Source organism: Rhizobium sullae (assembly GCF_025200715.1).
Lineage (GTDB): Bacteria > Pseudomonadota > Alphaproteobacteria > Rhizobiales > Rhizobiaceae > Rhizobium > Rhizobium sullae.
This window is the reverse complement of sequence record NZ_CP104143.1, coordinates 3,514,001-3,629,343: the sequence shown is the minus strand read 5'-3', so window position 1 is coordinate 3,629,343 and position 115,343 is coordinate 3,514,001. Positions and strand designations below refer to the sequence as shown.

102 protein-coding genes, 1 tRNA gene and 1 pseudogene (2 of these 104 running past the window's edge) are annotated in these 115,343 nt (G+C 59.5%); 50 read left to right on the top strand and 54 right to left on the bottom strand.

Features of this window, described 5'->3' with window-relative positions:
• The 8 genes from hemE to N2599_RS18025 form a co-directional block, all read left to right on the top strand.
• Window positions 1–678 carry the 3' portion of a uroporphyrinogen decarboxylase gene (gene hemE, locus N2599_RS18060; protein ID WP_027512265.1) on the top strand. Its footprint begins 357 nt before the window's first position, so 678 of the gene's 1,035 nt are visible here — the last part of the coding sequence; the start codon falls outside the window, past its left edge; the stop codon is at window positions 676–678.
• Window positions 679–681: 3 nt separating this feature from the next.
• On the top strand, window positions 682–1,218 hold the full coding sequence (hemJ, locus tag N2599_RS18055) for a protoporphyrinogen oxidase HemJ (RefSeq protein ID WP_027512264.1): 537 nt from the start codon (window positions 682–684) through the stop codon (window positions 1,216–1,218).
• 188 nt (window positions 1,219–1,406) lie between these two features.
• Window positions 1,407–2,672 (top strand): transcription termination factor Rho, encoded by a 1,266-nt coding sequence (gene rho / locus N2599_RS18050; RefSeq protein ID WP_027512263.1) that lies wholly within the window; start codon window positions 1,407–1,409, stop codon window positions 2,670–2,672.
• Window positions 2,673–2,763: 91 nt separating this feature from the next.
• Window positions 2,764–4,080, top strand: coding sequence for a tRNA uridine-5-carboxymethylaminomethyl(34) synthesis GTPase MnmE (gene mnmE, locus N2599_RS18045; protein WP_027512262.1), 1,317 nt, complete (start codon window positions 2,764–2,766; stop codon window positions 4,078–4,080).
• Between the two features lie 37 nt (window positions 4,081–4,117).
• Window positions 4,118–5,992 carry a tRNA uridine-5-carboxymethylaminomethyl(34) synthesis enzyme MnmG gene (gene mnmG / locus N2599_RS18040; RefSeq protein WP_027512261.1) on the top strand — a complete coding sequence of 625 codons (1,875 nt, stop codon included), beginning with the start codon at window positions 4,118–4,120 and terminating at the stop codon, window positions 5,990–5,992.
• A gap of 19 nt (window positions 5,993–6,011) precedes the next feature.
• Window positions 6,012–6,629: a 16S rRNA (guanine(527)-N(7))-methyltransferase RsmG gene (rsmG, locus tag N2599_RS18035; protein WP_027512260.1), complete on the top strand. Its 618-nt coding sequence runs from the start codon at window positions 6,012–6,014 to the stop codon at window positions 6,627–6,629.
• Between the two features lie 19 nt (window positions 6,630–6,648).
• A complete protein-coding gene (locus tag N2599_RS18030) occupies window positions 6,649–7,443 on the top strand; it encodes a ParA family protein (protein ID WP_027512259.1) in 795 nt (264 codons plus the stop codon).
• 19 nt (window positions 7,444–7,462) lie between these two features.
• The gene (locus N2599_RS18025) at window positions 7,463–8,347 is read left to right on the top strand and encodes a ParB/RepB/Spo0J family partition protein (RefSeq protein ID WP_027512258.1); all 885 of its coding nucleotides are present in this window, start codon (window positions 7,463–7,465) and stop codon (window positions 8,345–8,347) included.
• A gap of 2 nt (window positions 8,348–8,349) precedes the next feature.
• On the opposite strand, the gene holA is transcribed toward N2599_RS18025, so the two are convergent.
• From holA to leuS, 3 genes are read right to left on the bottom strand one after another with little or no spacing between them, the layout of a single operon-like run.
• Entirely contained in the window at window positions 8,350–9,387 is a 1,038-nt protein-coding gene (holA, locus tag N2599_RS18020; RefSeq protein ID WP_027512257.1) for a DNA polymerase III subunit delta, read from the bottom strand.
• Window positions 9,388–9,397: 10 nt separating this feature from the next.
• Window positions 9,398–9,919, bottom strand: coding sequence for an LPS assembly lipoprotein LptE (lptE, locus tag N2599_RS18015; RefSeq protein WP_027512256.1), 522 nt, complete (start codon window positions 9,917–9,919; stop codon window positions 9,398–9,400).
• The gene (gene leuS, locus N2599_RS18010) at window positions 9,909–12,539 is read right to left on the bottom strand and encodes a leucine--tRNA ligase (protein WP_027512255.1); all 2,631 of its coding nucleotides are present in this window, start codon (window positions 12,537–12,539) and stop codon (window positions 9,909–9,911) included. Before leuS ends, lptE begins: the two co-directional genes overlap by 11 nt.
• Window positions 12,540–12,729: 190 nt before the next feature.
• On the opposite strand from leuS, the gene N2599_RS18005 reads away from it, so the two are divergent.
• From N2599_RS18005 to N2599_RS17995, 3 genes are all read left to right on the top strand, one after another.
• On the top strand, window positions 12,730–13,389 hold the full coding sequence (locus tag N2599_RS18005; RefSeq protein WP_027512254.1) for a YggS family pyridoxal phosphate-dependent enzyme: 660 nt from the start codon (window positions 12,730–12,732) through the stop codon (window positions 13,387–13,389).
• Window positions 13,390–13,472: 83 nt separating this feature from the next.
• Window positions 13,473–15,383: a propionyl-CoA synthetase gene (locus N2599_RS18000; protein ID WP_027512253.1), complete on the top strand. Its 1,911-nt coding sequence runs from the start codon at window positions 13,473–13,475 to the stop codon at window positions 15,381–15,383.
• A gap of 174 nt (window positions 15,384–15,557) precedes the next feature.
• Window positions 15,558–16,463, top strand: a complete 906-nt coding sequence (locus N2599_RS17995; RefSeq protein WP_027512252.1) for a flagellin N-terminal helical domain-containing protein — start codon at window positions 15,558–15,560, stop codon at window positions 16,461–16,463.
• Window positions 16,464–16,532: 69 nt separating this feature from the next.
• Here the strand turns inward: N2599_RS17995 and N2599_RS17990 are convergent, their stop codons facing one another.
• Window positions 16,533–17,234 (bottom strand): DUF1013 domain-containing protein, encoded by a 702-nt coding sequence (locus N2599_RS17990; RefSeq protein ID WP_027512251.1) that lies wholly within the window; start codon window positions 17,232–17,234, stop codon window positions 16,533–16,535.
• A gap of 230 nt (window positions 17,235–17,464) precedes the next feature.
• On the opposite strand from N2599_RS17990, the gene acs reads away from it, so the two are divergent.
• Entirely contained in the window at window positions 17,465–19,420 is a 1,956-nt protein-coding gene (gene acs / locus N2599_RS17985) for an acetate--CoA ligase (protein ID WP_027512250.1), read from the top strand.
• Between the two features lie 227 nt (window positions 19,421–19,647).
• On the opposite strand, the gene N2599_RS17980 is transcribed toward acs, so the two are convergent.
• Window positions 19,648–19,872 carry a DUF1674 domain-containing protein gene (locus N2599_RS17980; RefSeq protein WP_027512249.1) on the bottom strand — a complete coding sequence of 75 codons (225 nt, stop codon included), beginning with the start codon at window positions 19,870–19,872 and terminating at the stop codon, window positions 19,648–19,650.
• Between the two features lie 108 nt (window positions 19,873–19,980).
• Between N2599_RS17980 and htpX the strand changes: the two genes are divergently transcribed.
• The 5 genes from htpX to purH all read left to right on the top strand — a co-directional run bounded on the left by htpX (window position 19,981) and on the right by purH (window position 26,361).
• The gene (htpX, locus tag N2599_RS17975) at window positions 19,981–20,943 is read left to right on the top strand and encodes a zinc metalloprotease HtpX (RefSeq protein WP_027512248.1); all 963 of its coding nucleotides are present in this window, start codon (window positions 19,981–19,983) and stop codon (window positions 20,941–20,943) included.
• A complete protein-coding gene (locus N2599_RS17970) occupies window positions 20,934–22,319 on the top strand; it encodes an RsmB/NOP family class I SAM-dependent RNA methyltransferase (RefSeq protein ID WP_027512247.1) in 1,386 nt (461 codons plus the stop codon). The genes htpX and N2599_RS17970 overlap by 10 nt, the downstream gene beginning before the upstream one ends.
• 366 nt (window positions 22,320–22,685) lie before the next feature.
• Complete coding sequence (locus N2599_RS17965; protein WP_156915325.1) at window positions 22,686–22,850, top strand: hypothetical protein; 165 nt, start codon at window positions 22,686–22,688, stop codon at window positions 22,848–22,850.
• Between the two features lie 123 nt (window positions 22,851–22,973).
• Complete coding sequence (locus tag N2599_RS17960) at window positions 22,974–24,647, top strand: heparinase II/III family protein (RefSeq protein WP_027512245.1); 1,674 nt, start codon at window positions 22,974–22,976, stop codon at window positions 24,645–24,647.
• A 97-nt stretch (window positions 24,648–24,744) separates the two neighbouring features.
• Window positions 24,745–26,361 (top strand): bifunctional phosphoribosylaminoimidazolecarboxamide formyltransferase/IMP cyclohydrolase, encoded by a 1,617-nt coding sequence (gene purH, locus N2599_RS17955; protein ID WP_027512244.1) that lies wholly within the window; start codon window positions 24,745–24,747, stop codon window positions 26,359–26,361.
• Between the two features lie 35 nt (window positions 26,362–26,396).
• On the opposite strand, the gene N2599_RS17950 is transcribed toward purH, so the two are convergent.
• Both N2599_RS17950 and N2599_RS17945 read right to left on the bottom strand, forming a co-directional pair.
• Entirely contained in the window at window positions 26,397–27,797 is a 1,401-nt protein-coding gene (locus N2599_RS17950; protein WP_027512243.1) for an MFS transporter, read from the bottom strand.
• A 31-nt stretch (window positions 27,798–27,828) separates the two neighbouring features.
• On the bottom strand, window positions 27,829–32,610 hold the full coding sequence (locus N2599_RS17945) for an NAD-glutamate dehydrogenase (protein WP_027512242.1): 4,782 nt from the start codon (window positions 32,608–32,610) through the stop codon (window positions 27,829–27,831).
• A gap of 275 nt (window positions 32,611–32,885) precedes the next feature.
• Between N2599_RS17945 and pdxY the strand changes: the two genes are divergently transcribed.
• Entirely contained in the window at window positions 32,886–33,764 is an 879-nt protein-coding gene (pdxY, locus tag N2599_RS17940; RefSeq protein WP_027512241.1) for a pyridoxal kinase PdxY, read from the top strand.
• Window positions 33,765–33,837: 73 nt separating this feature from the next.
• Complete coding sequence (locus tag N2599_RS17935; protein ID WP_027512240.1) at window positions 33,838–34,479, top strand: carbonic anhydrase; 642 nt, start codon at window positions 33,838–33,840, stop codon at window positions 34,477–34,479.
• A gap of 18 nt (window positions 34,480–34,497) precedes the next feature.
• Here the strand turns inward: N2599_RS17935 and N2599_RS17930 are convergent, their stop codons facing one another.
• The 3 genes and pseudogenes from N2599_RS17930 to N2599_RS17920 all read right to left on the bottom strand — a co-directional run.
• The gene (locus tag N2599_RS17930) at window positions 34,498–35,319 is read right to left on the bottom strand and encodes a lytic murein transglycosylase (protein WP_027512239.1); all 822 of its coding nucleotides are present in this window, start codon (window positions 35,317–35,319) and stop codon (window positions 34,498–34,500) included.
• 185 nt (window positions 35,320–35,504) lie between these two features.
• A complete protein-coding gene (locus N2599_RS17925) occupies window positions 35,505–36,539 on the bottom strand; it encodes an aspartate-semialdehyde dehydrogenase (protein ID WP_027512238.1) in 1,035 nt (344 codons plus the stop codon).
• Window positions 36,540–36,649: 110 nt separating this feature from the next.
• Window positions 36,650–36,829 (bottom strand): annotated as a pseudogene (locus N2599_RS17920) (hypothetical protein); the annotation flags it as partial.
• Window positions 36,830–37,065: 236 nt separating this feature from the next.
• On the opposite strand from N2599_RS17920, the gene N2599_RS17915 reads away from it, so the two are divergent.
• Entirely contained in the window at window positions 37,066–38,952 is a 1,887-nt protein-coding gene (locus tag N2599_RS17915; RefSeq protein ID WP_027512237.1) for an MFS transporter, read from the top strand.
• Window positions 38,953–39,165: 213 nt separating this feature from the next.
• On the opposite strand, the gene N2599_RS17910 is transcribed toward N2599_RS17915, so the two are convergent.
• The 10 genes from N2599_RS17910 to N2599_RS17865 form a co-directional block, all read right to left on the bottom strand.
• Window positions 39,166–40,194 carry a 2-dehydropantoate 2-reductase N-terminal domain-containing protein gene (locus N2599_RS17910; RefSeq protein ID WP_027512236.1) on the bottom strand — a complete coding sequence of 343 codons (1,029 nt, stop codon included), beginning with the start codon at window positions 40,192–40,194 and terminating at the stop codon, window positions 39,166–39,168.
• A 111-nt stretch (window positions 40,195–40,305) separates the two neighbouring features.
• On the bottom strand, window positions 40,306–42,354 hold the full coding sequence (locus tag N2599_RS17905) for a bifunctional aldolase/short-chain dehydrogenase (RefSeq protein WP_027512235.1): 2,049 nt from the start codon (window positions 42,352–42,354) through the stop codon (window positions 40,306–40,308).
• Window positions 42,355–42,432: 78 nt separating this feature from the next.
• A complete protein-coding gene (locus N2599_RS17900; RefSeq protein ID WP_027512234.1) occupies window positions 42,433–43,497 on the bottom strand; it encodes an ABC transporter ATP-binding protein in 1,065 nt (354 codons plus the stop codon).
• Between the two features lie 62 nt (window positions 43,498–43,559).
• Window positions 43,560–44,285, bottom strand: a complete 726-nt coding sequence (locus N2599_RS17895) for an SDR family oxidoreductase (protein WP_027512233.1) — start codon at window positions 44,283–44,285, stop codon at window positions 43,560–43,562.
• A gap of 81 nt (window positions 44,286–44,366) precedes the next feature.
• Window positions 44,367–45,863 carry an ABC transporter substrate-binding protein gene (locus N2599_RS17890; protein ID WP_027512232.1) on the bottom strand — a complete coding sequence of 499 codons (1,497 nt, stop codon included), beginning with the start codon at window positions 45,861–45,863 and terminating at the stop codon, window positions 44,367–44,369.
• An 83-nt stretch (window positions 45,864–45,946) separates the two neighbouring features.
• A complete protein-coding gene (locus N2599_RS17885) occupies window positions 45,947–46,828 on the bottom strand; it encodes a carbohydrate ABC transporter permease (protein ID WP_027512231.1) in 882 nt (293 codons plus the stop codon).
• A gap of 1 nt (window position 46,829) precedes the next feature.
• Complete coding sequence (locus tag N2599_RS17880; RefSeq protein WP_027512230.1) at window positions 46,830–47,717, bottom strand: carbohydrate ABC transporter permease; 888 nt, start codon at window positions 47,715–47,717, stop codon at window positions 46,830–46,832.
• 138 nt (window positions 47,718–47,855) lie between these two features.
• A complete protein-coding gene (locus N2599_RS17875; protein WP_027512229.1) occupies window positions 47,856–48,284 on the bottom strand; it encodes an FAD-dependent oxidoreductase in 429 nt (142 codons plus the stop codon).
• On the bottom strand, window positions 48,281–49,087 hold the full coding sequence (locus tag N2599_RS17870; protein WP_027512228.1) for an HAD-IIB family hydrolase: 807 nt from the start codon (window positions 49,085–49,087) through the stop codon (window positions 48,281–48,283). Before N2599_RS17870 ends, N2599_RS17875 begins: the two co-directional genes overlap by 4 nt.
• Before the next feature lie 4 nt (window positions 49,088–49,091).
• Window positions 49,092–50,423, bottom strand: a complete 1,332-nt coding sequence (locus tag N2599_RS17865) for a sn-glycerol-1-phosphate dehydrogenase (RefSeq protein WP_244915115.1) — start codon at window positions 50,421–50,423, stop codon at window positions 49,092–49,094.
• A gap of 211 nt (window positions 50,424–50,634) precedes the next feature.
• Between N2599_RS17865 and N2599_RS17860 the strand changes: the two genes are divergently transcribed.
• Complete coding sequence (locus N2599_RS17860; protein WP_037143086.1) at window positions 50,635–51,609, top strand: sugar-binding transcriptional regulator; 975 nt, start codon at window positions 50,635–50,637, stop codon at window positions 51,607–51,609.
• 97 nt (window positions 51,610–51,706) lie between these two features.
• Window positions 51,707–53,212 (top strand): xylulokinase, encoded by a 1,506-nt coding sequence (locus N2599_RS17855; protein WP_027512225.1) that lies wholly within the window; start codon window positions 51,707–51,709, stop codon window positions 53,210–53,212.
• 140 nt (window positions 53,213–53,352) lie between these two features.
• On the opposite strand, the gene N2599_RS17850 is transcribed toward N2599_RS17855, so the two are convergent.
• The 5 genes from N2599_RS17850 to N2599_RS17830 all read right to left on the bottom strand — a co-directional run bounded on the left by N2599_RS17850 (window position 53,353) and on the right by N2599_RS17830 (window position 57,045).
• A complete protein-coding gene (locus N2599_RS17850; RefSeq protein WP_027512224.1) occupies window positions 53,353–54,111 on the bottom strand; it encodes a phosphatase PAP2 family protein in 759 nt (252 codons plus the stop codon).
• A 111-nt stretch (window positions 54,112–54,222) separates the two neighbouring features.
• Window positions 54,223–55,335: a 3-isopropylmalate dehydrogenase gene (gene leuB, locus N2599_RS17845; RefSeq protein WP_027512223.1), complete on the bottom strand. Its 1,113-nt coding sequence runs from the start codon at window positions 55,333–55,335 to the stop codon at window positions 54,223–54,225.
• Window positions 55,336–55,522: 187 nt separating this feature from the next.
• Entirely contained in the window at window positions 55,523–56,131 is a 609-nt protein-coding gene (gene leuD / locus N2599_RS17840; protein WP_027512222.1) for a 3-isopropylmalate dehydratase small subunit, read from the bottom strand.
• A 136-nt stretch (window positions 56,132–56,267) separates the two neighbouring features.
• On the bottom strand, window positions 56,268–56,687 hold the full coding sequence (locus N2599_RS17835; RefSeq protein WP_027512221.1) for a VOC family protein: 420 nt from the start codon (window positions 56,685–56,687) through the stop codon (window positions 56,268–56,270).
• Between the two features lie 127 nt (window positions 56,688–56,814).
• Complete coding sequence (locus N2599_RS17830) at window positions 56,815–57,045, bottom strand: hypothetical protein (protein WP_027512220.1); 231 nt, start codon at window positions 57,043–57,045, stop codon at window positions 56,815–56,817.
• A 111-nt stretch (window positions 57,046–57,156) separates the two neighbouring features.
• On the opposite strand from N2599_RS17830, the gene N2599_RS17825 reads away from it, so the two are divergent.
• Window positions 57,157–58,080, top strand: coding sequence for an HpcH/HpaI aldolase/citrate lyase family protein (locus N2599_RS17825; RefSeq protein ID WP_027512219.1), 924 nt, complete (start codon window positions 57,157–57,159; stop codon window positions 58,078–58,080).
• Window positions 58,077–58,283, top strand: a complete 207-nt coding sequence (locus N2599_RS17820; protein ID WP_027512218.1) for a DUF1737 domain-containing protein — start codon at window positions 58,077–58,079, stop codon at window positions 58,281–58,283. The genes N2599_RS17825 and N2599_RS17820 overlap by 4 nt, the downstream gene beginning before the upstream one ends.
• A gap of 1 nt (window position 58,284) precedes the next feature.
• Here the strand turns inward: N2599_RS17820 and N2599_RS17815 are convergent, their stop codons facing one another.
• Window positions 58,285–58,722, bottom strand: a complete 438-nt coding sequence (locus N2599_RS17815; protein WP_027512217.1) for a metallopeptidase family protein — start codon at window positions 58,720–58,722, stop codon at window positions 58,285–58,287.
• Window positions 58,723–58,886: 164 nt separating this feature from the next.
• Here N2599_RS17815 and N2599_RS17810 point away from each other — a divergent pair, with 164 nt between their 5' ends.
• From N2599_RS17810 to N2599_RS17800, 3 genes are read left to right on the top strand one after another with little or no spacing between them, the layout of a single operon-like run.
• Window positions 58,887–59,831, top strand: coding sequence for an ImuA family protein (locus tag N2599_RS17810; RefSeq protein WP_027512216.1), 945 nt, complete (start codon window positions 58,887–58,889; stop codon window positions 59,829–59,831).
• A gap of 40 nt (window positions 59,832–59,871) precedes the next feature.
• On the top strand, window positions 59,872–61,290 hold the full coding sequence (locus N2599_RS17805) for a Y-family DNA polymerase (RefSeq protein ID WP_027512215.1): 1,419 nt from the start codon (window positions 59,872–59,874) through the stop codon (window positions 61,288–61,290).
• Window positions 61,287–64,748, top strand: a complete 3,462-nt coding sequence (locus N2599_RS17800) for an error-prone DNA polymerase (RefSeq protein ID WP_027512214.1) — start codon at window positions 61,287–61,289, stop codon at window positions 64,746–64,748. The genes N2599_RS17805 and N2599_RS17800 overlap by 4 nt, the downstream gene beginning before the upstream one ends.
• Window positions 64,749–64,956: 208 nt before the next feature.
• Here the strand turns inward: N2599_RS17800 and N2599_RS17795 are convergent, their stop codons facing one another.
• Both N2599_RS17795 and N2599_RS17790 read right to left on the bottom strand, forming a co-directional pair.
• Window positions 64,957–65,748: a nucleotidyl transferase AbiEii/AbiGii toxin family protein gene (locus N2599_RS17795; RefSeq protein WP_311319494.1), complete on the bottom strand. Its 792-nt coding sequence runs from the start codon at window positions 65,746–65,748 to the stop codon at window positions 64,957–64,959.
• A 93-nt stretch (window positions 65,749–65,841) separates the two neighbouring features.
• Complete coding sequence (locus N2599_RS17790) at window positions 65,842–66,462, bottom strand: type IV toxin-antitoxin system AbiEi family antitoxin domain-containing protein (protein ID WP_027512213.1); 621 nt, start codon at window positions 66,460–66,462, stop codon at window positions 65,842–65,844.
• Window positions 66,463–66,739: 277 nt separating this feature from the next.
• Here N2599_RS17790 and N2599_RS17785 point away from each other — a divergent pair, with 277 nt between their 5' ends.
• Together N2599_RS17785 and bfr are read left to right on the top strand one after the other, a co-directional pair.
• Entirely contained in the window at window positions 66,740–67,156 is a 417-nt protein-coding gene (locus N2599_RS17785) for a (2Fe-2S)-binding protein (protein ID WP_084606584.1), read from the top strand.
• Window positions 67,122–67,607: a bacterioferritin gene (gene bfr, locus N2599_RS17780; RefSeq protein WP_027512212.1), complete on the top strand. Its 486-nt coding sequence runs from the start codon at window positions 67,122–67,124 to the stop codon at window positions 67,605–67,607. The genes N2599_RS17785 and bfr overlap by 35 nt, the downstream gene beginning before the upstream one ends.
• 226 nt (window positions 67,608–67,833) lie before the next feature.
• On the opposite strand, the gene N2599_RS17775 is transcribed toward bfr, so the two are convergent.
• From N2599_RS17775 to rsfS, 8 genes are all read right to left on the bottom strand, one after another.
• The gene (locus N2599_RS17775; protein ID WP_156915322.1) at window positions 67,834–70,380 is read right to left on the bottom strand and encodes a spermine/spermidine synthase domain-containing protein; all 2,547 of its coding nucleotides are present in this window, start codon (window positions 70,378–70,380) and stop codon (window positions 67,834–67,836) included.
• On the bottom strand, window positions 70,377–71,129 hold the full coding sequence (locus N2599_RS17770) for a protein-L-isoaspartate(D-aspartate) O-methyltransferase (protein ID WP_027512211.1): 753 nt from the start codon (window positions 71,127–71,129) through the stop codon (window positions 70,377–70,379). The genes N2599_RS17775 and N2599_RS17770 overlap by 4 nt, the downstream gene beginning before the upstream one ends.
• 388 nt (window positions 71,130–71,517) lie before the next feature.
• Window positions 71,518–72,051: an RNA pyrophosphohydrolase gene (locus tag N2599_RS17765; RefSeq protein ID WP_027512210.1), complete on the bottom strand. Its 534-nt coding sequence runs from the start codon at window positions 72,049–72,051 to the stop codon at window positions 71,518–71,520.
• Between the two features lie 9 nt (window positions 72,052–72,060).
• Window positions 72,061–73,254, bottom strand: coding sequence for a divergent polysaccharide deacetylase family protein (locus tag N2599_RS17760; RefSeq protein WP_027512209.1), 1,194 nt, complete (start codon window positions 73,252–73,254; stop codon window positions 72,061–72,063).
• Window positions 73,255–73,333: 79 nt separating this feature from the next.
• Window positions 73,334–74,656, bottom strand: coding sequence for a S41 family peptidase (locus N2599_RS17755; RefSeq protein WP_027512208.1), 1,323 nt, complete (start codon window positions 74,654–74,656; stop codon window positions 73,334–73,336).
• Window positions 74,646–76,058 carry a murein hydrolase activator EnvC family protein gene (locus N2599_RS17750; RefSeq protein WP_027512207.1) on the bottom strand — a complete coding sequence of 471 codons (1,413 nt, stop codon included), beginning with the start codon at window positions 76,056–76,058 and terminating at the stop codon, window positions 74,646–74,648. The genes N2599_RS17755 and N2599_RS17750 overlap by 11 nt, the downstream gene beginning before the upstream one ends.
• Before the next feature lie 140 nt (window positions 76,059–76,198).
• A complete protein-coding gene (rlmH, locus tag N2599_RS17745; RefSeq protein WP_027512206.1) occupies window positions 76,199–76,681 on the bottom strand; it encodes a 23S rRNA (pseudouridine(1915)-N(3))-methyltransferase RlmH in 483 nt (160 codons plus the stop codon).
• Window positions 76,682–76,797: 116 nt separating this feature from the next.
• On the bottom strand, window positions 76,798–77,271 hold the full coding sequence (gene rsfS / locus N2599_RS17740; RefSeq protein WP_037143061.1) for a ribosome silencing factor: 474 nt from the start codon (window positions 77,269–77,271) through the stop codon (window positions 76,798–76,800).
• A gap of 173 nt (window positions 77,272–77,444) precedes the next feature.
• On the opposite strand from rsfS, the gene N2599_RS17735 reads away from it, so the two are divergent.
• Window positions 77,445–77,822: a winged helix-turn-helix domain-containing protein gene (locus N2599_RS17735; protein WP_027512204.1), complete on the top strand. Its 378-nt coding sequence runs from the start codon at window positions 77,445–77,447 to the stop codon at window positions 77,820–77,822.
• Here the strand turns inward: N2599_RS17735 and modC are convergent, their stop codons facing one another.
• From modC to modA, 3 genes are read right to left on the bottom strand one after another with little or no spacing between them, the layout of a single operon-like run.
• Window positions 77,823–78,890: a molybdenum ABC transporter ATP-binding protein gene (gene modC / locus N2599_RS17730; RefSeq protein WP_027512203.1), complete on the bottom strand. Its 1,068-nt coding sequence runs from the start codon at window positions 78,888–78,890 to the stop codon at window positions 77,823–77,825. It lies immediately after the preceding gene.
• Window positions 78,887–79,585, bottom strand: coding sequence for a molybdate ABC transporter permease subunit (gene modB, locus N2599_RS17725; protein ID WP_027512202.1), 699 nt, complete (start codon window positions 79,583–79,585; stop codon window positions 78,887–78,889). The genes modC and modB overlap by 4 nt, the downstream gene beginning before the upstream one ends.
• 50 nt (window positions 79,586–79,635) lie before the next feature.
• Entirely contained in the window at window positions 79,636–80,427 is a 792-nt protein-coding gene (modA, locus tag N2599_RS17720) for a molybdate ABC transporter substrate-binding protein (RefSeq protein ID WP_027512201.1), read from the bottom strand.
• A gap of 438 nt (window positions 80,428–80,865) precedes the next feature.
• Here modA and N2599_RS17715 point away from each other — a divergent pair, with 438 nt between their 5' ends.
• A complete protein-coding gene (locus N2599_RS17715) occupies window positions 80,866–81,615 on the top strand; it encodes an NYN domain-containing protein (RefSeq protein ID WP_027512200.1) in 750 nt (249 codons plus the stop codon).
• A 257-nt stretch (window positions 81,616–81,872) separates the two neighbouring features.
• Window positions 81,873–83,048, top strand: coding sequence for an AAA family ATPase (locus N2599_RS17710; RefSeq protein WP_245209288.1), 1,176 nt, complete (start codon window positions 81,873–81,875; stop codon window positions 83,046–83,048).
• Between the two features lie 146 nt (window positions 83,049–83,194).
• Here the strand turns inward: N2599_RS17710 and N2599_RS17705 are convergent, their stop codons facing one another.
• From N2599_RS17705 to N2599_RS17680, 6 genes are all read right to left on the bottom strand, one after another.
• Entirely contained in the window at window positions 83,195–83,821 is a 627-nt protein-coding gene (locus N2599_RS17705; protein WP_260307467.1) for a class I SAM-dependent methyltransferase, read from the bottom strand.
• A gap of 326 nt (window positions 83,822–84,147) precedes the next feature.
• Window positions 84,148–84,657 (bottom strand): adenylate kinase family protein, encoded by a 510-nt coding sequence (locus N2599_RS17700; RefSeq protein ID WP_027513694.1) that lies wholly within the window; start codon window positions 84,655–84,657, stop codon window positions 84,148–84,150.
• 209 nt (window positions 84,658–84,866) lie between these two features.
• Entirely contained in the window at window positions 84,867–86,636 is a 1,770-nt protein-coding gene (locus N2599_RS17695; protein WP_027513695.1) for an adenylate/guanylate cyclase domain-containing protein, read from the bottom strand.
• A gap of 229 nt (window positions 86,637–86,865) precedes the next feature.
• Window positions 86,866–87,450, bottom strand: coding sequence for a GNAT family N-acetyltransferase (locus tag N2599_RS17690; protein WP_027513696.1), 585 nt, complete (start codon window positions 87,448–87,450; stop codon window positions 86,866–86,868).
• 339 nt (window positions 87,451–87,789) lie between these two features.
• Window positions 87,790–88,293, bottom strand: coding sequence for an SRPBCC family protein (locus N2599_RS17685; protein ID WP_027513697.1), 504 nt, complete (start codon window positions 88,291–88,293; stop codon window positions 87,790–87,792).
• A complete protein-coding gene (locus N2599_RS17680) occupies window positions 88,277–88,633 on the bottom strand; it encodes an ArsR/SmtB family transcription factor (RefSeq protein WP_027513698.1) in 357 nt (118 codons plus the stop codon). The genes N2599_RS17685 and N2599_RS17680 overlap by 17 nt, the downstream gene beginning before the upstream one ends.
• 395 nt (window positions 88,634–89,028) lie before the next feature.
• On the opposite strand from N2599_RS17680, the gene N2599_RS17675 reads away from it, so the two are divergent.
• Entirely contained in the window at window positions 89,029–90,198 is a 1,170-nt protein-coding gene (locus tag N2599_RS17675) for an aldose epimerase family protein (RefSeq protein WP_051336847.1), read from the top strand.
• A gap of 619 nt (window positions 90,199–90,817) precedes the next feature.
• On the opposite strand, the gene N2599_RS17670 is transcribed toward N2599_RS17675, so the two are convergent.
• The 4 genes from N2599_RS17670 to obgE are packed head-to-tail and all read right to left on the bottom strand — an operon-like array spanning window position 90,818 to window position 94,951.
• Complete coding sequence (locus N2599_RS17670) at window positions 90,818–91,465, bottom strand: nicotinate-nucleotide adenylyltransferase (RefSeq protein ID WP_027513700.1); 648 nt, start codon at window positions 91,463–91,465, stop codon at window positions 90,818–90,820.
• Window positions 91,440–92,723 carry a glutamate-5-semialdehyde dehydrogenase gene (locus N2599_RS17665; protein WP_027513701.1) on the bottom strand — a complete coding sequence of 428 codons (1,284 nt, stop codon included), beginning with the start codon at window positions 92,721–92,723 and terminating at the stop codon, window positions 91,440–91,442. Before N2599_RS17665 ends, N2599_RS17670 begins: the two co-directional genes overlap by 26 nt.
• Window positions 92,716–93,885 (bottom strand): glutamate 5-kinase, encoded by a 1,170-nt coding sequence (gene proB, locus N2599_RS17660; protein WP_027513702.1) that lies wholly within the window; start codon window positions 93,883–93,885, stop codon window positions 92,716–92,718. The genes N2599_RS17665 and proB overlap by 8 nt, the downstream gene beginning before the upstream one ends.
• Complete coding sequence (gene obgE, locus N2599_RS17655) at window positions 93,872–94,951, bottom strand: GTPase ObgE (protein WP_027513703.1); 1,080 nt, start codon at window positions 94,949–94,951, stop codon at window positions 93,872–93,874. The genes proB and obgE overlap by 14 nt, the downstream gene beginning before the upstream one ends.
• Before the next feature lie 83 nt (window positions 94,952–95,034).
• On the opposite strand from obgE, the gene N2599_RS17650 reads away from it, so the two are divergent.
• Window positions 95,035–95,898, top strand: coding sequence for an endonuclease/exonuclease/phosphatase family protein (locus tag N2599_RS17650; RefSeq protein WP_027513704.1), 864 nt, complete (start codon window positions 95,035–95,037; stop codon window positions 95,896–95,898).
• Between the two features lie 40 nt (window positions 95,899–95,938).
• On the opposite strand, the gene N2599_RS17645 is transcribed toward N2599_RS17650, so the two are convergent.
• The 4 genes from N2599_RS17645 to rplU all read right to left on the bottom strand — a co-directional run bounded on the left by N2599_RS17645 (window position 95,939) and on the right by rplU (window position 97,904).
• Complete coding sequence (locus N2599_RS17645; protein ID WP_027513705.1) at window positions 95,939–96,526, bottom strand: GNAT family N-acetyltransferase; 588 nt, start codon at window positions 96,524–96,526, stop codon at window positions 95,939–95,941.
• Entirely contained in the window at window positions 96,526–97,158 is a 633-nt protein-coding gene (locus N2599_RS17640) for a GNAT family N-acetyltransferase (protein WP_027513706.1), read from the bottom strand. Before N2599_RS17640 ends, N2599_RS17645 begins: the two co-directional genes overlap by 1 nt.
• Window positions 97,159–97,282: 124 nt before the next feature.
• Window positions 97,283–97,552, bottom strand: coding sequence for a 50S ribosomal protein L27 (rpmA, locus tag N2599_RS17635; RefSeq protein ID WP_027513707.1), 270 nt, complete (start codon window positions 97,550–97,552; stop codon window positions 97,283–97,285).
• A gap of 34 nt (window positions 97,553–97,586) precedes the next feature.
• Window positions 97,587–97,904 (bottom strand): 50S ribosomal protein L21, encoded by a 318-nt coding sequence (gene rplU, locus N2599_RS17630; RefSeq protein WP_027513708.1) that lies wholly within the window; start codon window positions 97,902–97,904, stop codon window positions 97,587–97,589.
• 301 nt (window positions 97,905–98,205) lie between these two features.
• Here rplU and N2599_RS17625 point away from each other — a divergent pair.
• The 4 genes from N2599_RS17625 (at window position 98,206) to N2599_RS17610 (ending at window position 102,048) form a co-directional block, all read left to right on the top strand.
• A tRNA-Ser gene (locus tag N2599_RS17625) sits at window positions 98,206–98,295 on the top strand.
• A 125-nt stretch (window positions 98,296–98,420) separates the two neighbouring features.
• Complete coding sequence (locus N2599_RS17620; protein ID WP_260307466.1) at window positions 98,421–99,332, top strand: nucleotidyltransferase and HEPN domain-containing protein; 912 nt, start codon at window positions 98,421–98,423, stop codon at window positions 99,330–99,332.
• Window positions 99,333–99,539: 207 nt separating this feature from the next.
• Window positions 99,540–100,520 carry a UDP-glucose 4-epimerase GalE gene (gene galE / locus N2599_RS17615; protein WP_027512022.1) on the top strand — a complete coding sequence of 327 codons (981 nt, stop codon included), beginning with the start codon at window positions 99,540–99,542 and terminating at the stop codon, window positions 100,518–100,520.
• 10 nt (window positions 100,521–100,530) lie between these two features.
• Window positions 100,531–102,048: an alkaline phosphatase family protein gene (locus N2599_RS17610; protein ID WP_051336718.1), complete on the top strand. Its 1,518-nt coding sequence runs from the start codon at window positions 100,531–100,533 to the stop codon at window positions 102,046–102,048.
• A gap of 4 nt (window positions 102,049–102,052) precedes the next feature.
• Here the strand turns inward: N2599_RS17610 and N2599_RS17605 are convergent, their stop codons facing one another.
• The gene (locus tag N2599_RS17605) at window positions 102,053–102,562 is read right to left on the bottom strand and encodes a DUF1993 domain-containing protein (RefSeq protein WP_027512024.1); all 510 of its coding nucleotides are present in this window, start codon (window positions 102,560–102,562) and stop codon (window positions 102,053–102,055) included.
• Window positions 102,563–102,879: 317 nt separating this feature from the next.
• Here N2599_RS17605 and N2599_RS17600 point away from each other — a divergent pair, with 317 nt between their 5' ends.
• From N2599_RS17600 to N2599_RS17545, 12 genes are all read left to right on the top strand, one after another.
• On the top strand, window positions 102,880–103,809 hold the full coding sequence (locus N2599_RS17600) for a sugar ABC transporter substrate-binding protein (RefSeq protein ID WP_027512025.1): 930 nt from the start codon (window positions 102,880–102,882) through the stop codon (window positions 103,807–103,809).
• A 77-nt stretch (window positions 103,810–103,886) separates the two neighbouring features.
• On the top strand, window positions 103,887–105,428 hold the full coding sequence (locus N2599_RS17595) for a sugar ABC transporter ATP-binding protein (RefSeq protein WP_027512026.1): 1,542 nt from the start codon (window positions 103,887–103,889) through the stop codon (window positions 105,426–105,428).
• Between the two features lie 37 nt (window positions 105,429–105,465).
• Window positions 105,466–106,491 (top strand): ABC transporter permease, encoded by a 1,026-nt coding sequence (locus tag N2599_RS17590; RefSeq protein ID WP_027512027.1) that lies wholly within the window; start codon window positions 105,466–105,468, stop codon window positions 106,489–106,491.
• Between the two features lie 150 nt (window positions 106,492–106,641).
• Window positions 106,642–107,700, top strand: a complete 1,059-nt coding sequence (locus N2599_RS17585; protein ID WP_027512028.1) for a dipeptidase — start codon at window positions 106,642–106,644, stop codon at window positions 107,698–107,700.
• 46 nt (window positions 107,701–107,746) lie between these two features.
• Window positions 107,747–109,390, top strand: a complete 1,644-nt coding sequence (locus N2599_RS17580) for an ABC transporter substrate-binding protein (RefSeq protein WP_027512029.1) — start codon at window positions 107,747–107,749, stop codon at window positions 109,388–109,390.
• 18 nt (window positions 109,391–109,408) lie between these two features.
• Window positions 109,409–110,476, top strand: coding sequence for an ABC transporter permease (locus N2599_RS17575; protein ID WP_027512030.1), 1,068 nt, complete (start codon window positions 109,409–109,411; stop codon window positions 110,474–110,476).
• On the top strand, window positions 110,473–111,408 hold the full coding sequence (locus N2599_RS17570; RefSeq protein ID WP_260307465.1) for an ABC transporter permease: 936 nt from the start codon (window positions 110,473–110,475) through the stop codon (window positions 111,406–111,408). Before N2599_RS17575 ends, N2599_RS17570 begins: the two co-directional genes overlap by 4 nt.
• Window positions 111,405–112,238, top strand: a complete 834-nt coding sequence (locus tag N2599_RS17565; RefSeq protein ID WP_027512032.1) for an ABC transporter ATP-binding protein — start codon at window positions 111,405–111,407, stop codon at window positions 112,236–112,238. The genes N2599_RS17570 and N2599_RS17565 overlap by 4 nt, the downstream gene beginning before the upstream one ends.
• Complete coding sequence (locus N2599_RS17560) at window positions 112,235–112,984, top strand: ABC transporter ATP-binding protein (protein WP_027512033.1); 750 nt, start codon at window positions 112,235–112,237, stop codon at window positions 112,982–112,984. Before N2599_RS17565 ends, N2599_RS17560 begins: the two co-directional genes overlap by 4 nt.
• 160 nt (window positions 112,985–113,144) lie before the next feature.
• A complete protein-coding gene (locus N2599_RS17555; protein ID WP_027512034.1) occupies window positions 113,145–113,333 on the top strand; it encodes a hypothetical protein in 189 nt (62 codons plus the stop codon).
• Window positions 113,334–113,470: 137 nt separating this feature from the next.
• Window positions 113,471–113,635, top strand: coding sequence for a hypothetical protein (locus tag N2599_RS17550; protein WP_167333926.1), 165 nt, complete (start codon window positions 113,471–113,473; stop codon window positions 113,633–113,635).
• 436 nt (window positions 113,636–114,071) lie between these two features.
• Window positions 114,072–115,343: the beginning of a glycoside hydrolase family 94 protein gene (locus N2599_RS17545; RefSeq protein WP_027512035.1), read on the top strand. It continues 7,245 nt past the right edge of the window; only the first 1,272 of its 8,517 coding nucleotides appear in the window; it begins with the start codon at window positions 114,072–114,074; its stop codon lies off the right edge, out of view.

Below are 115,343 nucleotides of genomic sequence, written 5' to 3'. Positions count from 1 at the left end.
CCGGTGTTCGAGACAGTGCGCCGGTTGCGCACGGAACTCCCGGAAGAAACGACACTTCTCGGCTTTTGCGGTGCGCCCTGGACGGTGGCGACTTACATGATCGCAGGGCACGGCACGCCTGATCAGGCGCCGGCGAGGCTTTTTGCCTACCAGCATCCAAAAGCGTTTGAACGACTGCTCATGCTGCTTGCGGACATCTCTGCCGAGTATCTGGTAGCGCAGATCGATGCCGGCGCCGATGCAGTGCAGATTTTCGATTCCTGGGCAGGCGTTCTTGGAGAAAAGGAATTTGAGGCTTTTGCCGTCAAGCCAGTTGCTCGGATCATTGCCCGCGTCAAAGCGCAGCGCCCGAAGGCTCGGGTCATCGCCTTTGCCAAAGGTGCAGGTTATCTTCTGAAAACCTACAGGCAGAAGACCGATGCTGACGCGATTGGGCTTGATTGGTCCGTTCCACTTGAATTCGCTGCCGAGCTTCAGAAGGAAGGGCCGGTCCAAGGCAATCTCGATCCCATGCGCGTCGTCGCCGGTGGGCGCGCGCTTGAGGAGGGTATCGACGACATCATGATGCACCTTGGCGGCGGACCGTTGATCTTCAACCTCGGCCACGGAATTACGCCGCAGGCCGATCCGGAAAACGTCCGTCTGCTTGTCAAACGCGTTCGCCGTGGCGGGAATTGAATGATGGAAAAGCAGACGGATGAGCGACCAGGAAGCTATGCGCGGCGACGGGCACATTTCGCCCTCGCCTTTTTTGCGCTGCTTGCCGTCGGGCTATTTGCATGGAACCCGGCCAATCTCTACCTTTGGATCAAGGCACTGCACATCATTGCGGTCATCTCCTGGATGGCCGGGCTGTTCTATATGCCGAGGCTCTTCATCTACCATACCGACGCGGAACCAGGTTCCGTACAGTCGGAAACCTTCAAGGTCATGGAACGGCGCCTGCTGAAGATCGTCATGAACCCGGCGATGATGCTGACCTGGGTTTTCGGTCTGTATCTGGCTTGGTCTGTCTACGGTTTTCAGGGTGCGTGGCTTCATGCCAAGATCGCCCTCGTCGTGCTCTTGACGGCCGTTCACTTGTTCTTCAGTCGCGCGGTCGATGCTTTTGCACGGGATGAAAACCGGCGCACGGCGCGATATTGGAGATTCATGAACGAGGCACCGACGCTACTCATGATCCTCATCGTCATCCTGGTTGTCGTTAAGCCGTTTTGAGCGGGCGCCGCTTTAATTTACTTCATTTTAAACAGCCCCCTTGCGGCATCTCAGCTTAGTCGCTATTTTCCGCGCATCTCATCTTCGTGGCATGTGTTTTGAGTTCAGTCGTCTGCGAGCCCTTTCGCAACACCGAAACGACGCAACATAGCCTTCCCCCCTTCGAAATACAGAGTAATGGTCACTTCATGGCTGAAATGAAGCTTCAGGAACTTAAGAGCAAATCCCCGACCGATCTTCTGGCGTTCGCCGAATCGCTCGAGGTCGAAAATGCAAGCACCATGCGCAAACAGGAATTGATGTTTGCAATCCTGAAGGTTCTCGCGAGCCAGGATGTAGAGATCATCGGCGAAGGCGTCGTGGAAGTCCTGCAAGATGGTTTCGGCTTCCTGCGTTCGGCAAACGCTAACTACCTCCCGGGTCCAGACGATATTTACATCTCTCCATCGCAGATCCGCCGCTTCTCTCTGAAAACCGGCGATACGGTCGAGGGACCGATCCGTGGTCCCAAGGAAGGCGAGCGCTATTTCGCCCTGCTCAAGGTGAACACGATCAATTTCGAAGATCCGGAAAAGATCCGCCATAAGGTCCACTTTGATAACCTCACGCCGCTTTATCCCAATGAACGTTTCAAGATGGAGCTCGATGTTCCGACATCGAAGGATCTGTCTGCGCGCGTCATCGACCTTGTCGCGCCGCTCGGTAAGGGCCAGCGTGGCCTCATCGTCGCTCCGCCCAGGACCGGTAAGACTGTTCTTCTACAGAATATCGCACATTCGATCACCGCAAATCATCCGGAATGCTACCTTATCGTTCTGCTGATTGACGAGCGGCCGGAGGAAGTGACGGACATGCAGCGTTCAGTGCGCGGCGAAGTCATTTCTTCAACCTTCGACGAGCCGGCGGTCCGTCACGTGCAGGTCGCTGAGATGGTGATCGAGAAGGCGAAGCGGCTCGTCGAGCACGGCCGTGATGTCATCATCCTGCTCGATTCGATCACGCGCCTTGGCCGCGCCTACAACACCGTTGTGCCGTCGTCCGGCAAGGTTCTGACCGGTGGTGTTGATGCCAACGCTCTGCAACGGCCGAAGCGCTTCTTCGGCGCTGCCCGTAACATCGAAGAAGGCGGCTCTCTGACGATTATCGCGACGGCGCTCATTGATACCGGCAGCCGCATGGATGAAGTCATCTTCGAAGAATTCAAGGGAACCGGTAACTCGGAAATCGTTCTCGACCGTAAGGTGGCCGACAAGCGCATCTTCCCGGCGATGGATATTCTGAAGTCCGGCACGCGTAAGGAGGAGCTGCTTGTTCCGCGCCAGGATCTGCAGAAGATCTTCGTGCTTCGACGTATTCTTGCTCCGATGGGAACAACCGACGCTATCGAGTTTCTCATCGACAAGCTGAAGCAGACGAAGAGCAATCCGGACTTCTTCGACTCTATGAATACATAACAGATAGCCGGATTCCTGACATAAAGCCGGCCGTTTCGCGATGGCCGGCTTTCGCTTATGAGGAATCCGAGCGTGGCCAGAGTGGTCGAGGATGTCGAACGAAACCATTTATGCGCTATCGAGTGGAGCTGTTCCTTCCGGCGTTGCGGTTGTCCGCCTCAGTGGTGTGAAGACGCGCGATGCCTTGCGACTGCTGATCGGCGACACCCCACCGCCACGCAGGGCGTCCCTGCGAACGATTCGCTCCCGTAACGGTTCGGTTATAGACAGCGGCCTGGCACTCTTCTTTCCATCGCCAGATTCTTTTACGGGCGAAGACTGCGCCGAGCTCCAGCTTCATGGGAGTCGAGCCGTCATTCATGCCCTCTTTGAGGAACTAGAGGCGATTGAGGGCGTGCGGATGGCTGAGGAGGGTGAGTTCTCGCGGCGGGCGTTTGAAAACGGCAAACTTGACCTCGTCGAGATTGAGGGTCTGGCGGATCTGATTGCCGCAGAGACGGAGATGCAAAGGCGCCTGGCGGTCGAGCATAGCCAGGGCAAACTATCCGAGCTATACGATTCGTGGGCGGAACGATTGACGCGGGCTCGTGCTCTGATTGAAGCTGAACTCGACTTTGCCGATGAAGATGACGTGCCCGGCTCGGTTTCAGCTCTGGTGTGGGATGATATCGCTCAACTGCATGCCGAGGTAGAGAACCACCTCGCGCACGCGCAGGCGGGCGAGATCATTCGCGATGGTTTCAAAGTCGTCATTGCAGGCGCGCCAAATGCCGGAAAGTCGACCTTGATGAATGCGCTTGCGCAGCGAGAGGTTGCTATTGTGACGAATATAGCGGGAACGACGCGTGATGTTCTTCACGTCGATCTCGATATCAATGGTTTCCTCGTAAAGCTTTATGACACGGCTGGTTTGCGCGATACAGATGAGGTCGTTGAACGCGAGGGCGTACGGCGGGCCGAGCGGATCATCTCTGAGGCGAATCTTGTGCTCTATCTCGAGGATATGACCCAAGGCAGGAATGGGCTTTCGCCGATCACGAATACGGAAGTCTTGCGGGTTGGGACAAAGGCCGATATATCCGCGGCGACTGGTCCGGTCGCCTATGACCTGACGATTTCTGCTGTCACGGATGTGGGATTGTTCGCTCTTCGCGCCGCCATCGCCGAGCGCCTGGAGCGGCAAGTCAGCAGCCATAGTCTGGCGATCCCAAGCCGCAGGCGGCAAAGGGATTCGCTTACGGAATGTCTGGAGGCGATCGGGGCAGCGTTGGCCGACCCGTCAGCGGGACTTGACATTAGAGCCGAGAATCTTCGCATCGCGGGGAACGCCCTGGGCAGAATTACGGGACGCGTCGACGTCGACAATTTACTCGATATAATCTTTTCCGAGTTTTGCATCGGAAAATGATTCACGTGAAACATCTGAAAGCGTGTGAGAAGGCGAAATGACCATCTATCAATACGACGTCATCGTAATCGGAGGTGGTCATGCAGGTTGCGAAGCGGCCAGCGCAGCGGCTCGCCTCGGTGCTCGTACAGCTCTGGTGACGCATCGGCGAGACACGATCGGGGTCATGTCCTGCAACCCGGCGATTGGTGGCCTTGGCAAGGGTCACCTCGTGCGGGAGGTGGATGCGCTGGACGGCCTCATGGGTCGTGTGGCCGATGCTGCCGGCATCCAGTTTCGCATGCTCAATCGCAAGAAAGGCCCGGCGGTCCGCGGTCCACGGACCCAAGCCGATCGGAAGCTCTATCGAACCGCCATGCAGGCGGCAATAGAAGCTATTGATAATATTGACGTTATCGAAGGCGACGCCTTTGATCTTGATATATCAGAGAGTCGCGTCACCGGCGTCATAATGAAAGATAGCCGGATTCTGAACTCTGGCGCTGTGGTTCTTACGACGGGAACCTTCCTGCGCGGGCTTATTCATATCGGGGATAAGAAGATTCCGGCGGGCCGTGTCGGTGAAGATCCGTCTCTTGGTTTGTCTGGAACACTATCGCGCCTGGGGCTTCGGCTCGGCCGTCTTAAGACAGGTACGCCAGCGCGCCTTGACGGGAAAACGATCGATTGGGCATCGGTTGGCCGACAGGGCGCGGATGACGAGGTAACACCGTTCTCATTCATGACCGGTGCAATTACGAATCCTCAGATTGAATGTGGGGTAACCCGCACAACGACCGCCACACATAAACTCATTCAGGATAACCTGCATCGCTCGGCAATGTATTCCGGGCAGATCGAGGGCGTTGGACCGCGCTATTGCCCCTCGATCGAAGATAAGATCGTGAAGTTCGGCGAGCGGGATGGGCATCAAATCTTCCTTGAACCGGAAGGCTTGGACGATGACACTGTCTACCCGAATGGTATTTCGACGTCGCTGCCGGCAGAGGTGCAGGATGCTTTTATCCGGACCATACCAGGCCTTGAGAAGGCTTCCATCATCCAACCTGGCTATGCAATCGAATATGATCATGTCGATCCGCGCGAGCTGACGCCTTCTCTTGAAGTAAAGAGGATGCCGGGGCTTTATCTTGCCGGCCAGATCAACGGAACAACAGGCTACGAGGAGGCAGCGGCCCAAGGTCTCGTGGCGGGCCTCAATGCGGCACGCCACGCGGGCGGCCAAACGCCGGTCTACCTAAGCCGTACGAATTCTTACATCGGCGTCATGATTGACGATCTGACGTCGAGGGGTGTTGCCGAGCCTTATCGCATGTTCACCTCGCGTGCGGAATACCGCCTTTCTCTGCGCGCGGACAATGCCGATATGCGGCTTACTCCAATTGCGGACGAGATCGGCTGTCTGGGAGAGGCTCGTCGTGCCAAATTCCGCGAATATGAATGTGCTCTTGACGGTGCGCGAGAACAACTTAAGGCATTACACATCACGCCAAATGAGGCCCGTGAGTATGGGTTGAAGATTAATCTGGATGGGCAGAGGCGCTCTGCCTACGAGTTACTCGCGTATCCCGATTTCGACATGGCGCTGCTGTCAAATGTATGGCCCGAACTTCGGGCGTTTAGCAAGCCGATCGCAGAGGCCATAGAGATCGAAGCATCATATGCCGTTTATATGCGCCGGCAGTCTTCAGACATTGTCGATGTCCAACGCGACGAAAATCGACTCATCCCAGATGGTTTCGACTATTCGATGCTGCCTGGTCTTTCGAACGAACTCAAGCAGAAGCTTGGCAATCTGCGCCCGTTCAATGTCGCTCAAGCCGCAAAGATAGATGGCATGACGCCGGCCGCCATCTCTCTTCTGCTCGTTCATTTGCGAAGGTCAGAGGCTGCGCAGCGGTCGGTTGCCTAACACTTTTTGAGAGTCTTTCATGGAATTGAACGGTCAAAGTGTTTCACGTGAAACACAAGACAGACTGGAGCATTTCGTTGCTCTCTTTAACAAGTGGTCTAAATCCATCAACCTAGTCGCTCCCTCGACATTGAATGACGCGTGGCAAAGACACGTCGCCGACAGCGCTCAAATCTTTCAATTAGCTCCCGGCCCGAAGCGGTGGGTGGATATGGGCAGCGGCGGCGGATTTCCCGGCGTGATCACCGCCATCCTCATGGCCGAGCTTGCCGATGGGTGGGTTCACCTTCTTGAGAGCAACAACAAGAAAGCGTCTTTCCTCAGGCTGGCCCTTCGGGAAACAGGGGCACGCGGTTCTGTGCATTCGATCCGCATTGAGGATGGACCGGCTGTTGTCGCCTCCTGCGATGCTATATCCGCCCGCGCCCTCGCCGATCTCGATAAACTATGCGACCTTGCGGAACCTTGGATGCTTCGCAACAAAAATACGCGTGCATATTTCCATAAAGGCCGGGATTACGGCGTTGAAATTGCCAAGGCACGTGGTCGGTGGCGTTTTGATCTGCTAGAACATCGAAGCGTTGTCGAGCGAGATTCGGTCATACTTGAGATTTTCAATCTCCAACGCTTGGTTTAACAGTTCGGATGATGCGGCCATGGCCATTGAACGGAACCGGATTATTACAATAGCGAACCAAAAAGGCGGCGTTGGAAAGACGACAACTGCCATTAACCTGGCAACTGCCTTGGCTGCTATCGGCGAACGAGTTTTGATCGTCGACTTGGATCCTCAGGGTAACGCGAGCACCGGCCTCGGGATTGACCGGAAAGACCGCAAACTCTCGTCTTATGATCTACTGATTGGCGAGGCCGGAGTGACTGAGGCGGCTATGCCGACCGCTGTGCCAAATCTTTCCATCGTACCATCGACCATGGATTTGCTTGGTGTCGAAATGGAGATCGCACAGCAGAGTGATCGGGTTTTCAAGCTGCGCAAGGCGCTCACAACTCAGCAAGCATTTGAATTTACATACATTTTGCTGGATTGCCCACCCTCTTTCAACCTTTTGACGATGAACGCGATGGCTGCGGCGCATTCCGTTTTGGTCCCGTTACAATGTGAGTTCTTTGCATTGGAGGGATTAAGCCAGCTCTTGGAGACGGTTGATCAAGTGCGGCGAACGGTAAATCCGCGTTTGGATATTCAGGGTATCGTGTTGACGATGTTCGATGCGCGAAACAATCTTGCCCAGCAGGTGGTAAGTGATGTTCGGTTGCACCTTGGGGACAAAGTTTACCATACGCTTATCCCGCGCAATGTCCGTGTTTCCGAAGCGCCCTCCTATGGCAAGCCTGCGATCCTTTATGACTTGAAATGCGCCGGTAGCCAGGCATATCTGCAGCTGGCCTCCGAGGTCATCCAGCGCGAGCGCCAGCGTCTCGCCGCTTAAGATTTAGTGAGTACCGCAAATGAATGACGATGTATCGAAGAGACGTTTAGGCCGCGGACTTGCTGCGCTGATCGGCGAAATGGATCAGCCGGTGCCGGTCGACGGCGCAAAGAGCAGCGTAAGTGCAGACCGTCTCATTCCGATCGAATTTGTCAGCAGGAATCCGCGCAATCCGCGTCGTTTTTTTGATGACAGCGAACTGCACGATCTCGCCAGCTCTATTCGTCAGCATGGCATCGTCCAGCCAATCGTTGCTCGTACGATTGCAACGAACCGATATGAAATAATAGCCGGCGAAAGAAGATGGCGGGCAGCCCAGCTCGCGGGCCTTGTCGAAATTCCGGTGATCATCCGCGATGTCGATGACAAGACGGCGCTCGAGATTGCCATTGTCGAGAATGTCCAACGATCAGACCTCAATCCCCTCGAAGAGGCGTTGGGTTACGAGCAGCTTATCGCGGAATACGGCTACACTCAAAATGATCTTGGTGAGATCATCGGCAAGAGCCGAAGCCATGTCGCAAATTCTCTGCGCCTGCTTAAGCTTCCCGAGCCTGTCCGCGACTTTCTTGCAGCCGGCAGTCTGTCGGCGGGGCATGCACGTGCACTGGTTTCAACATCCGATCCGACGGCCCTCGCCCGCACGATCGTCTCGAAGGGAATGTCCGTCCGAGACGCCGAAAAGCTTGCGCAGAACGATATCAAGGCCCAATCCGAGCCACAGCGTCCGTCTGCCCCACGCGATCAGAAAGATTCCGATACGTTGGCACTTGAGCGCACGCTCTCCGATACGCTGGGCCTCGATGTCACCATAAATCACAAGTCCGGCGGCGGCCAGATCCGCATTGCCTACAGGTCGTTGGAGCAGCTTGAAGAAATCTGCCGGCTCCTTGAGCGGCGGTAAGCCTAGCCCTTCCGCCTGCTTTGAAGAGTTGTAGAGAGCAATGTCTGCAACGCAATACTGTCCTCTAGGCTCTGACGCCTTCTTGTCTGCAAGATCGCCGATTGCAGCCTGTTTGTCTCACGGCGAATGGCGTCAGCATTCCAGGTGCGTAGCGCCTGTTCGATGATGGGTTTGCGCCGGAAATGCAGATGGCGGCCGAGCGTCTGCATGACCTGAGCTGTCTGAAGACGCTTTTCCTCCATTTCCGCGCGCATCGCGTCGAGAAGTTGGAACTGTTTCAGGCAGGCTTGGATGACGAGGAAGACAGCCGTCTTCGATGCCGAGATCTTCCGCATGGAATGCAGGAAATTGCCGGTGTTTCCGCTTAATATAGCGTCCACGGCGTCATCGACCGAAATAGCACTGGCGTCGCCGATAATCTCGCTCACATGATGCTCTTCGATCATCTCCATGCCGCGGCAGTAGAGGGCGAGCTTTCTGACCTCATTGCGTGAGGCGATGCGATCACCGCCGATCAGTTCGACTAAAGCCTGCCGTGCGACAGGCGTGATGCGCAGGCTTTCTGACGCCAACTCATTGTCGATCAAAGCATTCAAGGCGCGTGCATCATCTGGATAACAGGGGATCGCAACGATGCTACGTGTGCCTTCGGCAAGCTTGCGAAGAAGGGAGCCCTTCTTCAGATCTCCGGCTTCGACGATGATGGACGTTGCGTCGAGCGACTTTTGAGAAAGCTCGCCGAGGGCATCGACCAGGTATTTTTCATTTGCCGCGCCACGTATCCAAAGGAGTTTTTCACCACCGAATAACCCGATAGCGTCTGCCTCATCCAGCAGGCGCCCAGGGTCCTTCTGTAGGTCGCCGATGTCGAGTTTGATAAGCGAAAAAGCATCATCCAGCGCAACGCCGGTTTTCCCGGCTATTTGCCCAGCTCTCTCGGAAACCAGACCGCGATCCGGTCCATAGATGACGAACATGCGGTAGGCGGAAACCGAACGTTGAAGAAAGCCTTCAAACTCGTGAGATTTTATTTCCGCCACGTTCCTTTCCTCAGCGGCCGAGCGCGCCGGCGATATCGAGGCCCACGAGCTCGGCAGCCTCGCGCGCTGCACGGTTCTCAGCATCACGGATCGCGCGTTGCTTGGCAAACTGCTGGCTCGGGAAATCGACAAGCGCGGTGACATAGCGGTTACCCGACTTGATGACCCGGCCATCCGCTGTCGCCTGCAGCGTGTAATCAACGCTGACGGTCACGCGACCGGCACGCGACTCATCGGAGGTCTCGACGAGAAGCGCGTCGACGACATCGGACCGCACATGCAGCTCAACTTCGTAGGCCGGCTTGACAGGCTCGCCTGCGCCGTGCGTCGCAAGGAAGATCAGGCGGTTGCGAACCTCCTGTTCGACGCGAGTCGTTGCATCCGAAAAGCCAACGGAAGCGAGCTTGCCGGCAACTCCCGACGTTTCCGAGTACAGTGGACGAACCTGGCAGGCGGAAAGTAAGGCTGCAAACGCAAGGACGGCGGTGATTGCGGCGCCGCGTGCGAGCCTGGGAGCGATATCAAACGACAATGTTCACAATCCTTTGCGGAACCACAATAATTTTCTTCGGCGCCTGACCGTTCATCGCGCTGATGACGGCGTCGAGTTTCAAGACCGCCTGCGTTACTGCATTCTGATCTGCGTCTCGAGAAATTGTCAATTCGGCGCGCTTCTTACCGTTGATCTGGATCGGCAATACGATGTCGTTCTCCACGACCAGAGCTTCGTCATAGGCAGGCCAAGGGGTGCGTGCGAGCATCTCGCTGTTGCCAAGTGCTGCCCAGCATTCTTCGGCAAGATGCGGCGTCATCGGCGCAACGAGTTGAACCAAGATTTCCGCTGCGTCTCGAACTGCACCGCGATAGGCGACGTCACCCCCGCCTGTCGCTACTTTCGCCAACGGGCCAGACAAGGCATTCACGAGTTCATAGATGCGCGCGACCGCCTTATTGAACCAAAGCTTGTCATAGTCGTTCTGTACAGCCTTCAAAGTCTTGTGCGCAGCTTGGGAAATCGAAAGCCCCTCGCCATCCTTAGCCGGATTCGGCGATACGGTGACCAAGACTTCGGAGGCCTCGGAAATCAAACGCCAGAGGCGCTGTGTGAAGCGATGCGCCCCTTCGACACCTGCTTCCGACCAGATCACGTCACGATCTGGCGGTGAATCGGAGAGAACAAAAAACCGCGCCGTGTCAGCGCCGTAGGAAGCGATGATATCATCCGGATCGACGACGTTCTTCTTGGACTTTGACATCTTCTCGATTGATCCGATCGAGACTTCGTCTCCGCCCTCCAGCAGGAAAGCGCGGCGTTTGCCCTCGATCTCTTCGATACGGATGTCGGCAGGCGCCACCCATTCGCGGTTCATGCCGGCACCGCGGCTGTACGTCTCATGGACGACCATGCCCTGGGTAAAGAGACCTCTAAATGGTTCCTTGATGTCGACATGACCGGTCTCGCGCATCGCGCGGGTGAAGAAACGCGAGTAGAGCAGATGCAGAATAGCGTGCTCGACACCGCCGATATATTGATCGACGGGTAGCCAGCGATTTGCCGCAGCCGGATCTGTCGGTACACCTTCCCAAGGCGCTGTAAAGCGGGTGTAGTACCAGCTCGAATCGACGAAGGTGTCCATCGTGTCCGTTTCGCGCCGCGCGTCCTTGCCGCAGGTTGGGCAAGCGACATGCCGCCAGGTCGGGTGGCGGTCGAGCGGGTTGCCCGGCTGGTCGAAGGTAACATCTGCCGGGAGTTTCACGGGAAGGTCTCTTTTCGGGACGGGCACCACCCCACAGTCATCGCAATGAATGACCGGGATCGGGCAACCCCAATACCGCTGCCGCGAAATGCCCCAGTCGCGCAAACGGAAATTTACCTTGCGTTCACCCTGCGGCACGTTGCCGAGCATCGTGCTCGACAGGCGGTCGGCGACGAGGTTGAAGGCTTCGTCTGCCGTTTTGCCGTCGAGGAAGCGGGAGTTGATCATCATGCCGTCGCCATCGTAGGCGGTATCGCCGATCGTGAAGGTTGCAGCATCGCCGTCCTTTGGCATGACGACGGGGACAACGGGCAGACCATATTTGCGCGCGAAATCAAGGTCACGCTGATCGCCGGACGGGCAGCCGAAAATAGCGCCCGTGCCATAATCCATCAGCACGAAATTTGCGACATAGACCGGAAGTTCCCAAGACGAATCAAACGGATGCTTGACGCGGATACCGGTATCCATGCCTTTCTTCTCGGCCGTCTCAAGGGCTGCCAGCGACGTGCCGGCCCGGCGGCATTCCTCGCAGAAGGCTTCGATAGCCGGACTTTTCGCTGCAGCGTCCTTTGCCAACGGATGGTCGGCAGAGATTGCAAGGAAGGAAGCTCCGAAGAGCGTGTCCGGACGAGTGGTATAAACTGTCACCTCGGTTTCACCGGCAGGCGCCGTCTGCGGCACGATCTCCCAACGGATCAAAAGACCCTCGGAGCGGCCGATCCAGTTCTTCTGCATCAGTCGAACTTTCTCCGGCCACTGGTCGAGCGTGTCCAGTGCGTCAAGCAGATCCTGGCTGAAATCGGTTATCTTGAAGAACCACTGCGTGAGCTCCCGCTGCTCGACCAGTGCACCCGAACGCCAGCCACGGCCGTCTATGACCTGTTCGTTGGCAAGAACGGTGTTGTCGACCGGATCCCAATTGACCTTCGACTGCTTTCGGTAGACCAGGCCCTTCTCCAGGAAATCCAGGAAAAGATGCTGCTGATGCTGGTAGTATTCCACGTCGCAGGTGGCAAATTCCCGGGTCCAGTCGAGCGAAAGCCCCATGGCCTTCAACTGCGATTTCATCGAGTCGATATTCTGGTAAGTCCAGGATGCCGGGTGAACGCCGCGCTCCATGGCAGCGTTCTCCGCCGGCATACCGAAGGCATCCCAGCCCATCGGGTGAAGAACGTTGAAGCCCCGGGCCCGTTTGTAACGGGCCACGACGTCACCCATCGCATAGTTGCGCACATGGCCCATATGAATGCGGCCCGAAGGATAGGGAAACATTTCAAGTACATAGTATTTATCGCGCGGATCGGCGTTGTCGGTCTCAAAGACCTTCGCCTCGTTCCATTTTTGCTGCCAGCGGGGCTCGGCATCGCGCGGATTATAACGTTCGGTAGTCATGGTATTCGAATTTCCGAAAAATCAGGGGAGGTTGGTGGTGACCTTCACCATGAAACCGTCGTAGCGTCAAGTTTTGCGGGGCACTGCAAGCGCCAGATCCCTCGCAGCCAGAGTGCTTTTTGGGCGCGGGCTCTTGGCAAAAAGGTCACCCGCGGTTAGTGCATGCCATCGGTCATGTCGGGATAAGACAATGGAACTTCAAGAGCGGTTGAACGATGTTCGCTCGCGCATTGCGGCAGCGGAGCGTCAGTCCGGGCGTCCTGCCGGATCGGCTCAACTCGTTGCCGTGTCAAAGACCTTCGATGCGGAAGCCATTCGTCCCGCGATTGCGGCTGGTCAGCGCATTTTTGGCGAGAACCGCGTCCAGGAAAGCCAAGGCAAATGGCCCGAACTCAAGGCTGAAACCGCCGGCATCGAGTTGCATCTCATCGGGCCGCTGCAATCGAACAAGACGGCGGATGCCGTTGCCCTCTTTGATGTCATAGAGACTGTCGATCGTGAAAAGATTGCCCGCGCGATCGCGGGGGAAATGAAACGGCAAGGGAAGAGCCTTCGACTTTACGTCCAGGTCAACACGGGGCTGGAGCCGCAAAAGGCCGGTATTGCTCCCGCCGATACACCCGCGTTTGTCGATTTCTGCCGGAATGAGCTCGGTCTTTCGATCGAAGGCCTGATGTGCATTCCGCCAGCCGAGGAAAATCCCGGTCCGCATTTTGCGCTGCTGGCTAAGATCGCAGGAAGATGCGGGGTGGAAAAACTCTCCATGGGTATGTCCGGGGATTACGAAACGGCCGTGGCCCTCGGTGCGACGAGCGTGCGCGTCGGATCTGCTATTTTCGGCGCGCGTTAGTCGTTCTGCTTTCGTCGGGCTTCCGGTCCAGCCTCCCCTGTCCTAGATTGGCTACACGGTTTGCATGTCCTGGGGAGGAGCAGATGCAGAGCAGCTATCATCAGGTTTATGCGAGCTGGAGGAGCGATCCGGAAGCATTCTGGCGCGAAGCTTCAAAAGCAATCGACTGGTTCACGGAACCGCAGCAGATCTTCTCGCCATCAGAGGGCGTTTATGGCCGCTGGTTCGCCGACGGTGAGACCAACACCTGTTACAATTGCCTGGACCGTCATGTATCGGCAGGCCGCGCCACCGAAACAGCGGTTATCTTCGACAGCGCCATGAGCGGCGCAAAGGCGCGTTTCACATATGCCGAAGTGCTCGCCGAAGTGCAGGCGATCGCGGCGACCCTTCAAGCATTCGGCGTCGGCAAAGGTGATCGTGTCATCATCTACATGCCGATGGTGCCGGAAGCCATTTTCTCCATGCTTGCCTGCGCTCGCATCGGTGCCGTCCATTCCGTCGTTTTTGGAGGGTTTGCAGCCAACGAACTTGCAGCCCGCATCGATGATTCCGGTGCAAAGCTTGTGGTCACTGCCAGTTGCGGATTGGAGCCCGGCCGTGTCGTTGCTTATAAGCCGCTTGTTGATCAGGCCATCGCTGCTGCGAAATCAAAGCCGGCCCATTGCCTTATTCTACAAAGGCCGCAACTGACGGCCGAACTTATGCCGGGCCGGGATCATGATTTCCAAGAAACCGTAGCGCTTCACCGCGGCAAGAACATTCCCTGTGTCACCGTCAAAGCAACCGACCCGCTTTATATCCTCTATACATCCGGAACCACCGGTCAGCCGAAGGGTGTCGTCCGTGACAATGGCGGGCATATGGTTGCGCTGCACTGGTCAATGGCAAATATCTACGGAATGAAACCCGGCGAAGTTTTCTGGACCGCGTCCGATATCGGCTGGGTCGTCGGTCATTCCTATATCGTCTATGCGCCCCTGCTTGCGGGCGTGACCACTGTGATCTTCGAAGGCAAACCCGTCGGCACGCCGGATGCCGGTGCTTTCTGGCGCGTGGTTTGCGAATACGATGTGCGCGTTCTCTTCACCGCGCCAACCGCCTTTCGTGCAATTCGCCGGGAAGATGCCGACGGTGAGTTTGTGCGTCGCTATTCGAAACCGCATTTTCGAGCACTCTTTCTTGCGGGCGAGCGGGCCGATCCCGAAACTCTCAAATGGGCGGAGAAGATGCTTGGTGTGCCTGTCATTGATCATTGGTGGCAGACGGAAAGCGGGTGGCCGATTGCCGCCAATCCACTTGGGCTTGATAAGCTGCCGGTAAAGCACGGCTCGCCATCGGTGCCGATGCCCGGCTATGATATCCAAGTGCTTGATGATGGCGGACATCAGGTCCCGCCCGGCACGCTCGGCAACATCGTCGCCAAGCTGCCCTTGCCGCCGGGCTGCCTGCCGACACTCTGGAATGCCGACGAGCGTTTTCGCTCGACTTATCTCGAGGAGTTTCCGGAATACTATAAGACAGCGGATGCCGGTTATGTCGATGACGACGGCTACCTCTTCATCATGTCGCGCACAGACGACATCATCAACTGTGCAGGCCATCGGCTGTCGACGGGAGCGATGGAAGAGGTCTGCGCAAGGCATCCGGACGTCGCGGAATGCGCTGTCGTCGGTATTGCAGACCCGGTCAAGGGACAGGTGCCGTGCGGCTTCCTCGTGCTCAAGAAGAACGTGACAAGGGAGAAGGCGACGATCGAAGCTGAAGTCGTCAAACTGATTCGCGACCAGATCGGTCCGGTGGCCGCATTCAAGACGGCGATCGCCGTCGAACGGTTGCCGAAGACCCGCTCCGGCAAGATCCTGCGCGGCACAATGCAGAAGATCGCGGACGGCGAACCATGGAAAATGCCTGCGACGATCGATGATCCGGCAATTCTGCATGAAATCGCGGATGCCCTGCGCAGCAAGGGTTTTGGCTCGCTTCCAATGTAGGAAGTTACCTATTTGGTAAGATTCGTTGACGAGTTGTAACCGGCGTTGACGAGTTGTTAACCATGTTTTCGCTAGGTTCGGCTTACGGACACCTGTTGCAGGTGAGCATGAAGCACCGCCGCTCCCGGCCTTGGCCGGAATGCCCTTTCACCCAAGCGAATTGGACAAAAAGCGATGTCAAGCATCCTAACGAACACTGCCGCAATGGCGGCACTGCAAACCCTTCGCGGCGTCAACCAGAGCCTCAAGGAAACCCAGGACCACGTTTCGTCCGGCCTGCGTGTCGGCAAGGCGGCTGATAATGCCGCTTACTGGTCGATCGCAACGACCATGCGTTCCGACAACAAGGCGCTCTCGGCCGTTTCTGACGCCCTCGGCCTCGGTGCTGCAAAGGTCGACACTGCCTATGCCGCGATGGACAGCGCCATCGACATTGTTTCTGAAATCAAGGCCAAGCTGGTTGCCGCCAGTGAAGCGGGCGTCGACAAGGCCAAGATTCAGGAAGAAATCGACCAGCTTCAGGAACAACTCCTGAGTATTGCTCAGTCTGCCTCCTTCTCCGGCGAGAACTGGGTTGCTGGCGAGGGTACGAAGAGCGTCGTTTCGACCTTTGTTCGTGACGGCTCGAACGCTGTATCCGTCAAACAGACTGAATATATCCTCGATGACAGCTCCGTCGGAAACGTCCTGTTCGGCATGAGCGGCGGTTTGATCGAGACCTCCACGGGCATTATCGGCACCTCGAACGGTACGATCGGTTCTGTCTATAAGATGGACATCACCAATTTCACGACTTCTGACGTCGGCCTTGCGCTGACGGCTGTCGAATCCGCTCTGAAGGCGATGACCAGCGCCGGTGCACAGCTGGGCTCCATCTCCACTCGCATCCAACTGCAGGAAGATTTCGTCTCGGCTCTAAGCGACTCGATTGACTCGGGCATCGGTCGTCTCATCGATGCGGATATGGAAGAAGAATCTTCCAAGTTGACTGCTCTTCAGACGCAGCAGCAGCTGGCCATTCAGTCCCTGTCGATTGCGAACTCGGCATCGCAGAACATCCTGTCGCTCTTCCGCAGCTAAACTCTGGACTAGCCGAAAACAAACGACCCGCCGGAGCGATCCGGCGGGTCGTTTGTTTATGCAGACATGTCAGAAACGATCGTCTTCGTCTTCATCCTTGGAGGAAGACTTCAACGACTTGAGCTTGGCGAAGACGGCATCGGCATCGATTTCGCGTTCTTCCTCGCGCTCGAAACTCGGGCTCATGCGCTCGGTTTCCTGGGCGGGCTGCAGCGTGGCGCCGAGTTCGGCAGCGGTCGGCAGCGGTCGACCCTTGGATGCCTTTTCCACTTCCATATCGAGATCGATCTGGCTGCAGAGGCCGAGCGTGACCGGATCCATCGGCGCCAGGTTGGCCGAGTTCCAATGGGTGCGTTCGCGGATCTGTTCGATCGTCGATTTGGTCGTGCCGACGAGGCGCGAAATCTGCGCGTCTTTCAGCTCCGGATGATTGCGAACAAGCCAGAGGATGGCGTTCGGGCGGTCCTGACGCTTGGAAACAGGTGTGTAACGCGGGCCGCGTCGCTTGGATTCGGGAACGCGAACCTTCGGCTCCGAGAGCTTCAGTTTGTGGTTCGGGTTTGCTTCGGCGCGGGCGATTTCGTCGCGCGAAAGCTGTCCCGTTGAGATCGGATCCAGGCCCTTGATGCCCTGCGCTGCCTCGCCGTCGGCAATTGCTTTCACCTCGAGCGGATGCAGCTTGCAGAACTGGGCGATCTGATCGAAAGACAGGGCCGTATTGTCGACGAGCCAGATGGCGGTCGCCTTCGGCATGAGCAGTTGTTGAGCCATGGATATAGTCCTTCTGTCGTCCACGACGGTGTCGCGGTCCGTGGATATCACCATAATATCCGGGAAATATGGCGCTATATAACTGTAGTGACGCAGAATTGCAATTGATCAGGAATGAAATGACCTTTGTCTAATTGCCGGGTGCTTTTGACCTGCTATGAATGCCATGAAGCGTTCCGGCGATCGCCTTGCGCAGTTAGCCGCCGGTGCCCGTGTTGAGGAGGAGTCACATGTCGGAAAAGATCTATCCGGTTACGAAACCGGTGAAGAGCCATGCCCTAATCGATAAGGCCAAGTACGAGAAATGGTACGAGGAGAGCATCGAGAACCCGGATAAGTTCTGGGGCAAGCACGGCAAGCGGATTGACTGGTTCAAGCCTTATAAGAAGGTCAAGAATACGTCCTTTACCGGCAAGGTGTCGATCAAGTGGTTCGAAGACGGCCAGACGAACGTTTCCTATAACTGTATCGACCGCCACCTGAAAACGCACGGAAACCAGGTTGCCATCATCTTCGAAGGCGACAACCCTTATATCGACAAGAAGATCACCTACAACGAACTCTACGAGCATGTCTGCCGCATGGCGAACGTGTTGAAGAAGCACGGCGTCAAGAAGGGTGACCGCGTCACCATCTATATGCCGATGATACCCGAAGCGGCCTTTGCCATGCTCGCCTGCGCCCGCATCGGTGCCGTGCATTCTGTCGTCTTCGGCGGGTTCTCGCCGGAAGCGCTTGCTGGACGTATCGTCGACTGCGAATCGACATTCGTCATCACCTGCGACGAGGGCGTGCGCGGCGGCAAGCCGGTGCCGTTGAAGGACAATGCCGATACCGCGATCCACATCGCGGCCCGCCAGCATGTGACGGTCAGCAAGGTCCTCGTCGTGCGCCGGACCGGCGGCAAGACCGGCTGGGCTCACGGCCGCGATCTCTGGTACCATCAGGAAGCGGCAACGGTGAAGGCCGAGTGCCCGCCTGTGAAGATGAAGGCGGAGGATCCACTTTTCATCCTCTATACCTCGGGTTCAACCGGCAAGCCTAAAGGTGTATTACACACGACGGCCGGATATCTCGTTTACGCGTCGATGACGCATGAATACGTCTTCGACTACCACCATGGCGATATCTATTGGTGCACGGCTGATGTCGGCTGGGTGACCGGCCATTCCTACATTGTCTACGGTCCGCTGGCGAATTGCGCGACGACCCTGATGTTCGAAGGTGTACCGAACTTTCCGGACCAGGGCCGCTTCTGGGAGATCATCGACAAGCACAAGGTCAACATCTTCTACACTGCTCCGACAGCGCTCCGTTCGTTGATGGGTGCCGGCGACCATTTCGTGACCCGCTCCTCCCGCTCGTCCTTGCGCCTGCTCGGGACGGTCGGCGAGCCGATCAACCCGGAAGCCTGGGAGTGGTACCATCATGTCGTCGGCGATGGCCGTTGCCCGATCGTCGATACCTGGTGGCAGACCGAGACCGGCGGCATCCTGATTACGCCGCTGCCTGGTGCGATCGACCTGAAGCCGGGTTCAGCGACCGTACCGTTCTTCGGCGTGAAGCCGCAACTGGTCGACAATGAAGGCAAGGTGCTGGAAGGCACTGCTGATGGCAATCTCTGCATTACCGACAGTTGGCCTGGCCAGATGCGCACGGTCTATGGCGACCATGAGCGGTTCATCCAGACATATTTCTCCACGTATAAGGGCAAGTATTTCACCGGGGACGGCTGCCGCCGCGATGAGGACGGTTATTACTGGATCACCGGCCGCGTCGACGACGTGCTGAATGTTTCCGGTCACCGCCTCGGTACCGCCGAGGTAGAATCCGCGCTCGTTTCGCACAATCTGGTTTCGGAAGCCGCCGTCGTTGGCTACCCACATTCAATCAAGGGACAGGGCATCTATTGCTACGTCACGCTGATGGCCGGCCACGAAGGATCCGATGAGTTGCGCCAGCAGTTGGTGAAGCATGTTCGCGCGGAAATCGGCCCGATCGCATCTCCGGATAAGATCCAGTTTGCGCCTGGACTGCCGAAGACCCGTTCCGGAAAGATCATGCGCCGTATCTTGCGCAAGATTGCCGAAGACGATTTCGGCTCGCTTGGGGATACGTCCACGCTTGCCGATCCGGCAGTAGTCGAGGACCTCATCGCCAACAGGCAGAACAAGGTAACCGCCTGAAATCAAAGCGGCACCCGGAAAATCGGGAGCCGCTTTTCAGTTCGCGAAGGCAGAGATGGCGCGCGGCTTGCGTTTGCCGTCCTATTCACGGGCAGCGGCGACGGGCCTTCGATTTCGTCACTAGCCAACCCAACCCTGCGCCGGGAGCGTGAATAGCGCCATCAGGAGAATCGCGAGCACTTTTGCGATGAAGGAATAAATTCCGATCTGAGGAAGAGAATATTTATTTAAAAATCGATGGCGCGGCCGTTGATTTCATAGTCGCCGAACCTTGCGGGCTCGGCTCCTCCTCGTCCGCCGATCTCCGGCGGCAGCTTCAGAGGTTTCTGGATCCTGCGGCGTTCCTCGGCTTCGGCAAGCGCGCGTTTTGCGGCGGGTGACAGAACCTTGCGAGGCGGTTCTGCCCCTTCTACCACAGTGTTGTCTATATTATCGTTGTCCGCTGGCTGCAATTGCGTCTCCCGCCGGAAATATTGAAAATGGCTGGCGAATGACCAAATCATAGTGCGCTGGCGGCTCGATTAAAACCCTTTTGCCGCAGACGGGAGATGGAGACCTCGATGAACCTCGTTCGCACTGCCATGTTGCTTGCCTTCATGACGGCCTTGTTCATGTTTGTCGGATTCCTGATCGGCGGTCGCGGCGGGATGATGATTGCCTTCCTGATTGCTGCAGGCATGAATTTCTTTTCCTACTGGAATTCGGACCGCATGGTGCTCTCGGCTTACCGGGCGCAGCAGGTCGATGAGCGAAACGCGCCGGAATTCTTCCGCATCGTACGCGATCTTGCACGAAATGCCGGCTTGCCCATGCCGAAGGTCTATCTTTACGACAGTCCGCAGCCAAATGCCTTTGCTACCGGCCGCAATCCGGAGAATGCTGCCGTCGCGGCCTCGACGGGGCTGCTCAGCGCGCTCTCGCCGGAAGAGGTGGCGGGTGTGATGGCGCATGAACTGGCGCATATCCAGAACCGCGACACACTAACGATGACGATCACGGCGACGCTCGCTGGCGCGATCTCCATGCTTGGCAACTTCGCCTTCTTCTTTGGCGGCAGCCGCGAGAATAACAGTAATCCGTTCGGCTTCGTGGGCGTGCTTCTGGCGATGATTGTAGCGCCGCTTGCCGCTATGCTGGTGCAGATGGCAATCAGCCGGACGCGTGAATATTCCGCTGACCGGCGCGGCGCCGAAATCTGCGGCGACCCGCTCTGGCTTGCGTCCGCGCTCGGCAAGATTGCCCGGGGTGCCGCGCATATCCCGAATTATGATGCCGAGCGCAATCCCGCGACGGCGCATATGTTCATCATCAATCCTCTCTCCGGGGAACGGATGGATAATCTGTTTTCGACGCATCCAAATACGGAAAACCGTATTGCGGCACTTCAGGAAATGGCAGGGAGCGGTATGAATGGCTCGACGGCAACGGTTCGTACTGCTAATCCGTCGCGCAAGTCGCGCTCGGTTCCGAATACGGGTATTGGCCGCGGTGGTTCTCAACCGCCAAAAGGTCCCTGGTCTTGAATTCAGACGGCAGAAATAAGCCATTCCATAAGAAGAAGCCACCTGCAGAGCGTCCGGCCGCAAAGCCGGGTCTGCAGGCGCGAGCGGCCGCAGCGAAGATTCTCGCTGCCGTCATCGACCGCAAACTGCCGTTAGATGGTGCGTTGGATCATGAACACGGAAACCCGGCATATAAGGCTCTTGGGGAAGGAGACCGTGCGCTGGTTCGGGCCATCCTGAACACCGCGCTGCGTTACCTGCCCCGCATCGACGGGGCGATTGCCTCTTTACTGGATTCACCGTTGCCGGAAGGCGCGCGTGCACTTCATCATGTGCTTGTGGTTGGAGCAGCGCAGATCCTCTATCTCGACGTTCCCGATCATTCGGCTGTCGATCTTGCCGTCGAGCAGGCAAATCAGGATCCCCGCAATCGCCGCTTTGCAAAGCTGGTGAATGCGATCCTACGACGTCTTAGCCGTGAGAAGGAACAGGTACTCGAAGATGCCGCGAAGATTTCGCCGATGCCGGCATGGTTTATCGAACGGCTTAAACAGGCCTATGGGAAAGAGGCCGCCGCGGCGATCGCCCAATCCCAGCTCGAGCCGGCTGCAATTGATCTTACCGTGAAATCCGATGCAGCCGGCTGGGCGGCTAGGCTGAATGGGAAAGTCCTGCCGACAGGCGGCGTGCGTCTTGCGGCCTTTGACGGCGCGATTCCCTCCCTTGAAGGTTTCGATCAGGGCGAATGGTGGGTGCAGGACGCCGCGGCAAGCATTCCGGCCAAGCTCTTTGGCGACCTGTCCGGCAAACGTGTCGCCGATCTCTGCGCCGCACCTGGCGGCAAGACGGCACAGCTCATTCTCGCCGGAGGTAACGTCACTGCGATCGATCAATCCGAAAGCCGTCTGAAGCGCCTGCGCGCGAATCTCGAGCGCCTTGCCCTCGATGCGGAAACGCTTGCGACAGACCTTCTGAAGTTTGAGCCGGCAGAGCCGTTTGACGCTATCCTGCTCGATGCGCCCTGCTCCTCGACGGGTACGACGCGCCGTCATCCGGATGTTCTCTGGACGAAGGGTCCGGAGGACATTGCAAGGCTCGCCGGCCTGCAGGAACGGCTGCTTCGCCATGCGCTGACGCTCCTGAGGCCTGGCGGCACGCTTGTTTTTTCAAATTGCTCGCTGGATCCCGTCGAGGGAGAGGACGTTGTCAGCCGCATTTTGGTGGACACGCCGACCATCGAGCGCGTCCGGATCGACGCTGCTCGATGGCCCGGATTGGAAATGGCGATCACTCCGCTTGGCGAATTCCGGACGACCCCTGCCATGCTGCGCATGCACGAAACGGTCGCTTCGGGGCTTGACGGTTTTTACGCCGCAGTGTTGCGGCGTGTTGCTTGATTGTATCCAGGCGAGATCGGGACTGCCCTTCAGCCCTCGCCCGAGATGGAAATACGTGTCTCGGTCGTAAATGAAGAGGCTCCGGAGAGGTTCCGGCAGGCCGCCAGCCCCGTGACTAACGAAACCCAGCGGCAGTTTCCCGAGGCCGTACGACGGCCCTGTTCCCACGCCATACCCTGCGTCGGTTGTAACGTTTCTGCAAAACGCTACAACGTTTCCGGCTGGCTCGACGTCCGCCTCTAGTGTCTCCGGACGGTCCCTCTACGACATCCCACGTTGGTCCCTATCCCCTCGCCGGTTATACTGTTTTTGAGAAACAGTTTAACGCCGGAGATGGGGCGGCGACAGGGACAGGAGCTGGGACTGATGGGACAGACCGCTGAAGAGGACCTGCAACCGATCCGCTCCCTCGGTGGCGACCAGGCCGCCGTCGATGCGGCCATCGCCCGCAACATACTCCACGAAGAACTCGGGCAATTCGAGGGTCGCTCACGGTCTACAATCTCGACGACGCCACTCGGGATCGCCTGATCGCTCATGCGAGGCAGGAGTACGTCTTTTCTATATTTCGTTTTGCAAATTAATGCAGTCTTACCGCTGAAACCGGCCCTTATTCACCTATTCTTAATCATGAGGGTCAATAGACAATAGAATATGCAGTCCGGCCGGCGGTTTTCGAGTTTGTATGTTCGGGAGGCTTGGCGCCGCGTGTTGCGGCGCATTGCGCTGCTGCGTCTGCGCCTTTTCCGCCAAACGATCCAAGTGCCCGAGCGGCTTATCGTCGCGCCGACCGATCTTCGTGCAATTGATTCTCACATAGCCGATGAGATCATGAATGGCCGTTTCGCTTTGGCGGGCCGCCTGCTGGAGACGAACGGCAAACCGCCCTTCGGCTTTACGCTTCCATCACGCGCCTTTGCCAACCGCCTGCATGGTTTCGGCTGGCTTCGTCATATGCGGGCCAATAAGAGCGACCGGGTTTCGGCCGTCGCCCGGGCGATCGTCGACAACTGGCTCTCGTTGCATGCTGGCCGCATGGAAGGCATTGCCTGGGAAATCGATGTCACTTCGCAGCGGGTGATCGCCTGGCTCTCGCATTCGCCGGTTGTGCTGCAGAATGCCGATCGTGGCTTTTATCGCCGTTTCTTGAAATCTTTGGCGTTTCAGGTTCGCTATCTGCGGCGCATGGCTGCTTTCGCACCTCCGGGGGAAGTTCTCTTCCGTCTGCGGATCGCCCTCGCCATGGCTTCGATCGCGATGCCAGCGCGGCAAGGTGTGCTGCGCAAGGCCGCCCAGGCGCTGGATAATGAATTCGATAGCCAGATTCTGCCCGACGGCGGGCATATATCCCGCAATCCACGGGCAGGCCTCGAGCTGCTTCTCGATCTCCTGCCGCTCCGCCAGACCTATGTGAATCTCGGTCACGACCTGCCGCAGAAGCTTATTTCCGGCATTGATCGCATGTATCCGGCACTGCGCTTTTTCCGGCACCAGAATGGCGATCTCGCGCTCTTCAACGGTGCAACATCGACGCTTGCCAACGAGCTGATGTCGGTTCTGCGTTATGACGAAACGGCGGGCCTGCCTTTCAAGGCAATGCCGCATTCGCGATATCAACGTCTCATGGCGGGAAATACCGTTTTGATCGCCGATACCGGCCCGCCGGCAGTGGGCCTCCTTTCGCGCACGGCGCATGCGGGCTGCCTTTCCTTTGAAATGTCGTCAGGCCGTCATCGCTTTATCGTCAACTCCGGTTCGCCGAAATTCGCCGGTCGCCGCTATGTGCAGATGGCGCGCACGACTGCGACGCATTCGACGGTGACGCTGAACGACACCTCATCCAGCCGTTTCTCGACCTCGGAATTTCTCGGTCATATCATGTCGGACTCGGTGAGGACCGTTAGCGTCGAGCGCGCCGAAACAGAAGACGGACGCGATGGCATCAAGGTCAGTCACGACGGCTATCTAAAGAATTTCGGCGTGCTCCATGAGCGCGAACTGACACTGAATGCTGCAGGCTCCATCGTCACTGGCCGTGATCGGCTGGTGCGGCAGGGCGAGCGCGTCAGCGACGAGCCCCTTCGTGCGGCAGCGCGCTTCCATATCCATCCGGCCATCAATGCGAAGCAGAGTGACCGCGAGTCCGTGTTGCTGACAGCGCCGGATGGCGAGAGCTGGCTCTTCTCGTCGCCGGGGAACGAAGTTCTGATCACTGAAGATATCTTTTTTGCTGACGCCTCCGGTATCTGCGGTTCCGACCAGATCGAGATCGACTTCGTTTTCGCCGAAAAGCCGGAAATTCGCTGGTTTTTGTCCCGCAAGAGCTAGTCGCTGTTTGCGCAGCGGCAGAGCTCGTGCTAACGCGGCGCCATTACCCTATACGTCCCTTGCCGGATGTCTCCTGAAGCCCGAACGGAGAAGGTTCATGGCCGTCACTTCCAAGAAAATCCCCGCCCCCGATAAGGTCAAAGTCAAAACCGCGCTGCTCTCCGTCTCCGACAAGGCGGGTATTGTCGAGCTTGCCCGCGCGCTTTCCGAGACGGGCGTACGCCTGCTTTCGACAGGCGGGACACACAAGGCCATTGCCGCCGCGGGGCTGGCGGTCACTGACGTTTCGCAGGTTACCGGCTTTCCGGAAATCATGGACGGTCGTGTGAAGACGCTGCACCCGAAGGTTCACGGTGGTCTCCTGGCAATCCGCGATGATGCTGAACATCAGGAAGCCATGAAGCTGCATGGCATCGAAGGTATCGATCTTGCCGTCATAAACCTCTATCCATTCGAAGACGTACGTGCTGCCGGCGGCGATTATCCGACGACAGTGGAGAATATCGATATCGGCGGTCCGGCAATGATCCGGGCCTCCGCCAAAAACCATGCTTACGTGACGATCCTGACCGATCCCGCGGACTATCCGGAACTGCTCGAACAGCTTTCGGCCGATGCCGGCCAGACAAGCTATGCGTTCCGCCAGCGTATGGCAGCCAAGGCCTATGCCCGCACGGCTGCCTATGACGGGATGATTTCCAACTGGTTCGCCGAAGCGCTCTCCATCGATACGCCGCGCCATCGGGTGATCGGCGGCGTTCTGAAGGAAGAGATGCGCTACGGCGAAAATCCACATCAGAAAGCGGCCTTCTATGTCACCGGCGAGAAGCGCCCCGGCGTTTCGACGGCGACGCTGCTGCAGGGTAAGCAGCTCTCTTATAACAATATCAACGATACTGATGCGGCCTACGAGCTCGTCGCTGAATTCCTGCCTGAAAAGGCACCCGCCTGTGCCATCATCAAGCATGCCAACCCCTGTGGCGTCGCAACGGGGCCGAGCCTTGTCGAAGCCTACAAGCGGGCGCTCGCCTGCGATTCCGTTTCTGCGTTCGGCGGCATTATCGCGCTTAACAGCACCCTTGATGCAGAGACGGCGGAGGAGATCATCAAGCTCTTCACCGAAGTGATCATCGCTCCGGACGTAACCGAAGAAGCCAAGGCGATCGTTGCGAAGAAACCTAACCTGCGCCTGCTTTCTGTCGGTGGTCTGCCCGATCCGCGTGCCGCTGGCCTGACAGCGAAAACGGTCTCCGGCGGGCTGCTGGTCCAGAGCCGTGACAACGGCATGATCGAGGATCTGGAGCTCAAGGTCGTCACCAAGCGCGCGCCGACGGCACAGGAACTGGAAGACATGAAATTTGCCTTCAAGGTCGGCAAGCACGTGAAATCGAATGCCGTCGTCTACGCCAAGGATGGCCAGACGGCCGGCATTGGCGCCGGCCAGATGAGCCGCGTCGATTCCGCCCGCATTGCCGCACTGAAAGCCGAGGAAGCCGCAAAGGCGCTCGGTTTACCCGCCCCGATGACACGCGGTTCTGCTGTTGCTTCGGAAGCCTTCCTGCCCTTTGCCGACGGCCTTCTGTCGATGATTGCTGCGGGTGCGACGGCAGTCATCCAGCCGGGTGGCTCGATGCGCGACCAAGAGGTGATTGACGCTGCCAACGAGCACGACGTCGCAATGGTATTCACCGGCATGCGCCATTTCCGCCATTGAGCTGACAGGACCCCGGCGCTCAGCCAGGGTTCAATTCAATCTTGCTTCCTGTCGGCCGGATAAGGTGTTGCGATGAGCAGGATCAATCCGCCTGCGAGGAAAAGGAGCAGCGTCGCCATGCCGAGACGCGCTGATCCGCTGGCGTAGGTCATCAGGGAGAAGAGGAGCGTTGCCATAAAGCTTGTGGCGCGGCCGGACAGCGCATAGATGCCAAAATAGCGCCCCGCCTCCTCCAGGCTGACGCTGCGCGCCAGATAAGAGCGCGACGAGGCTTGTACAGGACCGAAGGCGACGCCGATCAGCAGCCCGTACAGAATATAGGCCTTCTCCGCCGTCGTGCCGAAAAGCCCGCCGGCGTCCGCCGTTGACATCGGCAGCAGGCCGAAGAGCGTATAGCCCGGCCCCGTCGAAATGATCCCGAGCGTTGCGAGCAGCAGCAGCGTCAGGCTGATCAGGATCGTTGCCTTTGATCCGATGCGGTGATCAACGCGTCCGGCGATGACGCAGCCGAAAATCGCGACGACGTTGAGGATGATCCCATAAAGTCCGATTTCGATCGTCGCCCAACCGAACATGCCGGCGGCAAAGGTGCCGCCAAGGATCAGCAGCCCGTTGACGCCATCCTGATAGATCATTCGAGCAATCAGGAATTTCAGGATACCTCTTCGGAGCTTCAGCTCGTCGATCGTGTTCCCGAGCTGTCTGAAGCCTGAACGTACGGCAGCAGCGAACGGCAGCCCCTTCGCCGCATCCGGCGTGAAGAGGAACATCGGAATGATGAAGATGAGATACCAGACGGCGGAGATCGGGCCGGTAATGCGCGCATCCTCGCCGGTATGCGGATCAAGCCCGAACAACGGGTTGAGCCCGAACAGCGTCGTTCCCGTTTCCAGGCTCCCCGCAAGCAGCCCGACAACAGCGATCAGCACGATCATGCCGCCGAGGTAACCAAGTCCCCAGGCTGTGTTGGACAGCCTGCCAACCTCGTCTTTGCTCACAAGGCGTGGCATCATGGAATCATTGAAGACGATCGAGAATTCGGCAGCGATCGAGGCCAGGATCATGAACATCACCGGGTAGATAACCGGCGAGCCGGGTGCTGCAAACCAGAGACCGAAGAGGCTCGCAATTTTGATGACCGCAAAACAGGCTATCCAGGGTTTGCGGGCACCGGATTGATCAGCGATGGAGCCGAGGATTGGAGAGAGCAGGGCGATGATCACCGAAGAGATCGTCGCCGTGTTGCTCCACATCGCCTGTGCCGAAACCGGATCAGCCGTCAGGCGCGCGACGAAGTAGGGTCCGAAAATGAACGTGGTTACGACTGTGAAAAACGGCTGCGCCGCCCAATCGAAGAGCATCCAGCTCCAGATGCCCTTTTCCGACGCCTTTTGCGGCGCCGGCGTTCCCGTTCCGGTCCAGTCTATTCTGCTCACGCGTACACTCCCGCTTTCGCGGCGGACTGTGTCATCTCGCCCGGTCGCGCGCAAGATCGGTCAAAAGACCTGCGGCCACCGTGATGCGCGCAAGAGTTGGATCGCCGCTATCGCTGAGGTTTGACAGTTCTTCGGCGATGCGGTTGATCCTGATGCGATCGACTGCATGCCACGCCTGAACCGGCAGCTTTTCCTTGCCATGGTCGGACAGCGCCGAGATGACGATATCGCGGCGGGCGCTGGCAATTTGGTCGATGCTGCGCGCCAGCGCCAGGTTTTCATAATGATCCGAGGTGAGAATGCGGGCGCCGGCGGCCAGGAGCCTTCCGACGCGGAAGGTCTGCGATACGGCAAAATAGCTTTCGGCGGCACGTCCGAGTGCCTCGCCTGTACGTTCGGCTATCTGCATGATCTCCGGCACCAGCGCAAAGCTCGGCAGCCCGGCAATGTCAGCAGCTAATCTTTCCGGCAGCCCGGCATCGCGATACTCCACGGCGCGCGCTTCGAACTCTGCAGGGGCCTGCGCCGCGAAGGAGGGCTTCAATTTCTTCAATGCAGTTTGAAGCCGGCTAATGGTCTCAGCCACGCCGCCTTTTGCCATGCCGGTCTTCAGAAGCAAGCGAGTGAGGACGGTGAAGCTGTGGCCGATCTCTTCATAGACACGGTTCTGCATCTGGCCGGAAATCTTGCCGTCTAGCGCATCGGTCTCGGTCCAAAGCCTGGTCAGGTCGAAGCCATCGCGGGCGATAATTGCGGCACGGACGACTTCCGGCGCTGACGCGGCTGTCGCATCCATCATGCTCACTACAAAGCCTGGGCCGCCACGATTGATTGCCTCATTGGCAAGCAACGTCGCGATGATCTCGCGTTTCAGCCGGTGGGTTGCGATATCGGAGGCATTGGTTTTCTGCATCTTAGCCGGGAAGTAGTTTGAAAGGGTCGCCGCGAAATAAGTGTCGTCTGGAAGATCGCTGGCGGCAACGGCATCGAAAAGCACGATCTTGGCGTAAGAGAGCAACACGGCGATTTCCGGCCGCGTGAGCGGCTTGCCGGCAGCATAGCGCTCTGCAAGCGTTGCCTCATCGGGAAGCGTTTCCACTTTCCGGTTGAGCTGCTTGGCGCCTTCCAGCACGCTCATGAAGCGCGCAAGCTCAAGGCCATTGGCGGTTCCCTTACGTTCGGTCAGCGAAATCGCCAGTGATTGCAAATAGTTGTTGCGCAGAACGAGAGCCGCCACTTCGTCTGTCATCGACGAAAGCAGCTGATCGCGTTTTGCCCGTGTGAGCCGGCCGTCATGCATCGCCTTGGCGAGCGCGATCTTGATATTCACCTCGACATCCGAGGTGTTGACGCCCGCCGAATTGTCAATCGCATCGGAATTGCTTCGTCCGCCTTTCAGGCCATAAGCGATGCGGCCCTTTTGCGTGACGCCGAGGTTGGCGCCTTCGCCGATCACCTTCGCCCGCACCTCATCAGCCGTGATGCGGATCGGATCGTTCGAACGATCGCCCACTTCCGTATCGGTTTCCGACTGCGCCTTCACATAGGTGCCGATGCCGCCGAACCAGAGGAGATCTACCGGGCTCTTCAAGATTGCTGTGATGATCTCGAAGGGGGTTGCCACCGCCTTGTCGATGCCGATTGCCGCAACTGCTTCCGGGGTCAGCGTGACAGATTTCGACGCGCGTGAAATGATCATCGCGCCATTGGAAAGAACCGACTTGTCGAAGTCCTGCCAACTTGAACGGGGCAGGTTGAATAGCCGCTGCCGTTCGGCGAGCGTCTTTTCCATATCCGGATCGGGATCGATGAAGATATCACGATGGTCGAAAGCGGAAATGAGCTTGATCTTCGGGGAGAGCAGCATGCCGTTGCCGAAGACGTCGCCGGACATATCGCCGACACCGGCCACCGTAAATGGCGTCGTCTGGATGTCTATATCCATCTCGCGGAAATGACGCTTTACGGTTTCCCAGGCGCCGCGTGCGGTGATGCCCATTTTCTTGTGGTCGTAGCCGGCCGAGCCGCCTGACGCGAAGGCATCGTCGAGCCAGAAGCCCGCTTCCTGCGCCAACGCGTTGGCCGTGTCGGAGAAGGTTGCCGTTCCCTTGTCGGCGGCGACGACAAAATAGGGATCATCGCCATCAAGCCGCACCGTATTTGCCGGCGGCACGATATCAGTGCCGGAAATGTTGTCTGTGATCGAAAGCAGGGTGCGAATATAGGTCTTATAGGCTTCGCGGCCGGCACTGAAGATTTCATCGCGGCTGCCGCCTGCGGGCAGTCTCTTTGGATAGAAGCCGCCCTTGGCGCCGACCGGAACGATGACGGCGTTCTTCACTTGTTGCGCCTTTACGAGGCCAAGAACTTCCGTGCGATAGTCTTCGGCGCGATCCGACCAGCGCAGACCGCCGCGGGCAACCTTGCCAAAACGCAGATGCACGCCCTCGACTTCGACCCCGTAGACGAAGATTTCCCGGAAGGGCTTGGGGTCCGGCAGGCCGTCGACGAGATGCGGATCGAGCTTGAAGGCAAGCATCGCCTTCGGCGAGCCTTCGGCAGTGCGCTGGAAATAGTTGGTCCGCAGCGTCGCATCGACGACGTTGATGTAGCGGCGCAAGATACGGTCATCGTCAAGGCTCGGCACATTGGCGAGCGCCACCTCGATCGATCGATGCAGATCGGCGAGCTTTTTCATGCGCGCCTTTTCGCTAAGCTGCGGATCGAGTGCATCATAAAAGAGCCGGAAGATCGAAGCGGCGATCTCTGGGTATTTGTCGAGGGTCGTTGCGATGTAATCCTGCGAATAGGCGATACCCGCCTGGCGAAGATAACGCGCATAGGCCCGCAGGACATTCGTCTCGCGCGCGGAAAGCCCAGCCGAAAGGATCAGCCGGTTGAAACTGTCATTATCAATCGTGCCGTCGAAAGCGGAAACGAAGGCTTCTTCCAACGGGGCACCATAACGGCTGAGGTCAATTTCAGCGCCGCTGCGGGCTTCGAGTTCCATATCATGCAGCACGACGACGTTGACCGAGCCGTCGGCGGCTGGAACTTCGATGTCGAAAGTCCGCTCGCTCAGCACGTTGAAACCGAGATTTTCGAGAAGTGGCACGCGGCGTGAGAGTGGAAGCTGCTCGCCAGCATGGAAAATCTTGAGTGAGAAGATCCGGCCGCGTTCTGCATCATTGCGGTAATAGAATGCGATGCGTATCGGCTCGCCGGAGGCGCAATCGGTAATGTCCGGGAGATCGGTAACCGTTTCCTCCGGGGTGAAGGAATCCTGGAAGGCGTTGCTGACGCCGATCTTCGGCGCCTTTGGCCCCGCCAACGCTTCAAAGCGATCGTCCCAGCGGGCGGTAATGGCACGGATCGCTTCCTCGAGCTTCGGTTGCGGGATGCGCGGCGTTTTGCCACCGGACCGGCCGATGATGAAGTGTACGCGCGCAACCCGCCCTTCCGGGAAAGCCGGATAATAGGCGGAAACCCGGCCATCGTAGACAGTCTTCAAATAGGTGCCGATCTTTTCCCGAACGATGGAGTCGTATTCCTCACGCGGCACATAGACGATGACCGAGACGAAACGGTCGAAATGATCGATGCGCGGCAGAACGCGGACACGCGGGCGCTCAACAAGATCATTGATCTGTTCAGCGAAATTCGCGAGCAGCGTCGTGTCGATCTGGAAAAGATCGTCGCGCGGATAGGATTCCAAGGTGTTTTCCAGCATTCGGCCCGAATGGCTCATGGGATCGAAACCGAAATGATCTTTCACTTTGGCAACTTTGGAACGGATGAGCGGAATTTCCGACGCGGGGGACGTATAGGCCGTCGAGGTAAAAAGGCCGACGATACGCAGCTCGCCGGTGACGTTGCCATCCTTGTCGAATCGCTTCACGCCGACATAGTCCATATAGGCGCGGCGGTGGACGACTGATTTCCCATTCGCCTTGGTGACGATCAGAAAGTCCGGGCCGTCCAGGAAGGCCAGGATTTCCGGCGTCGTCGTTACGGCATCCTTGCCGGTGCGCAGCACCAATACATCTGGATTGGAAAGAATGCCGAGACCGGCGCCCTTGTGACGCTCGACTTTGACAGCATCGCCACCCTTGCCGGAATAGACATATTCGCGCATGCCGAGAAAGGTAAAGTTCTCGTCGCGCAGCCAGGCCAGGAAAGCCAGTGCCTCGTCGCGGTCGGCCTTCTTGCGGCCGGCATTGTAGCTGCCCAATTCGGCAATTACCGTGTCGAGCTTGGAGAGCATGGGTTTCCAGTCGGAAACGGCTTGGCGGACCTGCTCCAGCACGATCATGATGCGCTTCCGGAGGTCGCCGGATTGTGTCGCGGTCAACGGCGAAATGTGAAGTTGGATGTGGCTGACGCGTTTTGCCGGATCGCTCGGTTCCTCGGCGGAATAAAGTACCGGCGCCTTTCCATGCTCAACCACCAGGATTGGATGCACTGCCATGTAGAGATCGCGATAGGTACTCGTGACCTCGCTCATGACCGACTCGTAAAGGAACGGCATATTACGATCGGTAACCGTCAGGACCGAGACTGCAACGCCATCGGGTTCGACACCGGCCAGCGTTTCGATCGTAACGCGCGGAACCTTGCCGTCCCAGGTCGAGAGCTCCTTAGCAGAATGAACGGCGGAAAGCGCCAGCATCTCCGGCGTGTAGCGATCGAGGTCGTCGCCGCTCGCCCGGCCGAAGAGGATTTCCGGATCGAGATACTGTTCTTTGGTTGCAGCAGCGATCTTCTTCGCGCTTTCGATCAGCTTCTCCCGTCGCGGATTGTTTTTGGCAGCCATTGAAGACATTCCCCCGATTTGTGTGATTTGCCGCAAGTTAGCAGAAGAATTATCGAAAAAATCTCTAAAAGATGCCCCACTGAGGCAGTTTTTGTGCGTCTTTGACCCGGCTTCGGCAAAATTCCGAAAGATTCTCGATGAAAGGATGGGTCTTACGCACAGGCTGCCTACGCTTTACTGGCTCGTCGAGATTTCCACGCATCGATGAAGAATGGTTGACAGCTGCGCGGCAAAAAGACGATCAACAGCGCATCGAATTCGGGGTTTAAATCGTCATGCCGGATAATGGTGCTGCAGGAACGGTGATCGTCATCTCCAGCCATGTCATTCGCGGTTCGGTCGGCAATCGCGCCGCCGTCTTCGCGCTTGAGACGCTCGGCCATCAGGTCTGGGCGCTGCCGACGATCGTTCTGCCCTGGCATCCCGGTCATGGCCGTTCGACCCGGCTCACTTTTGCGGAAGCCGATTTTGATGCTGCCATCGACGATCTCATCCGTGCACCGTGGGTTGGAGAAGTGAAGGCGGTTTTGTCTGGCTATTTCGGAAACGCTGCTCAGGCTCGTTCCGTTGCCCGCCTGGTCAGCGCATTACGTGAAAAAAGTCCGGAGCTGCTTTACGTCTGCGATCCGGTGATGGGGGATCTGGGGGGCCTCTATGTGCCCGAAGCGACGGCGAAGGCGATCCGCGACTACCTGATTCCGCTTGCTTCTCTGGCAACGCCCAACCGCTATGAATTGGCCTGGATGGTTGGCGCAGCGTTGGAGGACAACACAGCCGTCATGGAAGCTGCTTTGTCACTCGGCCCCTCACGCATGCTTGTCACTTCCGCTGTTGCGATGATGGCCGGCGGCACCGGAAATCTCTATCTCTCCGGCCGCCATGCCCTGCTTGCCGAGCATCGCGTTATCGACAATGCGCCGAATGGACTGGGCGACCTGCTGGCGGCTGTCTTCCTCTCACGGCTCCTTTCCGGGATGGACGACGAAAAAGCGTTGCAGCTTGCAACAGCCAGCGTCTATGAAGCGCTGGCGCGCGCGGTCAAGCGCGGCAGCGACGAGCTTACGCTCGCAAGCGACGCATCAAGCCTCTCGACGCCGATGGCCATGGTGCAGATGCGCCGCCTCATACACCCCGCCCAGAGGCGGAAAAGTTAGCCGCAGATGCCAGTTTGCGCATTTCGCATCTGCAGCTGTTGATCTTGCTGCGTCCGCGCGCTAATCGACAGTCATGCAGCGTTTTCCAAGTTCCCTTCTGGACGGCTACCGCAACTTCATGAACGGGCGTTACGCTGACGCCCGCGACCGCTATAAGATGCTGGCTGAAAACGGTCAGAACCCGAATACGCTGGTTATTGCCTGTTCGGACTCGCGCGCCGCACCCGAACTTATCTTTGACGCCGGCCCCGGTGAGCTTTTCGTCATCCGCAACGTTGCCAACATGGTGCCGCCTTACGAGCCGGACGGGCATTTCCACGCGACGTCTGCCGCCTTGGAATTCGCCGTACAGGTCTTGAAGGTTTCCGACATCGTCGTGATGGGTCACGGTCGCTGCGGGGGTATTCGCGCAGCACTTGATCCCAATGCCGAGCCGCTGTCATCCGGCGACTTCATCGGCCGCTGGATGTCGCTCGTCCGGCCTGCTGCGGAACAGATTCAGAGCAATGACGTAATGACCGCCGCTGAGCGTCAGACGGCGCTCGAGCGCGTCTCGATCCGCAACTCAATCAACAACCTGAGAAGTTTTCCGGATATCAAGGCGCTGGAAGAGGCAGGAGAGATTGCCCTGCATGGAGCCTGGTTCGATATTTCGACCGGCGAACTATGGGTGATGGACGCGGAAACGCGCGATTTTATCCGCCCGGAAGTATAAATCTTCGCGGGCGGAAGCTCACTGGCCGTCGATCTGCTGGCCGATATAAGCGATTGCCTGTTGATAGACCGTTGCGGCATTCCAGCCTGCGATTGCCAAAAAGTTCGCTTCGCCTGGCTGATAACCGGCGCCCGTCTGCCAACCGTGCCCTCTGAGGAAGTTTGCTGTCGAAGCCAGTGCATCAGCACGCGATCCGACCATGTCGATGCGACCGTCGCCGTCACCATCGGCGCCGAAACGGACAACACTGCGCGGCAGGAACTGCGTCTGGCCGATTTCGCCGTGCGCTGCGCCGCGGGCTTGCGGGTTCAGATAGCCTTCAGACACGAGCTGCAAAGCGGCATAAAGCTGGTCGGTGAAATAATCCGAGCGGCGGCAGTCGTAAGCGAGCGTCGAAACGGCAGACAGCGTGTGCTGATTGCCCATATAGCTGCCGAAGCCGGTCTCCATACCCCAAATCGCGATCAGCGGGCCTGCTGGAACGCCGTAGCGGCGCTCGATCGAGGCAAACAGCGCCTGATTGGAGCGCTTCATGCTTCTGCCGCGGGAGATGATCGTTGCACCGCCCCGCTTCTTCATGAAGGCGTCGAAGGACAGCTTAAAGCTCTTTTGACCGCGGTCGGCTGCGATTGTCGATTTATTATAGCTTACATTGGCAAAGGCTCGGTTCAGCACCGATGGGTTGATGCCACTGGCGGCCGCTTCCTGCTTGAAGTCGGTAACCCAGGCTTGGAAGCCCGCGCTGTTGTTGCCGCATTGGGCAGCCTTTGCCGCTGCCGGAACAGCGTGGAGTGCGCTCGCCACTGCGACGACCGCCACAAAGAATTTTGTCATGCTCATGAGAAACCCCATCTCGATCTGCATAAGCTTGGCGCCGCGCAAGAATGCCAGCAGCAGATAATTTTGTCACGATCACCTTTTCGGCGGGTCTTACAACCCTGATTGCCGTCTGCCGGTTTTCACAGGAAGCCCCGCATATCCAGCGATATGCGGGGCTGATAGCAAATTATGGTTAATTTTTGGTATCAGGCGGCCTTCTTGCGTGGCTTGATGAGGCCGCGGTTGATGAGGAGCTCAGCAATCTGGATTGCGTTCAAAGCGGCGCCCTTACGCAGGTTGTCTGACACCACCCATATGTTGAGGCCGTTCTCGACGGTCGCGTCTTCGCGGATACGCGAAATATAGGTCGCGTCTTCGCCGGCAGATTCGTAAGGCGTGATGTAGCCGCCGTTTTCATGCTTGTCGATAACGAGGCAGCCCGGAGCGTCACGCAGGATATCGCGCGCCTGATCTGCAGTGATCTCGTTCTCGAACTCGATATTGACCGATTCCGAATGGCCGATGAAGACCGGAACGCGAACTGCCGTGCAGGTGACCTTGATCTTCGGGTCGAGCATCTTCTTGGTCTCGGCCAGAACCTTCCACTCTTCCTTTGTGTAGCCATCTTCCATGAAGACGTCGATGTGGGGAATAACGTTGAAGGCGATGCGCTTCGTGAACATCTTGTTCTCGATCGGATCAGCGACGAAGACGGCGCGCGTCTGGTTGAAGAGCTCGTCCATGCCGTCCTTGCCTGCGCCGGAAACAGACTGGTAGGTCGAGACGACGACGCGCTTGATCTTGGCGAAATCATGCAGGGGCTTCAAAGCCACGACGAGTTGTGCGGTCGAGCAATTCGGGTTGGCGATGATGTTGCGCTTGGTGAACTGCGTTACGGCATCCGGGTTCACTTCCGGAACGATCAACGGCACGTCGGCGTCGTAGCGCCAGGCCGAGGAGTTGTCGATCACGACGCATCCCTGCTGGCCGATCTTCGGCGAGAACTTCTTGGACACCTCGCCACCCGCAGACATGAGGCAGATGTCGGTGTCGGAGAAATCGTAATTCTCGAGATTGGAAACCTTCAGCGTCCGGTCGCCGTAGGAGACTTCCGTTCCTTGCGAACGCGCGGAGGCGAGCGCCACGACTTCATCGGCGGGAAAGCCGCGCTCGGAAAGTATGTTGAGCATCTCCCGGCCCACATTTCCGGTCGCTCCCGCAACTGCAACTTTGAAACCCATTTCAAGCTCTCTTTCTCTTCTCTCCTCTTGTCTGGTGAGGGGGAAGGCGCGAAATGATCGCGGCTTCCTGTCCCCAGCCGGGCCGGGGAGAGAGCGGCAGGCCAGAGACGTCAGACGGTTTTCGTCGTCGTTTTGGCCCTGGTTTTGGAAGAAACCGGAACGGCAATATCCATCCCGGCACTTGGTGCCTGGTCACTGCATGCAGCAATGGCGTGTTCGTCGCGAACCATGGATATTCCTTTTCCGCCGTTGCTCATAAAAGGTTTTCCACAGGAGTCAAGGTTTTTGCGGCGTTGTCAGCCATGCAGCCGTGAGTCGGGCGAGATTTGATATCCAGCGACGCGCACGCTCAGATGCCTGCGACAATCTGCGCATGCGCGTTAGACTAAAGTCATAATCCCAAAGCCTCTCTCTTTCTCCGAATTCTTTTCTGTCACACTCCAGTCAGGCGAGTCGTGTCCAGGGGATACTTCGAGGAGAATTTGGGACGCGCCTCGTTTGCTCATCACTCTGTGGAGGACAGACCATGGCAAATGTCACAAGTTTCGAGGGCTCGAAAGCCGGCCCAATGACGAGCGAGGAGAAGAAGGTCATCTTCGCCTCGTCGCTCGGTACCGTTTTCGAGTGGTATGATTTCTATCTTTACGGTTCACTCGCCACCTATATCGGCGCTACCTTTTTCAGCCAGTACCCGGAAACGACACGAAACATTTTCGCCCTGCTCGCCTTTGCAGCGGGCTTCCTGGTGCGGCCCTTCGGCGCATTGGTCTTCGGCCGCCTCGGCGATCTGGTCGGCCGCAAATATACCTTCCTGATCACGATCCTGATCATGGGTCTGTCGACCTTCCTCGTCGGTATTCTTCCAGGGGCGGCATCGATCGGTATCGCGGCCCCCATCATCCTGGTCGGCCTTCGCCTGCTGCAGGGTCTGGCGCTCGGCGGTGAATATGGCGGTGCGGCGACCTATGTCGCCGAGCATGCGCCACATGGCCGACGTGGCTATTTCACCTCGTGGATCCAGACGACGGCAACACTCGGACTTTTCCTTTCGCTCCTGGTCATCCTGTTGGTGCAGTTCTGGCTCGGCAGCACTGCGTTTGCCGCCTGGGGCTGGCGAATTCCTTTCCTCGTCTCCGTCGTTCTCCTCGGTGTATCCGTCTGGATTCGTCTGAAGATGAACGAGTCACCAGCGTTCCAGAAGATGAAGGCCGAGGGCAAAGGTTCGAAGGCGCCGCTGACGGAAGCCTTTGGTCAATGGAAGAACGCCAAGGTCGCGTTGCTGGCGCTTCTCGGTGCCGTCATGGGCCAGGCCGTTGTCTGGTACTGCGGTCAGTTCTATGCACTGTTCTTCCTGCAGAACATCCTGAAGGTTGACGGACAGTCGGCGAACCTGATGGTCGCCGCGTCGCTGCTGCTAGGCACTGGCTTCTTCGTCTTCTTCGGTTGGCTCTCCGACAAGATCGGCCGCAAGCCGATCATCATGGCCGGCCTTCTGCTCGCCATGGTGACCTACTTCCCGCTGTTCAAGGCCATGACCAACTTCGCCAATCCCGCACTTGCCGAGTCACAGGCAACGGTCCGGGCGACAGTCACCGCGGCACCGGGCGATTGCAAGTTCCAGTTCAATCCGACGGGAACAGCGAAGTTCACCACTTCGTGTGATATCGCCACCGCGTTCCTGACAAAGAATTCGGTGCCTTATGATGTCGTCGCAGGTCCTGCTGGTTCGGCGGCCACGGTGAAGATCGCCAACGAGACGATCACCGGCTATGACGCGGCTGCCGCCGGCGATAAGGCAAAATCGCTCAATGCTGCCTTTGAAAAGGGCGTCAATATTGGTCTTCAGAATGCAGGCTATCCGCTGGTTCGGGCGGCCGCCAAGGTGCCGGACTCCAAGCTCGACGCCTTTATCGCTTCCAATCCGGAACTCAGCCTGAATGCGGAAGCGATCCGCGCCGGCGAAAAAGCCACCATGCCGGCCGACCAGCTCATCGCGGGCAAGCTGCTCACGGCGGACGAAGCCACCGGCGTCACCGACATGGCGGTCTATACAATCGCCAAAGGTGGAGCGTTCACGATGGTCGCCGATCCGGCAAGGGTCAATTGGGTGGGCGTCATCGCCGTGCTGACGGTCCTCGTCATCTATGTAACGATGGTCTATGGGCCGATCGCTGCCCTGCTGGTCGAGCTCTTCCCGACCCGTATCCGCTATACCGGCATGTCGTTGCCCTATCACATCGGTAACGGCTGGTTCGGTGGCCTGCTTCCGGCAACCGCCTTCGCGATGAGCGCCTTCGCAGGCGACATCTATTACGGCCTCTGGTACCCGATCGTCTTTGCGGGCATCACCTTAGTCATCGGTATGCTCTTCCTGCCGGAAACCAAGGACCGCGATATCCACGCGATGGATTGAGATAGATCGTCAAGCAGGAAAAACGACACCCGGCGCCTCAACAGCGCCGGGTTTTTTTATGCCTGGAGAAGCCGCTTCGGCACCCGCCACCGGTCCAGATCCGTCTTGAAGAGCAGTCCGAAGTGCGAACGCGGCCACGGCCGGCCAGGCGCGCGAGCCGTCTCGCGGGGGGAGGAAGCACGTTTCGAGAGAGCCTGGCGGGAGGAGAGGCGCCTACCAGCCGAACAGGCGGTCGAAGTCGAAATCGAGCGTCCCGTTGCCCGTCACCGCGCGGGTGATGGCCGTCGCCAGCGGAAACCGCGTCGCCGCGTCGTCGACCTGCCGGAGCAGGGCGTCCACGATCCTCGCTGTATCGATACCTTCGACGGTTTCGCCCGCCAGCTCGCCGCTCATCACATCCGGGACCGTACGGTTCCCGCCGAGCCCGTGGCCCAGCCGGCTGTTGCGGCCGCCACCGACGGTCACATGGAGATCGCCGAGCCCGGCGAGGTCGAAGGCGGTGGCGCGTACGCCGCCGATATATTCGCAGAGCGCGGCCATCTCCTGTGCGGCTTGGTTGAAGGCACCCGCCGTCGGGTTCTTTGACTGTCCGTCGGCTCGCGTCCGGTCGGGGTAACGCGTCTGCATTGCGCTGACACCGATGGCAAAGAAGTTCTTGAGCGCCGCGCAGGCCTCGACGCCGGTTGCGTCCTCGGCAATGGCAAGCCTGTAATAGGGTGTTCGCATCAGCCCGGCGGCAGTCTCCGCCGCCACGCGGTCGCGGCTGGCATAGATGCTCAGCGTCGGGAAGCGGTTTGACAGTTCCTTGGCGATGCAGGGCCCGCCGATGCCGATGAAGGAGGCGATATTCGGCACCAGGCCCGGCAGGGTTTCGGCATAGGTCACGATGCGGTCGCCCTGGCGGTCGAGCCCCTTGGTGACGAAGGCGACCGGTTTCCTCATTCGCAGCAGATCGTTGAGCCGCCGGACCGCCCAGTCGATGCCGGGGCTCGAGACGCCGATGATGACGAAATCGGCGGCGGCGGCATGCTCGGGTGTCACCTCCCGGTCATCGAGGATCGTCACCGTGTCGGCAAGCGGTTTGTCGAGCTTGGGATGCACGCCGCCCTTCTCCTTGAGACGGGTGATCACCTGCGTGTCGAGCGGGGTGCCGGCAAGCGTCACCGTATGGCCGTTGTCGCTTGCCGGGACGGCCAGTGCCGATCCCATGACACCCGCGCCGAGGATGAGGATAGTAGCCATGCTGTGTTCCTTTCGGTGTCTTCCACTTGCCCTGCGCCTATGCACCACGCAGGCCCGGCCTGCGCGAACCTTCCCCCCTCCAACAGAGAGGAGGTCCGCCTCCGGTCTTTCCTAACGCATCATCGCCGCGACATTGCCGCCATCGACGGTGATGACCGCGCCGGTGGATGTGCGGGCCTTGGCGAGATGCACGAAGGCTGCGGCGACATCCGCGCCGGTCACCTCGCGGCCGAGCATGTTGCCCCGCATATAGGCCTCGGGCGTCAGGCCGCGTGCCCTGGAGCGATCCTCGACCATCTTGTCGGTCATCAGGCCGGTGCGGATGCGGTCGGCGTTAACGGCGTTCGAGGTGATGCCCGAGGCACCATGCTCCACTGCATATTGTCGCATCAGCGCCATCAGCGCCGCCTTCGACGTGCCGTAGGGGCCGAAATCCGCGCCCGGATTCACCGCCTGCTTCGAGACGTTGAAGACGAGCGCGCCGCCGGTCTTCTGCTGTTCCATCACCCGCACGACCGCGCGGGCGATATAATGATGGCTCCAGAAATTCAGGTCGAACGCCTTGCGGAACGTCGCCTCGTCCACCGTCAGCAGGCTGCCCTGGAAGGCGGCGCCGGCATTCGAGATCAGGATGTCGACCCCGCCGAAATGCGCGGCGACCTTTGCCACTGCCGCATCGACCGCCGCGGGATCCGTGACGTCGCAGACGACGGGAAGCGCGCCGAGCGTCTTCGCGGTGGTGGTCAGCGCCTCTTCGGCTATGTCGAAGAGGGCCAGTTCCGCACCCTCTGCCTTCAGGGCTTCCGCCACGGCAAGGCCGAGGCCGCTGGCCGCACCGGTGACGATCGCCACCTGTCGCGTCAGCGGCTTCTCCTGCACCTTGGTCAGCTTCGCCTGCTCCAGAGACCAGTATTCGATGTCGAAAAGATCCGCCTCCGACAGCGCCTCGAAGGCTTCAATTCCCTCGGCATTGGTGATGACATTGATGGTGGCCTCCGCAACGTCGGCGGCGACGATGGCGTTCTTGCGGGCCGCACCCGCGGCAAACAGGCCGACACCGGCGACATAGAAGACCCGCGGCTTGGGGTCGAGCATCCGCTTGTGGCCGCCAACGCGGGCATTGTTGCGCTCGAAATATTCCTCGTAGTTGGCCTCGTAGGCGGCAACCGCCTGCCGGACCTTGACGGCCCAGTCGTCCAGCTTGGCGGCTTCGGGCGCCGGCAGGGCCACGCCGAAGCGTTTGATGTGGATGACATGTTCAGGCGTCGCATTGCCGCGGCGCACCAGGCTTTCGACCGTCTCCGCATTGCAGAAATCGAGGACCTTGTCTGTGGCGCGATGTTCGAGGACGAAGCGCCGGGGGGCGCCCTCGACGCCGGTATCGATGGCGAGCGCGCCGCGCAGGATCGGCGTGATCTCGGCTGCCGGGGCGAGCCTGGCCGGAACGGCGATGCTGCGGAACGGCTTCGACCGGCCCTTGGCGATCCGCTGTTCGGCCTGGTCGATCTTGGCGATCATGTCCTCATAGGCGACGCGCGGGTCATCCGACCAGGTGAAGATGCCATGCTTCAACAGGATCATCCCGTCGCCCTCCGGATTGGCCCGGAAGCCCGCATCGCAGGCCTTGGCCAGATCGAAGCCGGGCATGACATAGGGAACGATGATCGATTTGGGGAAGAGTTCGCGGACAATCTCCTCGCCATGCGGCTGGTTGGTCAGCGAGACGATCGCATTGGCGTGAGTGTGGTCGATATGCTTGAACGGCAGCAGCGCATGCAGGATCGCCTCGACCGAGGGGTTGGGGGCGGTCGGATCGAGGAGAAGCCGGCGCTGCAGCATGACCATGTCGTCGTCCGACAGGATCTCGAAGGCCACCATCGCCTTCAGCGGTTCGAGCCGGACGGCGGGCAGGCCCTGCGGCTCGATCGTGCCCATGTCCCAGCCGCTGCCCTTCACGCACAGCACATCGACCGTCGATCCGTCCATCTCAGCAAAGACGGTCTTCACCGATGTGTTGCCGCCGCCATGCAGCACCAGTTCGGGGTCCGAGCCGAGAAGCCGGGTCGTATAGGTGCGGATGGCGAGGTCGCGGTTGATGCCCCTAGCGACATAGGCGTCGACCACGGCGTGGAACTCGGTGTCTGACCAGCGCGATTTCATGGATATTCCTTTCCCTGGCCGCCGGGCAGCGCCGGTCCGGCTCAGCGTGTCGTCAAGAGGGAGAGCAAAGCCGCAGCGTTAGATGCGGACTTCGGTCCCGGCGTCGAAAACATGGACCTTGGAGGTCGGAACCGCGAAGCGGACGTCCGAGCCCTCGGCGAAGCGGGCAGCCTTGTCGACCACCGCGATGAAACGGCCGTCGGGGCCATCGCAGAACAGCTGAGCGTCGTGGCCGAGCCGCTCCAGCAACACCGACTTCGCCGCAAGCGGGCCGGCGCTGTCGACCAGAATATCCGTCGGCCGCAGGCCGATGATGACCTTCTGGCCGGGCTTTGCGGTGGTCGCGGGGTCGATCGGCACCCGTCCGGTCGCCGTGTCGACGGCAGGCACGCCATCTGCCACGACAACCGTTCCGGGGAGGAAATTGATCGCCGACGATCCGATGAAATCGGCAACATATTTACTGGCCGGCCGGTCGTAGACGTCGTCCGGTGAGCCGATCTGCTCGATCTTGCCGGCGCGCATGACGACGATCTTGTCGGCCATGGTCATCGCCTCGATCTGGTCGTGCGTGACATAGATGGTCGTCGTCTTCAGCCGGTTATGAAGCTGGCGGATCTCGGTGCGCATATGGGCGCGCAGTTTGGCATCGAGGTTCGACAAGGGTTCGTCGAAGAGAAACACGTGCGCCTCGCGAACCATGGCACGGCCCATGGCGACGCGCTGGCGCTGGCCGCCCGAAAGCTCCTTCGGGTAGCGGCCGAGATAGTCGGTGAGGTTCAGCGTCGCGGCGGCCCACTCCACCTTCTTCCGGATCTCGGCCGGCGGCACCTTGGCCACTTCCAGGCTGAAGGCGATGTTGTCGTAGACCTTCATCGTAGGGTAGAGCGCGTAGTTTTGAAACACCATCGCGATCGAGCGGTCGCGCGGATGGACGTCGTTGACCCGCTTCTCGCCGATCTTCAGGTCGCCCTCGCTGATACCCTCGAGCCCGGCCGTCATGCGCAGAAGGGTCGTCTTTCCACAGCCGGATGGCCCGAGCAGGACCACGAATTCATGGTCCTCGATCTTGAACGAGATGTCGCGCATGATCCTCACGGCACCGAAGGACTTTCCGATGCGCTGGTATTCCACGGTCGCCATAGGGCTCCACTCCATGTGTCGGGCGCCATGCTCCGCCGCTCGCGGCAGAGGCGGCCGATGTTTCAATAGGTCTGCCTTGTCGGCGTGATGACGATTTCCTGGACGATGGCACGCTGCGGCAGCTGGTAGGCATTAAGGATCAGGTCCGCTACGACGTCCGCTGAGATACCGCCGCCGATCGCCGCCTTGTTCGCCTTGTAGTTGGCAAGTGTCGTCTCGTCGCGCACGCCGTCGAGCACTTCAGTATCGATGATGCCCGGCGAGATGACGATGACGCGCACGTCATGCGGCGCCATATAGCCGCGCAGGCTTTCCGAGACGGCATGGACGAAGAATTTCGTGCCGCAATAGACGGTGTGATCCGGATAGACCTGCCGGCCGGCAATCGAGCTCATCATCATCAGCGTGCCGTGCTTGCGGGCGATCATGCCGTTCATCACCGCATGGACGCTGTTCATCACGCCCTTGGTGTTGATGTCGATCATCTCGTCCCAGTCTTCCGGTGGCTGCGTGGCGATGTCGCCCAGCCGCGCGACGCCAGCATTGGCAAACATCATGTCGACGGGGCCGTATTGCGCTTCCGCCTCCCGCACCGCCTCGACCAGCGCAGCGCGGTCGCGCACGTCGGCCTTCTTCAGCACCGCGTTCGGCAGCCCCAGCCCTTCCAGCCGATCGAGCCTGCGGGCGATTAGCAGCAGCGGATGGCCGGCCTTCGAAAAGGCCCGCGCGACCGCCTCGCCGATGCCCGAGCTCGCGCCTGTGATTGCGATCAACGGTTTGTCTGCCATGGTCTCCTCCGTTTCCGTCGTCTGGGAAAGATGTCGGATGGAGGGGGCGCCGCCTGGCAGCGCCCCCTCCTGTCTGACCCATCAGCCCTGCACGATCGTTTCGATCTGGGCGCCGATGTCGTCCATGGCTTCCTTCGACGAGCCGTAATTGCCGGCGAAGTACTTGCCGAGGCCGACCGGGATGGTGTCGGAGGAGATCTGCGCCCACTGCGGCAGATCCGGCTCGGACCCCATGTACTTGGCGATTGTCTCGCGCACGACCGGCAGGTGGCGCGTCGTGCCGGCGCCGACGCGGGCGTTGGCGACGACGCGCGGATCGTCATAGACGGAGGCGCGGGTCGGGCCCGTGCCGCCGCCGAGCGCGGTGATCAGCGCCTGGGTGTCGGCGCAGGTCGCCCACTGCATGAAGATCCAGGCGGCATGGGGGCTCTTCGAATAGCGCGACACGGCGAGCGAGGAACCGCCCTGGTGGCCGACGCCGGGGATTTCGCCGTAACCGCATTCCGAAGGCTTGCGCAGCGCGATCGGCTGCGGCGGGATGACGGCTTCGCAGAGGCCGGAGACCTTGGTCTGGCTGGCATCGTCGAAATAGGGGAAGAACTCGCCCCAGGAGAGCATGGATGCCGCAACGCCCTGCGCCACCGCCTGGCCCTGGCCGTCCCAGGTCCAGCCGTCGACGCCCGGAGGCATGGTGGCCTTCAGCTTGGTGTAGTAGTCGAGAGCGGCAATGCCGCGTTCGTCATTGCCGACGAACTTCTTGTCGGCGCTGAAGATCGAGCCGCCATTGCCCCAGAGCATCGAGGTCCACTCGCATTCCAGCGCATAGTGGCCGGACTTCATCTGGCCGGCATAACCGAAGGTCGTCGGGCCCATTTCCTTGGTGATCGTCGCCGAGTTGTTCAGCAGTTCCTCGAAGGTGGTCGGAGCCTTGAGGCCGAGCTTCTCGTAGATATCCTTGCGGTAGATCATGATGAAGATAGGGATGTCGTAGGGAACGCCGACCCAGCGATCCTCGTACTTGGAGATACCGTCGACGAGCGCCGGCAGGAAATCGTCGATATTGTAGTTCGGCATGGCGAGTTCGGCATTCGCCTCTATCTGCTCGCGCGGGTCGAAAACGTCCTTGCTGAACGAGGCCGACCAGCTCTGGTCGATATAGTAGAGGTCGTAGGTGCCGAGCGAGGAGGCGACGTCGAGCGTCAGCTTCTGCAGAACCTGCTCAAGCGGCAGGACTTCGATCTCGACCTTGATGCCGGTCGCTTCCTCGAAATACTGCTTCAGCTGAGAGTTGATCGCATTCGACGGCGGGGTCGATTCCGTCGCCAGCTTCAGCGTCGTGCCGGCGAAGGGTTTACCAACATCCTTGAGCCAGGCCATGACATCGGCCGACGGCTTCAGCTGTTCCTGGGCGACGGCCTTGTTCAGCATGAACGGGCGGTTGCCGAAGCCCATGCCGAGAGCCGTGGCGCCGAGGCCGAGCTTGCCGGCGACGCGCAGGAATTCGCGGCGGTCCATGCCGCCCCGGACGAAGCGGTCGGTGACCGCCGCCAGGTATGATTTTCTATCACGTTCGTTCATTGGTATTCCTCCTCCATATCCAACGCCGGAATTGGCACCGGGTATCTCTTCACACGACAGGCCAGCCCCCTCGGCCTGCCGGATTATTGCTTCAGCGAGCCCATCGTCAGGCCGCGCACGAGATGACGCTGAACCAGCAGAATGACGATGAAGGCCGGCACGATCGCGGCGGCGCCGAGCGCGGCCATGTTGCCCCAGGCGGTGCCGATTGATGTAACGAAGGTCGAGGACACGACGGGTACCGTCTTCAGGCCCGTCTGCGTCAGCGTCAGGACGAACAGGAACTCGGTCCACGAGAAGATGAAGCAGAGTACCGCGCTGGCGGCGATGCCGCCCTTGGCCATCGGCAGCACGATGCGGCGGAAGATCATCCAGCGCGAGGCGCCGTCGAGAAGCGCGCTCTCGTCGATCTCGGCGGGAATATCGTCGAAGAAGCTCTTCAGCAGCAGCACCGCGAGCGGCAGGTTCATCAGCCCGTGGATCAGGATGACGCCGATATAGGTATCGAGCAGGCTGAACTGCTTGAAGATGAAGAACATTGGGATGGCGACGGCGACAGGCGGCATCATGCGCGTCGAGAGCACCCAGTTGACGAATTCGTGCCTGCCGCGGAAATGCATGCGGGACAGCGAATAGGCCGCAAGCGTCGCGACGGTGATGGCGAGGACCGTCGACATCGAGGCGACGACGATCGAGTCCCACAGCCGCGGCGCCATGTAGAAATTGCCGCCGCCGGGCGTCACCGCGGCCTGCTGGCCGAAGGAGAAGCCGAGCGAGATGCCGAAGACCTGCTCGAAATTCTTCACGGTTGGCACGAAATCGACGATGATCGGCGGCCAGTTGAAGATGTCCTTGGCGTCGCGGAAGGCGACCGAGGTCCAGAAGTAGATCGGGAAGAAGAAGATCCCGACGACGACCCAGCCGGCAAGGGTGCGCAGCGCGCGGGCGGATTTGCTCTGTTGCATGTTACCACCTGACCTTTGCGATGCGGATGAAGAGGTTGGCCATCACCATGACGATGATGAGGCTGGTGAGGCTCAGCGTTGCGCCATAGCCCCATTTCAGAAAGGAGAAGGTCTGCTGCCAGGCATAGAGGCTGACCGTATAGGTCGCCGTACCGGGTCCTCCCGAAGTCATGACGAAGACGTAGTCGAAGACGCGGAACAGATCGATGCCGCGCAACAGCACCGCGACCGCGATGACCTTCGACATCATCGGAAGGGTCAGCCGGCGGAACATCTGGAAGGACGAGGCGCCGTCGATGCTCGCCGCTTCGTAGGGCTCCACGGGAAGGGCACGAAGGCCGGCCATGAAGATCAGAACCATGAAGGGCGTCCACTGCCAGATCTCGGCAATGAGAACCCCGGCCAATGCCAGCGACGAGGTGGCGAGGATCGGCGTCGACTTGTCGAGCAGGCCGAACTGGCCAAGCAGATAGGGCAGCACGCCGAATTGCGGGTCTTCCATCAGAAGGAACATCATGCCGGCAATCGCCGGCGGGATCACCAGCGTCATCGACAGGACGGCCCGCAGCACGCCGAAGCCCGGCAGCTCCGCATCGAGCAGCAGGGCGATCGCCATGCCGAGGATGATCTCGAGGGTGAGCGCCACGGCGAAATAGACGAAGGTGACCCCGAGCGCGCTCCAGAAGCGCGTGTCGTTCCAAAGCTGCACCCAGTTGGCGAAGCCGACGAATTTCAGCCCTCGGGTGGCTGGGGCGAATTCATGGAAGCTCAGCCAGATATTGTAGATCAGCGGATAGATGGTGAAGACCACCAGCAGCGCGATGAGCGGCAAGAGCCATGGCCATGGCGAATCCGAGATCGCGATGCGTTTGACCTGCACGATGGGCATTGCCTTCTTCCTCCCGGGTACAGCGGCGCATCCGCAGTCCAGCCGCGGGCGTCCCGTCCTCCTCGTCTTTCCTGAAGCGCCATCGGCGCTTCCTGTCTCTCCGCCACCCGCCCCGAAGGGACAGGTGGCGGAGCTTTGTTATTCCGGAGCCCGCCACTCCGCCGATGCGGAGGCGATCTCCCGTCGCTCCCGCATGTAGAGGTCGAGTGCCTCGATCTCAGCCGGGCTCATCCGCAGGCCCGATTTCGTCAGTCGCCAGACGATGTCGGCCGCCGTCCGGGTGTATTCCTGCGTCGTCAAAGCCGACTTCCGCCGCCGTGATGGAGCCGCCGAAATCGCGGCCAAGCTCGGGACGGCTCGTCGCCGTGCCGAGGATCGCGCGCACCTCGAGCCCGTAATGCCGGACCAGACGGCGTGCCTCGCGTTCGAAGCGCAGCGGCCAGATGAGCCGAGATCGGCCTGTTCGACGAGCAGCACCTTCAGCCCGCGCCCGGCTGCGTCGCCGCCGATGCCCGCGCCGTTGATGCCGCCGCCGATGATGGCGATGTCGTAGACCACGCCGCTCATGCCACTTCCCTTCGTGCCGCGAGGATATGGTTCGCCACCTCGACGAAGCCGTACCCGCCGCGCGCCGTCGTCACATAGGCGGGCGCCGCATCCATGCGGTTCCGGAGAGCCAGCACATTGGCGACACCGCAGGCATTCGGAAAGAAGCCGAACATCGGCGCGTCATTCGGACTGTCGCCGACGAAAACGATCCGCGACTTGTCAGCCTCCAGATCGACGCCGAGAATGTCGGCGGCAAAGCTGCGGCTCATCGTCAGCTTGTCATAGGCTCCGTACCAGCCGTTCACATGGATGGACGACACCTTGGCCACAGCACCCTCCTGCTCGAAGATGCGCTTGATCCGGTCCACCTCGCCATCGGCAAGCGGCGGCACATCCTCGCAGAAGTCGATGGCAAGATCGGCTTCACGGTAGAGCTGGTCGGCCGAGATCGCCGCACCCGGAACCTCGGCGAGGATACGCGTACGGACAGCTTCAAGCCTTTCGCGGTCCGCCGCCCGCTGGGCATCGTCGATGGCAAAGTTGCGGCGCATACGGCGGGTCTGCTGGTCATAGGAGAAATAGAAGGCGCCGTTCTCGCCGACGACGCCGGCCACCGGCCACATGCGGGCAATCATGTCGCACCAGCCGGCCGGGCGGCCGGTGATCGGCGCAACCGCAATGCCGGCCGCACTCAGGCGCTCCAGCGCGGCATAGGCAACGGCGGGCAGCCGGCCCTCATTCGTCAGCGTATCGTCGATATCGGCGAAGAGCACTTTGATCCGGGCTGCAACATCAAGCGGCATGGTGGCAATCGGGCGCATCCGCTCACGCCTCCCCGCCGGCGAAATCCTCGAGCATCCCGGTGTCCGCCGCGATATCGAGGAAGGAATAGCGGTTGCGCATCTCGCGGCTGTAGATCAGCGCCTCGCGATAGATCTCGACCGGCAGGCCGAGATCGGCGGCCGTCATCGGACCGCCGGCATCACGGAGCAACTGCTCCATCTCCGCAACCGGCAGGGCGAAGGCATTGAGCTCGGCGCGCAGCACCGGCCACAGCGTGGCCAGTTTCTCGTTGATCTCCGCCGCGCCGCGCGCGTCGAAGATCTTCGGCTGGATTTCCTGGTAGCACTGGGCGGCAACCTCCGCGCCCATGCGCCGCGCCATCGCCTGCGGAACGATCCGGCTCGGGCGGATCTGCGGCGGCGTCTCGCTGTCGAGGAAGATGCGCTGGAGGCGCGCCATGGAGAGCGTCGCGACGCCGACCTGCTGGCCGTGCAGCGTTCCGGGATGCTTGTCCCTGGCAAAGCAGTCGATGTAGTGCGACACCTGGTGCTCGCCCATCGAACCGTGGTTCGACATGCCGGTAAAGGAGATGCCGAGGCCGCAGAGCGCCAGCACACGGTGGAGATAGCCATTGGCGGCGATATCCCCCGTGGCGATGCCGGCAGCGCGCCGGTTCAGTTCGCGCTCGTCATCCTCCTGGATGATGTAGGGAACGGTCGAATAGAGCGTGCCGAGCAGGCGGTGTGACATCCACCAGTCGACCTGCGCGACGGAGCGGACGAGGCAATCGGCAAAGCCGGCGGCCGAAAGATAGGCAGGCGCTGCCGCCGTCACCCCGAGATCGATGAAGAAGCCCGACGGCGCATGCGAGGGCAGCGACACTTTCAGACCGTTTTCGAGCGTGATCGAGGCGGTGGTCGAGGTGTAGCCGTTCATCGATGCGGCCGTGCCGAAGACGGCATAGCGGCGGTTGGTACGGCCGGTGACGAATTTGCAGAGATCGTTGATCGTGCCGGAACCGACCGCAATGACAGCCTCGGACCGGGCGAGCTTTTCCGTCAGGTCATGGACCGCGGCCATGTCGGCGTGCGGATGATCGAGGATCACGGTGTCGACGGCCCCGAGGCTTTTCAGCGCCTTTTCCACCCGCGCCCCCATGGCGTCGAACGTCTGCGCGTCGGCAACGATCGTATAGCGCTCGCCAAGCTCCAGGCCGGCGACCAGATCGGCCTCGCGGCCCTGCAGGCTCTCGCCAATGACGATGGACTCATAGGGAACCGTGGCGCGCTCGCCGGTCTCCGGATTCGTCCATTTGCCGGCGACGATGTCGTCGATGAGCGTAGTCCAGCCACCCACAGGCGCGTTGCCGGGCATCTTCATCCTCCCTTGAACCGCTTCCTCGACGGCTCTAATCACGTGCTCAAGCGGCAACGAGGTCGCCTCCACATGCTGTCGGTAGCAAATGACAACACTCTCTGTCATTTGTCAATACATATGACAGACACGATTGACAAATGACACTGCACGCTGTCTGATACGAGCGAGGGAAGAGGACGGGATGGGACGGGAGAAGACCACACGCGAAATGAAGTCGGCGCGAGGCGTCGCCGAGACGGGGTCATCCTTGCCCACGGAGTTCGACGACGCGGTGATGTGGGCCGCCTGGCTCTACTACGCAGACCAAATGACGCAGAGCGAGATCGCCAAGCGCCTCGGCGTATCGCGCGCGACGATCGTCAACCATCTGCAGGAAGCCCGCGAGCGCGGCATCGTCTCGGTCAACATCAACCCGCAGGCGGGCGGGCGCACCAGCGTCGCGCGGGCGCTGATGCAGCGCTTCGGCCTGTCCGGCGTTTTCGTCATTCCGAACGGCGAGGAGGAGAGCGTCTCGCAGCGGCTGGGCGATGCCGGCGCGCGCGTTCTCGCGGACCAGATCGAGGATGGCGACATCATCGGCGTCGCCTGGGGCCGCACGGTGCTGGCGGCCGCCGACCAGATCTCGCTGACGCGGCCACTGTCCAATCTCACCGTGGTGCAGGTTTCGGGCAGCTCCACCGGCGAGCCGGATTTCTCGCCGGAACTCTGCACGTCGCTGCTGTCGAACCGCATTCACGCGCGCTGCGTCAACCTGCTCGCACCCGCCGTTCTGTCGACCCGCGAGCTCAAGGCGGCGCTGCTGGCAGAACCCGTGCTGAAGAAGCAGATGGATCTGGTCCATTCGACCCACCGTATCCTTTTCGGCGTCGGCGATCTCGGTCCGCGCAGCACGGTGCGCGCCTCCGGCATCGCCAGCCGGGAGGAAGTGGACGATTACATCGCCCGCGGCGCCGTCGCCGTCATCATCGGCCGCTTCATCGATGCGCATGGTGCGGCGGTGGGCGGGGACCACGACGAACGCATGGTGGGCATCACGCTCGACGAGCTTAAACAGGTGCCGAGCCGAATCTGCCTCGCCGGCGGGCGGGCCAAGGTCCCGGCGATCATCGCGACGCTGGGGGCCGGCTACGCCACCCATTTCGTCACCGACATTGCCACGGGAGAGGCCCTGCTGGCGGTCTAGCCTCCGTCAGGGAGAAGAGACTGTCGCACCGGCCGGGAGGACGCGCCGGGCGACAGGGAAAACAACGGCACGGCCCTTCGCCGCGGAGGAGATCAGGATGCAACCGGACGAACGCTATGTCATTGGCATGGATTCATCGACCCAATCGGTCAAGGCGATCGCCTGGACGGCCGATGGCACGCCGCGCGCCGAGTGCCGCGCCGCCCATGTAATTTCGACGCCCCATCCGCTGCATGCGGAGCAGGACGCCGAGGACTGGTGGACGGCCGCGGCCGCCGCGCTGTCGTCGCTCATGCAGAAGATCGATCCCGCCCGTGTCGACGGTATTGCGATTTCCAACCAGCGCGAGACGATGGTCCTGCTCGACGAGAACCGCAAGCCGCTGGCGCCGGCGACACTCTGGCTCGACCGGCGGGCGCAGGACGTCGTGCCTGTCCTGGCGCAGGAGCTCGGCGCCGAGCGGCTTCATGCGATTTCCGGCAAGCCGATCGACGTCATCCCCTGCGTCAACCGCCTGCGCTATTATCGCGAACACCAGCCGGAGCTCCTCGACCAGGCCGCCCAGATCCTCAGCGTGCATGATTTCCTGACGATGAAACTGACGGGAACGGCACAGGCGAGCTGGACCAGCGGCGACCCGTTCGGCATTCTCGACATCGAGAACAAGGTCTGGTCGCGCGAGATCCTCGACCATCTCGCCATTGCGCCGGAAAAGCTCCCCGCGCTCCACCGTCCCGGTACGAAGATCGGTCGCATCACGCCGGCGGCCGCAGCGGCAACGGGTCTCCTTCCCGGCACCCCGGTCTATGCCGGTGGCGGCGACGGCAATTGCGCCGGACTCGGCGTCAATGCGATCAGCCCCGGCGTCGTCTATCTCAATCTCGGCACGGCGGTGGTCGGCGGGTGCTGGTCGGCAACGCCGGCACTCAGCCGCTTCTGGCGCACACTCGTCTCGCCGGACGGGGACGGCTATCTCCTCGAAAGCTGCCAGCGCGGAGGCGCCTATTTCGTCAACTGGCTGATCGATACCTTCGCCGGCGGGCGCACCAATCCGGCGATTTTCGAGTCGCTGGAAGCGGAGGCGAGCGGCCTCGGCGTCGGCTCGGGCGGCGTGACCGCACTATCTTATCTCATGGGCTGCATGGACCCGCACTGGGACAAGAATGCCCGCGCCGGCTTCGTCGGGCTCGGGCCGGAAACCGGCATGGCTCACCTCTACCGCGCCGGCATGGAAGCCATCACGCTCGAATTCAACCGTTCGCTTGCTGAGATGCGCCGGACAGGCGTGATCGCGACGCGGATCTTCGTGATCGGCGGCGGCGCCGGCAGCCGGCTCTGGCGCCAGATGGTCGCCGATGCCAGCGGCCTGCCGGTCATCCGCAGCCTCTCGAACGAGGCCTCCGCGCTTGGCTCCGGCATGTCCGCAGCCGTCGGTGCGGGCTGGTATTCAGACTTCCACGCCGCCGCCAATGCGATGTCGCGCCTCGCCGAAGAGGTCGAACCCGACCCGACTGCCGCCGACGCCTGGGCGAGACTCTCGCATCGGCAGGCAAACCTCTATTATGCCGTGCGGGATCTGGATCTCGATCGGCAGCGGATGTGAGAAGGCTCAGCCGTGGTTTCGTTTTGTCCTGACTATCATCACAGCGGTCGCGCAACAGGAGTCCAGTATGTCACGCCCTGTCGCATCCAGGCCGATGTTTAGCTAGCAGAAGGCAGTGACAGTTTTTTACGAGCAGATCCTCAGATAAGCTTGCTGAGCCGCGGCACAGGCCGGCCTTCGAGGTCGATGGCAAAGACCAGACCGAAGCGGGCAAAAAGGATTGAGAGAGCAAATGCGAGCCAGGCACCGAGTGCCAGGCCTGCTACGACATCGCTTGGATAGTGGACGCCGATGATGATGCGGGTTGCACCGAGCCAGAGCCCGATACCGATGAAAATGAGCCTGACGTGCGGAAAAAGGAGGATGAGTGCCACAAAGAGCGCGCCGATATTGGCCGCATGACCTGAGGGAAAGCTCTGATGCAGGAAATCCATGGTCAAGGGCGAGAAACTGAAAATGCCCTCCTGCTCATAGATAAGCGGCCGCGCCCGTCCGATCAGGAATTTCAAAGTGTTCGCGCAGATGCTGGCCAGGATCACCGACAGACCGACATAGGCTGTCATCTGGACGAAATAGACCATGCGGAATTTGCGGCGGACTTTCCAAAGCCGCCTTCGAACAGCGTAACCGGTGGCAAGAATGGTGCAAAGGCCGGCAAGGATCCATGCAAGGCGGCCGATATCCGTTACGTTGCCTGCGATCATTACTAAAGGAGGCGAAAGGCTTTCCGCCGCCTGTCCAAGCGGTCTGTCGAAGACAAAAAAGGCAATGGCGACCACATTGATTGCGGAAAGCGTGAATGCCTTCCAGGGAACTCTGCGATGGACCGTGCGCCGGGCGTCGTAGCGTGTGCCCAGATAAGATCGCCAGCCTCGTTTGTCATCGTCGGTATTGCTCATGCCATCCCTTCGTCGTTTCCATGGGACATAGGAACCGCAGCAGATGCGTTCAATAAAAAGCCCTCCATACTGATCGGTACGGAGGGCGGAAAAGCGGTTTCACGTGAGATATCAGGCAGAAAGCATCTTGAACTCGGCAAGGATCGCCTCGCCCATCTCAACAGTTCCAACCTTCTTTGCGCCTTCGGCCATGATGTCGGCCGTGCGAATACCCTTGTTGAGAACGTTGGCGATCGCCTTCTCAAGATTGTCGGCTTCCTTCACGAGGTTGAAGGAATAACGCAGGCACATGGCGAAGGAGGCGATCATGGCGATCGGGTTGGCGATGCCCTTACCGGCGATGTCGGGAGCCGAGCCGTGGACGGGCTCGTAGAGCGCTTTTCGTTTGCCTGTCTTGCCATCCGGCGCACCGAGAGAAGCGGACGGCAGCATGCCAAGCGAACCGGTCAGCATCGCCGCGACGTCGGAAAGCATGTCACCGAAAAGGTTATCGGTGACGATGACGTCGAACTGTTTCGGCTGGCGTACCAGCTGCATGCCGCCGGCATCGGCCAGCATATGCTCGAGCTGGACGTCGGAGTATTTCGCCTTGTGCGTCTCGGTAACAACCTGATTCCAGAGCACACCCGACTTCATGACGTTGCGTTTTTCCATGGAGCAGACGCGGTTTTGGCGGGTCCGCGCCATTTCGAAGGCGACGCCGGCGATGCGTTCGATTTCGTAAGTGTCGTAGACCTGCGTATCGATGCCACGCTTCTGGCCGTTGCCGAGATCGATGATCTCCTTCGGTTCGCCAAAATAGACCCCGCCCGTCAGCTCGCGGATGATGAGGATGTCGAGTCCTTCGACCAGGTCCGGCTTCAGCGAAGAGGCGGAGGCAAGCGCCGGATAGCAGATTGCCGGGCGCAGGTTTGCAAAGAGTTCCAAGTCCTTGCGCAAGCGCAGAAGGCCCGCTTCCGGGCGCACTTCATAAGGCACGCTGTCCCATTTAGGGCCGCCGACGGCCCCGAAGAGAACGGCGTCTGCTGCCAGCGCCTTTTTCATGTCGTCTTCGGAGATGGCCGCGCCATGCGCATCGTAGGCATTGCCGCCGACAAGGCCTTCATCGGTAACGAAGCCGGCATTCATCGCCTCGTTCATGTAAGCAATGATCTTGCGGACCTCGCCCATTGCCTCGGGACCGATGCCGTCGCCCGGCAGCAGGAAAAGATTGCGCGCTGTCATGAAACCCTCCGCGGAAAAACAAGCTGCGGCTTCTTAGACCCCGCCGGAAGCCATTTCAAGGAACAGAACGGCCGAATCGGTACGGTTTGTGGCTTCACGATGGTGACGCGTATCCCCCGTATTTTTCCAAGCAGCAAAGAAAAAGCCGGGTGGAAGCCCGGCTTGATCGCATGCTGTGTTTGGAAGACTAAGCTGCCCAGGGACGCGCCGCAGCATTCTTCTTCTCGAAGCTGTCGATCGCTTTGCCCTTTTCCAGCGTCAAGCCGATATCATCGAGGCCGTTCAGCAGGCAATGGCGCTTGAATTCGTCGAGGTCGAACTTGATCGAACCGCCGTCCGGGCCGGTGATTTCCAGGTTTTCGAGATCGACCGTCAGGACAGCATTGGAGCCGCGCGAAGCGTCGTCCATCAGCTTGTCGAGATCTTCCTGGCTGACTGTGATCGGCAGAATGCCGTTCTTGAAACAGTTGTTGTAGAAGATGTCCGCAAAACTTGTGGAGATAACGCAACGGATGCCGAAATCGAGAAGCGCCCACGGGGCATGCTCGCGCGAGGAGCCACAACCGAAATTACCGCCGGCAACGAGGATCTTGGCGTTGCGGTATGCCGGCTTGTTCAGCACGAAATCGGCATTTTCGGAACCATCCTCGTGGTAGCGGGCCTCGGCGAAGAGGCCCTTGCCGAGACCGGTGCGCTTGATGGTCTTCAGATAGTCCTTCGGAATGATCATGTCCGTGTCAATGTTGACGACAGGCAGGGGCGCTGCAACGCCGGTGAGCTTCACGAATTTATCCATGACCTAGGCTCCAAATTCAGCGGATGTACTTTCGTTGATCAGCATCTAGTCCAGTTTCCCGCCGAAATGAAGGAGAATCTTTCTGAATTGGCGGCCACACGGCGTTTCGCGCGGCCTGTCCATCGTCCATGTCCCGTTACTTGGACGTGTCGTTCAGCCCCCAGAGCACACCGAATGGATCGCGAAGCTGACCGTAGCGGTCGCCCCAGAACATTCGTTCGACCGGCATGACGACCTCGGCGCCGACAGACACGGCGCGCTCCCACCAGGAGTCGATGTCATCGACGATCAGCTGTATTGCGAAGCCTTCATGGCCTTTGAAGGGATGGCCGTATTCAGGATAGGCATCCGACAGCATGAGAGAGCTGCCATTGATATAAAGATGCACATGCATCGTCCGACCCTTCTCGTCGGCTGGCACGACATAGGCTTCTTCGGCGTTAAATGCCTTCTTGTAGAATTCCGCGGCCTTGAGCGCGCCGTCGACCGTCAGATAGGGCAGCAGGCCGTTTTTGACCGGGGGCATCTTGGCGGGGACGTTTTCGTTGCTATCCATGTTCTTCCTCCGTCTCTTGATTTTAAAGGTCCGGCATCACGGCCGACCGCTTCAAGGACGTAGGACTAGAACGGGAGCCGACAGCTCCATAAAGAATTTTTGTGAAGGGCTGAATGGCCGGTTGCGATCACAGATCGATTATCGTGCCGCGGCCGTCGTTCCAGATGCGCATTTCACGCTTTGCCTCAGCCTTGGCGCGGACGGGCGCCGGCTTCATCTTCATCGAAAGCGCACGGCCGACCATGAGGACGGTCAGGATACCGCCGATGGCGAGCGTCACCGAAACGGTGAGAGCAGCGAGCGCCACGAATACAGTGATCCCTGACAGCATGAGGAAGATGGAACGTATATTCTGCATGAGTTTAGACCTTTCTACGAAAGGAATGTGGTCCTTGGTTTTCCTCTCTGCAAGTCAAGCATGGCTTTTTGTTGTCTTGCCACTCTTCACAAAGCTTGGCACACATTCGTGATGAGCCAGAATTCGCCCGTCCGTTCCTTCAGTCTGCACCGTTCAGTGCTGAGCGTTCCCGCCATCAATCTCCGCGCGCTCGAAAAGACCCGTGCGCTCGATTGCGACGCCGTCATTTTCGACCTCGAAGATTCAGTGGCGTTCGAGAAGAAGGAAGAAGCGCGTGAACACCTGAAAACCTTCTTTTCGGGGAAACCACTCGAGAACAAGGAAAAGATCATCCGCATCAATGCGCTCTCGTCGAGTTTCGGCCATGCCGATATGGAACTGGTGCAGGCTCTCCGGCCGGATGCGGTGCTTTTGCCGAAGGTCGACGAACCGCAGGACGTCATGGCGGTGAGCGACCTTCTTGCCGACGCGGATGCGCCGGAGACCTTGCGTATCTGGGCGATGATCGAGACGCCGCGTGGCATCCTGAACGCTGCCGCAATCGCAGAAGCCGGCCGCACTTTGGGCTCGAGGCTCGATTGCTTCGTTATCGGATTGAACGATCTGCGCAAGGAGACCGGCGTTCTGCCGCAACCGGGCCGAAGCTATCTCGTACCGTGGCTGATGCAGGTCATCCTCGCCGTGCGGGCCTATGGTCTCGATGCGATCGACAGCGTTTTCAATGATTTCAAGGAAATGGATGCTTTCGAGGCCGAATGCGCGCATGGCCGAGCCATGGGCTTCGATGGCAAGATGCTGATCCATCCGGCGCAGATCGAGGCTGCCAACCGGCACTTCGCTCCCGACGCGGCTGCCATCCGGGAGGCGGACGAAATCATTGCGGCTTTCGCCGATCCTTCGGCCGAAGGTCTCAACGTCATCAATTTAAACGGCCGGATGATCGAGCGGCTGCATCTTGTCCAGGCGGAAAGCCTGGTCCATAAAGCCCGCCTGATTGCCGAACGCCAGACTGCTGAACGAAAGCCTTTATCATGAAGCTCTACCGCCTTTTGACCGGCCAGGACGACGCCGCGTTCTGTCATCGCGTAACCGATGCGCTCAACAAGGGCTGGTCGCTTCACGGTGTGCCGTCGCTGACCTTCAACGCTCAGACCGGCCAGGTGATTGCCGGCCAGGCGATCGTCAAAGAGGTCGAAGGCAAGGATTATCATCCGGAGATGAAACTCTCCGAACAATAGCTCAGCGGTCGGCAGCTTCCTCGACGCTGGCTTCAATCCGCTCCATGTCGTCATCGCTCAGGCCGAAATGGTGACCGATCTCATGGATGAGGACGTGGGTGATGATGTCTCCAAGCGTTTCTTCGTTTTCCGCCCAATAATCCAGAATGGGACGTCGGTAGAGGCGGATACGATTGGGCATCTCGCCGGTCTCGAGCGTGAAACGCTCGGAAATGCCCCTGCCTTCAAAGAGTCCAAGCAGATCGAACGGCGTTTCCAGCGCCATGTCCTCGAAGACGTCATCGTCCGGAAAATCTTCGATTTCGATGGTCAGATTGTCGGTGAGCGACCGGAACTCATCCGGCAAATGGCTATAGGCTTCCATCGCCAGGGACTCGAATGTGCTGAGCGTTGGAGCATGGCGGTCCCGCCAATCCTCGCTCTGGTTTATGCGGGCCATGAAAAATCCCTTCCTTTGGCGCCCATATAGAACCTTTGTGGAGGATTTTCGAGTGTGGAATCAAAGGCAGGAATAAATTCACAAGAATTGGCTGTTGACTCTTCTAGCAAGCTCTGGAATCCATAAGAACATAACAGGAACAATCTGACTTTGGAGTGAACGTCATGGCGCAGACGGCCGTGGCGCGCGAGCAGCTTTTTGCGCTCCGCGAAACCATCGCGAAACTTGAAGGCAAGCCTGCGCCGGCGCTTGCGGCGGCGGCGCAGGAGGCTTTTGCGACTGGTGACGATACCTATTCGAAATCCGCAAAAACGCCCCCGCGCCTGTCTTTCGGCATTCCAATTCTCGACGAGGCACTTGAAGGCGGTCTGCCGCTTAACGGCATTACCGAAGTCCGCTCTCTGATGCTGAGGCAGGCAGGCGCCGCCAGCGGTTTCGTGCTGGCGCTTGCGGCTTTGCTGCAGCGACAGGAGACGGCGGATGGCATGCCGGTTCTCTGGATCGGCGACAGGATATGCACGATGGAAGCAGGGCTTCCCTATGCTGTCGGCCTCAAGGATTTCGGATTGGAGCCGGAGCGCTTTCTCATTGCTTCGCCACACAAGTTGGAAGAGGCGCTATGGCTTGCCGAAGCGGCTGTCGAAAGCGGCATCTTCCCCGCCACGATCCTGGAGGTACGCGGCAATCCCGCTCATTTCGGCCTGACGGAAAGCCGGCGATTGAGCTTGCGGGCAAAGGCTTCCGGCCGTCCGCTTTTTCTGTTGCGGCAGGGCGGCGAGGAGGAGGCGAGCAGCGCCTTGTTCCGGCTCCTTGCCGAACCCGCGCCGGTCAGTGCACGGCCTCTGCCGGATGGTTCGATGTTAGGCGGCAGCCTCGGCAATCCGGTTTTTCGTCTCATCCTGGAGAAGAGCCGCAACCCGGCTCCCGTCTCCTTTCTTCTGGAGTGGAATCCTTATGACCGCCGGTTTTTCCCCGTTAACCAACCAGAGCACACTCGCTTTCCAGGCGACCAGTCAGCGCATTCTGTCGCTCAGCTTTCCTCATCTTCCAACCGACAGAATCGCCCGCAAGAGGTGGGGGCTGTCCTGGCGTTCGGCCGGACGCCCTGACGCGCCGCCGATCGTCTGTTCTGGACGGTTCAACAATGCCATGCGCCTGACGGCACTCGATGAGGTGGCGGAACGGATTAAACTGAAGAAAAACCAAGGGGTAGCCGAAGCGCGCGCCATATTCCCCCTTCTGGATGTCATCGAGGAAGATCCCGCCGCCGATCGCCGGCTTCTCGAAGGCATCGCTGATTGGTGCGACCGTTATACGCCGCTGGTGGCGTTCGACGGCAAGGACGGCCTGTTTCTGGATATCACAGGCTGCGCCCATCTCTTTGGCGGCGAAAGGGCTATGCTCAAGGATATCCTTTCCCGGCTCTTCCATATGGGGCTCGATGTTTGCGGCGCGATCTCTTCGTCGCCGGGCCTCTCCTGGGCCGTTTCCCACTTCGGGAGTGGTGGCGTCATTGAAGCCGATGAGATGGAACATGTGCTGGCGCCGTTGCCGGTCGCGGCCCTTCGGCTGGAGGAAGAGACTGTCGAGGCACTGAAGAAGCTCGGGCTCAAATATATCGGCGACCTCCTGTGTGCCCCCCGCGCACCGTTGGCCCGCCGTTTCGGCGCGCAACTCCTGCCCAGGCTCGATCAGGCGCTGGGAGCGGAAGAGGAGCCGGTTTCCCCGCGGCGGCCCGTTGCCAGTCTTTCCGCGGAACGACGCCTCATCGAGCCGATTGGTACGGAAGAAGATATCCTCGCCGTCACCGGCCAGATTGCAGCATCACTGAAAGCATCGCTTGAGGCACGCGGCGCCGGCGGCCGTGCGTTCGAACTCGTGCTGTTTCGCGTCGACGGCAGGGTCTTCAGGATTCCCGTCGGGGCCTCACAGCCTCTCAGGGATCCGAAGCATATCGCTTCGCTGTTCTGCGAGCGTCTGCAGGCAATCCACGACGATCTCGATGCCGGCTACGGCTTTGAAATCCTGCGGCTGAATGTGCTGCGCCATGATCCATTCGATGCGGCACAGGGGGATTTCGAAGGAGGCCGACAGAAGGAGATGTCGCTTGCGACTTTCATCGACCGAGTCTCGGCCCGCCTCGGCACGGATTGCCTACAGAGATTTCAACTGCGCGAGAGCCACGTGCCGGAGCGGGCGGTGACTGCAATTCCCGCCATGGAAGGCCCTCCGGCACGCCGGAAGGCGGAGGTGGGAAATTCCTTTCCTTCACGGAGCGAGCGTCCCCTGCGGCTTTTTGCCCGGCCGGAGCGAATGGAGGCCCTGCTTGCCGAAGTGCCCGACGGCCCGCCGCAAGTCTTCCGCTGGCGGCGTATGCAGCATCGCGTGGCAACAAGCGAGGGACCGGAGCGGCTTGCCATGGAATGGTGGATCGATGGCGCGGATGCCGAGGCGCGCGATTATTTCCGCATCGAGGATGATGCGGGTCACCGTTTCTGGATCTATCGCGAAGGTTTTTACGGGCATGCACTTCCTCCACGGTGGTTCATGCATGGGATTTTCGCATGAGCACGGTGCCCGCATTTTTCGAGATCGGTGCGAGAACGAATTTCTCGTTTCTCGAAGGAGCCTCCAGCCCCGAGGAGATGGTTGTGCAGGCGGCTTGGCTGAAGCTCGGCGGACTCGGGATTGCGGACAAGAATTCGGTTGCCGGCGTCGTGCGGGCGCATGCGCAGGCGGAGGAGATCAGGAAAAAATTCGAGAGGAAGGAAGCTGGCCTTCTGGAAGAGGATGAGAAGGAGAGGAACATTCCCGATCCAATCCGCATCCAGCCAGGTGCACGTCTCGTCTTTTCGGATGGAACCCCGGATGTTCTTGCCTATCCACGGAACAGGAAGGGGTGGGCGCATCTTTGCCGCCTGCTGAGCGCCGGGAACCTGAAAGACGAGGCGGAGAAGGGGACCTGCATTCTTACGGAGACGGAGTTCATGGAATGGGGAGACGAGATGGTACTCGCTCTCGTTCCCGACCGGTCCGTCCTGGACGACGCTGCCGGACGGAAGGCGTTGGAAGACCGTCTGGAGCGGTTCCGGAAGCGATTCCGCAAAGCACTCCACATAGCGCTGGTGCCGGCCTATGACGGCCGCGACAGGCAGGCCTTCGCAGTGCTTGCCATGCTCGCGGCGCGCAACCGCATTCCGCTGATCGCGACCAATGAGCCCCTTTACCATCATCCTGAGCGTCGCCCCCTCTCCGATATCGTGATTGCGATCCGGGAGCATGTGCCGATTGCCGAAGCCGGTTTCCTCCTGGCGCCGAATGCCGAGCGCTACCTCAAGGGAACACGCGAAATGTTCCGTCTCTTCAGGGACTATCCCGATGCGATCGAAAATACGCGCACGTTCTTCTCCAGTCTCACCTTCTCGCTCAGCGAGTTGGAGCACAATTATCCGCCTGAAAACGATCCCGGCGAGACACCTTACGAAACGCTCGAACGGTTGACACGCGCGGGAGCGCAAAAACGCTATCCGGAGGGTATCCCCGAAAAGATCGCGGCGCAGATCGACTATGAACTCAACCTCATCCGCGAGAAAAAATACGCCTCCTATTTCCTGACCGTTCACAAGATCATCCAGCATGCCCGTTGTGAGCTGAAGATTCTTTGCCAGGGTCGAGGGTCGGCTGCGAACTCGGTCATCTGCTACTGCCTCGAAATAACGGAAGTCGATCCGGCCAAGAGCACGCTTCTCTTCGACCGGTTTATCTCGATGGACCGGGACGAGCCGCCGGACATCGACGTCGATTTCGAGCATGACAGGCGCGAGGAGGTCATCCAGTTCATCTATAAAAGATACGGCATAGAGCATGCCGGGCTAACGGCGGGAGTGACTACTTATCGAACGCGCTCGGCTGGCCGCGAAGTCGCCAAGGCCTTTGGGCTTTCGGAAGATGTTCAGTCGGCGATCAGTAGCCTCGTCTGGGGCTGGTCCGACGACAGTCTCTCGGAGCGCGATGCAAAGGCGGGCGGCCTCGACATTGGCGATCCGGTGACGAAGAATGTTCTCAGATATGCGTCCGAGCTTCTCGGGTTTCCGCGCCACCTCACCCAGCACGTCGGCGGATTTGTCATCACCCGGGACCGGCTCGACGAAGTCGTGCCCATCATGAAGACGGCGATGCCGGATCGCTACATGATCGAGTGGGACAAGGACGACCTCGACAACGTCAAGATCCTCAAGGTGGACGTCCTGGCGCTCGGCATGCTGACCTGCCTGCGGAAGGCCTTTTCGCTCCTTCAGCTTCATTACGACGTGAAGAAGACCCTCGCCGATCTCGGTAACAAGGAGCACGGGGACGAAGGCGAGCCCGTCTACGCCATGATGTGCCGGGCCGATACGCTGGGCGTCTTCCAGATCGAAAGCCGGGCGCAGATGAGCATGCTGCCGCGTCTTAAACCGAGGAAATTCTACGATCTCGTCATCGAGGTGGCGATCGTGCGGCCGGGACCAATCCAAGGCGACATGGTGCATCCTCACCTGAAACGCCGAGAACAGTGGAAAAACAACATCCCGATCGAATATCCCAACCCGGAGTTGGAAGCGGTCCTTGAAAGAACGCTCGGCGTTCCCCTGTTTCAGGAGCAAGCCATGCAGATTGCGATCACCGCCGCGGGTTTTGCACCCGCAGAAGCCGACCGGCTTCGGCGGGCAATGGCGACGTTCAAGAGAACAGGAACGATCGGCAATTTCGAGAAGCGGTTCATCGATGGAATGATTGCAAAGAACTACGCCCGTGAATTCGCGCAGCAATGCTTCAACCAGATCAAGGGTTTCGGCGAGTACGGCTTTCCGGAAAGCCACGCGGCTTCCTTCGCGCTGCTCGTTTACGCTTCATCCTGGATCAAGGCCTATTATCCCGATGTTTTCTGCGCGGCGATGCTGAACTCCCAGCCGATGGGGTTTTATGCGCCGGCGCAACTGGTCCGGGATGCGCGGGAGCACGGTGTGGAAATTCGTGCGGTCGATATCAACCGTTCGGATTGGGATTGCCTCTTGGAGGAAGCCCGTTTCGACAGGTCGAAAATCGATTTCCGGCACAAGGATATGTGCGAGGTCATCCGGACGAAGAGAGCGGTTCGTCTCGGTTTCCGGCAGGTGAAGGGCCTTTCCGAAGACAGGATAATGGAGAAATTGATCGCAAATCGAGGTGCCGGTTATCGATCGATCCGCGATCTATGGCTGCGCTCAGGCCTTGAGAAATCGGATATCGAACGGCTGGCAGATGCAGATGCGTTCGGTTCCATCGGCTTGTCGCGGCGCGAGGCGCTCTGGGCAGCGCGGGCGCTCGACGTGAAAAGTGCGGCAGAGAAGCTGCCCTTGTTCGATCGGGTATCCCATGTCGATCTCCAAATCGAACCGAGGATGAAACTGCCCGAAATGCTGCCGGGCGAACAGGTGGTCGAGGATTATCGCTATCTATCGCTATCACTGAAGGCGCACCCTGTTTCCTTCCTGCGAGAGGACTTCCGGAGAGCTGGAATGACGCGCAATGTCGATCTTCTGACCGTGCCGAACGGAAAGAAGGTGACGATTGCGGGGCTGGTGCTGGTCCGCCAGCGGCCGGGCACCGCCAAGGGGGTGGTCTTCATGACGCTGGAGGATGAAACGGGCGTTGCCAATGCCATTATCTGGAAAAAGGCTTTCGAGAAATACCGTTCGATCGTCATGGGCGCGCGTCTCGTGAAAATCCACGGCAGACTGCAAAGTCATAGCGGCGTAATTCATACGGTCGTCGAGCACATCGAAGATATGACGCCCGCTCTCGGTCTCCTGCAGAAGGAGGCGCAACGTTTCGGCGCATGCGAGCGCGCCGACGAGGCAGTGCGGCCGACGGCCGATCCTCGTGGAAAAAAGATGGCGGGTATTCTCGAAAAAGCGGCCATCGAAAGGCGAATGATATCGGCAAGCGGTGAGACGAATGCCGCGGAGACCGCGCAGGTCATGCCGAAGGGACGCAATTTTCATTGATATTGTCGTCCAACGATGTCTGCCAGGGCCGGCATTCCGCGGCCAGTCTTCGGAAGCTAATCTGGCGTAGCGCGAGTATATCTCTGTATTTGCTGACCAGGTTGCGAGCGGCGCTGATCCGCGAGACACACCAGCGCGGTCGATTATTGAGGAAATGCCCGCGAGCGAGAGCCCGGCATTCGCCGTGGGCCTCTCGTAGCCATTCTGTCTACGCCTGCGTCCATCCCGAACGAGGCTTCCAAAGCCAATTGCCCTCAAGGGCCCACGTCAGGGGCAATAGAAACCGCCCGAGATCCGCCACTACCGTGGCCAAGCCTGGCGGCGCGGCCGTCATACGTTCGCGACCGAGAAACGTCCGCCACTGCCTATCCCATGCTTCGGCATAGGCATCGCTGAGACCCATCGGCCTCTCCTTCGGAAAATCTGTCCCTCTTCTAGCGAAAGTCTGGCGCACGGCTTCCGCGAGGGTGGACCGCTCGAGCTCGAACGTTTCGGTGATCAGCCAAAGATCGTAGAAATCCTTCAGGCGGCTATTCGCCATGCCGAGTGTAACCAGCGCCTCGAATTTCTCGGCGATGACCGGATAGGCTCGAAGGCGCGGCGCCGGCGCATCGAGCAACGATGGATATTCTATATCGACCGGTCCCGGCGTGACGGCGTCGCCGAAGCCTATATCCACCTGAATCGGAATGCGGGCGCCTGCGATGGTGGCCGTGGTGCGGACGCGAACGCCGCCATACTCGACTTCTTCTCGGATCGGCGCGGCCTCGAGCCCATCCACGTCGAAGACAACGCCGTCATCCTCGACCGGCTGCATGCAAATAGCATGGAAAGTCTCTGCGATGGCCTTAGGACTGCTTTCGCCGTGGCCCAGCAGGTCGAGATCCCGCGTCGGCCGAAAAGGGTCGGCGACCCAGGTAACGAACAGCATCGCGCCCTTGAGGATGAAGCGGTCGCGATGCGCGGATAGGCTCAGGCGGTACAGGAGCCGCTCGAGCACATAGCGCGTCAGCAGGATCTGAAAGTCCGTGCGTTCTGCCGAGACCGATCCAGGAGCCGGGCGCGCACCGATGCTCCGACGTTTTTCTTCGGTTCACGCGCCATCAGCCACCGTCGCTTCAACATAGGATCGCATGATCGACCAGATTCTGGCCCTCTTCGCATATGTCCAGAGTTCGTCACTTGTCGTCTTGCGCTGCCGGAGCCCCTCGCGCAGCCCCTCCATCGCAACATCGAGGCCAACTTTCGTCCGATAGCGGAAGCAATCGACGATCGAACGCGCCGGATTTGTGATCGGCACCTTGACCCCCTCGATGCAATGCCGCTCGACGCCCTCGGTGAGAGCGGTGCCGGTGAAGCGTACGAAACGGATAGGCGGATAGTCGATCTTGGGGCGCCAAGCCGTTCGATCGATGGCCATCCAGACCGCCGACGGCATTTGCAGCGTCAGCTCATGAAATTGCAGCGCCGAGGTCAGGCAGACGATCCCTTTCGGCACTAGCGCCGATGCCTCGGCCAGAGTATGTCGTGCGTCGGCCGCAGCGTCGGGAAGTTGGTAAAGGCCGCGCGCCGGACGAACGACTTCTTCATCTCGCACGAGACGCGCGAGCGTCTCTGAGCCAATGCCGTTCGCGACGAAATCCTTCAGCCGCAGCATATGTCGGGCCTTCAGGAGTTCCAGTGCGCGAGCCCGTTGGGTGCCAGCCGTGTCCATTTCCGTGATGTTTCCTCTGCCAAGACTCATAATAGCAGAGGTTTTAACACATTCGCCTCTGAAAAACACCATGCTCACCTGCTCTGTCCAAAACTGGAACAAATGGAGACGTCCCCGTCCCAAGAGGTCAAGTATGAACGTACAGCCACAGCCTGCCACTACGTCAGCCATTAAGCCCAGCGGCATGTTCCCTTCCCAAAACGTAGGCAGGTACGCGAGGTGCCAGCGGGAGCGGGAAACCAACGATGTCAGACGAGAGGTTTTTGCCACCATGTGAATGCCAAACAAAAATCCATATGCATTCCATCTCGATTTTTTCTTGACAGTCCCCATCTTCTTTTGCAGAAAACACGATAGTCAGTGTCATGTTTGGAATGAAGACGTGCTCGTTTGCAGCTGCAATTATATAACCGACAAGGAAATCCGGGAGGTTATCAACAGCCTTCTCGATGAAGACTGTTGGCAGCTTATCGTGCCTGCGAAGGTCTATCACGCCATGGAAAAGCGCGGCCGTTGCTGCGGCTGTTTCCCTAATGTCGTCGATCTCATCATCCGGACGACTGAGGAATATCATGCCGGTCGCCACTCGACGGATGATGAGATATTTGATTTCATGTCCCGCCTGAAACAATTCCACGAAGAATACAGGAGAGCGGACATTGAAAGGCGACAAAAAAGTCATCGAGCGGCTTAACGAGGCACTCTTCCTCGAACTTGGCGCGGTCAACCAATACTGGGTTCACTACCGCCTGTTGGAGGACTGGGGCTATACCAAGCTTGCCAAGAAGGAGCGCGCCGAATCCATCGAAGAAATGCATCATGCCGACCGCCTCGTCGCGCGCATCATCTTCCTTGAGGGCCATCCAAACCTGCAGACGCTTGCTCCGTTGCGTATCGGCCAGAACGTCAAGGAAGTTCTGGAGGCCGATCTTGCCGGCGAGTATGACGCCCGCACAGCTTACAAGAAGTCGCGCGACATCTGTCATGACGCGGGAGACTACGTCTCCATGAAGCTCTTCGAAGAGCTCCTTGCGGATGAAGAGGGCCATATCGATTTCCTCGAAACGCAGCTGGACCTGCTCGAGAAGATCGGCGAAGCCAAGTACGGTCAGCTGAACGCCGACTCTGCCAACGAGGCCGAGTGACTGGACCTTCAAAGCCAACCGGCCGCAAAAATGCGGCCGGTTGGCTTTTCACTGTGTGGCAGGATTAATTCGCGGGAACGGGCTCTTCCCGTCGCCAGCGGCGAACAAGGGCATTACCTCATGGCGGTGCCCCACGCCGTTGAGAACCTCCGCCGCTTGCGCCTGCACTTTCAGCGTTTCTGTCGATCGATGATCCAGTCGCAATGTGCGACGAGGGCTACGGACATCATCCCCTCCCGGATTCGATCGGCGTAGTCGCTAGCCGGTTCGGGTTTTCAGGCGTTGGTTCAACTCGCGCACGGTTCCGATCTGGAACAAAGCCTTGCGGCGTCTGCTGATCGTAGGGGTCCCACGACCCGGCGAGTAAGGCCGGGGCGACAAGATAGAGGATAGTGGCGATCACCACGACGCCAGTGAACCCGATATGCATGGCAAGCAGTACAGCGAGGATTGCGCTCAGCACCGATGCACAGCCATTGATCCCCCACGCCCAGGGAATAAACGCCTCCGAGCAGGCGCCAACGTGGCCGAGGCCGAGGGGGAAGGGCATGCCCATGAAGATTGCGAGTGGCGCTATGAGGAGGAGTGCGATCGCAATCTTCGCGGCATCCGGGAGTGCCACCAGCCGTTCGAATATCAAAGGGAGCGCTAGGAGGTAGGTGGTAGCCAGGCATGCGATCACCACGACGGCGAGTGCAATGCCGCGCACCGCTGATCCGCGTCCGACGATCGCCATCCAGCGTGCGGCTACGGCGCTGCCGAGACCCGCGAAGGCAAGGAATCCCGCAAGTACGACGGCGACAGCGTAAAGCGGATGGCCGAGGAACAGCACGAAGCGCTGAATGAAGGCGATCTCGATGAAGAGGAACGCCAGGCCCAAGGCAAGGAAATAGAGCCCGAAGCGCAGCCGATGTACTCCTCTCCCGAGTGCGCGCCGGCGAAGCCAGAGCGGTAGCAGAATCAGGACGGCGCTGAGGATCGCGGCCTGGACGAGCGTCGTCGCCAGAATCAGGTAGCCCCAGTCGAGCATCGCTGCCCCACCTTGGGTGCGCAGCGTTAGGAGTTCGGGCAGGGCGCGCCAGCGGAAAAAGTCGAAGAAATAAGGCCGATCGTCAGTGGCGGGTGCAATATCGAACTTGTAGCGCTCGATGAAGTCGGCCCGCTCGGGGCTGAGGAGAGCGAGGGCTCCTTCGTAGAGATACTCCTGGTCGAGCTGGTTGTAGCGGTTCACGTCGGCCGAGGAGATGCCCGGCGCCCAGGAAATGTCAAAGAAATTCTCGGCCGCGAAGCCGCGGATGGCTGCGACGTCTTCGCCGGTGAACGCCGACCTGGCGACGAGGAGGGTTGCGGTGTTCCAGCTGCGGATCAGCGCAAGGTGCTGGCCTGCCTCGGCCACGCCATCAGCTTCAAGCGCTGCGGTAGCGGTGGCGAACAGCTTCAGGATGTCGCGCGGGGGCGCCCGCAGCCATCGCGTAATGGCGATGATACCATCCGGTTTCAGCACAGCGAGGTAATTCCGCAGGGCCTGTAGTGTGTAGGTGTAGTTCTCATGCATGGTCTGTACGCCGGCCGCGGCCGCACTGAAAGAGTCAAGGAGAGGCATCTGGATCAGGTCGTAACGCTCGCCAGTAGCCGCGGCGAAGGCGCGCGCCTCGCCTAAATGCAGATGCACGTCCGGACGGCTAAAGATGCCGCCGGCGAAATCCGCGAAGCGATTGCGAACAAGGTCGATCATCTGCGGGTTGAGCTCTACGGCATCCACGGTATCGGCTCCGGCGCGTAGCGCGAGCAGCACCTGCTCGCCGCCGCCGGCACCAAGGATCAGTATTCGCGGCCGCTTAAGGATGCGGTACGGAAGCGCCGCCGTTGTCCGGTCGAGATATGCGACGGTCGCCGGATCGCCACCATAGGCGGTGATCGCCGTAATACTGTCGCCATCGGTGAAGACGGCGAGTTGCGTGAGCGGCTCTTGGGTGTTGGCGAGGCTGAGGCCCGGCGCGTATCGGAAAGGCACGGTCGGGCTCTCGACGACCGTCAGCAGTCCCAACGGGCTTGATCGCTCCTCGACCACTCGCGCGTTCGGCACTTCGAGAGCCATGCGCAGGCCCTTGTACTGCGACATGTGCGGGCCGGGGACCGTCCAGGACGGTGGCAGCCACACCGCGATGAGCAAGGCTGCGAGCCCCAAACTGCCGACGGCGAGCCACCGATGACGAGCCATGTCCGTCGCGGCGAGAGCAGCCGCAGCGAATCCCAGCGCTGCGACGAAATACAGCGCCGCAGGGGGAGGGACAAGGAACAACAGCCCGACGGTGCCCAGCGCACCGATCCCTGCGCCGACCAGGTCGAAGGCATAGACGCGTCCAATCTGGCCAGGGTGGCGGTTGAAGGCAAGGCCGATACAGGTTGCACCGAAACAGAACGGCAGAACCAGGAGAGCATAGCTGCCCGCGAGCCAACCGAGCTGTCCCGGATTCCAGATAATCTCGAGCGCGTTGAACGGAAGCCGTTCGGCACCGGCGACGCTGGCAACCGCAGTAATGCCGAACAGGGCGGCTGACGCTGCGAACGCGGCGGGATAGCGCTCCACCAGGGGGTGGCGGGCGAACGCAAGGAATGTGCCGCTCGCGCCGAAGCCCAGGAGCGCGATGCTTATGATCATATAGGCGAAATGATGCCACTGAATGATCGAGAAGAGGCGCATCAGTAGCACTTCGTGGGCAAGGGTCGCCGCCGATATGAGACCGACCGGCAGCAGGTGACCCACTTTCATCGGGCCTGACCTCCCCTCAGCGGCACAAAGCTCACCGGCAGCAGTTGCCGGGTCGTGATGCTTCCGTCCACTCGCTTCTCGACCAGTATGAGAAACTGAGTCGCGAAGGGACCTCCGACGGGGACGACCATCCGGCCGCCCCTTGCGAGCTGTTCGACCAGCGGCGGGGGGATGTGGCTGGCAGCGGCAGTCACCACGATCCCGTCGAATGGCGCGTGCGCAGGCCAACCATAGTAACCGTCGCCTACCTTCACCTCGACATTGTCGAAGTGGAGCTCCGCGAGCCGGGCGGCTGCCGTTTCGCCCAGTTTCGGTATGATCTCAATCGAGTAAACCTTCGCTGCGAGCGGCGACAAGACGGCTGCCTGATAACCCGAGCCAGTGCCGATCTCGAGGACAACGTCACCAGGGCCGACGTTGATCAGGTCGGTCATCAGCGCGACGATGAAGGGCTGCGAGATCGTCTGACCGTATCCGATCGGCAGCGGTCGATCTCGATAGGCCGCCCCGCGCAGCTCCTCGGGAACGAAGAAGTGGCGTGGCACCTTCCCCATCGTCCTCAGCACTACCGGATCGATGCCCTGGCCCTCGACGGCTGACGGCGCTGAGCGGGCGTGCAAATTGATTGTTTCGATCATCGCCGTACGCTCGGCGAGGCGATCCTGAGCGGACGCAGATGTCGAAACCATAGCGGCAGCGCCCGCCAGAACCGCGGCCAATAACGTTTGGCACTGGGCTAGTGGACGCATGAACTCTCTCCCGTCCAAGGCAGAGAGTATAGTGGCTGCGAAGGCAATTTTGAACAGGGTTCGCTTGGCTCTCAGCCGTCTCTCCGGCTTGAGACTTCGCAACAAAAGCGACATGGCTGACGGAAAGTGGCCGCGCCTACTCTAACCGCCCACCCTCGATGAACTGCAAAACTTTCAGCCCTTTGACATCAAAAGAATTTCTATGTCGAACGGATCGGAAAGAAAGGGTTGGGAGACGAAGAAGGACTGCCGTTGAAAGGCTTGCCGGCGGCTATCCTGCTTTCTTCAAACTTCCAAGCTTGAACACGAAAGGCCAAAATCATGCACGGCATGGCCTGGCGTCCTCGGTTGTTCGGGGACCGGCATCTGGATCGAGAGACTGCTGCCGTCAGTCCGCCGCTCGCAGGTCGGCCAAGTGGCTAAATTCCGATACGACCCGGTCATAGACGGCGCGTTTGAAAGGCACGATCAGCTCAGGCAGCTCGTGCATGGATTTCCACTCCCAGGCATCAAATTCCGGCTCATGGCCGCCGGGCGGTGGATTGATGGTGATTTCACTTTCGTCGCCTTCGAAGCGGAAGGCGAACCAGCGCTGCGTCTGACCGCGAAACTTCCCCTTGAGGCCGATGCCAATCAGCTGCGGCGGCAGATCATAGTTGATCCAATCCCTGGCCTCTGCGAGCAAGGTCACCGTTCTGATGCCGGTTTCCTCGTAGAGTTCGCGGTATGCGGCGTCGAGCGGATCTTCGCCCTTGTCGATACCGCCTTGCGGCATCTGCCATAGCTGAGGCGAGCCATCATATTCGGAATTGCCATCCGGAATGCGCCGCCCCGCCCATACGAGCCCGTTGCGGTTGAGGATCATCACGCCGACGCAGGGACGGTAAGGAAGGTCTTCGGCTTTGACTATCGCCTGATTCACGGGGGCTCCTCAAGGATTTTTGGGGTCTGTAGCAAGAGCAGCAACACCGACGATCTCAATGCCGCGCATGCCTGCCTCTTCGCTCCATTTGGAAATTGCGTCAATACTCTCGTCGAAAGCCGACGCAACGCCAATTGCCTGGCCGTTCCGCTTGGCAATGCGCTCGAGCTCGTCAAGCTTCTTCAGGATTGAATTGACATCAACCTGACCGTCGAGCTGCAGATCCGCAAAGGCATAGGGAAGCTCTGTTCCCTTCGCCACAGCTTCCGTCTTTGATTGCGCGGAAGAACCGTCGTCGAGAAACAGCAAGCCGCGCTTGCTGATATCGCGCATCACCGGCTCCATGGCATCGGGATTTGAGAGGAAGCGTCCGCCCAGGTAGTTCATGATTCCCGTATAATTGGTGATTTCGGCCATCGCGTGATGCAGGTTTTCGATGTTCTTTCCCGGTGACTTCGAAATCAGCAGTGTTTCCGGGCCGGGATTGTTTGCCGGGTAATCGAAGGGCTCCAGTGGAACTTGCACGAGGATCTCATGACCGTCGCGGCGCGCTTCCTGCATCCAGCGCTGCAGGCTGTTGCCGCTCGCGGCGAACGCGAGGGTGACTTCCTCCGGAAGTTTCTTGATGGCGCGCTGCGTGCCCGTCTGACTGAGACCGAGACCGCTGACTACGATCGCCACACGGGTGCCGCGTGCGCCGGACCATGGACGCGCATACTGATCCATCGGGCGACGGCCATCCGGCCCGATGATGGGTAGGCGGCCAAAAGGGCCGTCCTCCAGAAGGCTCTCATTCGGCATCGCTGCCATGCGCGGATCTTGGCCGACCTGCATGGCGTCCACTAGAACCGGGCCGTTGTCATCGCGTGGCCGCGGGCTGTATTTGGTCACAACAGAGCCGTCCCCGGTCACCATCTGCTCGACATTCGCACCCGAATGCGGATCGGAGCGAGGCATGCCATTTGCGGCCTGGCTCTGTGTCGGGAGTTTCTGGACGGCATCCGTTGGTGGTGACGCCGCTGGATCGGCCAGAGGCGGCTTTGTCCGCTGAAGGCCATCGTCACTGAGCATCGTGTAGAGAGAAAAGCCGCCGATCGTGATCAGGCAGAGGCTAGCGGCAATCCGGCCGATCCGCAGGACATTCGGCCGCTTTCGGCCAGCCTTGCGGTTCTGGCCCAATGGTGCATGCAAATCCGTTCCCAATTTCCTCGCCCGCTCCAAAACCGGGAAGCAGCAAAAAATCAGGCCGGATCAAAAATCCGGCCTGATAACCCATGAAAGTTTACTTGGCGGAAACCGCCTTGTCCGGATTCGGGGGGAAGGCCGGGTCGGTCTTCTTGCCGCGAAGCAGGTCGAGCGCAAAATTCAACTGCACGTCGTTCTTCGGATCCGGGGGAACATAGGCAACAGAACCGGAGCCTTCATCGGTCTCGCTCTGACCCTTGATATGGCCGCGCAGGCTGGATTCGCCCTCGGTTGCCATCTTGTCCTTCAGATCGTCCGGCAGCGGCTCTTCGACCTTGATGTCCGGCGTGATGCCGGTGCCCTGAATCGAGCGGCCCGACGGTGTGTAGTAGAGCGCAGTCGTCAAGCGGAGTGCGCCGTTTTCGCCAAGCGGAATGATCGTCTGGACGGAGCCCTTGCCGAAGGACCGCGTGCCGAGAACAGTCGCGCGGCGCAGATCCTGCAGGGCACCGGCGACGATTTCCGAAGCGGAGGCCGAGCCGCCGTTGACGAGCACGATCACCGGTTTGCCATCCGTGAGATCGCCCGGGCCGGCATTGAAGCGGCGGGTTTCGTCCGGATTGCGGCCGCGGGTCGAAACCACCTCGCCGCGCTGCAGCAGAGCGTCAGAAACCTTGATTGCCTGATCAAGCAGACCGCCGGGGTTGAGGCGCAGGTCGAGTACGTAACCCTTCAGCTTATCGGCCGGAACCGTCGCCTTGATCTTGGCGATCGCCCTTTCGAGGTCCGGGTAGGTCTTTTCGGTGAAGGAGATGACCCGGAGATAGCCGACATCATCCTCGACGCGAGACTTGACGGCCTGTACGGCGACGATGTCGCGAACGATCGTCAATTCGATCGGCTTATCCGCACCTTTGCGGATGAGCGTGAGCTTGATCGGGGTGTTGACGGCGCCCCGCATCTTTTCGACAGCTTCTTCGAGCTTCAATCCACGGACGGACTGGCCGTCGATTTCGGAAATGTAATCGCCCGCAAGAACGCCTGCCTTGGCGGCGGGCGTATCGTCGATCGGCGTGATAACCTTGACGAGTTCGTCTTCCATCGTCACTTCGATGCCGAGACCGCCGAACTCACCTTTCGTCTGGGTGCTCATGTCCTCGGCATCCTTGGCATTCATATAGCTCGAATGCGGATCGAGGGACGAAAGCATGCCATTGATGGCATTTTCGATGAGTTTGTCTTCCGCCGGCGGCGTGACGTATTGGGCGCGGACGCGCTCGAAGACGTCGCCAAACACGGAGAGTTCCTTGTAGGTGGATGCTCCGGCCGCTTCGGCCGGCACCCCAGCTGCATAAATAACGCCCATGGCGGTCGCACCCATCAATGCGCCGACCAGAACAAGAGAAGCCCTACGAATCATTGCGTGCCTTTCCAGTGTCTTTGGCGGACCACCACGGTCGGGAATCGACCGGTTTTCCGTCTTTTCGAAATTCAATGTAAAGCGTTGGGCGGTTGGTTTCCAGCGCCAATGCTGTCGCGCTCGCGACTCTTTTTGCACCCATCACCGCAAGCGGCTCACCGGCAAAAACGAATTTTCCCTGGCGGGTGCTGATCAGGTCCATTCCAGAGAGAACCAAGTGGTATCCGCCGCCCGCATCGAGGATGATCATTTGGCCATAGCTGCGGAAGGCGCCGGCAAAAACCACCAGTCCGTCTGCCGGCGCGGTCACCACAGTATCCGGATTGGTGGCCAGCGTCATTCCCATGGCCTCGTGTCCAGTGCCATCGGCGTCGCCAAATTGGCGCAGGATATCGCCCGCCACGGGCAGCTCCAATTTCGCCTTCAATTCTCCGAACGGATATGCGGGCGCAATGCGGTTTTTATCAGGCACGCCGCTTTCGGCCAGGGCCCTAGCCTGAGCTCGCTGCTCGTCCGTGAGGAGTTTCCGGTTCTCTTCCTCACGGCGGGCAGCTTCAGCCGCCTCGCGTACAGAGGAAATCTCGGATTCCATCGAAGTCACAAGGCCTTCGAGCGTTGTCGCCTTGGCCGCCAGCTCCTCAGAGCGTCTCTTCTCCGCTTCGAGATCGGTAGCACTGCTGCGGGTCAATTTATCATTTTCGGCGAGGAGCAGATCCATATGCCGCTCTTCCTCGATGCTGTTCGTCATCGTAGCGGTAAGATTTGCCTTTTCCTCGGCACTTGCTGCCTGCAAGGCTGCGAGATTGGCCAGATCTCCGGCAAGCTTATCAGTCTCCCTGCGCATGCCGGGCACGACGGCACCTAGCAGGATGGCGCTGCGCACCGAGGCAAGCGCATCGTCCGGTGTCACAAGGAGAGCGGGCGGCGGATTGCGACCCATGCGCTGAAGGGCGGCGAGCACTTCAGCAAGCAGGCCGCGTCGCTCATGAAGCGAGCGGTGGATAGCGTCTTCCTTGACGCCGAGATCGGCGAGCTTCTTCTCGCTTTCGAGGATCTGCGTTTCGAGCGTCTTGCGCCGTGCGGCGGAATCGATCAGCGCCTGGCGAATATTCGTGCTGCTTTTGTCCAGATTCGCAATGCTCTTCTGCAGCGCGATCACTTTATCTGACGAAAGATTGATCGTTCTTGATAAGGCCTCGAGTTGGGTGCGGGTTTCGTCACGTTTTTTTGCGAGTTCCGCGGCCGGGTCTGGCAACGGCTTAATCGCATCGGCGGGCTGTCCAGGTGCTCCGGCCGCCGCCGGCGCCGGTGTGTCCTGGGCGAACGCGCCTGCTCCGCCAAAATCGAACTGGACGAAAATCGCCGTCACGCCGAGGCCAGCCGCGAATGCGGGTAGGATCAGTCGCTTTCGCTTGCGGGCAGTTCTCGTCATGCGGGTTCAGGGGTAACTTTCAAATCGCGCGGAGACTAAGCTGATTTGGCGTCATTTGCCAGAAAGATTGGTGGACAAGGCCGCACGTGGCAAACACGGCTGCGTGACCATCAGGCACGGTGATAGGGGTGACCGGAGAGGATGGTGACGGCACGGTAGAGCTGTTCGGCGATGAGCGTTCTCACCAACTGATGCGGCCAAGTCATCTTGCCGAGGCACAGCGTCATGTCGGCACGGTCGTAAAGCGCGGGATCAAGGCCGTCGGCACCGCCGATGGCAATTATCAGATCCCGTTTTCCCTGGTCGCGATAGTTGCCGAGGACGTTTGCAAAGGCTTCGCTATCCAACGCCTTGCCGCGCTCATCGAGAAGAAGGAGAACGCTGCCTTCAGCCAGCGTCTTTTGCAGCATGGCTGCCTCCTCGCGTTTGCGCGTCTCTGCATTCGAGGCGCGGCTCTCGGCAACCTCGGCAACGCGTGAGAATTCGAGACCAACCGCGGGACCAGCCTTGGCAAAACGGTCAAAATAGCGGGCCGCAAGATCCTTCTCGGGGCCGGATTTGAGCCGCCCCACTGCAAAAAGACCAACCCGCATTCACCCGCTCCCGTCATGCGCCGCGAAGGCACAGTACCGGCTCTCTCGGCCGGGCTCGCATGTTTCCGGCCTGTTCAAATGCCGCGTCTCAGACGCCGGACAACCCGGACCGCCTATCAGTGCCGCGTTTCTTCGTCCATATCCGGCGCTGCCCACATCTTTTCGATGTTGTAAAACTCGCGGATTTCGGGGCGGAAGACGTGCACGATGATATCACCGGTGTCGATCAGGACCCAATCACCGCCCTCCTTGCCCTCAACGCGGGCTGTACCGAAGCCCTCGTCTTTCAAGTCGGTGAGCAGGTGATCCGAGATCGCCAGGACATGGCGGTTCGATCGGCCGGAGACGACGACCATATAGTCGCCCAGCGCAGATTTCCCGGCAATGTCGATGGTGACGATATCTTCGGCTTTGGAGTCCTCAAGGCTCGTGAGGACAGCTTGCAGAGCGCGGGCGGCGGCATCGGCGCCACGTTCCAGGCTCTTCGGGACAACGGCGAGCGTTCTTCCCTTGGCGTGTACTGTTGTCAGTGCTTTTCCTTTCCTGCAATAAACAACATGCGCATCACTGATTTGGGCGAACCAAATCATGGTTAAGATAGGCACTAAACCGTTAATCTTTCAAGACACGAGCCGGTTATTCATTTCGCGATGACTTAGATTCGCGTTCAAGATTTATATTGTTGCCGGCAGCGAAGGCGGCTGTGTACAGCGCCAACGGCCAAGCGTACAGTGCCCGCGATTTTCCGTAACCACAGAACTGCATGGACAGCGCCGCCAGACATCAACTCGTTCCCGTCCTGCGCATCAGCTTTCCGCATGAGGATCGCCTGGGCCGCGGCAAGATGGAACTCCTGGAGCACATCCGCGAAACCGGCTCGATTTCGGCAGCCGGCAGAGCGATGGATATGTCCTACCGGCGCGCGTGGTTGCTTGTCAGCGACATGAACCGAATGTTCAAGGTGCCGGTGGTCGAATCCCAGCGCGGCGGCCAAAGGGGCGGCGGCGCCGCGCTGACGCCATTTGGCGAGGAGTTGCTGTCGCGCTTTCGGCATATGGAGGAGGCCGTGCGAACAGCTCTTGCGGGTGATCTTGCCTGGCTGGAGGGCAACCGCAGTCAGGCAGAGGCTGTTAGGAAATAGTCAAGGCTGCAGCGCAACTGTCTTGATAACAGCAAAAACAGGCTTGTTGGATGCAAGGTCGAGCCTCTCAGCGGAGAGTGCCGTGATGCGCGACAGGATGATATCGCCGCCGCAGTCGATCTGCACCTCGACCGTTCCGTCTTCCGCAGGCGATATCTGCCGTATGATACCGTCAATAATATTCAACGCGCTTAAACCTTCCGGCCTGACGGTCGCCAGCATGACATCTCGGGAAGGAATGTGGACGCGAACGCGTTTGCCCGGCGATACCGTAGCGCCCGGGACATAAAGGTGCGATCCTTTTAATGCGAGCGTCGCAAGGCGATGCTTTTCATCGAGGCTTTCGACAATGCCTTCGAGAAGCGCACCCGCTTCGCGCCGGTCCTCGGCCGCCGAAGGACGGCTCAGCACATCGGCTACGCTGCCTGCCGCCTCAACTTTGCCTTCTCGCATCACGACGACCTGATTGGCAAGGCGTGCCACTTCGGAGATCGAATGGCTGACATATACGATCGGGATCTGTGTCTCATCACGCAGGCGTTCGAGATAGGGCAGGATCTCGGCTTTGCGGGCGTCATCAAGCGCTGCTAGCGGTTCGTCCATCAGCAAAAGACGCGGAGAGGAAAGCAGCGCGCGGCCGATCGCCACGCGTTGCTTTTCTCCACCTGAGAGGTTGGAAGGGCTCCTGTCGAGCAGGGTTTCAATGCCAAGCAGATCCACGATATGGTCAAAGCTGCCGGTCCGCGAAGCCTTCGGCGCGAACCAGCCTCCATAAGAGAGATTCTTGCGAACGCTCAAGTGCGGAAACAGTCTTCCGTCCTGGAAGACATAGCCGAAACGGCGGCGATGTCGGGGGACGAAGATGCCTTTCGCCGTGTCGGTCAGCGGCATGCCGTCTAGCATAACCCGGCCTTCATTCGGCCGGACCAGGCCGGCAATGATGCGGATCATCGAGGTCTTGCCCGAGCCGGACCGGCCGAAGAGGGCCGTCACACCGACTTCGGAGGTAAAAGCGGCGTCGAGGGCGAAGGTGCCGAAGCGGTGTCTGGTTTCGACAGTGAGCATCATTCCGGATCGATCCTCCTGCCCGCGAGATGCGCCATGAATTCAGATGCCAGCAGTGCTGCCATTGAGATGACGATGGCAACCAAGGTAAGACGCATGGCGCCGGCGTCGCCGCCTGGGACCTGGGTGAACGTATAGATGGCGGCAGACAGCGTCTGCGTCTCACCCGGGATGTTCGATACGAAGGTGATAGTCGCGCCGAATTCGCCCATGGCCTTGGCAAAGGCTAAGATCATTCCGACGATGATCCCGGGTAGTGTCAGCGGCAGGGTGACGGTCAGGAACACCCAGAGCGGGCTTGCGCCCAGCGTGCCTGCCGCTTCCTCGATCCTGCGGTCGATCGCCTCGATCGAAAGCCGGATGCTTCGGACCATCAGCGGGAACCCCATAACGCCGCAGGCGAGCGCTGCGCCCGTCCAGCGGAAGGAAAAGACAATCCCGAAATACTGATCCAGCAAGCTGCCGATTGGTCCGCTGCGGCCGAAGAGGATCAGAAGAATGAAGCCGGTGACGACCGGCGGCAGGATCAGCGGCAGATGAATTATGCCATTGAGGGCCGATTTGCCATAGAAACGGCCGCGGGCAAGAAGTAGCGCGACCGCAATGCCGAACGGCAAGCTTGCGAACATGGCGACAACAGAAACCCGCACGCTGAGCAAGATCGCCGTCCACTCATCATTGCTCAGGCCAAAATCCAAGTTGGGTGTCTCCGATAGGTCTCAGCGAAACTGCAGGACAAAATCTCTCTTCACTTTAAAATCGCAAAGCCCTGCGCAGTAAAGAAGGGTGCGGCCTTATCCGACTTTAGAAACTCGAGATAGGCAACGGCATCCGCGTTCCTGCTGCCGGCAAGTAGCGCAATAGGATAAACGATCGGCGGATGCGATTCGGCCGGAAACGTGCCGACGATTGCTACGCCTTTATCGGCTGCGGCATCTGTCTGATAGACAATGCCATAGGGCGCTTCGCCACGGGAGACGAGCGCAAGAGCGGCACGCACGCTTTCTACACCGGCAATCTTCGATTCCACCGATGTCCAGGCGCCGAGCTTTTCGAGCGCGGCTTTGCCGTATTTGCCGGCGGGGACGGATTTCACTTCTCCCATGGCGAGCCTGCCATCGCCAAGAAGACCGGAAAGATCGAACCCCGGCTTGATGCCGACCTGCTTTGCCTTGTCGCTGGCGGTCACCAGCACGATGCGGTTGCCAAGCAAGTTTGCGCGCGTGTCTTCCTTGATCATGCCTTTCTTCGCGACGTAGTCCATCCAGTCGCCGTCGGCAGAGATAAAGATATCGGCTGGTGCACCATTTTCGATCTGCTTGGCGAGCGCGGAGCTCGCTGCATAGGAAGCGACAGCTTCCTTCCCGCTTTCTTTTGTCCAAGCGGCGTTTGCGGCATCAAGGGCATTCTTGAGGCTCGCCGCCGCAAAGACGACAACCTTATCCGCAGCGCTTGCCGACTGCGGCAGCCCTGCGGTGCCAATCCAGGCCGCAGAGATCATCCCGATTACGCGCTTCATCCATTCCCGACGATTATGCATGCTTCACTCCACAGTCCGAAATATCGAGATGAATATATCGATATAGAGGGGATTGGCTATCGATATGTTCACAGAAATATATTGCACAGGTGCGATAAGCTGTCGTCGTTTGCCGTGGAAGATTGCCTTTTTGGTCAATAAGCTGCCCTCTCGAAGGTCGCTACGTGGCAACACCTCATTGAACGGCAGCTTTGCGCCCGCACATCGGCCGTAAAGGCCGCCGCAACGTCTTCCGGAATGCAGACGTCGATCAAGCTACGCTTTTGACGGCGTCAATGCGCCAACACAAGTGATTGCGCACTCCCAAAGTGCAAGGGAGCGTGAGTCCTCGTCTCTGGCTTGCATCATTATTCGACAAATAGCGCTTGGCCAATTGCAAGAGACTGGGACGTCAGCCATCGTGAATGGATGGATCAAACGTTGCTGCGGAGCTTCTAAATGTCTGAAACGCGTTCGCCACGTCTCGCGGTGCTCATAGATGCTGATAACGCGTCCGCGAAAATTGTCGACGGTCTGTTCGAGGAAATTGCCAAAATTGGCGAAGCGAGCGTGCGACGCATCTATGGCGACTTCGCCAGTACTCGCTCAAAGGCTTGGATCGACGTTCTCGCTCGGCACGCGATAATTCCGCAACAACAATTTGCCTACACGACGGGTAAGAACGCCTCCGATATAACGCTCGTCATCGACGCGATGGACCTCCTGCACAGTGGAAGATTTGACGGCTTCTGCTTGGTCTCCTCCGATAGCGATTTCACTCGCTTAGCATCACGCATCCGGGAGCAAGGCATCGACGTTTTCGGATTCGGCGAACAGAAGACACCGGAGAGCTTCCGACAAGCCTGTCGCCGATTCATCTACACCGAAAACTTAGCTCCACCTGTCGCGACAAACGAAGCAGATGCAGTACAGGCAGGGCGCTCACTAGAGCCGCCGAGCGCTGCCACACCGATAATAAAGAGGGTGATTGCGCAGATGGAGACCGAGGATGGATGGGTGCCGCTAGGCGCAGTTGGGACCCAACTTGCGAACCTGGCATCTGACTTCGATCCAAGGACCTTCGGTTTCAAGAAATTGAGCGATCTGGTGAAGAAGACGAATTCGTTCGAGGTGGATCATGCTGAAGGACGTCCCGTTCGTATTCGTCTCAAGCCTACGGCCAAGAAACCTTTGAAATCGACCACCTAACCCGTAGCAGATGATTGCGAGAGGGCTGAAAAGTGCCCTCTTTTTGGTCACTTCGAGAACCAACCTCCCTTTCCTAAAGCTGACATCCATCCATGTTGCGCAGCCGATAGCGCCCAAATCCCTCGGCGAGTATGAAATGAGCCTACAATCTGATTATTGACGAAATATCGTTAAAAATGCTATTTTATCCATAAATAAGGTATCCTATGCTCTACAAGCTAGAGGTCGAAAACTTCTACTCCATCCGCGATCCGCAGGTGCTCGACCTGACGGTGGATGGAAAAGTGCCTGATCCTGAAGGCCGTTATGCCCCCATCTTCGAGGGCGCGGACGTGCGCGCGCCGAAGGTCGTTGCGCTTTTTGGCGCCAACGCCTCCGGCAAAACGACGGCGCTGCGCGCGCTCGAATTTGTCGTGACGATGATCCGCGATAGCGTAGCGCGGACGGTGCCAGGCTTCGCTGGCATCGAGCGTTTCAACGACGTGGAATCCGCCAATCGGCCGATCCGTTTCGCGATCGAGCTGGGCGGCATCATGAATCTGACGCCGGAAGTCTTTCAGCGCGCCATGAACGGCGAAAAGGTGGAGCAAGGCACTTACCGCTACGAACTGGAAATCGAACTCAAGGATGGACTCGCGGTACGGATCGCGTCCGAGGCGCTGCGCCAGAAGCCGAACGGTCAAGGGAAATGGCAGCGCGTCTATGAGCGCGATGTCGAGGGTAAGGTGAAGGACTCTAAGACCTTCAGCCTCTCGGGCTTCCAGCACCTCGTGAAGACACTCGCCGGCAATCATACGGTGCTGTCGTCGTTCGCGAAATTCCAGCACCCGACCGCGCAGCTTCTCGTGGATACGGCGCGGAAGGCCCTCTTCCAAATTGAGCCTGTGCACTCCTTCGTCGATCGTGACCTGCTCGACTATTTGAAGAACCAGCCCAACGTCGCGCGACTGAAGGATGAGCTAAGCCGCATCGACGTCGGCGTGGAAGGGATGCGCTTTGAGCATACGGACAGCGGGCCGCTGCTGCTGTTCAAGCACGCGGGGCTCGCGGTCGAAATGCCTTGGCCGATGGAAAGCCACGGCACGCGGGCCTTTATCAAGATGTTCCCGTTCATCATGAGCGCGCTCGACACGGGTGGTATCGCCGCGATCGACGAAATGGACGCGGCCATTCACCCGAACATGCTGCCCGAACTGGTGCGCTGGTTCTATGCGACTTCGGGGCGCAACAAGTTCGACGCACAGCTCTGGCTTTCCTGCCATTCGGCCTCGCTGCTCGATGACCTCAACAAGGAGGAAATCGTGATCTGCGAGAAAGATCGGCTGGGCCGCAGCCACCTTTACAGCCTCATGGACGTGAAGGTGCGCCGCGACGAGAACCACTACCGCAAATATCTGAGCGGTGCATACGGCGGGGTTCCGCACCTCGGATGAGCCGTCGTCGCCCGCCGGCACCCGAAACCCTTCACCATGTCGGCCACAGAGGGGATCTTTGCCTTCGCCCGGAAGCCGACATTGCGGTGACCACCTAGAGTTCATAGTCGCGCCACAACCGGCCACTCCCGCAAGTTCTGTGTGCGTCACGCCCGACTCGCCCGAACGCTCAGCCACCGATCATGGGGCTTTCCGACGCACCGACGTACCTCGCTGACGATCCAGCCGGCGTCTGTGAGTGCGGACCGCAGGGCAGACGCGCGCCAGTACGTCTCGACGTAGCGCCGGGGCGCTGCAGCACTGCCGTGTGTGGACACATCCTCGCCTTCGCCCTCTCTAACCGAGGCGTGCAATCGGCCACCGGTCCGGGTCGCCTCGGCAAGCCGTCCAAGCACCGTGCCGAAATCCTCGCGCGCGACATGAATCAGGCAGGCACAGGCCCAGATCCCGTCGTACGGCTTGCCGGGACGCTGCGGATCGGCCAAGTCTTCGGTCAGCGGGTCCAACAGGTCGGCCTCGAAACCACTTTCGCGTAGCAGTTCGACGAACCCCCTTGAAATGTCGGTGCGCCGGACGCTAATTCCCCGCTTCTCAAGCTCAAGTGCATCTCGCCCGCCACCGCTTCCGATCTCCAGCACCCTGCCCGAGCCGCCCAGCTCGGTCACGAACGCATCGATCTCTGTCGCGACCCATTCGGGCATCGCCGCGGCCTCGGCAGCGTACTCCGCCGCGACCGTATCATAGGACCGCACGGTATCCAGGTCGGTGCTCATCCTAGCGCTCCTCCTTCAAGACAAGAGGCCTGATGAGCGAGAGGCCCATCAGCCCGTTGCGCCCTTCACACTTCGGCAGTTGGTGATATCGCGGGCGATTTGCTTCCCAGCTTTAGCAGAAATACGGTCAGAGACACCACCGGCCGAGCCAATGCTGCTGGGGCGGCAATGCGCCTCAAGACGGTCGTTGACACACCCAGTTTGTCGTTCTGAGAGCTGCCGGTCGGCTACGAAAGCGACAATGCCGCCAGTGAGCCGTTCAGGCGGCTAGCGTCTTTCCCGCAATAATCGAGTGCTTCCCATCCATTCACAATACTTTCAGGGCTTCAGGTGAGTTGAGCGAGGATATCGTCGACGACACTTGGGACAGTATCTGCCGTGTCGATATTGATGCCGACGGGGAGGTATCCCCGAGTATCATGGTAGCGGAGTACCAACGCCCGCTCGGCCGGCTCGAAGCCCGGCTCATTCGGCCGTCCATCTAATCGTCGGTTCAATGTCTCAACGTCTATGTCCAGCACGAAAACCTTGTCGAATAGGTCCAGGAATTTATCGAAATTGCGCGAGCCGCCACAGAAGAAGGTGATTGGATGGGTGGTGTCGGCAGCAATAGCGCGGACCTTGTCGACAGGCCAGATCCAGTGCGCGTATCCCCAAACGATGCGGTCCGCGCCTGCGGGTGGTCCTGCGAGTGCCTGGCCTGTCTCGGGGTCGCCGATATAGGCCAAGACCCGGTCACCATGGACGACATGGTAGCCCCGCCGCTCCAGTTCAGTAGCGACAGACGTTTTTCCAGTGCCGGAACTGCCTTCGATCAGATAGTTCTTAATTCCCATAGGCGCCGTTTATCATGGCCTTCAATCCCGTGAGAAGAGACTTTACGTGCGGACGCTTCACCAACGAACTCACCTGATCAAGGACAGCTTTCGGTACTTTTCGGATTAGTGGCGAATGTCTAGCGGATAAGCGCCAACACCAGTCATTGCTCCTCATTTGAACGAGTGGCTGCAGAAGGTTTGAAACCGGGCATTCCCCTGGTGCGCAGTTACGCCAGGCCGGCCTTGCGAAGCCCGTCCACCACCATCTCGAAATCCGCGGGGTTCTTGTAGGGCAGCACTTTGCGACGGTATTCCAGGGAGTAGTCGGGATTAACCCGGAGCACCTCCTGCCAAGCCGCGCGGGCCTCGTCGAAACGACCCAGATGGCCATAACTGGAAGCCAGAAGCGCGCGAGAAACATCGGTAACGGGATTGCGGGTCAGCCGCTCTTTCAGCAAGCCAACTGCCTGATCGTACCTTCCCAGTTGAAACAACGCCAATGCCTGGAAGTGCAGGAGCACATCCGGAAAGTAAGGGTTCAAGACCTTCGCCCCATCGAAATACTTGAGCGCCTCGTCGGCCCTGCCCGAGTAGTACAGCGCCTCGCCGAGGCTGACGTGCCCTTCAGCGAAGTTCGGATTGAGGATTATCGCACGCTGGGCCTCGCTGATGGCCATGTCGTGCCGTCGCGAATACAATTCGACGATGCTCAGCGCCCAGTGCGCCCTAGGATCGCGATCATCCAGCGCTACCGCCCGCCTCGCAAGCTCTTCTGCTTGCTCGCGCGAATTCGGCGGTGACGGGCTCCATCCGTTCAAGTAGTCGAGTCCGTGGGTAAGGGCTAGGAACGCGTGGGCCGAGGCGAAATTCGGGTCCAGCTCGATTGCACGTTGCAAAAGATCCCGGGCGGCGATGTTCGTCTCCTTCGTCAGCCGGTGCCACAGCTCTCGGCCACGCAGGAAATAGTCATAAGCCTCCACGTTGCCAGTGTGCTCTGGCGCCATCCGCTGCCGGTCGCCTTCCGTCAGGTTGATGGCCATCGCATCCACGATCTGCTGAGTGACATCGTCCTGGACCGCGAATATGTCGGTCAGGTCACGATCGAAGCGCTCCGCCCACAGATGGCCACCCGAGGCTGCGTCGATAAGCTGGGCGGTGATCCGTACCCTGTTGCCAGATCTACGGACGCTGCCTTCCAGCACGTAGCGTACGCCGAGGTTTCTGCCGACCTCCTGCACGTGGACGTTCTTGCCCTTGAAGGTAAACGACGAATTGCGGGCGATGACGAAGAGCTGCGGCAGCTTTGAGAGAGCCGTGATGATGTCTTCCGAGATTCCATCGGCGAAATACTCCTGCTCGACATCACCGCTCATGTTGGCGAAGGGCAGCACGGCGATCGACAGCTTCGGCGGCGGTACCGTCGCCAGCCGGCTTGTCGCGGATTCGGAGTTCGCGGTTGCCTTTGCCTCGGCGGTGCCGACACGCAGCGAATACACCCGGATCGGCTCGGCGATGTTCTTGAGCTGCGTGTTGCCGAGATCGCTGACTGAGAGGTCAAGCCGCGCCTTGACCTGACGATAGGCATCCTCGGATAGGCAGATGGCGCCAGGCGCCGCGACGCCCTCCAAACGCGAGGCGATGTTGACGCCGTCGCCCATTAGATCACCGTCGCTTTCCTCGACTACGTCGCCGAGATGAATTCCGATCCGGAACTCGATGCGGCGCTCCTGCGGCACGCCGGCATTGCGCTCGACCATGCCATTTTGCACTTCCATGGCGCAGCGTACGGCGTCTACCACACTGCGGAACTCGACCAGCGCCCCGTCCCCTGTGCGTTTGATCACGCGTCCGTTGTGCACGGCGATGGTCGGATCGATCAGGTCGCTGCGCAGTGCCCGCAACCTCGCCAAGGTACGTTCTTCGTCTGCGCCGGCCAACCGGCTGTACCCGACCACGTCGGCAGCCAGGATCGCTGCTAGCTTCCGGTTCTCGCTCATCGAGCCATCTCCCTAGTCGCCATAATAACACGAAGGCACAGGGAAGGAGGAGAGTTCGGTGTTCCAGCGTGCCGGTGGGCAAGATCCAGGCTCGCCATCTGTTCACCCTCATGCCTGAAAGCTTACGATGCTGAGCACCGATCGCGAGGCGCGCTGTCGGTCGTCAAAGCTACATCGTCCGACTTCTAAAAGCGCCGGCATGCCACAAATTATCTGATCGAACTGAAGCTCAATGCGGCCGCCGCAGCATCGGGACGAGCGTCGGCGACGAACCGACCTGGATCGCACCGAGCGGTTCGAAGCCGTAGCGTCGGTAGAACGGAATGTTGCGCGGGTTCGAGGATTCCAAATAGGCTGGCGCGTGATCGCGATCGCACCGTACGAGTGCGTAGGCCATCAAGGCGTCGCCGTGACCTTCGCCTTGATGCGCCGGGTCGACGCCGATCAGGGGCAGGTACCAATGTGGTTCGGTCGGGTGGTACGCGCCCATCTGCTCGAATATGGCCGTGGTTTCGGGGGCAAGAGAGCGCGCAACCGTGCTCTCGAGCACCGCACCAAGCCCTTCCTCGTCGGAATGCACCCCGGGCGATAGCCACAGCGCCGTCCCGGCGTAGCCGTCGGTGCAAAAGGCGGTTCCGTTAGAGAATGAGCTGCTCCCGAATGCCCGGATCATTCGCGGCATGGCCGCAAGGTACTGGTGTGCATGCGGCCAGGTCCATCGCGCCATAGGATCCGCTGCAAACGCCAGCATGACCGTTTCGACCGCCAGATCTTCCTCGGTCGCGGCCATAACTCTCACTGTTGGCGATTTCATGCTGCCCTCCTGACGTAGGTGGTCCGACGAGGCGCCCGCGCCCGTTCTCAGCTACGCATCGTAACCCGGATGGCGTGGGAGCGATACCGGTTGCTGCTGACTCAGAGGTCGACGCCGATTTCTCCTACTGGCGCCTTTGAGACGAAAAGGCTTTGGCAACTAGGGTCGTCGGTTCGATTCCGTTCAAGAGCTTTAAAGCTCCGCAGGTGTCGCGCCCATTCCGGACATTTACGGCCATTGCGTTCAACGATGGCTTTGCGCCCCCGCTCCGGCTGGAAAGGCCGGTGGAGTCACTTCCCAAGAGCAGACGTTTCCCCGAGGCGAATTTCCCGACCCGCGCTACTCGCCTGTGCCGGAAAGCAATTCGTCGAGCTGTTCCAGCTGCTCCGGCAATGCGGCCGCCCCGCCCTGTAGTGCTTCCTCAAGCGCCTCCTTGGACGGATAGACTTCGTGGAGATTCAGCAGCGTCTTCCCGCCCTGGTCCTCGAAGGTCACGGTCGTGATCGCGCCTTCCTCGCCCTCGTCGTTGGTCCAGACGATGCGCTCGTTCGGCACCACCTCGAGATACTTGCCGTAGAAGGCCATGGTGTCCGAACCGCCGGCGCCGAATTCCAGCCGATATTTGCCGCCGGTACGGACGTCCATATCGCACGATACGAGCGAAACGCCGGATGCCGATTTTGGCACCCACCAGCGCTGGAACAGCTCGGGCTGGCTCCACGCCCTGTAAACCGTGCTCGGCGGCGCATTGAATGTCCGCGTTACAACGAGTTCGCGATCCCCTTTGCGCTCGACTGACGTGCGGTTCTGCGCACCATCTGCACTGTTAACTTGCTGGTTCATCGCTTCCCTCCTGTGTCATTTCGCCGATGATTTCGTCCAATGCTTCGAAGCGGGCCTCGAAGAGCTTGCGATGCGCCTCGATCCACTCGGCCTCCGCGTTGAGGCCGCGTTTCCCAAGCTTGCAGGTTCTCACCCGTCCGACCTTCTGCGTGACGACGAGCCCCGCCCGCTCGAGAACCTGGACGTGCTTCTTCATGCCGGTCAGCGTCATCTGGAACTTGTCCGCGAGACTGGTGATCGACGCGTCGCCTCGCCCAAGCTGATCGATGATCCCGCGGCGGGTCGCATCGGACAGCGCCGCGAACGAGAGATCGAGGGGAGGACTTACATACTGAACCATATAGTTCAGTGTCTATCCTGCTGGCGCAGGAAGTGCAAGCGTTACTTTCCCTGCCGTAGATCGGTCATTCGAGGTCATGCACCGCGGCGGCGGCAGCAAAATCGTCTGCTGCGGGTCAAGCTCACCTCTAAAGGGCGGCTTTGCGACACCAACTAGGAGCAGGTCGAAGTGGAGAATCAGACGGATACGCATCCTGCGATTCACGCACTGACGGCATTTTGATCAGGCAATGAGCTGATGCGACCGGCAGTGTCCGGCACACGCTTTTCAAGCACGGTGCTATTGTACAATCTCTACCAGAACGCGCTTACCTTGATTGCCCGATGAGTTTAAAATTGGTCTTTTGGGCGGCTCGTCCGAGGCCGCCGGCGAAGAGCCTGTCAAGGGAGGAAACCATGACACCGATCGATCCCAACAAATCGCGTACGTGGCATAGGTCAGTGCTCGGCGCGGCCGTGCTCGGCATGGGCGTGCTGTTGACGGGAACGAACGCCAGCGCCGGCTCTGTGGACAAGACCCCATTCGGAAACACGCAGGACGGCAAAGCCGTCGATCTCTACACGCTCACCAACGACAGGGGCGCGTCCGTCAAGTTCATCGCCTATGGCGGCATCATCACGGCGATCAATGTGCCCGACCGCTGGGGCAAGCTTGACAACGTCGTGCTCGGCTTCAAGGAACTCGCCGACTACGAATCCATGAACCCCTATTTCGGCGCCTTGATCGGGCGCTACGGCAATCGCATCGGCGGCGCGAAGTTCACGCTTGACGGCACGCAATACAAGCTCGCCGCCAATAACGGGCCGAACAGCCTGCATGGAGGCACGAAAGGCTTCGACAAGGTCGTCTGGGCGGTCGAGCCGCTGAGCAGCGTCAGCGGCGCCGCAGCGCGGCTGGGCTACACGAGCAAGGACGGCGAGGAAGGCTATCCCGGCACGCTCACGGTCCGGGTCGTCTATAGCCTCACAAACGACAACGAGCTGCGTATCGACTACGAGGCGACGACCGACAAACCAACCGTGGTTAATCTCACGAGTCATTCCTACTTCAATCTCGCCGGCGACGGCACGGGTGGGATCGACGATCACATCCTCACGATCAACGCCGATCGCTACACGCCGGTTGATGCGACGTTGATCCCTACCGGGCAGCTCGCCTCCGTGACCGGCACGCCGTTCGACTTCCGCCAAGGGATGCCGATCGGCGCACGCATCCGCTCGAACGACCCACAGATGGCCTATGGCCGCGGATACGATCACAACTTCGCGCTGAACCGGTCAGGTAGTGGGCTTTCGCTCGCAGCGCGAGTCTACGAGCCGCGCTCGGGCCGGATCATGGAGATCTCGACCACCGAGCCCGGCATCCAATTCTACAGTGGCAACTTCCTCGATTCGACGCTCGTCGGCGCGGCCGGTCAGCAGTACCGCCAGACCGACGGCTTCTGCCTTGAGACGCAGCACTTCCCGGATTCGCCAAACAAGCCGCCCTTTCCGACGACGGTGCTGAAACCGGGCGAAACGCTGAAGTCGACTACGATACACAAATTCTCCACCGATGCGTCCTAGCGCTGCAGCTGCGTTCTTTTCTGGTTGCTGAATCGATGGGTCGCCACGACTCGGAGATCATGGATGACGGGCATTTCGATCGAGACGCTGGAGCCCTGGGCGTCGTCGCTGTGGGAGGCAAGGCAGCGGATCCGGAGACTTAGCTTGCTTGCTGGCGCTATGTCCGCTGGCCCTAGCCAATCAGACCAAGTCGCTGTCTACCTCCGAAAGGGAGGCGCGTCAGGTCGCGGGTCGCAGCGCGCACGGCAGGTTTGGAGAAGCGACATGAAAGTCCCGCGCATCAGGCGGTCATCATGTCGATTGACAGCATCAAACGACCGGATCGGCGCATTATGAGCGTCTTTCACGTTTCTAACGCTAACCCGTTGCAAAATGCCGCAAAAAGCGGCGCAGGTCAGGAGAAGCCTTGCACGCATTGCATTGCTGCAATGCAATATAAGGCATTCCACTTTCTCGAAGTTATGATAAAACATACTTATCGAAACGGCGATCTCCTCCTCCCAAAGCCGCTAGATGTGGGTCGGCAACACTCCTCCTCCCAGTTGTCGATCGAGTTTATAAAGCCCGACGGATCCTCCCCCGTCGGGCTTTTCATTTGTCAGCCCTACAAAATTAATGCTTACTCAGCAGCCTTCCGAATAGCGGTCGAACTCAAAGCCGAGCGCGGGCCGTGGATGAAGGTCCAGGCAGGCGCGGTTTTTTTCCAGAGCACGCGGGCATCGTCCTCATCGATACGGGCGAAACTGAAGGTCTTCGCCATTTTCGACGAGAGATAGGAAAGCGTTGCGCCGGGTCGATCGATGACGGCGATCGGGAAGGTGCGGGCGATTTCTTTCCATTTCTGCCATTTGTGGAAGGTCTGCAGGCTATCGGCACCCATAATCCAGATGAAATGGATGTTCGGATTGCGTGCCTTTACCCTGGCGAGTGTGTTTGCCGTATAACTGACGCCGAATGCCTGTTCGAATGCAGTCACCTTGATATGCGGATCGGTTGTGATCGCTTCGCTGAGTGCGATGCGCTCGGCAAGTGGCGCAAGATGGTTGCGGTCCTTCAGTGGATTGCCGGGCGTCACCATCCACCAAAGTTGGTCGAGGCCGAGGCGCCGTATGGCAATCTCCGCAACCAGCGCATGCCCCTGATGCGGCGGATTGAAGGAACCACCAAACAGACCGACGACCATGCCGCGCTCGGTGTGCGGCATGCGAAGGTAGCGATGGTCTATGTCGTCTGTCGTCACGTCAGGGCCGCGTTTGTCCGGTGCCATGCACGCGGTATTTGAAGGACGTAAGCTGCTCGACACCAACAGGACCGCGGGCATGCATCTTGCCCGTCGCAATGCCGATTTCCGCACCCATGCCAAACTCGCCGCCGTCCGCGAATTGTGTGGAAGCGTTGTGAAGCAGGATGGCTGAATCGATTTCGGTGAAGAACCGCTCGACGACAGCCGGATCTTCCGCGATCACGGCTTCCGTATGGTTCGACGAATACTTCTGGATATGTGCGATCGCGCCGGAAATGCCGTCCACAACGGCAACGGAAATGACCGCATCGAGATACTCGGTCGACCAATCTTCCTCGGTCGCCGGCTTCATTCCTGGAGCGACCTTCAACACCGTGGCGGATGCGCGGATCTCGCAGCCGGCCCCAGTCAGCGCTTCCAGTAGCGGCGTCAGGTGCGTGCCGATCGCAGCGCCATCGACAAGCAGGGTTTCCACGGCACCGCAGATGCCCGTGCGGCGCATCTTGGCATTGACGATGATCTGCTTTGCCATTTCGATATCGCCCGACTTGTCGACGTAGATGTGGCAGAGGCCTTCGAGATGGGCAAAGACCGGTACGCGGGCTTCGTTCTGCACGCGGGCGACGAGGCTCTTGCCGCCGCGCGGCACGATGACGTCGATTGCACCTTCCAAGCCCCGCAGCATGGCGCCGACGGCGGCACGGTCCGAAACCGGAACGAGCTGTATGGCATGCTCCGGAAGACCTGCCGCCTTTAGTCCTTTAACGAGGCAGGCATGGATAGCCTGCGATGAACGGCGCGAATCCGAGCCGCACCGCAGGATCACAGCATTACCTGCCTTCAGGCAAAGCGCACCGGCATCGGCCGTCACATTCGGCCGGCTTTCGAAGATGACGCCGATGACGCCGAGGGGTGTGCGGACCCGCTCGATCTTCAGTCCGTTCGGCCGATCCCAGGCGGCGATCACTTCGCCGACCGGATCTTTCAGCGCAGCAATGGCGCGGATGCCTTCTGCCATTTCGCTGATGCGCTGGTCGTTCAGCGTCAAGCGGTCGATGAAGGAGGCGAGCATATCGGTGCCGGCGACGTCGTGCAGATCCTTGGCGTTTTCGGCAAGGATCTGCTCCTTGCTTGCGAGGATCGCGTCGGCCATCGCATTCAGCGCCTTGTCCTTGGCTTCGGTGGACGCAAAACCCAACGGTCGTGCCGCAGCCTTGGCCTTGCGGCCGATGTCGTTCATCAGCGCGTCAATGTCAGGGCTTTGTGCAACAGTCTCAAGCATGGGCAGCGTCCTTCTTCTGCCTTTCCGATTTCGAATTTACCTGTGACGTCATCACCATATCGTCGCGATGGATCATGGCGGTACGGCCGGGATAACCGAGGATCGCTTCGATCTCTGCCGATTTGCGGCCAACGATCTGGCGGGCGTCTTCTGCGTCGTAGCTGACGAGGCCGCGGGCGATCTCGCGCCCAGAAGGGCCGATGATTGCCACAGTGTCCCCCCTGCTAAAAAGCCCGATCACCTTGCGAACGCCGGCGGGAAGCAGGCTTTTGCCCGCACCGAGCGCCGTCACGGCGCCGTCGTCGACATGCAGTTCTCCCGCTGGCTGCAACTGACCTGCGATCCAGGTCTTGCGCGCGGTCACGGGGGTGCCGGACGGTGCGAACCAGGAGGAACGTGCGCCGTTCGAAATGGCGGATAGCGGGCTATCCGTTTTGCCGGAAGCGATGATCATTGCGCAGCCCGACGTCGTTGCGATCTTGCCAGCGTCGATCTTCGTGCGCATGCCGCCGCGCGACAGCTCGGAAGCGGCGCCGCCTGCCATGGCCTCGATCTCGGGGGTGATCTCGGCGATCGTCTCGAGGAATTCTGCATCCGGATCAAGGTGCGGCGGCGCAGTATAAAGTCCGTCGATATCGGATAGAAGGATCAGCAGATCGGCGCCCGTCATCGTTGCGACACGGGCGGCGAGGCGGTCATTGTCGCCGTATCGGATTTCGCTGGTTGCAACCGTGTCATTCTCGTTGATGATCGGAACGGCGCCGATCTTCAACAGCTGGTTGATGGTGGCGCGGGCATTGAGATAACGGCGACGCTCCTCCGTATCCCCGAGGGTGAGCAGGATCTGGCCCGCCACGATCTCATCCCGCGACAGGCTTTCCGACCAGGCGCGTGCGAGCGAAATCTGGCCGACGGCTGCCGCCGCCTGGCTTTCTTCCAGTTTTAGCGCGCCAGAAGGCAGATCCAGCACAGAGCGGCCGAGCGCGATAGCGCCCGAGGAGACGACAAGCACGTCCGCGCCTCTTGCCTTCAGTGCGGCGATATCGGCGCACATTGCATCCAGCCACGCGTTTTTGAGCCCGGCCTTACGGTCAACAAGAAGTGCTGAGCCGATCTTGATGACGATGCGGCGGTAGCGATCGAGCGGCTTACGCGTCGTCATCCGTTCTGTCCTCGTCGGTCGCGATCATGTCGCGATGCCGCAGCTTCGGCGCTTTGGCCGGCTTCTTACCGCGCGCATTCGCTTCGACAATGACGTCGCGCAGAGCTCGCAGAACCTCGGTCATGCCCTTGCCGGTTGCGGCCGAAATCTGGAACGGCGTCTTGCCGCAAGCCTTGGCGAGTTCCTTCATCTTCTTCTTGAGTGTCGCTTCGTCGAGTACGTCGATTTGTGCGAGCGCAACGATTTCCGCTTTGTCGGTCAGTTCGTTACCATAGGCCTCAAGCTCGTTCTTCACGGTCGTATAGGCCTTGCCGACCTTTTCCTCCTGCGCCGAAACCAGATGCAGCAGCACGCGAGTACGCTCGACATGGCCGAGGAACCGGTCGCCGATGCCAATGCCCTCATGCGCGCCTTCGATCAGTCCCGGAATGTCCGCCAGAATGAATTCCTGTCCGTCGATCGTTGCCACGCCGAGGTTCGGATGCAGGGTCGTGAAGGGATAGTTGGCGATCTTCGGCCGCGCGCGGGTGACTGCCGCCAGGAAAGTGGACTTTCCGGCATTGGGAAGGCCGACAAGCCCGGCGTCGGCGATCAGCTTCAGATGCAGCCAGATCGTCTTTTCCTCGCCGGGCAGACCGGGATTTGCCCAATCCGGTGCCTGATTGACCGAGGTCTTGAAATGCGCGTTCCCCCAGCCGCCGTTGCCGCCGGCGGCAAGCCGGAAACGCTGTCCTTCTTCCGTCAGGTCGCAGATCAGCGTTTCCTGGTCTTCTTCCAGGACCTGTGTTCCCACCGGGACCTTGAGCGTCACGTCTGCGCCATTGGCGCCGGTGCGGTTTTTGCCCATGCCGTGCGTGCCGATCTGGGCCTTGAAATGCTGCTGGTAGCGGAAATCGATCAGCGTGTTGAGGCCGTTGACGGCTTCAATCCAGACATCGCCGCCGCGGCCGCCATCGCCGCCGTCCGGTCCGCCGAACTCGATGAATTTCTCGCGCCGGAACGAGACGCTGCCTGCGCCGCCGTCACCAGACCGAATATAGACCTTTGCTTCATCGAGAAATTTCATTTTACTTCCATCATCGGTGGCTTTTACACGCCCCATCCTGCCGCTTTCGATATAGGCGGTTCAAGCCGAGGTCAAAGATTATCGTGAAGTTTGCGAGCTATAACATACAGTACGGCTTCGGTCTTGATGGGATTTATGATCTCGGCCGTATAGCGGAGAGCCTCGATGGCGCGGATATCATCGCGCTTCAGGAGGTGACCAGAGGCTTCGCACGAAACGATTTTGCCGACATGGCGGCCGATCTTGCGGCCTTCTTTCCCGACCATTTCTGGGTCTATGGCCCGGCCTGCGATCTGCACGTCGAGGCGGGCGAAGATGATTTTCCGCCGCGCGGTACGCGCTTCCAGTTCGGAAACATGATCCTTTCGCGGTGGCCGATCCTGTCGGCACGCACCCTGCTTCTGCCTCGAAGCCGCACTCTTTCGAAACTCAACCTGCAACGCGGCGCAACCGAAGCCGTCATCGATACGCCGGAAGGCGCGCTTCGCGTCTATTCCGTTCATCTCGATCATGTTTCGCCCGACGAGCGTATCCGTCAGCTCACCTATCTGAACGAGCACATCCATGCGTTTCCGTTCGAAGGCGGTTCCATGACGGGTGCCAGCGAATTCGAGATTGCGGATCTGCCGCTCCCGGAGGACTATGTCATCCTGGGCGACTTCAATATGGTGCCGGAATCTGCGGAATACTGCTCGTTTGCTGGAATGGAGGACAGATATTACGGACGCGTGCCGCGCGTCGGCACGCCGATAGACGCGCTGGCGGCGCTCGAAGGCTACATGCCCGGAAGCTATAGTTGGATGGATCCGAAGAACCACGGAAAGCGTATGCATCTTGACTACTGCTTCGTCAGTTGCGGCCTGCAGGGCCGCTTGAAATCCGCCCATGTGGATACGGATTCGGTGGGTTCCGATCATTTCCCCCTCTGGGTCGAGATCGGCGCATAGGAAAACGCCGCAGCGCGGAGGCTGCGGCGTTTTTGTCTCGTCAGGCAACCTTCGTGATCTGCAGGGCGCCGGGCTGAAGCACGGTTTCGACATGCGACACCATGGTGTTGCGGGCGAAACTGTAGATCTCCGCGCATCCCGTCATCCGGAAGCCGAGCTTCTCCTGCAATCTCAGCGAGGCTGGATTATCCGCGAACACGCCCGAGTGAACCGCCGTATCCGGCATCCGCCGGGAGAAGCGCTCCAGCACCGCTGCGACAGCTTCGCTCATATAGCCGCGTCGCCAAAAGTAGCGGTTCAGCCAGTAGCCAAGGTGCCAGCGGCCGTGGCGAAGTTCGACGGAGACGACGCCGATATGCGCGTCGTCTCCGTCGGTGACCGCCAAGTGCCAATCCGGCAGACTGCCGGACGTCACGGGAACCAGCCAATCAAGTGCGTCCTGCCTGTCATAGGGCGCGGGCACGCGGGCAAGCATCCGAGTGATTGCGAAGTCGGACAGCGATTCCGCAATCGCATTCGCATCGGCCAACCTGTGCGGGCGGAGCGTCAGCCGGGGCGTGGTGACGACCGGCACGCGGCCGGGCGTCACTTGCTTGCTCTTGGGTCGCTGCAAGATGGCGGCGCTCATCACAGGCTCCCCCAACTTCTCAGCGACATCCAGGTCTTCCGGTCGAGCCGGTACCATTCCACGGGCACGTTGCTGCCGAGCGCCAGCGACGCGGCAAGTCCTGAGCCCTGGAACTGGAAGCCGCACTTCTGGATAACCCGCCGCGACGCGATGTTCATCACCCGGCAACGGGCATCAATCTGATCGACATTGTCGCGTGTGCGAAAGACCATGTCGACCAGCGCGTGGCATGCTTCGGTCGTATAGCCCTGGCCCCAATAGGGTTCGCCAAGCCAGTAGCCGATTTCGACGGTGCGTTCGTCGACTTGCGGCTCGACGCCGCAGCACCCCATGAAGGCGCCGTTTTCAGCTTTGGTGATGGCATAGACGCACTTGCCAATCTCGCCATTCTTCGTCCGACGCACGAAGTCGGCGGCATCATTGGCGGTATAGGGGTGCGGCATGCGCGATACCATTGTGGCGACTTTGGCGTTGTTGGCGAGATGGGAAAGGGCGTCAATGTCTTCCTCGTGGGGCGCGCGCATGACGAGCCTTTCCGATAACAAGACAGGGCAATCGGTCCTTAACCGCTCCGGCCTCAGCCGTTCTTGGGGTGACCGTGGTTGGTCAACCCTTATCAGTTCGCCTTGCATGTTCAGTCCTCCTTATGGACAAAGAAAAAGGGGAGATGGCGTCCCATCTCCCCTGTTTTCTGAACTGAACCTGGTACGGCCAGCCGGGTCGATGAGACGCCGGCTGTTTTTGAGCGCTACCGGCTTATTCCGCTGCTTCCGCTTTCGGCATTACAGACACGTACACGCGACCATTGGCCTTCGTTCGGTAGTCCACATTGCCTGCCGTAAGCGCAAAAATGGTGTGGTCCTTCCCGAGGCCGACATTGGCGCCCGGATGCCACTGCGTACCGCGCTGACGCACGATAATGTTGCCTGCGATGACGGTTTCGCCGCCGAACTTCTTCACGCCAAGGCGCTTGGATTCGGAATCACGACCGTTGCGTGACGAACCGCCAGCTTTTTTGTGTGCCATTGGAGTTCTCCTTTAAACCTTTAGTCCCGTGATCTTAATTGGCAGCCACGATGTCCGTGATGCGGACGACCGTGTGATGCTGGCGGTGGCCGCGCGAACGCTTCGAGTTCTGACGGCGGCGCTTCTTGAAGGCGATAACCTTCTTGCCGCGGTTGTGCTCGACCACTTCGGCCTTGACGGAAGCGCCCTTGACGAAGGGAGCACCAATCGCAGCGTCGGCGCCTTCGCCGATTACGAGGACTTCGGTGAATTCGATGGAGTCGCCAGCGGTGGCTTCAAGCTTCTCGATGGTCAGCACGTCGTTGGCTGCCACACGGTACTGCTTACCGCCGGTCTTGATGACTGCGAACATTTTTGATCCTTTCATGTTCGATCCAGCTCTCCCCGCAAACTGCAGGTGGCCGTCTTTTTATCAGTCGAAATTAAGCAGGATTTCAGGGCGTTCGCCCGGAACTCTGTCTGCCGGTGAAACCCCGCGCGAGCGCGAGGCGGGCAAGGCACGGACTACTCCACACCTATTCCGTGAGCGGGATACGCGAGTGTCAAAAAGCTGTCAAGGCAAAAGGAGGAAAAGCTTTACAATTTCGTCTTGCCAGTCCGCCTTTTGATCGCTATGAGACAGCCCGCGCGAAACGAGCGCCAACCAGCACCGCGGAGAGGTGGCAGAGTGGTTGAATGCACCGCACTCGAAATGCGGCATGCCTGCAAGGGCATCGGGGGTTCGAATCCCCCCCTCTCCGCCATAGAGCTTCGGCGCAAAGAAAATCACTTCCGGTACATGTTCGGAGTCCGGCCGTAGATTTGATGGGAGCCAAACTACAGTTTCCAGTAGTGGACGGCGAATCGTCTTTGGCCTATCGATGGACCCATGCGATCGTCCCTGGAACATCTGCCGGAAGAAAAGCAGCGCGAGCTTGCCCGCGTCGTTGCGATCATCCATGAGGAGTTCGCCGATGCGCTGTCAGGCACGTCGGCCGCCTTCAAGAAGCGCGGCCGGATCTTAAAGATTTTGCTTTTCGGTTCGTATTGCCGCGGCACCTGGGTCGACGAGCCGCACACGATGAAGGGCTACCGCTCCGACTACGACATCCTCGTCATCGTCAATTCCAAACAGCTGGCGGAACCGCAATATTGGGACAAAACAACCGACCGGCTTCTATGGGACAAAGAGGTGAAGACGCCGGTCGGGCTGATCGTCCATGGTGCCAGGGAGGTGAACAACTTCCTGGCCGACGGCCAGTATTTCTTCGTCGACATCTTGCGCGAGGGCATCGTGCTCTACGAGCTCGACGACCGGCCGCTGGCCGAACCAAGAAAGCTTTCCGCTACCGATGCGTATAGGGTGGCGAAGGAGCATTTCGAAAAACACTTCGCAAATGCGAAAGATTTTGCCGACGGAAGTAGGTTCTATCTCAGCAAAACCAACTTGGCCCTCGCCGCTTTCATGCTCCACCAAGCAGTCGAGACTGCTTATTCCTGCCTGCTCCTCACTCGGACCAACTACAGCCCGCCATCGCACAATCTGAAATTCCTCCGGGGACTGGCTGAAGACCAGGACCGCCGGCTGATCGACGCATGGTCGCGCGACCAGCACCGCTATATCGCCTGGTACAACATTCTCAACGAAGCCTATGTCAAGGCGCGCTACTCGAAACACTTCGAGATCACCGAAGAAGCGCTCGGCTGGCTGCTTGAACGGACGGAGAATCTACATCAGATTGTCGCAGCCATTTGCAAGGAACGCCTTTCGGACCTCGAGCGGGCAAGCGGCGGCAATTGACAGTCACCTTCTGGTCTCGGCTGGTTCGCCACCGGGCGTGGGTAGCACAGCCCGAGAAAAATATATGCCGCTATTTATCCGGCACCGCAGTGCTTTTGCGGACATCAGCATGGTGCGCTGCAGCACGTTTTGCGGATTCCTTCTTTTTCTTGCCGCCGATCTCCTCTAAGTCTTGTCGTACCCGATGTGGCAACAAAGGTGATATATATGGCAGGTGAAACTGTTCTCGTGGTCGGCGGAGCCGGCTATATCGGCTCTCATACGTGCCTCGATCTGGCAAACAAGGGCTACAAACCCGTCGTCTTTGACAATTTCTCGAATGGTCATCGCGAATTCGTAAGGTGGGGTCCCGCCGAGGAAGGCGATATTCGCGATCGCGCCCGGCTCGAGGAAGTGCTGGCCAAGCACAAGCCTTCGGCGATTTTGCATTTTGCAGCGCTGATCGAAGTCGGCGAATCGGTGAAGGATCCTGTTTCCTTCTATGAGAACAATGTTATCGGGACGTTGACCCTGCTTTCGGCCGCGCAGGCTGCAGGCATCAAGGCTTTCGTCTTCTCATCCACCTGCGCGACATATGGGCTGCCGCAGAGCGTGCCGCTTGACGAGACACACCGGCAGGTGCCGATTAATCCCTACGGGCGGACGAAGTACATCGTCGAGCAGGCGCTCGCCGATTATGACCAGTACAGGGGTCTCCGTTCCGTGATCCTGCGGTATTTCAATGCGGCGGGTGCAGATTTCGAAGGACGGATCGGCGAATGGCATCAGCCGGAAACGCATGCCATTCCGCTTGCAATCGACGCGGCACTCGGCCGCCGGCAAGGTTTCAAGGTCTTCGGCAGCGACTACGAGACACGCGATGGCACCTGCGTGCGCGACTATATCCACGTGCTCGATCTGGCGGATGCGCATGTGCGCGCTGTCGAATATCTGTTGAGGGGCGGCGATTCCGTTGCGCTGAACCTCGGGACAGGGACGGGCACGACGGTCAAGGAGTTGCTCGGGGCGATCGAAGACGTGTCGAAGCGGCCTTTCCCGGTCGAATATATCGGGCGCCGGGAAGGCGATTCGCACACGCTGGTTGCCAATAACGACAAGGCCCGCGATGTGCTTGGCTGGGTACCGCAATATGATCTTTCGCAGATCATTCAGTCGGCCTGGGACTGGCATTCCAGATCCAATCACTGAGGCGGCTTTCATGAAGCGGCCTAACGTCCTTCTGATCACCGCGGATCAATGGCGCGGTGATTGCCTTTCGGCCGCCGGCCACGCCTGTGTAAGGACGCCGAATGTCGATGCGCTGGCAAGGGAGGGCGTGCTTTTTCGCAATCACTTCGCCGGCGCGGCACCCTGTTCGCCGGCGCGGGCGACGCTTTATACCGGCCTTTACCAGATGAACCACCGGGTTTGCCGGAACGGCTCGCCGCTGGACCGCCGCTTCGACAACCTGGCGCTGGCGGCAAGGCGCGCCGGCTATGACCCTACGTTGTTCGGCTATACGGATACCGCGCCTGACCCGCGCGAACTTGATAGGAACGACCCGCACCTTCAGACCTACGAAGGCCTGCTGCCAGGGTTTACCGCGCGCCAGCTCCTGCCCGAGCATGAGAAGCAGTGGCTTTCCTGGTTGCGCTCACGCGGGCATCGCGATGCAGTCAGCCGGCACATCCATGTTCCGCCTGGTGCCGCCCGCGGCGAAATTTCGGCGGAACCGACCGCGTATTCCAGGGATGAAACACAGACTGCGTTTCTTGCAGGGGAATTCATTCGCTGGCTTAGCGAACAGGATGCGCCATGGTTTGCGCATGTCTCCTTCCTGCGGCCGCATCCGCCATTTTCGGTGCCTGAGCCCTTCGGCAGCATGTTCAAACCAGACGACGGACCGGAATTTTCACGGGCGAAAAGCCATAAGATCGAAGAGGCGCTGCATCCTTATCTCGGCTATTCGATGCTGAAGAGCGACGAGGGCAGCTTTATATATGGCGCCGAGGGTTCGGTCAGCGACTGGAAAGCCGAGGATTTCGCGGCGATCCGGGCGATCTATTACGGGATGATTGCCGAGGTGGATGCGCAGCTCGGCCGGATCTGGCAGGGGCTGAAGGATGCCAGTGTGTGGGACGATACGATCGTCATCTTCACCTCCGACCATGCCGAGATGATGGGCGATCACTGGACACTTGGCAAAGGCGGTTTTTTTGACGGCAGCTATCACATTCCCCTGGTGATCCGCAACCCAAAGGCGCCGGTAAGAGGTCATGTGGTCGAGCGCTTCACGAGTGCGGCGGATATCTTTCCGACACTTTGCGACAGCTTGGGCGTCGAGACAGCCAACCATGTCGACGGCCGTTCATTGCGCTCGTTCATCGATCATGGAGATGCGATCGACTGGCGGGAGGCGGCATTCTGGGAATTTGATTTCCGCGACATCGCCAATGGCGAAGCGGAGCGCCACTTCGGTCTGAAATCGAACCAGTGCAATCTCGCGGTGATCCGCAACGAGCGATTCAAATATGTGCATTTTGCCGCCCTGCCGCCGCTGCTCTTCGATCTCAGGGCCGATCCGATGGAGCTCAACAACGTCGCTCCCGATCCAGCCTACGCGGCAACGCGCCTGGAGTGCGCCGAGATGTTGTTATCGCTCCGGGCGCGGCACCTCGACCAGACGCTTGCGTATACAGAACTGACGGAAAAGGGGCCGGTCACGCGCCGGCCCTGATTGCTCACGAGAAGCGACCGAGATAATCAATCTTGCCGACCGGTGCGCCCTGATTGCGCAGGATCGCGTGTGCCGTCGCGACGTGAAAATAGAAGTTCGGCAGTGCAAAGGTCGTGACATATTCGTCGCCGCGGAAGGTCATCTTGTTTCCGCCGGGCGCGATCGTCACTTCATTCGTCTCGGTGCCTTCGAGCGCTTCCGGCGCTATCGTCGCGAGATAGGCCTCGGTTTTGACGACGCGCCCGCGAAGTTCGGCGATCGTCGTTTCGCTGTCCTCGAATTTCGGTGCCTCGGTGGCGGTCAGGCGGGCGACTGCCAGCTTGGCGGTGTCGCTTGCGCGTTGATATTGGCCGGACAGCGGCAGCATATCGGGTGCAAGCCTGGCGGCGACCAGTTCATTCGGATCAATCCCCTTCTCGTTTGCATAAGCCTCGGCCTTGTCGAGGTAGTTTTTCAGTGTCGCAAGCCCGCGCTGAAACACCGGAACGGTCAGGCGGTACATGGAAATGGACATGGCTTCTCCTTGGGGATTTTTGGTGGGCGCAGCGGTTTCGATCGTTACGTCCGCACATTTAGGCGCGCAGCGTGACGATTTCATCGGCCGGTCCGCCCGTCGCGGCTTTCTATCTTCATTTCCTTAAAAAGAGTTGACGCCGCGTGCAGAAAATGGAATGAATATTCCGCGAGACAAATTTTACGGTTTGTTTGTTCCGTTTTGGACGGGAACTGCGCAACGGGAGTGGCAGCGCGACATATTACGGCTTTTGGGCAGCGCCCAAAGCTCCGGCGTGAGGAGGGTGCAGCCGGACACCGTTTTGTGGAGGAAATAAAATGAGAAAGTTTATCCTGGGCACTGCGATGGCGCTCGTCATGTCGACGGCTGCTCACGCAGAAACCGTTGGCGTTTCCATGGCGCTCTTCGACGACAACTTCCTGACCGTTCTGCGCAATGGCATGCAGGATTACGCCAAGACGCTGGATGGCGTGACGCTGCAGGTTGAAGACGCACAGAACGACGTCGCCAAGCAGCAGAGCCAGATCCAGAACTTCATCGCATCGAAGGTCGACGCCATCATCGTCAACCCGGTGGATACCGATGCCACCACTGCCATGTCGAAAATTGCCGCCGATGCCGGAATTCCACTCGTCTACGTGAACCGCGAGCCAGTCAATGTCGATACGCTTCCGGACAAGCAGGCGTTCGTTGCTTCCAACGAACAGGAGTCCGGCACGCTGGAAACCAAGGAAGTCTGCCGCCTTCTCGGTGGCAAGGGCAAGGCTATCATCATGATGGGCGAGCTTTCCAACCAGGCTGCCCGCATGCGCACCAAGGACGTTCATGACGTCGTCGCGACCGACGAATGCAAGGGCATCGAGATCGTCGAAGAGCAAACGGCCAACTGGTCCCGGACCCAGGGATCCGACCTGATGACCAATTGGCTCTCCAGCGGTATTGAGTTCGATGCCGTCATCTCGAACAATGACGAAATGGCAATCGGCGCGATCCAGGCGCTCAAGGCTGCCGGCAAGGATTTGAGCAAGATCGTCATCGGCGGCGTCGATGCCACACAGGATGCGCTCGCCGCCATGCAGGCCGGCGACCTCGACGTGACAGTGTTCCAGGACGCTGCCGGTCAGGGTAAGGGCTCTCTTGATGCGGCTCTGAAGCTCGCCAAGGGCGAAAAGATCGAGAAGAAGGTCTACATTCCCTTCCAGCTCGTCACGCCGGAAAACGTCAAAGACTTCGTTGCCAAGAACTGAGGCGAAGAAATCGCGGATGTGGGCCAAACGGCCCGCATCCGTTTCGTCCGTCGTCGGATATCCGGAGAGGAGATGAGATGGCCGTCAGCCCTTCCACCATGGCCGCTGTTCGTGCAAGCGGAGCCGTCCCAAACGCGGAATATCTCCTGAGCGCCGAAGGCATCCGCAAGGAATTTCCCGGTGTGGTCGCACTCGATGATGTGCAGTTCCGGCTGAAGCGCGGCTCCGTGCACGCGCTGATGGGCGAGAACGGCGCCGGCAAATCGACACTGATGAAGATCCTGGCCGGCATCTATACGCCGGACAAGGGTGACGTGCGCCTGAAGGGCGTGGAAATACAGCTCAAGTCGCCGCTCGACGCGCTGGAAAACGGCATCGCCATGATCCATCAGGAACTGAACCTGATGCCTTTCATGACGGTTGCCGAAAACATCTGGATCCGCCGCGAGCCCAAGAACCGGTTCGGCTTCGTCGACCATGGCGAAATGTACCGGATGACTGAAGAGCTTTTCCAGCGGCTCAATATAACCATCGATCCTGATATCGAGGTTCGCCACCTCTCGGTCGCAAGCCGTCAGATGGTCGAGATCGCCAAAGCGGTTTCCTATAACTCCGACGTGCTCATCATGGACGAGCCGACATCGGCGCTCACCGAGCGCGAAGTGGCACATCTTTTTGAGATCATCCGCGGCCTGAAGGTGCACGGTATCGGTATCGTCTACATTACCCACAAGATGAACGAGCTGTTCGAGATCGCCGACGAGTTTTCGGTATTCCGCGACGGCAAATATATCGGCACGCACGCATCGACTGATGTGACGCGCAACGACATCATTCGGATGATGGTCGGCCGCGAGATCACGCAGATGTTCCCGAAGGAAGAGGTTCCAATCGGCGACGTGGTGCTTTCGGTCAAGAATCTGACTCTCAACAAGGTCTTCCATGATGTTTCGTTCGACGTGCACGCGGGCGAGATCCTCGGCGTTGCAGGCCTTGTGGGCTCAGGCCGTTCGAATGTCGCCGAGACGCTGTTCGGTGTGACGCCGGCAAGCTCCGGCACGATCGAGCTTTTCGGCAAGAAGGTCGATATCAGTTCGCCGACCGACGCGATCAGAAATCACATGGCGTTCCTCACCGAGGACCGCAAAGATACGGGCTGTCTGCTGATCCTCAATGTGCTCGAGAACATGCAGATCGCCGTGCTGCAGGACAAATTCGTCAAGGCCGGCTTCGTGCAGGAAGGCGCGATAGAAGCGACATGCGAGGACATGGCGCGCAGGCTTCGTGTCAAGACGCCGAACCTCGACGAGCGCATCGAGAATTTGTCGGGAGGCAATCAGCAGAAGGTACTGATCGGACGCTGGCTGCTGACCAACCCGCGTATCCTTATTCTCGACGAACCGACGCGCGGTATCGATGTCGGCGCCAAGGCGGAGATTCACAAGCTCGTGACGGAGATGGCCCGCAACGGCGTCGCGGTCATCATGATTTCGTCGGAGATGCCGGAGGTTCTCGGCATGAGTGACCGCATCATGGTCATGCATGAGGGACGGGTGACCGGTTTCCTCAATCGCGACGAAGCAACACAGGTCAAGGTGATGGAGCTCGCCGCACAGTGATGTGCGGCCCCAATCAAGCGCCGGAGGGAGGTTTAACATGAATACTGAGGCAGCCGAAAGCCAGGCCCCGCTTGCAACACGGACGAGGCGGCACCGCGTGCCGCCGGAACTCAGTATCTTCCTGGTGCTGATCGGTATCGCGCTCGTTTACGAAATTCTCGGCTGGATCTTCGTCGGCCAGAGTTTCCTGATGAACCCGCAGCGCCTGACGATCATGATCCTGCAGGTGTCGGTGATCGGGATCATTTCGGTCGGTGTCACACAGGTGATCATCACCGGCGGCATCGATCTCTCATCCGGTTCCGTCGTCGGTATGACGGCAATGATTGCGGCGAGTTTTGCCCAAGCATCGACATGGCCACGTGCGCTCTATCCAGGCCTGACCGACATGCCGTTTTTCGTGCCTATCGGCGTGGGCCTGCTGATCGGCCTCCTGGCCGGCTACATCAACGGACAGTTGATCGCCAAGACAAAGATTCCGCCCTTCATAGCTACGCTCGGGATGATGGTCTCGGCGCGCGGTATTTCCAAATGGTATACAAAGGGCCAGCCGGTATCAGGGCTTTCGGATCAGTTCAATTTCATCGGTACGGGCATCTGGCCGGTCATCGTGTTCCTTGTTGTGGCACTGATCTTCCACATCGCCCTTCGCTATACACGTTACGGCAAGTTTACCTATGCGATCGGCGCGAACGTGCAGGCGGCGCGTGTTTCCGGTATCAATGTCGAAGCGCACCTGATCAAGGTCTACGCGATCGCCGGCCTTTTGGCAGGTCTTGCCGGCGTCGTCACGGCAGCTCGTGCTCAAACCGCACAGGCCGGCATGGGCGTGATGTACGAACTCGATGCGATCGCTGCAGCCGTTATCGGAGGCGCGTCGCTGACAGGCGGTGTCGGCCGCATCACCGGTACGGTGATCGGCACGGTCATTCTCGGCGTGATGACGTCGGGCTTCACCTTCCTGCGGGTTGATGCCTATTACCAGGAGATCGTCAAAGGCTTGATCATCGTGGCGGCCGTCATCGTTGACGTCTACCGGCAGAAGAAGCGGACAAAGCACTAATCAGGAATGGGGCCTTCGGGCCCCGTTTTCATTTCAAGCCCAGGCATTTACCCATCCGCATAAATTTCTGAGAAGGGGGCTGGTCAATTCTGCCAGCTTTTCTATTCTGCACGCTTGTCATTCGCTTGGCGGGGCAGAGCAGGAAAACAGATGCAGCTTGTCTTTGATGGCCACAATGACGTTCTCCTCAGGCTTTGGACACATGAAAGGGATGGCAACGATTCGGTTGCCGAATTTCTGAACGGAACGACGTCAGGCCATATCGACGGACCGCGCGCCCGGCAGGGTGGTCTCGCCGGCGGCCTCTGCGCCATCTACGTGCCCTCTGGCGATCTCGTCTTTGCCGACCCCGATCGGAACGGACATTACGCAACGCCGCTGGCGGCACCTCTCGACCGGCTGCCGTCGCTCGGCATTGCGACCGAGATGGCGGCGATCGCACTGCGTCTTGACAAGGCAGGCGCCTGGCGTCTCTGCCGGACGGTGAAGGACATCCGCAATGCCATGGCGAGCGGTATCTTTGCCGCGGTCATGCATATGGAAGGCTGCGAGGCGATCGGGCCTGATCTTGCGGCGCTCGAGGTCTTTCATGCGGCCGGCTTGCGCTCTCTGGGACCTGTCTGGAGCAGGCATAATGTCTTCGGGCACGGCGTGCCCTTCGCCTTTCCGATGTTGCCGGATACGGCGCCGGGGCTGACTGGCGCCGGCTTTGAGCTGGTGCGCGAATGTAATCGCCTGGGCATCATGATCGATCTGTCCCACATAACGGAAAAAGGCTTCTGGGACGTCGCGAAGACGACAGATCAACCTCTGGTCGCTACGCATTCGAACGTGCATGCGCTGACGCCGGTGGCGCGCAATCTGACGGATAAGCAGCTTGATGCAATCAGGGAGAGCAGAGGGCTTATCGGTCTCAATTACGCGACTGCGATGTTGAGACCCGATGGCCGCTCCGAGGGCGATACACCAATCAGCGACATGATCCGCCATATCAACTATCTCGTCGACCGCGTCGGGATCGATTGCGTTGCGCTCGGGTCCGATTTCGATGGCGCGACAATTCCGGACGAAATAGGCGACGCGGCCGGCAACCAGAAGCTGATTGCCGCTCTCCGGGACGTTGGATATGGTGAGGTGGACTTACGGAAACTCGCCAGCGAGAACTGGATTCGCATCCTGGCTTCGGCGTGGGGGGAGAAGAACGCCTGAGCCAAAATACCGCTTTGTAATCAATCAAGAACAAGGGAACAGACCGATGACGATTACCAAACTCAGCCGCAATTTTCGCGCCCTTTCGGCGGGGGCTGCGCTTTCGCTGCTCATGCTGACGGCGCCTGGCGCTTATGCCGAGACGCCGAAGGATACGCTCGTCGAAGGTTTCGCCATCGACGACATCATTACCATGGATCCGGGCGAGGCTTTCGAGCTTTCGACGGCGGAAATGACCACCAATACCTATAGCCTGCTGGTCCGCCTCGACCTGGACGACACGTCGAAGGTCAAGGGCGATCTTGCCGAAAGCTGGAGCGTCTCGGATGACGGCCTGACCTATACGTTCAAGCTGAAGCCCGGACTGAAGTTCGCCTCCGGCAATCCGATCACGGCCGAGGATGTTGCCTGGTCCTTCGAGCGCGCCGTCAAACTCGACAAGAGCCCGGCATTCATCCTGACACAGTTCGGTCTGACTGGTGACAACGTCACCGAAAAGGCCAAGGCGGCGGACGAAAATACCTTCGTCTTCACGGTCGACAAGGCCTATGCACCCAGCTTCGTGCTGAATTGCCTGACGGCGACAGTTGCCTCCGTGGTCGACAAGAAGCTGGTGATGGAACACCTCAAGCCGATGACGCCGAGCGCGGAATACAAGTATGACAACGACTTCGGTAATGAGTGGTTGAAGACGGGCTATGCCGGTTCCGGTGCCTACAAGCTGCGCGAATGGCGCGCCAACGAAGTTGTCGTGCTGGAGCGCAACGACAATTACTACGGCGACAAGGCGAAGCTGAACCGCGTCATTTATCGCTACATGAAGGAAAGTGCCGCGCAACGTCTGGCGCTGGAGGCGGGCGACATCGATATCGCGCGCAACCTCGAGCCAGGTGATCTCGAGGCTGTTTCGAAGAACGCCGACCTTGCGGCGACGAGCGCACCGAAAGGCACGATCTATTACGTCAGCCTCAACCTCAAGAACGAGCACCTGAAGAAACCGGAGGTACAGCAGGCCTTCAAGTATCTCGTCGATTATGACGCGATCAGTTCGACCCTCATCAAGGGCATCGGCGAAATCCACCAGACCTTCTTGCCGAAGGGCCAGCTTGGTGCGATTGACGAAAATCCATTCAAGCTCGACGTTGCCAAGGCCAAGGAATTGCTGGCAAAAGCCGGCCTTCCGGATGGCTTCTCCGTGACGATGGACGTGCGCAACACGCAGCCGGTCACCGGCATTGCCGAATCCATGCAGCAGACGCTGGGGCAAGCCGGCGTGAAGCTCGAAATCATTCCGGGCGATGGTAAGCAGACGCTGACAAAATATCGCGCCCGCACGCACGACATGTACATCGGCCAGTGGGGTTCCGACTATTTCGACCCGAACTCGAATGCCGATACCTTCACGGCGAACCCGGACAATTCGGATGCAGGCACGAACAAGACGCTTGCGTGGCGCAATGCCTTCGAAACGCCGGAACTCGACAAGCAAGCCAAGGCCGCGCTGCTTGAGCGCGATAGCGCCAAGCGTGCTGCGATATATGAGGACATTCAGAAGAAGTACCTTGAGAACAGCCCCTTCGTCTTTATCTTCCAGCAGATCGAAGTCGCCGGCTATCGTAAGAACCTGAAGGACTTCAAACTCGGACCGAGCTTCGACACGAACTACGTCGGCCCGATCGCCAAGGAATAATCCGGCAGGATTCGTTCGTTGAGCATTCTGGAAACAAAAATGGAGGCGCGGCCCGCAAAGGGCCGTGCCGCTCCTCTCGCGAAAGCAATCGGGCGTTTCCTCGTTGCTGCCGTTACGACCTATCTCGGACTTCTGGCCGTCACCTTTTTCATCGGCCGTGTCGTGCCGATCGATCCGGTTCTTGCGATCCTGGGCGACCGCGCGCCGACGCATGTCGTTGAGCGCGTGCGGGAAGAGCTCGGCTTCAATCTGCCGCTCTATCAGCAATTCTTCATCTATATCAAAGGTATCCTTTCCGGTGATTTCGGCAATTCGGTTCTGACCACCAATCCGGTGATGACCGATATCCGCCGCGTCTTTCCGGCGACGATCGAGCTTGCAACCCTCGGCACCATCATCGGTGCCGTGATCGGCATTCCGCTGGGCGTGCTTGCAGCTGTCCGGCGCGGCAGCTTTGCCGACCAGATTGTGCGTGTCGTCGGGCTTGTCGGCTATTCCGTGCCGATCTTCTGGTTGGCGCTGATTTCGCTCGTCATATTTTATGCGCAGCTGCGCTGGGTCGCCTTTCCGGGGCGCATCGACATCGTCTTTGAATATACGTTCACGCCGATTACCGGCTTCTATCTGATCGACAGCATCTGGCAGAGGCAGTGGGATGTATTTTATGACGTCTTCCGGCACATCATCCTGCCGGCATCGCTGCTTGGCTATTTCTCGCTCGCCTATATCAGCCGCATGACGCGCAGCTTCATGCTGAACGAACTCAGCCAGGAATATATCGTTGCTGCACGCGCCAAGGGGCTTTCGGAAACCCGCGTAATCTGGGGCCATGCATTGCGTAATGCAGCGGTGCCGCTCGTGACTGTGATCGCACTTTCCTATGCCGGTCTACTCGAGGGCTCAGTGTTGACAGAAACCGTTTTCTCCTGGCCCGGCATTGGCCTTTACATTACCAATTCGCTTCAGAACGCCGACATGAACGCCGTCCTCGGCGGCACGATCGTCATCGGCACGGTCTTCATCGGCATCAACCTTCTGTCCGATCTCCTCTATCGGACGCTCGATCCAAGGACGCGAAGCCGATGACAGTTCCGGTCAGCCAGCCAGCGCCGATGACCCGCCGCCAGTGGCTGCTTTCCGATCGTCCGCAATCGCGCATGCAGGCTCGTCTCGGGCGCGCCTATGTGACCTGGCGGCAGTTCAGTGCGAACAGGCTTGCCGTCCTTGGTCTCATTATCATTGTCGCGCTGCTGCTCGTTGCCGCCTTCGCTAATCTGTTGGCCACGCATTCGCCGGTGGTCGGCGACCTAAAGAATGCGCGACTTCTGCCGCCGGGTACCGGCGAGTATCTGCTCGGCACGGACGACCAGGGTCGCGATATCCTTTCGCGCCTGATCTACGGGTCGCGGCTGACGCTGTTCGTCGTCGTGCTCGTAGCGATCATCTCGGCGCCGATTGGATTGATTGTCGGCACGGTCTCCGGCTATGCCGGCGGATGGGTGGATGCAGTGTTAATGCGTATCACCGACATCTTCCTGGCGTTCCCGAAGCTGGTGCTGGCTCTTGCCTTTGTCGCCGCGCTCGGGCCGGGCATCCAAAATGCGATCATCGCGATTGCAATCACGTCCTGGCCTCCTTACGCCCGCATCGCCCGGGCGGAAACGCTGACGGTGCGGCGCTCGGATTATATCTCGGCCGTCAGGCTGATGGGTGCATCGCCGGTTCGCATCATCATCCGCCACGTCATGCCGCTCTGCCTCTCGTCGCTGATCGTTCGCGTAACGCTCGACATGGCTGGTATTATCCTGACGGCTGCCGGTCTCGGCTTTCTCGGTCTCGGCGCGCAGCCGCCACTGCCGGAATGGGGCGCGATGATCGCCTCGGGTCGCCGTTTCATTCTCGATCAATGGTGGGTCGCGGCCATGCCGGGTATTGCGATTCTCATCGTCAGCCTCGGTTTCAACCTGCTTGGCGACGGCCTGCGCGATGCGCTCGATCCCAAGGAGACCGACCAGTGACGGCTTTGCTGACGGTTGACAATCTGAAGGTCAGCTACCCGACGCGCACTGGCGTGATCGAAGCTGTTCGCGGCGTTTCCTTCACACTGGTCAAGGAACGCCTCGGCATTGTCGGGGAGTCCGGATCCGGCAAGTCGCAGACCGGCCGCGCGATCATGGGGCTCACGCCGAAGCATGGCATCGTCACGGCCGACAGGCTCAACTTCGCCGGCATCGATCTGCTCCAGGCTTCAGCGAAAGAACGGCGGCGTCTGCGCGGCAAGCGCATCGCCATGGTGTTGCAGGATCCGAAATATTCACTCGATCCGGTGATGTCGATCGGCCGGCAGATCTGCGAGACGCTGAGAACGCATGAGAAGGTCGGCAAGGCCGAGGCGACCGAACGGGCGCTTGCCATGCTGGAGGCGGTGCAGATCCGTGATCCGAAGCGTGTCTTCGATCTCTATCCGCATGAGGTCTCAGGTGGCATGGGCCAGCGTGCAATGATCGCCATGATGCTGATTGCCGGGCCGGAACTGCTCATCGCAGACGAGCCGACCTCGGCACTCGACGTCACCGTGCAGCTCGACGTGTTGAAGATCCTGGACAAGCTGGTTTCCGAGCGCGGCATGGGGCTTATCTTCGTGTCGCATGATCTGCGCCTTGTTTCCTCGTTCTGCGACCGCGTCATCGTGATGTATGCCGGAAAGATCGTTGAAGAGCTTAGGGCTTCCGACCTCAAAAATGCGCAGCACCCCTATACGCAAGGACTTTTGAATTGCATGCCGCAAATCGGCGAAGATCGCCATCCGCTGCCGGTGCTCGACCGCAAGCCGGAGTGGGCCGCATGAGTGCTGCGCTTTCAGTCGAGAATCTCAGCGTCATCTATGACGATTTTCATGCGCTTCAGGATGTCAGCATCGCGGTGGCATCCGGCGGCTCCTTCGGGCTGGTTGGGGAATCGGGTTCCGGCAAGTCGACGCTGCTTCGTGCGGTAGCGGGCCTTGCGCCAGTCAAGGGTGGCGCAATTCGCGTTCATGATCGGCTGCTGCAGGGGTCAAAACGCAGCAAGGCTTTTTATCGAAATGTCCAGATGGTGTTCCAGGACCCTTATGGCTCGCTGCACCCACGGCAGACGATCGACCGGCTGCTGCTCGAGCCATTGGCAATTCACGGGATTGCCGACAGCGAGAAGCGCATCGAACGGGCACTGGACGAGGTTGGCCTTGGAAACGGCTTCCGCTTTCGCTATCCGCACCAGCTTTCAGGCGGCCAGCGGCAGCGCGTGGCGATTGCGCGCGCCCTGATCGTCGAGCCGTCGATCCTGCTGCTCGATGAACCGACGTCGGCGCTCGACGCTTCCGTGCAGGCGGAGGTGCTCAATCTGCTGGAACAGATCAGGCGTGACCGCAATCTGACCTTTGTCATGGTGAGCCACGACCTTGGTGTCGTCACCCATATGTGTGAAGGGCTTGCCGTGATGCGCAACGGTGCTGTCGTCGAGCGGCTGACCTCGGGCCAATTGGCCAGTGCGGATGTTCACGAGGACTACACGAGAAATTTGATGATAGCGAGCAAAGGCTTCGTCAAAGCCTGAAGCGCAGATTTTTCAAATATTTGAAATCCCTTCGGGCATCGGTGCGCTAAGGTTAAGCAGCCGTTAAAAGACGACTATTCGACTAGACTATTGACAGCCGATTTTCATCTGTCATGATCATGTTAACGAGTGTTAGCTTTCGTGATCGTGGAGGTGAGGCATGTTCTTTCTCGGCGGAATGACCATGGGATATCTCGATCCTCCGGCCAAGGTTGAGCGGAGCGAGCAGACAACCATCTCCGTTCCTGCTGAAAAAGATCGCCGATTGATCGAGGCTTCCTCGGGTGCCCAGAGAGAGGAAAACGCGATCGAGCGTTCGTTGATCTGGGCATGGCGCACGCTTTGCTGAGCCGTCTGTGGGGCGTGGGTCAGATTTTCTATCCCTCGCCCTCTGGACGGAAATTTATCTCTACCTAGCTTATAGAGAATATAGGAATATCGGTGCCGGCTGATCGCCGCATCCACAAGAAGAGACGGAGGCAACACATGGCAGACTTGGGTATGTCGCATACTCACGCGAACCATTATGGTTCCGTACCGGCCAAGAAGCCGGCCTCAACGCGCCAGAAGCTTCATTTTGCGCTCAATGCCGCGCTGTTTGCCGCGGCGTTCGCGTTCGTTACAGCTTTGGTCTGCGGCGTTATCAGCTGATGGAGCTTTCGTGCTGACATATGTCGGCACGTAATGAACTTCCTTTTCAAATCGCTGGTTGAAGCAAGAGCTTCGGCCAATCACAATTGCGGTCCAATCATGTTATAGATCCGGTGCCTGAGGGTGCCGGATTTTTCTTTGAACAGCGAATATCTGCCGAATTGAGATAGGCGAAGCTGCGCAATTCCGTGCCTCTTGACTTGAATTATCGGGATGGTGTCCAACTTTCCCGGATGGTTCTTCGGGGTGGAGGCAAATGGCAGCTATGACCGGCAGAATCGTGCCATAAATCAGGCCTAAACCGTTTCGTATCGAAAATCTGCGGCTTTCGCATCTTCCTGCAAAGGCCCTTGGCCGTTCATGTCGCAGTCATAATTGCCGGTGCAAAAGGCTAGGCAAAATCACCATAACTTAGTTTGGATCCAGAACCGAACCCATGACAATTTCCATTCCGTCTCCAAGCCCATCGCGCGAATCCGAAGTCAAGCACATCGATCACAACGACTCGATCCGCTCGACCTACCTGTCGATCGAAGACATCAAGGCGATGGGTGAATTGGTCGCCCGCAAAGGCGTCGATTCGCTGCCGGCCTTCACCGCCTTCGATTTTTTTGCACGGCATAAGGAGAACGAGAAGGAAATCCTACGCGTGTACCGCACGACCGCGGCCGACGTAGAAGCGGGCGAGACAATCACGCCTGCCGCCGAATGGCTTCTCGATAACCACTATATCGTCGAAGAGGCAATTCAGGAGGTCCGCCGCGACTTCCCGCGGCGCTTCTATCGCGAACTGCCGACCATCGATGTCGATGGCGTGCAGGTACCGCGCACGCTGGTGCTCGCCTGGCTCTATGTCGCTCACACCCACAGCACCGTTTCACAGGAAAGTCTGACGGCGCTTGTCGATGGCTTCCAGTTGGGCGAGACGCTGCGCATCGGTGAGCTCTGGGCTGTCCCATCCCTCGTCCGCTATGTTCTCGTCGAAAACCTCCGCCGTATTTCCAGCCGCGTTGAGCGTAGCCGGCGCATCCGCCGCCGTGCGAACGAGGCGGCCGATGAACTCGTGCGTTTGGACGATCCGGCGAAGGCTGCGGAATATCTGAGAACGCTGGAGCCGCTTGCCGAGGACAATACCTTCTCGACGCAGTTCCTCTATCGCATGCGCGACGGTTCGCAGGCATCTAGCCTTGCGATCGCCTGGCTCGACGAGCGTCTGGAAATGCTCGGCCGTGATACCGAAGAAGCGACGATGGCGGAGCATAGCCGCCTGTCCTCCGGCAATGTCACGATGGGCAACATCATCCGGAGCCTTCGCGAGATCGATGACGCGGAATGGTCGGTCTGGGTCGAGCAGGTCAGCCATGTCGACAAGCTGCTCTGGGAGAATTCCGATTACGGCATCCTCGATTCGGGATCACGCAACAAATACCGCAAGCAGATCGAAAAGCTCGCCAAGCGCTCACCGCTGACGGAAATGGAAGTCGCGCAGCTTGCTCTCGACATGACTAGCCAGGCGAGGGCGTCGGAGGAGCCGCAACCGCATGAGCCGAACGTCGGCGGCTATCTTGCCGGCACGCATAGGCCGAAGCTTGAGGAACGTGCCAATTATCGCCCGACCCTCGTCCAGCATTTTGTCCGAACTGTCCGCAAGTTCAATTGGCTGTCGATTGCTGTTCCCGTCATGCTGCTTACGATCATCGCGATGGCG

What these genes read in the sequence shown, in the direction of transcription:
- hemJ (WP_027512264.1), top strand. Translation starts at nt 682, where the DNA reads ATGGAAAAGCAGACGGATGAGCGACCAGGAAGCTATGCGCGGCGACGG.
- rho (WP_027512263.1), top strand. Translation starts at nt 1,407, where the DNA reads ATGGCTGAAATGAAGCTTCAGGAACTTAAGAGCAAATCCCCGACCGAT.
- mnmE (WP_027512262.1), top strand. Translation starts at nt 2,764, where the DNA reads ATGTCGAACGAAACCATTTATGCGCTATCGAGTGGAGCTGTTCCTTCC.
- mnmG (WP_027512261.1), top strand. Translation starts at nt 4,118, where the DNA reads ATGACCATCTATCAATACGACGTCATCGTAATCGGAGGTGGTCATGCA.
- rsmG (WP_027512260.1), top strand. Translation starts at nt 6,012, where the DNA reads ATGGAATTGAACGGTCAAAGTGTTTCACGTGAAACACAAGACAGACTG.
- N2599_RS18030 (WP_027512259.1), top strand. Translation starts at nt 6,649, where the DNA reads ATGGCCATTGAACGGAACCGGATTATTACAATAGCGAACCAAAAAGGC.
- N2599_RS18025 (WP_027512258.1), top strand. Translation starts at nt 7,463, where the DNA reads ATGAATGACGATGTATCGAAGAGACGTTTAGGCCGCGGACTTGCTGCG.
- leuS (WP_027512255.1), bottom strand. Translation starts at nt 12,539, where the DNA reads ATGACTACCGAACGTTATAATCCGCGCGATGCCGAGCCCCGCTGGCAG.
- N2599_RS18005 (WP_027512254.1), top strand. Translation starts at nt 12,730, where the DNA reads ATGGAACTTCAAGAGCGGTTGAACGATGTTCGCTCGCGCATTGCGGCA.
- N2599_RS18000 (WP_027512253.1), top strand. Translation starts at nt 13,473, where the DNA reads ATGCAGAGCAGCTATCATCAGGTTTATGCGAGCTGGAGGAGCGATCCG.
- N2599_RS17995 (WP_027512252.1), top strand. Translation starts at nt 15,558, where the DNA reads ATGTCAAGCATCCTAACGAACACTGCCGCAATGGCGGCACTGCAAACC.
- N2599_RS17990 (WP_027512251.1), bottom strand. Translation starts at nt 17,234, where the DNA reads ATGGCTCAACAACTGCTCATGCCGAAGGCGACCGCCATCTGGCTCGTC.
- acs (WP_027512250.1), top strand. Translation starts at nt 17,465, where the DNA reads ATGTCGGAAAAGATCTATCCGGTTACGAAACCGGTGAAGAGCCATGCC.
- htpX (WP_027512248.1), top strand. Translation starts at nt 19,981, where the DNA reads ATGAACCTCGTTCGCACTGCCATGTTGCTTGCCTTCATGACGGCCTTG.
- N2599_RS17965 (WP_156915325.1), top strand. Translation starts at nt 22,686, where the DNA reads ATGGGACAGACCGCTGAAGAGGACCTGCAACCGATCCGCTCCCTCGGT.
- N2599_RS17960 (WP_027512245.1), top strand. Translation starts at nt 22,974, where the DNA reads ATGCAGTCCGGCCGGCGGTTTTCGAGTTTGTATGTTCGGGAGGCTTGG.
- purH (WP_027512244.1), top strand. Translation starts at nt 24,745, where the DNA reads ATGGCCGTCACTTCCAAGAAAATCCCCGCCCCCGATAAGGTCAAAGTC.
- N2599_RS17945 (WP_027512242.1), bottom strand. Translation starts at nt 32,610, where the DNA reads ATGGCTGCCAAAAACAATCCGCGACGGGAGAAGCTGATCGAAAGCGCG.
- pdxY (WP_027512241.1), top strand. Translation starts at nt 32,886, where the DNA reads ATGCCGGATAATGGTGCTGCAGGAACGGTGATCGTCATCTCCAGCCAT.
- N2599_RS17935 (WP_027512240.1), top strand. Translation starts at nt 33,838, where the DNA reads ATGCAGCGTTTTCCAAGTTCCCTTCTGGACGGCTACCGCAACTTCATG.
- N2599_RS17930 (WP_027512239.1), bottom strand. Translation starts at nt 35,319, where the DNA reads ATGAGCATGACAAAATTCTTTGTGGCGGTCGTCGCAGTGGCGAGCGCA.
- N2599_RS17925 (WP_027512238.1), bottom strand. Translation starts at nt 36,539, where the DNA reads ATGGGTTTCAAAGTTGCAGTTGCGGGAGCGACCGGAAATGTGGGCCGG.
- N2599_RS17915 (WP_027512237.1), top strand. Translation starts at nt 37,066, where the DNA reads ATGGCAAATGTCACAAGTTTCGAGGGCTCGAAAGCCGGCCCAATGACG.
- N2599_RS17910 (WP_027512236.1), bottom strand. Translation starts at nt 40,194, where the DNA reads ATGGCTACTATCCTCATCCTCGGCGCGGGTGTCATGGGATCGGCACTG.
- N2599_RS17905 (WP_027512235.1), bottom strand. Translation starts at nt 42,354, where the DNA reads ATGAAATCGCGCTGGTCAGACACCGAGTTCCACGCCGTGGTCGACGCC.
- N2599_RS17900 (WP_027512234.1), bottom strand. Translation starts at nt 43,497, where the DNA reads ATGGCGACCGTGGAATACCAGCGCATCGGAAAGTCCTTCGGTGCCGTG.
- N2599_RS17895 (WP_027512233.1), bottom strand. Translation starts at nt 44,285, where the DNA reads ATGGCAGACAAACCGTTGATCGCAATCACAGGCGCGAGCTCGGGCATC.
- N2599_RS17890 (WP_027512232.1), bottom strand. Translation starts at nt 45,863, where the DNA reads ATGAACGAACGTGATAGAAAATCATACCTGGCGGCGGTCACCGACCGC.
- N2599_RS17885 (WP_027512231.1), bottom strand. Translation starts at nt 46,828, where the DNA reads ATGCAACAGAGCAAATCCGCCCGCGCGCTGCGCACCCTTGCCGGCTGG.
- N2599_RS17880 (WP_027512230.1), bottom strand. Translation starts at nt 47,717, where the DNA reads ATGCCCATCGTGCAGGTCAAACGCATCGCGATCTCGGATTCGCCATGG.
- N2599_RS17875 (WP_027512229.1), bottom strand. Translation starts at nt 48,284, where the DNA reads ATGAGCGGCGTGGTCTACGACATCGCCATCATCGGCGGCGGCATCAAC.
- N2599_RS17870 (WP_027512228.1), bottom strand. Translation starts at nt 49,087, where the DNA reads ATGCGCCCGATTGCCACCATGCCGCTTGATGTTGCAGCCCGGATCAAA.
- N2599_RS17865 (WP_244915115.1), bottom strand. Translation starts at nt 50,423, where the DNA reads ATGCCCGGCAACGCGCCTGTGGGTGGCTGGACTACGCTCATCGACGAC.
- N2599_RS17860 (WP_037143086.1), top strand. Translation starts at nt 50,635, where the DNA reads ATGAAGTCGGCGCGAGGCGTCGCCGAGACGGGGTCATCCTTGCCCACG.
- N2599_RS17855 (WP_027512225.1), top strand. Translation starts at nt 51,707, where the DNA reads ATGCAACCGGACGAACGCTATGTCATTGGCATGGATTCATCGACCCAA.
- N2599_RS17850 (WP_027512224.1), bottom strand. Translation starts at nt 54,111, where the DNA reads ATGAGCAATACCGACGATGACAAACGAGGCTGGCGATCTTATCTGGGC.
- leuB (WP_027512223.1), bottom strand. Translation starts at nt 55,335, where the DNA reads ATGACAGCGCGCAATCTTTTCCTGCTGCCGGGCGACGGCATCGGTCCC.
- leuD (WP_027512222.1), bottom strand. Translation starts at nt 56,131, where the DNA reads ATGGATAAATTCGTGAAGCTCACCGGCGTTGCAGCGCCCCTGCCTGTC.
- N2599_RS17835 (WP_027512221.1), bottom strand. Translation starts at nt 56,687, where the DNA reads ATGGATAGCAACGAAAACGTCCCCGCCAAGATGCCCCCGGTCAAAAAC.
- N2599_RS17830 (WP_027512220.1), bottom strand. Translation starts at nt 57,045, where the DNA reads ATGCAGAATATACGTTCCATCTTCCTCATGCTGTCAGGGATCACTGTA.
- N2599_RS17825 (WP_027512219.1), top strand. Translation starts at nt 57,157, where the DNA reads ATGAGCCAGAATTCGCCCGTCCGTTCCTTCAGTCTGCACCGTTCAGTG.
- N2599_RS17820 (WP_027512218.1), top strand. Translation starts at nt 58,077, where the DNA reads ATGAAGCTCTACCGCCTTTTGACCGGCCAGGACGACGCCGCGTTCTGT.
- N2599_RS17815 (WP_027512217.1), bottom strand. Translation starts at nt 58,722, where the DNA reads ATGGCCCGCATAAACCAGAGCGAGGATTGGCGGGACCGCCATGCTCCA.
- N2599_RS17810 (WP_027512216.1), top strand. Translation starts at nt 58,887, where the DNA reads ATGGCGCAGACGGCCGTGGCGCGCGAGCAGCTTTTTGCGCTCCGCGAA.
- N2599_RS17805 (WP_027512215.1), top strand. Translation starts at nt 59,872, where the DNA reads ATGCGCCTGACGGCACTCGATGAGGTGGCGGAACGGATTAAACTGAAG.
- N2599_RS17800 (WP_027512214.1), top strand. Translation starts at nt 61,287, where the DNA reads ATGAGCACGGTGCCCGCATTTTTCGAGATCGGTGCGAGAACGAATTTC.
- N2599_RS17790 (WP_027512213.1), bottom strand. Translation starts at nt 66,462, where the DNA reads ATGGACACGGCTGGCACCCAACGGGCTCGCGCACTGGAACTCCTGAAG.
- N2599_RS17785 (WP_084606584.1), top strand. Translation starts at nt 66,740, where the DNA reads ATGCCAAACAAAAATCCATATGCATTCCATCTCGATTTTTTCTTGACA.
- N2599_RS17775 (WP_156915322.1), bottom strand. Translation starts at nt 70,380, where the DNA reads ATGAAAGTGGGTCACCTGCTGCCGGTCGGTCTCATATCGGCGGCGACC.
- N2599_RS17770 (WP_027512211.1), bottom strand. Translation starts at nt 71,129, where the DNA reads ATGCGTCCACTAGCCCAGTGCCAAACGTTATTGGCCGCGGTTCTGGCG.
- N2599_RS17755 (WP_027512208.1), bottom strand. Translation starts at nt 74,656, where the DNA reads ATGATTCGTAGGGCTTCTCTTGTTCTGGTCGGCGCATTGATGGGTGCG.
- rlmH (WP_027512206.1), bottom strand. Translation starts at nt 76,681, where the DNA reads ATGCGGGTTGGTCTTTTTGCAGTGGGGCGGCTCAAATCCGGCCCCGAG.
- rsfS (WP_037143061.1), bottom strand. Translation starts at nt 77,271, where the DNA reads ATGATTTGGTTCGCCCAAATCAGTGATGCGCATGTTGTTTATTGCAGG.
- N2599_RS17735 (WP_027512204.1), top strand. Translation starts at nt 77,445, where the DNA reads ATGGACAGCGCCGCCAGACATCAACTCGTTCCCGTCCTGCGCATCAGC.
- modC (WP_027512203.1), bottom strand. Translation starts at nt 78,890, where the DNA reads ATGATGCTCACTGTCGAAACCAGACACCGCTTCGGCACCTTCGCCCTC.
- modA (WP_027512201.1), bottom strand. Translation starts at nt 80,427, where the DNA reads ATGCATAATCGTCGGGAATGGATGAAGCGCGTAATCGGGATGATCTCT.
- N2599_RS17715 (WP_027512200.1), top strand. Translation starts at nt 80,866, where the DNA reads ATGTCTGAAACGCGTTCGCCACGTCTCGCGGTGCTCATAGATGCTGAT.
- N2599_RS17705 (WP_260307467.1), bottom strand. Translation starts at nt 83,821, where the DNA reads ATGAGCACCGACCTGGATACCGTGCGGTCCTATGATACGGTCGCGGCG.
- N2599_RS17700 (WP_027513694.1), bottom strand. Translation starts at nt 84,657, where the DNA reads ATGGGAATTAAGAACTATCTGATCGAAGGCAGTTCCGGCACTGGAAAA.
- N2599_RS17695 (WP_027513695.1), bottom strand. Translation starts at nt 86,636, where the DNA reads ATGAGCGAGAACCGGAAGCTAGCAGCGATCCTGGCTGCCGACGTGGTC.
- N2599_RS17690 (WP_027513696.1), bottom strand. Translation starts at nt 87,450, where the DNA reads ATGAAATCGCCAACAGTGAGAGTTATGGCCGCGACCGAGGAAGATCTG.
- N2599_RS17685 (WP_027513697.1), bottom strand. Translation starts at nt 88,293, where the DNA reads ATGAACCAGCAAGTTAACAGTGCAGATGGTGCGCAGAACCGCACGTCA.
- N2599_RS17680 (WP_027513698.1), bottom strand. Translation starts at nt 88,633, where the DNA reads ATGGTTCAGTATGTAAGTCCTCCCCTCGATCTCTCGTTCGCGGCGCTG.
- N2599_RS17675 (WP_051336847.1), top strand. Translation starts at nt 89,029, where the DNA reads ATGACACCGATCGATCCCAACAAATCGCGTACGTGGCATAGGTCAGTG.
- N2599_RS17670 (WP_027513700.1), bottom strand. Translation starts at nt 91,465, where the DNA reads ATGGCACCGGACAAACGCGGCCCTGACGTGACGACAGACGACATAGAC.
- N2599_RS17665 (WP_027513701.1), bottom strand. Translation starts at nt 92,723, where the DNA reads ATGCTTGAGACTGTTGCACAAAGCCCTGACATTGACGCGCTGATGAAC.
- proB (WP_027513702.1), bottom strand. Translation starts at nt 93,885, where the DNA reads ATGACGACGCGTAAGCCGCTCGATCGCTACCGCCGCATCGTCATCAAG.
- obgE (WP_027513703.1), bottom strand. Translation starts at nt 94,951, where the DNA reads ATGAAATTTCTCGATGAAGCAAAGGTCTATATTCGGTCTGGTGACGGC.
- N2599_RS17645 (WP_027513705.1), bottom strand. Translation starts at nt 96,526, where the DNA reads ATGAGCGCCGCCATCTTGCAGCGACCCAAGAGCAAGCAAGTGACGCCC.
- N2599_RS17640 (WP_027513706.1), bottom strand. Translation starts at nt 97,158, where the DNA reads ATGCAAGGCGAACTGATAAGGGTTGACCAACCACGGTCACCCCAAGAA.
- rpmA (WP_027513707.1), bottom strand. Translation starts at nt 97,552, where the DNA reads ATGGCACACAAAAAAGCTGGCGGTTCGTCACGCAACGGTCGTGATTCC.
- rplU (WP_027513708.1), bottom strand. Translation starts at nt 97,904, where the DNA reads ATGTTCGCAGTCATCAAGACCGGCGGTAAGCAGTACCGTGTGGCAGCC.
- N2599_RS17620 (WP_260307466.1), top strand. Translation starts at nt 98,421, where the DNA reads ATGCGATCGTCCCTGGAACATCTGCCGGAAGAAAAGCAGCGCGAGCTT.
- galE (WP_027512022.1), top strand. Translation starts at nt 99,540, where the DNA reads ATGGCAGGTGAAACTGTTCTCGTGGTCGGCGGAGCCGGCTATATCGGC.
- N2599_RS17610 (WP_051336718.1), top strand. Translation starts at nt 100,531, where the DNA reads ATGAAGCGGCCTAACGTCCTTCTGATCACCGCGGATCAATGGCGCGGT.
- N2599_RS17605 (WP_027512024.1), bottom strand. Translation starts at nt 102,562, where the DNA reads ATGTCCATTTCCATGTACCGCCTGACCGTTCCGGTGTTTCAGCGCGGG.
- N2599_RS17600 (WP_027512025.1), top strand. Translation starts at nt 102,880, where the DNA reads ATGAGAAAGTTTATCCTGGGCACTGCGATGGCGCTCGTCATGTCGACG.
- N2599_RS17595 (WP_027512026.1), top strand. Translation starts at nt 103,887, where the DNA reads ATGGCCGTCAGCCCTTCCACCATGGCCGCTGTTCGTGCAAGCGGAGCC.
- N2599_RS17590 (WP_027512027.1), top strand. Translation starts at nt 105,466, where the DNA reads ATGAATACTGAGGCAGCCGAAAGCCAGGCCCCGCTTGCAACACGGACG.
- N2599_RS17585 (WP_027512028.1), top strand. Translation starts at nt 106,642, where the DNA reads ATGCAGCTTGTCTTTGATGGCCACAATGACGTTCTCCTCAGGCTTTGG.
- N2599_RS17580 (WP_027512029.1), top strand. Translation starts at nt 107,747, where the DNA reads ATGACGATTACCAAACTCAGCCGCAATTTTCGCGCCCTTTCGGCGGGG.
- N2599_RS17570 (WP_260307465.1), top strand. Translation starts at nt 110,473, where the DNA reads ATGACAGTTCCGGTCAGCCAGCCAGCGCCGATGACCCGCCGCCAGTGG.
- N2599_RS17560 (WP_027512033.1), top strand. Translation starts at nt 112,235, where the DNA reads ATGAGTGCTGCGCTTTCAGTCGAGAATCTCAGCGTCATCTATGACGAT.
- N2599_RS17555 (WP_027512034.1), top strand. Translation starts at nt 113,145, where the DNA reads ATGTTCTTTCTCGGCGGAATGACCATGGGATATCTCGATCCTCCGGCC.
- N2599_RS17550 (WP_167333926.1), top strand. Translation starts at nt 113,471, where the DNA reads ATGGCAGACTTGGGTATGTCGCATACTCACGCGAACCATTATGGTTCC.